Origin of the sequence: Paractinoplanes globisporus DSM 43857 (assembly GCF_000379645.1) — a bacterium.
Classification (GTDB): Bacteria; Actinomycetota; Actinomycetes; order Mycobacteriales; family Micromonosporaceae; genus Actinoplanes; species Actinoplanes globisporus.
Genome location: NZ_KB903308.1, coordinates 1 through 115,343 on the forward strand (window position 1 = coordinate 1; position 115,343 = coordinate 115,343).

Genomic DNA, 115,343 nt, shown 5'->3' on the forward strand with positions numbered 1-115,343 from the left:
GGCTGTCGGCGGGCGCGGGCGGGCGGCTTGGGGTGGGTGGTCAGGGGGTCGGCCAGGCGTCCAGGACTTCGGCGTGGCGTAGGCCGCCGGCCTCGGCTATCAGGGCTAGCCAGGCGGCGCACTCGGGGATGGTGTTGATTTGGCGGGCGGCCGCCTCGGCCTCGGGGCGGGTGCGCCACAGCAGGACGTCGACCCAGGTGCCGTCGTCTTCGCGGGTCAGGTAGGCGGCCTGACAAGCCGGGAAGTGGGCGCGCAGCGCTGCCAGCATGGCGGGGCGGTCGGCGAGCAACTGGGCCTCGGCGCCGTCGCGGACGGTGAAGCGGGCGAACTCCATAACCATGGTCACGCGGGAGACACTAGACGCCGCCTATGACATTTTCGGGGGTCGGCGTGGCGATCAGCGTGCGGTATACGAAATGGGGCGGTAAGCGGCATTGGCGGTGGTCCGCCGAAGAGCTGGGGAGTGATCGGTTCGGGTTGTGGCTGGGGTGCCGGGCGGGGACTGAGCTGCGGCGCGGGTTCGAGGAGCCGATCGTCGCGGTGGATGACTTTGTCGTTCTCGTGCCGGCCGCCGGGCGATGGATCGCTGCCTGGTACGGGCCGGGGGAGAGCGAGACGGCGATCTACGTCGACGTGACCAGCGAGCCGGTCCGGCATCCTGATCGGGTCGAGGCCGTTGACCTCGATCTCGATGTGGTGCGGCTTCGGGACGGCTCGGTGCGCCTGCTCGACGAGGACGAGTTCGAGGAGCACCAGGTGCTTTACGGGTACCCGGCGGACGAGATCGCTCGGGCCCGGGCTACCGCGGACGAGCTTCTCGCGATGGTCGCGGGCAGGCAGGAGCCGTTCGACAACGTGGGCGAGGCCTGGCTCGCGTCGTTCTCCGGCAATCGCTGACCGGGGCAGCGGACGCCGCGAGAGGCGGCGTCCGCTGCGCGTCAGCGGCCTCGGTTGGCCAGCAGGCGGCGGGGGCTGAAGCGGGCCGTGGAGTCGCGCAGGCGGCTCGAAGCGGCGGCCGCACGAGTGGAGAACTCGGCCAGGCCCAGACGCCAGCGGAGCAGGACCGAGGGCGGGAACACGGCGGCCACGAAGCGGGTGCGTCTCGTGGCCGAGCGAGCCAATCCCCGGCGTACGCGATGAAGCGCGACCGTCAGCTCGGCGCCCTGCAACGGCTTGCGGGCATACCGCGCTCGCTCCTCGGCGGTGCCCAGCAGGGTTGCCGCCGTGGCGGGCTCCTCCAGCAGGACCGCGTCGGTGATCAGGCGCTGGGCCGTCACCCGTGGTGTCTCGGTCGGGTCGACGGGGATGCGGAAGTCGATCATCGTGTCGAGGAGCTCGTCCCAGGCGGCGTGGGCGTCGTGGCGAGCCCGCACCGCCTCGGGGGTGACCACGATGTCGTGCTCGCCCCCCAGGCTCACGCGGGGGGCCGCCAGGACCTTCGGCGCCTTGGGTACGGTCGCGGCGTGCCGGCGCCGGCGGACCATCAGGCGGCGCACCGCCGGTATCAGCAGCAGGACGATCAGCAGCGCCAGGCCGGCGGCGATCCAGAGGGCCGTGTACGAGATGGGTTGCGAGCCGATGTCGACGTTGCCGGCCAGGCCGGGGCCGTCGGGTCCGCGGTCGGCCGCGTCGGGGTTACCGGCGGCGGCCGAGGAGCTGGCTCCCGGAAGGGCGGCGCCCGCCGACGTCGACGCGCTCGGAGCCGGCGCGTCCACGTTCGGCGCCCAGTCCGTGCGGGTCGAGCCGGCCACGCTCGCCGCGGGGGTCGCGTCGAACGGGATCCAGCCGAAGCCCTTCAGGTACACCTCGGTCCAGGCGTGCGCGTTGCGGTTCGTGATGATCCACGAGTCGCCCTGCTGGTTGCCCTTGGTGAAGCCGAACGCGACCCGGGCCGGAATCCCGGCCACCCGGGCCATCCAGGCCAGCGCCGCCGCGTACTGCTGGCAGTAGCCGACCTTGTTCCTCAGGAACGCGGCGATGTCGGAGCTGGAGCCGGCCGGCTGGGTCGACAGGCTGTAGCTGAAGCCGCGCTCCTTGGAGAAGTAGTCGTACAGCGCGCGGATCTTGTCGTACTCGGTCGTCTTGCCCTTGACCAGGCCGGCCACCAGCGTGTCGACGTAATCGTCGTGTGGTGTGTTGGTGAACTGCGTGCGCAGCGGGTCGTCCTTGGTCAGCGGTTCGGCGGTGCGCAGCTCGGCTTCGGTGTACGTCGCGCGCACGTAGTCGAAGTTGTACTTCTTTCCCTTGGACGTCTGCCGGTTGGAGAAGATGACCTGCTGGTTGGGGTCGTAGGACCAGCCGCCGCCCAGGTCGCTCGTCTTGATCGTGTTCGAGTAGATCGGCAGCATGTTCTGCTTGAGGTTGTCGCTGACCTCGATCTGCGCGTGGTACTGCTCGAACTGGCCGCCGGCCGTGCCGCCGCGCGGGTCGGGAATGCCGCGGTTGACCGAGTTGCCGGCCGGGTTGCGGTTGCCGAAACCGAGGTTGGTGAGCTGGTCGGCCACGCCGAAGCGGAGGTAGAACGGGTACTGCTCGTTCGTGGTCAGCTTGATGACCGGGACGGTCTCGCCCTCGGTCAGGTTGCCGTTGAGCGCCGCGAACAGGCTGATCCGCCCGCCCGTGCCGGTTCCCGCCCCGCCGGTGCCGATCCCGCTGCCGCTCTGCGTGATCTGCGAGAGCAGCCCGCCGGTCACGGTCGGCATGAGCAGCGGCAGCAGTACGGCCGAAGCCACGCCCACCACGCCCAGGCGCCGGCCCGCGGCGGCCAGCGGCGACGGCTCCCACACGTCGACGTCCCGGCCGTCCCCGGTGAACCGGCGGCCGAAACGGCGTACGCGATCGATGTTGTCCGAGACCAGGAGCCAGAGGAATCCGACCGAGCCGATGATGAACGGCAGGACCGGGACACTGTCCACATAGATCGCGACCGGCACCGAGTAGATCGCCAGCATCGGCAGGCCCGCGAGGGCCGGGCGGCGCGCGACCACCGTCAGCAGGTCGACCGCGATGGCCACCGAGCCGATGCCGAGCACCGTGATGAACAGCAGGCCGTCGCGGTCGGGTACGGGCACGCCGTACTGCCGGGTGTCCTGCCCGGCCTGGGTGAACAGGTCGGCGAAGTGGCCGAACGTGGCCGGCTGCGGGATGAGGATCTCGTGGCCGCTGGGGAACATCCAGGTCAGCGTCAGCAGCAGCACCATGACCATGCTGAGCGCCTGTGCCCAGACCGGGAACCGCAGCGTGCGGGCCAGCAGAGCCGCCCCGGCGATCAGGCCGACCGCCAGGATGCAGCGCATCAGCCAGCCCCACGTTTCGAAGATCGACGAGATCGGCGCGGCCGCGAGCAGCGTGGCGCCGGCCGCGACAAGGCCGAGGCGTCGCCGGCCGGTCATCGGATCACCCCGCCCACCGTCTCGGCCATCGCGGCCCGCCAGGCGAAACCGTTCGAGCCGCGCGCGGCGGCCGGCCACAGGTTGGGCAGCGTCGCGCCGTGGGTGACCGGCACCGACCGCCAGCCGGCGTGCACCAGGGCGAGCGCGGCGGCGGCGTGCTCCCGGTCGGACTCCTGCCGCTCGCCGGGCGTCATCGAGACCCAGGTCGAGCTGTCGATGGCGAAGCCGATGCAGGTGGCGCCGTTGCTGCGCAGGCCGGCCAGCAGCTCGGCCTCGGCGACGGTGAGCGTGCCGAAGATGCCGACCACGAGACCACCGTCGGAACGGCGCCGTACCTGCTCGACGAGGAGGGCGATGTCGCCGTTCTGGGCGAGCTTGACGTCGGCCAGCGTGTCGAGGATCAGCGCTTCGCCACCCTCGTACGCGTCGATGTCGACGCCCGAGCCGGTGACCATCCGAAGCTTGTAGCCGAGCTGGCGAAGGTGCATGGCGACGCTCGCGGTGGCCGAGACGGCCCACTCGAAGCTCGCGGTCGGGCCCTCGCCGCGGTGGGCCAGGACGCGCGTGTCGAGCACCACGGTGGCCCGGCTCTCCCAGGGCTGCTCCTCGCGGCGCACCATCAGCTCGCCGGTGCGGGCCGTCGAGCGCCAGTGCACCCGGCGCAGGTCGTCGCCGCGGCGGTACTCGCGGGTGGCGGCGTCGTCCTCGCCGTGCACGGCAACCGACCGGGCGCGGCTGTCGCCGGTGCCCGCGTACTCGCCGCCGAGGCGGACCGTGGGCAGCGGGAACACCTGCGGGATGACGGTGAGCCGGTCGATGCTGGGGAAGGAGCGGGTCAGCTCGCACAGGCCGAACGGGTCGGTCAGCCGGATCACCAGCGGGCCGATCGGGTAGCGGCCGCGGACGTCGGCACGAACCGTGTACGCCACCGAGCTGGCCTGGTGGGCGCCGAGGCGCTCCAGCACGACGCGGGGGCGGCTGCCCAGGGCGTACGGAAGCTTGTCCTCCAGCAGCAGGGTGCCTGTGGGCAGGCGGGACATGTTCTGCAGGCGCAGGATGACCCGCGCGCTGGAGCCGACCGGGGCGCGGCCGGGCTCGAGGGACCGGGTGCAGGCCAGCTTGTACCGGCTGCGCCCGACGTACGCGGCGGCGAGCAGAGGCAGCGCCGCGAGCAGCACCGCCACCCGCAGCAGGTCACGCTCGCCCAGGACGATCGCCGAGATGCCGGCCGCGGCGGCCGCGGCCAGGAAGGACCGGCCGCGCGTGGTGAGTCCCCGCAAGGCCTCCCGCATGATCAGAGCCCCCGGGGCTCGTACTGCGCGCCGCCGGCGTTTGGCCGGGTGTCGTACGGCGAGCGGCTGCGCTCGTGCGGGAGCGGCAGCCGATGCACGATCTCGGCCACGATGGCGTCGGTGGTACGGCGGTTGAGCTGGGCGTCCGCGGTCGGGATGATGCGGTGCGCGAGGACCGGCACGGCCAGCGCCTGCAGGTCGTCGGGGAGCACGTAGTCGCGGCCCTCGAGCGCGGCGACCGCCTTGGCCGTGCGCACCAGCTGCAGAGTGCATCGCGGGGACGCGCCCAGGCGGAGCTCGGGAGCCTCGCGGGTCGCGGTGACCAGGGCGATCGCGTACTGCTGGACGGCGTCGGCGGCGTGCACGTCGCGGACCGTGGCGATCAGCCGGCGGACCAGGGCCGCGTCGGCGACCGGGCGCAGGTCGTTCAGCGGGTCGTGTGCACCGTGGCCGCCGAGCATGGCCAGCTCGGCCCGGGGGTCGGGGTAGCCCATCGCGATGCGGGCGGTGAACCGGTCGCGCTGCGCCTCGGGCAGCGGGTAGGTGCCTTCCATCTCGATCGGGTTCTGCGTCGCGATCACCATGAACGGCGCCTGCAGCTCATAGGTCGTGCCGTCGACCGTGACCTGCCGCTCCTCCATGCTCTCGAGCAGGGCGGACTGTGTTTTCGGCGAGGCGCGGTTGATCTCGTCGCCGACCACCAGGTTGGCGAAGACGGCGCCGGGCTTGAACTCGAAGTCCCGGGTCTCCTGGTTGTAGACGCTGACGCCGGTCACGTCGCTCGGCAGCAGGTCAGGAGTGAACTGGATGCGCCGCACGGAACAGTCGATCGACCTCGCCAGTGCCTTGGCCAGCTTGGTCTTGCCGACTCCCGGCACGTCCTCGATCAGGAGGTGACCCTCCGCGAGCAGCACGGCCAGCGCGAGACGCACCGTGGCGCTCTTGCCCTCGATGACCTGCTCGATGTTCGACATGATGGCCTGCGTGGCCTTGCGGAAGTCCTCGCCGGTCATCGGTCCACCGGGCTCGTCCCAGGTCGGGGTTGTCACGGGGCTTCCTCCAAGTAGTTCCCGCCGCAACGGCGCCGCGAAAAGGGGCGGCTTACCGCCCGTCCCCACAGGTTAGCCCGATCACACCAAACCGCCGACCCCAGCCCGCGGCGCGATTCGACGACCGTCAACCGGGCGCCGGTATCGGATAGGTAAAGAATCGGACATCGGTCTAGTTATATTTTCCGATCTTCGGACAGAGTCAGCGATCGACGGGCCACACAAGTGGGGTGCGGCCGGCACGGGCGCTTCCCCCGGGCTGGGCTGCACCGAGCCCGGCCGAGAGGGGCTGAATTGAGACCGTTATCCGTACCGACCGTGACCCGGCGGGTGGGGGCGGCGGCAGCCGGCGTGGTGTTGCTGGCGGGACTGCTGCCGGCCACCGCGCAAGCCGCACCGGATCAGAAACCGGACCAAAAGAAGATCCTTACCGACCGCAATCAGCAGCGCCGAGCCGATTACGACAGCCGTGACACCCTGGGCGCCGCCGCGGCCGCGCAACCGACCGCCGCCCTGCGTCGCGCCATCGTGCCGGACGCGTCGCCGTCCGCCGTCAACAAGCTGCGTGACTCGCTCGGCGTGCAGGGCATCGTCGACGTCGACGCCGCGACCGGCACACCGCGCCGGGTCGCCCGGCTCGACGGCTTCCTGACCGGCCCGAGCAAGCAGAAGCCCAGCAAGATCGCGCTCGACTACCTTTCCGCCCACTCCGACGTGTTCGGCCTGAACGCGGCCGCCATCGCGGGCCTCACCCTCCGCCAGGACTACGTCGACGTCGAGGGCACGCACCACCTCAGCTTCGTCCAGTCCGTCGGCGGCGTCCCGGTCTTCGGCAACGGCCTCAAGGCCCACATCGCCAAGAACGGGCGGATCATCCAGTTCGACGGCTCGCCGCTCAAGGCTCTTCCCGCCGCGGCCGCCGCTCCCAGGGTGTCCGCGGCCGGCGCGCGCGACGAGGCGGTCAAGGACGTCTTCGGCACCTCGGCCGCGCGGGTCACCAAGACCGAGGCCGGAGCGACCGAGAAGACCACGTTCAGTGACGGCGGCAACGCCAAGCTGGTCTACTTCCAGTCCGCCGGCGGTCCGCGCCTGGCCTGGGAGACGATCGCGGTCGACCAGGGCTACGTGCACATCGTCGACGCGGCCACCGGCGAGATCCTGTACCGGCAGAACACGATCGACGCAGACTCGGCCGACGTGTTCTACAACTACCCGGGCGCCCCCAAGGGTGGTACGCAGCAGACGGTCAGCCTGACCAAGTGGCTGCCGAACAACTCCCCGCGGCTGGCCGGCAACGTCGCCCACGTCTACTCGGACGTCAACGACGACAACACGGCGAACCCGACGGAGGAGGTCGCGCCGTCCGGCAAGCGCAGCTTCCAGTACCCGTTCGTCGACTTCAGCTCGACGGTCGGTGGCCGGTGCTCGGCCGCGTTCAAGTGCTCGTGGGACCCGAAGACGCCGTTCTCGTGGCAGACCAACCGGGCGCAGAACGCGGTCCAGATGTACTACTTCCTGGGCACGTGGCACGACCATCTGCAGGCCAAGCCGATCGGCTTCACCCGCGCCGCCGGCAACTTCGAGGCGGTCGACGACGACGCCGTGCAGGGTCAGTCGGACGACGGCGCCAATACCGCCGCCGGCCTGCCCGACGGCGACCACGTCGACAACGCCAACATGAACACGATGCCGGACGGCATCCCGCCGGTCATGCAGATGTACCTGTTCCTGCCGGATGCCCGGTTCATCGCCGGCAACTCCGGCGACGACTCCGCCGTCGTGTTCCACGAGTACACCCACGGCCTGTCCAACCGTCTCGTGGTGGACGCCAACGGCAACTCGACGCTCGGTGACATCCAGGCCGGCGCCATGGGCGAGGCGTGGGGCGACTGGTACGGGCTGGACTACCTGGTCGACCAGGGCCTCGAGAAGGACACCGCGACCATCGGCGACATCATGGTCGGCAAGTACGTCGACGGCGGCGGCACGATCCGCAGCGAACCGCTCGACTGCACCGTGGGCGCGCCCGCCACGGTCTGCAAGGGCACCGCGGCGGCCGGCCCCGGCGGTTACACCTACGGTGACTACGGCCGGATCTCGGCGCGCGGCGCCGAGGTGCACGCGGACGGCGAGATCTGGGCCCAGACCCTGTGGGACCTGCGCAAGGTGATCGGCAGCACCAAGGCCGAGTCGCTGGTGACCCGGGCCATGGAGCTCTCCCCGGCCAACCCGTCCTTCCTGGACATGCGCAACTCGATCCTCGCGGCCGACACGGTGGTCAACGGCGGCAAGCTGCAGAAGACCATCTGGAAGGTGTTCGCCAACCGCGGCATGGGCTACTTCGCCGCCGCCGTGGACGGCGACGACGCGCAGCCGGTCGAGGACTTCTCGATGCCGCCGGCCGCCAACACCCCGCGGGGCACGCTGACCGGCAAGGTCACCGACCAGGACACCGGCGCGGCGGTGGCCGGCCTCTCCGTCGGCTTCGGCGGGCACGCCTCCGGCTTCGCCGGCGACCTGCAGGCGACCACGGCCGCGGACGGCAGCTACACGATCTCGGGCATCCTTCCGGGCACGTACGCGAAGGTGTTCGCGCGTGGCGCCGGGTATGACCTGCAGACGGCGACGCTGTCGATTCCGTCGCACACGGTCGTCAAGAACTGGGCGGTCCGCCAGGACTGGGCGGCCTCCAGCGGCGGCGGCTCGGTGGTCAGCTTCACCGGCCCCGACTACAGCCCGCAGTGCGGACCGGCGTTCCTGATCGACCAGTCGCAGAGCTCCGGCTGGGGCTCGGACGTGGCCGCCAACGGGCAGACGATAGTGCTGAAGCTGTCGGGGGTGGTGAACATCAGCCAGCTGGTGATCAACCCGTCGGCAACCTGCGGTGACCCCGCGACCGTGTCGACCGGTGGCTACCGGGTGGAGACCTCGCCCGACGGCACGACCTGGACCCTGGCCGCGGCCGGCACCTTCCCGCGGGGCACGGTCACCGCGACCCCGGTCGCGCTGGCCGCCGGCACCGGCACCGGTGTCGGCTACATCCGGTACACGATGCTGACCACGCAGGGTCAGGACGCGGGCCTCTGCCCGGCGGGCCAGCCCCCGGCGGACTTCAGCTGCGTGTTCCTGGACTCCACCGAACTGGCGGTCTACGGACCGGCAGCCTGACGCACGGCTATACCGGTCGCCGCTCTCGGGCGGCGACCGGTATCATGCACGCATGGCCCGGCCGTTCCTGCTTCTTAGCCGGCCGTGCTGCCGCCGCCGTTAGACGGGCACAGCACGGCGATCCCCTCCTGAGCGAGGGGCTTTTTTGTGCCCATCGACTGATTGAGATGCCGACCATGAGCGAGTCAGAGACCCCGCGGTTCCGTTACACGGCCGCGCTGGCCAACGAGATCGAGCCGCGCTGGCAGGCCTGGTGGGCCGAGCACGGGACGTTCAACGCGCCCAACCCGGCCGGCGATCTGGCCGATCCGGCGCATCCCCGGGCCGGCGCGCCCAAGCTGCACGTCCAGGACATGTTCCCGTACCCCTCGGGCGCGGGCCTGCACGTGGGTCACCCGCTCGGGTACATCGGCACCGACAGCTACACCCGCTACAAGCGGATGGCGGGCTTCAACGTCCTGCACCCGATGGGCTTCGACGCCTTCGGCCTGCCGGCCGAGCAGTACGCGGTGCAGACCGGCACCCACCCGGCGGTCACCACGGCCGCGAACGTCGAGCGGTACAAGGGCCAGCTGCGGCGGCTGGGCCTGGCCTACGACGATCGCCGGACGTTCGCGACCACCGACCCCGAGTACTACCGGTGGACGCAGTGGATCTTCCTGCAGGTCTTCAACTCCTGGTACGACGAGAAGATCCGTAAGGCCCGCCCGATCTCCGCGCTGATCGCCGAGTTCGAGGCGGGCACCCGGCCGACGCCGGGCACGCCGTGGGCGTCGATGACCGCCGTCGAGCGGCGCAAGCTGGTCGACGACCACCGCCTGGCCTACATCAGCGAGGCCCCGGTCAACTGGTGCCCGGGCCTGGGCACCGTGCTGGCCAACGAGGAGGTAACGCCGGACGGTCGCAGCGAGCGCGGCAACTTCCCGGTGTTCCAGCGCAGCCTGCGGCAGTGGATGATGCGGATCACCGCGTACGGCGACCGCCTGATCGAGGACCTGGACACGCTGGACTGGCCGGAGCCGGTCAAGCTGATGCAGCGCAACTGGATCGGCCGGTCGCGGGGTGCGCACGTCGACTTCCCGGTCGGCGACGACAAAATCACTGTATTCACGACACGGCCGGACACCCTGTTCGGTGCGACGTACATGGTGCTGGCCCCCGAGCACGAGCTGGTCAACAAGATCGCCCCGGCCGAGTGGCCCGATGGGACAAATCGGAAGTGGACCGCGGGTGCGGCCACGCCCGGTGAGGCGATCGCCGCGTATCGGGCGAAGGCCGCCGAGAAGACGGACGAGGAGCGGACCGAGTCCAAGGAAAAGACGGGCGTGTTTACCGGTGCTTATGCGACAAATCCGGTAAATCAGGCGAGGATCCCGGTCTTCATCGCCGACTACGTGCTGGCCGGCTACGGCACCGGCGCGATCATGGCCGTGCCCGGGCAGGACGAGCGGGACTGGGAGTTCGCCGAGATCTTCGAGCTGCCCATCATCCGTACGGTGAAAGCTCCTGAAGGTTTTGAAGGTGCCTTTGTCGGCGAGGGACCCGCGATCAACAGCGACTGGCTGGACGGGAAGGGAGTCGTCGAGGCCAAGGCGGCGATGATCGCCTGGCTGGAGCAGCACGGGCACGGCAAGGGCGCGACCACCTACCGGCTGCGCGACTGGCTGTTCAGCCGGCAGCGCTACTGGGGAGAGCCTTTCCCGATCGTGTACGACGAGACGGGCCTGCCGATCGCGCTGCCCGACTCGATGCTGCCGGTCGTGCTGCCCGACGTCGACGACTTCTCGCCGCGCACCTTCGACCCGGACGACGCGAACAGCGAGCCGGAGACGCCGCTGTCCCGCAAGAAGGACTGGGTAAACGTCGAGCTGGACCTGGGCGACGGGCTGAAGTCGTACACCCGGGAGACCAACACGATGCCGCAGTGGGCCGGCTCCTGCTGGTACGAGCTGCGCTACCTGGATCCGCGCAACGACAAGGCGCTGGTCGACCCGGACAACGAGGCGTACTGGATGGGCCCGGCCCGCGACGGCGACTCCGGCGGTGTCGACCTGTACGTCGGCGGCGTCGAGCACGCCGTGCTGCACCTGCTGTACGCCCGCTTCTGGCACAAGGTGCTGTACGACCTGGGCCACGTCTCGTCGTTCGAGCCGTTCCGCCGGCTGTTCAACCAGGGCTACATCCAGGCGTACGCGTTCCGGGACGCGCGGGGCGTCATCGTGCCCGCCGAGGAGGTCGTCGAGCGCGACGGCAAGTACTTCTACTCCTCTCAGGAGGTGTTCCGCGAGTACGGCAAGATGGGCAAGTCGCTGAAGAACGTCGTGACCCCCGACGAGATGTGCGAGCAGTACGGCGCCGACACGTTCCGGGTGTACGAGATGGCGATGGGCCCGCTGGACGTCTCCCGCCCCTGGGAGACCCGGGCCGTGGTCGGCTCGCAGCGCTTCCTGCAGCGGGTCTGGCGCCTGGTGATCGACGAGGACAACGGCGAGGTCCGGGTCACCGACGAGCCGCTGGAGCCGTCCGTCCGCAAGCACCTGCACCGCACGATCGCCGGCGTCCGCGAGGACCTGGACGAGCTGCGGTTCAACACGGCCATCGCCAAGCTGATCGAGCTGACCAACACGCTGACCCCGCTGCCGGTGGTCTCGCGCGAGGCGGTCGAGCCGCTGGTGCTGATGGTGTCGCCGTTCGCGCCGCACCTGGCCGAGGAGCTGTGGGCCAAACTGGGCCACGACGGCACCCTGACCTACGCGGACTTCCCGGTCGCCGACCCGGCCCAGCTGAAGGCCGAGTCGATCACCTATCCGGTGCAGGTCAACGGCAAGGTCCGGGCGCGGATCGAGGTCTCGCCGGAGGCCGGCGAGGCGGAGGTGCGGGACGCGGCGCTCACTGCCGCCGCCGAGGCGCTGTCGGGGCGTACGCCCAAAAAGGTCATTGTTGTGCCCGGACGCCTGGTCTCGGTCGTCGTCTGATCCCCGCGAAAGCCAGAAGGGGCGCCTCGCGAACCGCGGGGCGCCCCTTTCTTACTGCTTGCCTCAGACCAGACGGCGTACGACGTAGTTGCTGCCGTAGATCTTGTGCTTGCCGACCCGCGCACCGGTGTGCGGCGAGTCGTACATGTAGCCGGCGCCGGCGTAGATGCCGGCGTGGTAACCGTACGAGCCGGAGCGGAAGATGATCAGGTCACCGATCTGCTTCGCGCCCTTGCTGACGGCCCGGCCGTAGTGCTGCTGCGAGTTCGCCTTGTGCGGCAGGCTCTTGCCGGCCGCCTTCTTGTAGACGTACATGGTGAAGCCGGAGCAGTCGAACCGCTTCGGCCCCGCCGCGGCGAACTTGTACAGCGCGCCGGTGTGCGACCTGGCCTCGGCCAGCACCTTCGCGCCCGACGCCCGGACGCTGATCTTGAGGGCGCTGGTGGTCTTCCAGTTGTAGTAGCCGTTGGACAGGTAAACCGCACGGTAAACCGTGTAGCTGGTCGGCTTCGCGTACAGGTTGACGTAGCCCGAGGAGCCGACCTTGGCGGCCGACTGGGTGCGCCACTTGCCGCTGCTGTACTTCTGGAGCTGAACGATGCCGAAGTGCAGCGGGGCGCCCGACTTCGGGTTCAAGTAGCGGGCGGTGATCCGCACCTTCTGGCCGTAGCTGAGCGTGCGGCTACTGACCGAGACGCGGACCGTCGGGGTGTACTTCACCCTGGCCGCCTGAGCGGCCGTCACTACGGGGGTTGCGGCGCTGGCCGGCGGGGTCGCAATGAGCTGACCTGCACAGAGGCAGAGACCCAGGGACAGCGCGGCGGTGCCGGTTCCGACGCCGAAGCGCCGACCCCGGCTCGAACTGTGTTCGGGCACGGTAAGGGAATCCCTCCGGCACGCCTGCGAGGTTAGCTGTCGGGTTCGGGCGGGAAGGTTGCCCGGTCGCCGTGGTGGCCGACTTCACCCCGAGGTTGCCCCGTTGCCCGCCACCGGAGCGGGTGGCGGCGGAGCGGACCGGCTGTCTCTCTCGAGAAGCTGTGGGTCCCCCGTCCCTGCCCCCATATGCCTTTGTGGTCGTGCGTGCTTCGTGGTCGCGGCGCTCGGCCCGGGGCAGGGCTCGGCGTGAACCGGATCGTCGCGAGCCGGTCCAATGCGGACCGGCCCAACCTTGCTACCAGCTATTCCTGTTGATCGTCAGAAGTGGAATCGTCACTTAGCGTGTTTGGCACATTGGTTGCTGTCCAATTTGTTACCTCGAGGAGACAAATGCCATGACGTACGGTCGTTGCATGATCACGGCCCGCTGAAGGTTACGGGTGAAACACGACACACAAAAAGTCGGCGTAACCCCGTGTTTCCTGGCCAGAGGCATTTCGGTAGGCGGCGCGCCGCCGGCGACCCGGTGTGACCGGCGAGTCGGGTAGCCTCGTCTCCCGTGACGGACGGCAAGATGCCCCTGCGGGCCAAGGTAGCGACCAGCGTCTCGAAGACCGCGGCGGCGCTCTCCCGGGCCGCGGGTCGCGGCGACGGCTCGGTTATCGGCGGATGGATCGGCCTCAAGATCGACCCCGACCTGCTGGCCCACCTGGCCTCGGGTCGCGCGGTCGCCCTCATCTCGGGCACCAACGGCAAGACGACCACGACCCGGCTCGCGGCGGCCGCCCTTTCGCACATCGGCCGGGTCGCCACCAACTCGTTCGGCGCCAACATGCCGACCGGGCACACCTCGGCGCTGGCCAAGGCCGGCACCACGCCGTTCGCGGTCCTCGAGGTCGACGAGCACTACCTGGCCCGGGTGATCGACGCCACCAACCCGCGGGTCGTGGCCCTGCTCAACCTCTCCCGCGACCAGCTCGACCGGGCCAAGGAGGTGGCGATGATGGCGCAGCTGTGGCGCGATGCCCTCGCCGGCCACCCCGAGGTGCGCGTGGTGGCCAACGCCGACGACCCGATGGTGGTCTGGGCGGCCGAGGGCAGCGGGCAGCAGGTCACCTGGTTCAGCGCCGGGCAGCGGTGGCACGACGACTCGTACGTCTGCCCGCAGAGCGGCGACCCGATCGAGCGCCAGGGCGGCGACTGGTGGTGCACCGGCTGCCCGCTGCGCCGGCCGCACGCGCACTGGCGCGTCGAGGACGAGGGCGTCGTCGACCCGCGCGGCGACTGGCACCTCGTCAAGCTCCAGCTCCCCGGGCAGGTCAACCTGGGTAACGCCGCCACCGCCCTCGCGGTCGCGGCCGAGTTCGGCGTCCGCCCGATCGAGGCGCTGCCGCACCTGGCCACCGTCTCCTCGGTCGCCGGCCGGTACGCGCAGGTCGACCGCGACGGACGAAACGTCCGTTTGCTCCTGGCGAAAAACCCGGCAAGCTGGCTCGAGGCGTTCGACATGGCCGAGCAGGCACCCACCCTGCTCTCGGTCAACGCGCGGGATCCCGACGGCCTCGACACCTCGTGGCTGTACGACGTGAACTTCGCGCCGTTGCGCGACCGGCCGGTGCTGATCACCGGCGACCGGGCCCTTGACCTGGCAGTACGCCTCGAGGTGAACGGTGTGCCGTTCCGGCACGTTAGGACTTTTGACGAGGCGATCCAGGCTGTACCGCCCGGCCGCCTCGAGGTGATCGCCAACTACACGGCGTTCCAGGACATTCGAGCGGAGTTGGACCGTGTCAACTGAGAGCACCCTGCGGATCGTCTGGATCTATCCGGATCTGCTCTCGACCTACGGCGACCGGGGCAATCTGCTCATCCTCGCCCGGCGGGCCGCAATGCGGGGCATTCCGGTCGAAACGTACGAGATCCGTTCGGACCAGCCGATGCCGTCCATGGCCGACATCTACTTGATCGGCGGCGGCGAGGACGGACCGCAGGCCCTGGCCTCGCAGCGCCTGATCGCCGACGGCGGCCTGCACCGGGCCGTCAACCAGGGCGCCGCGGTGCTGGCCATCTGCGCGGGTTACCAGCTGTTCGGCCATTCGTTCTTCGCGAAGGGCGAGAAGTGCCCCGGCCTGGGGCTGCTCGACATGCACTCGGACCGCGGCGAGACCCGCGCCGTCGGCGAGCTGCGCGGCGACATCGACCCGCGGCTCGGCCTGCCCCCGCTCACCGGCTTCGAGAACCACGGCGGCCGCACCCACCTCGGCCCCGGCGTCGCGCCGCTGGCCCGGGTCACCGCCGGCATCGGAAATGACAGCCAGACCGAGGGCGCTTGGCACGGGAAGATTCTGGGCACGTATTCCCATGGGCCCGCGCTCGCTCGCAACCCAGCTATAGCCGATCTGCTACTGCGTTGGGCGATCGGCGCGGATAGTCTTCCTCCCGTTGACGACACCTGGCCGGAGCGACTCCGCGCCGAACGGCTCGCCGCGGCGGGCGCATAAAACCGGTAAATCGACAACCAGTTAGGCGGTACGACTGCATGACTGACACCCTGATCGCGCCTCCTCCGGCCACGGTCGTCCCTGCTCCCGCGCTGCCGCTTCCGGCCGCCATGGGATGGAAGCGCCGCCTGGTCCGGTTCGGCGTCCTGGGCGTCATCGTCGGCGGTCTCGCCGCCGCTGCGGCCCTCCTCCCGCTGCGCGACATCGGCGACGCGATCCTGGCCCTCGGCCACGTCGCCCCGGTGGCGATCGCGGTGGTCGGCGGCCTGCTCCTGTCGGTCCTGGTCCCCCGAACCGCCATCACGATCGCGTGCGGCGCCCTGCTCGGTGCCGCAACCGGCGCGGTCACCGCTCTGGCCGCAGCCGTGATCGCCGCCGCCGCCACCTACTACGCGGGCCGCTGGGCCGGTCGGGGCGTCCTCCACGCCCGAGCCGGCGGCCGCCTGGCCCGCCTCGACGGCTGGCTCAACCGTCGCGGCCTGTCGGCGGTCCTGCTGGTCCGTTTCCTGCCGCTTGCCCCGTTCGGCCTGATCGGCTACGCCTACGGCACCACCAGCGTCTGCCGCAAGCGCTACCTTTTCGGGACATTCCTGGCGTCCATCCCGTCCGCCGTCAGCTACGCCGTGATCGGCGCCGCCGTCGCCAACCCGCACGGCATCAACCCGCTGAGCCTTGCGCCCGCCCTGGTCGGTTTCGCCCTGACCACCACGATCGTCTGGCGCTGGAAGCGTTCCGCCCGCCGCGCGGCCGCAGTCGCTGCCTGCTAAGACCCGGCCTTCCGTAACGCCCGCCGCTTCTCTTGCGGCGGGCGTTCCTTTTAACCCTTTCCCGTGTACGCCCGGCAGCGCGCGCCCCTTTGCCGGGGCGCCGCAGCTCTCCGCCGTTCGCGACGGGTGGTGCGGCCTCGCCTCGCGAGCACGTACACCAGTTCGTTCGCGAGGGGGCGGGAGCGCCGCCGCTCAGCGCCGTTCGCGACGGGCAGTGCGGCAGCGCCTCGCGGACGCGGCCTTGACCGGTTTGCGAGGGGGCGGGGAGTGCCGCCGCTCTGCGGGTGGTGCTGCCTCGTCTTGCGAACGCGGCTAGGCGGCCTTGACTGGTTTGCTAGGGGCGGGGAGGCCGCCGGCGGTCAGGGCGGCGTGGATCTCCTGGGCGACGGTGGCGGGGTCCTCGCGCACAACCCAGGCCGGGAACCGCAGGATGCGATCGCCCGCGATCCGGATCTGGTTCCGCCGGAGCGTGTCCGCCGCCCAGCGCTGGACATCCATGTGATAACCCCCGTCGGCCTCGACGATGACGCGGAAGGCGCTCCACTCGGCGTCCACATATCGATTGCGCCCGGACTCGTCGAGACGGCGTCGCTGCAGGTCGGGTGCCGGCAGCCGGTACCGACGGCACAGCCGAACGAAGTCGATCTCGGACAGGGCCGCGGCGCCGCCTTCCACGTCGGCGATGGTCGTGACGATCAGGCGGCGACGCCGAACCGTGGGGAACAGGCCCAGCACGTCACGCAACTCCGCGACGCTGGCGCGGTTCTGCCGGCAGCACCGGGTGATCAGGTCGCGGGCCTCGTTGTCGCTCTCTGCCCAGCCGGCGGCGTCAATCACCGCTCGCGCGACGGTGGTGCGCGGCGGCCGCCCGGCCTGCTGGTGCGATTTCGGCAGAATCGACGTGCGATGAATCCGGACTGCCGGCATGTCGGGCGGAAAACCCGGCAGCCGGCCGCTCCGGCCTCGGCCGATCGGAACGAGCACGTCGATCGTGCCGTGCCGCAGACCCTGAACCCCGCCCTCGATCGCGGCGGCCCGCCCGGCCAGGCGCGCCTCTTCTCCGGCGGCCAACACCGCCGCCCATAACTGCTGGTCACGCGCGAGCCGGCCGTTCTCCGCGAGCAGAACGCCCCAGCACAGTCGCCGCCACCGCCGCCGCACCAGATGGCCGCGGATGACTCCGGGCGCGAGGAACCGCATGGCTTGACCAGTAGTCAGTACGCCCTTCTGGTTGGCGATCAACTGCGCGAACTGGGCGGCGGCAGGCCGGGGAGGGGATTGCATCCGGCGACCCTTCCTTACTAGCCCCGAACTCCGCTCGGACCCTGTGGACAACTCGCTTCTGTGGATAGCCGCCCGCGCGATGGCCAGGTCCGGGGAGGGCCCCACTTTGCTCCACTGGAGGCCTCCACTCTCCTCCCGGGAAGGGTTGACGGCGCGTAGGAGAAGGAGATTAATACGGGTTTGGGCGGGGATGGGCGGGTGGAGACGGAGGGTGTCGGGAAGGCGACGGGGATGATCATGGGGATGCGCTCCACTTCGAGGGCAGGGCGTTGAGCTGGGAGTTTGGGAGCGTGTGCGTTGCGTGGGGGCGCTCAATCGGCTTGCGGGTGGAGGGAAGTGGAGTAGAGTGGAGCGCAGTGGCAGGGCCGAGGGGGAGCTAGACCTGGGAGGCCTGCCGGCCCGAGTTGACAGGCGGACCGCGAACCGCTGGGGCAGGGGGGTGGACGGCCGATGTTCCTCGGCACCCATACCCCGCGCCTCGATGACAAGGGGCGGCTGATCCTTCCGGCCAAGTTCCGAGATGAGCTGGCGGGAGGTGTCGTGATCACCAAGGGGCAGGAACGCTGCTTGTACGTGTTCCCGATGCCGGAGTTCCAGCGCATCGCCGGCCAGCTTCGTGAGGCGCCGGTGACGAACAAGGCCGCCCGGGCGTACGGCCGGGTGTTCTTCGCCAGTGCGCACGACGAGGTGCCCGACAAGCAAGGGCGGGTGACCATCCCGGCGCACCTGCGGGAGTACGCGGCACTGGACCGCGACCTCGTGGTGATCGGGGCGAGCACCCGGGTGGAGATCTGGGACAAGCAGGCGTGGGACGACTACCTCGCGGCGAGCGAAGACGAGTTCGCCGACATCGAGGAGGGGGTGCTGCCCGGCGGACTGTAGGGCGTGGCACCCTGCCGGGCCGATCTGCGGTCCCGGACGTCACTGCCGCCGTACTGCGAGATCTCCAGCCGCTCCCGCACCTGGCGCCTCTTCCCCGGCGCCAGGCGCGTGTCCGGACCGGAAAAGGACCGGCAAGGCCCGCCGGCAACGGGCCGAGCCGGAACGAAATCCGGGGACACGAGCGGATGGGGATCTGGCGGTACGGACGACGTCCGGACCGGTGCGGCGACTTGGGACGGCCGGGGTGGGCAAAGGGGGTCGACATGGGGGAGCCTCGTGGCACGCATGTGCCCGTGCTGCTCGAGCGTTGTCTCGAGCTGCTCACTCCCGCGCTCGACCTGCCCGGCGCCGTCCACGTCGACTTCACGCTCGGGTTGGGTGGGCATGCCGAGGCCGTTCTCCAGCGGTTCCCGGACGTGGTCCTCATCGGGCTCGACCGGGACACCGAGGCGCTCGCGGCGACACGGCACCGGCTCGCTCCGTTTCGCGCACGGACCCATCTCGTGCACGCGGTCTACGACGAACTGCCGGAAGTTCTCGCCGACCTCGGGTACGACCGGTTCCACAGTGGCCTGTTCGACCTGGGCGTCTCGTCGCTTCAGCTGGACGAGGCCGACCGCGGTTTCGCGTACGCCCAGGACGCACCTCTCGACATGCGGATGGACCAGACCCGGGGGATCACCGCCGAGGAGGTCGTCAACACGTACGAGCCGGGCGAACTCGTCCGGATCCTGCGGCAGTACGGCGAGGAGAAGTTCGCACCGCGGGTCGTGTCGGCGATCGTGCGGGAGCGGGCGAAGGGGCGGATCACCTCGACGACCCGGCTGGCCGAGCTGGTCAAGGAGGCGATCCCGGCCGCCGCGCGACGAACGGGTGGAAATCCCGCGAAAAGAACGTTTCAGGCACTACGTATTGAGGTAAATGCGGAGCTCACCGCACTGGAGTCGGCCCTACCGGCCGCTTTGGACGCATTGGCGCCGAAAGGCCGCCTTGTGGTGATGAGCTACCAATCGTTGGAAGACCGGATCGTCAAGCGCGAGCTCACCGCGAGGACGCGCAGCACCGGGCCGATCGACCTGCCGGTCGAGCTGCCCGGGACCGGTCCCACCCTGCGGCTGCTGACAAGGGGGTCGGAGCCGCCGACTGACGAGGAGGTCGCGGCCAACCCGCGAGCGGCTTCGGTGAAGCTGCGAGCGGTGGAGCGCCTCGGCCGGAACGACCAGGCATCGGGTGCCGAGAGGCCCCACATGTCGACGCACGGGGGACGACGGCGGAAACGCCGGGGGGAACGCGACGAGGGGGAGGGAACAGCATGAGCGAGCGCACGCGGACGCCGCGGCCGGGGGGCCGGGTCACGGATCAGCGCGGGACGACGCCGGCACGCGATGCGGACGCCCAGCGCAGCACCGGCCGGGATGGTGCCGGCCGGGACAGTGCCGGCCGGGATGGTGCCGCCCGGCGAAGTGACGCCCGGGGGGCGCGGCACTTCAACGAGGCTGACGACGCACGCGCCGACCGGGCCGACACGCGCCGGTCCGGGATCCGGAACACGGCCGGCGAGCCGGCCCCGCGAGGCGAGCGCCGGGAGGGGCCGCGCGGCCGGGTTCGGGACACCGATGACGTGCGCGGTGAGCGCCGCTCCGGGGCCGACCTGGCTCGCGGCAAGGGCCGCCGGCCCGAGCCGATGATCGGCAAGAGCCGCTCGGACGCACCCCGCAAGCGCGACACCGGCCCGATCGCGGCCCGCACGCGCGACACGGGCGCGGTCGAGGGCCGCAAGCGTGAGACGGGCGTGCGCGACACGGGTGCGGTCGAGAGCCGCAAGCGTCAGACCGGCGTGCGCGACACGGGTGCGGTCGAGAGCCGCAAGCGTGAGACGAGCGCGCGCGAGACCACGGGCGCGGTCGAGGGGCGCAAGCGCGAGCTGGGCGTCCTGGCCGAGCGCGGCCTCGGCAAGGGCGCGCGGGCCGGGCGGCTGCGTGACATGCGCGGTGGCCGGCCGGTCGTCGACGCGCCCGTGGACGGCACGGCGGCGCTCAAGCCGATCGAGCTCGAGGTGCCCGCGCCGGAGCCGCTGCGGGCGACCGGCCCGGTCCGGAGCACCGGCGAGGTGGCCACGCCGCGGCTGCGGGTCGCGCCGCCGGCGCCGGTCAGCACGCCGCGGGCGCCGTTCGTGGCGTCGGTGATCGGCGTGGTGATCGTCGGCGTGCTCGGCATCCTGATGATCAACACGAAGACCAACGAGAACTCGTTCCGGATCGCCGACCTGCAGAAGCAGGGCTCCACGCTCGACAACCAGCAGCAGGACCTCGACAACCAGCTGGTCCAGGTGTCGCAGATCGGCAACCTGGACGCGGCGGCCCGCCGCCTCGGCCTGGTCAAGGCGGACAACCCGGCGCTGTTCACGCTGCCCGACGGCAAGATCATCGGCGTCCTCACGCCGGCGAACGGCCGCCCGGCGGTTACTGCGCAGGACGCCGCCTCGCCCGGCAGCGGCGACGCCACGTCGGACGCGGGCGCCGGCAAGGTGGCGCCGGTCGAGGGTCAGCCGACCGGCGCCCCCAACGGCGCCGTGGGCATCGGCACCACGAATGGCAGCAGCACGGCCGGGAACGGGAACACCGCGGACGGGAGCCAGATGACCGCCACGAACGGCACCACCACGGGCGCCGGCGAGTAAGCATGTCGCCGCGTAACGACGACACACCGCGCCGGGGCGAGCAGCCCCGGCGCGGAACGTCTCGTGACCTTCCGACCGAGGGGAACGGGACCGAGGAGACCGGCCGGGGCCGCGGCTTCGGCGGCATCGGCGACGCGCGGGCGTACACCCCGCGCGGCCGCACCCTGGCCGAGCGCGACCAGCGCACCCGCTCGCCGCGAGCCGGCCGCAACACCGACCCGTTCCGTCCGGCGCTCCAGGTGCTCGACGGCGGCCGCCCGCAGCGTGGCCGCCGCCCACCCGACGCCGAGCCGCCGGCCACCGACGACCCGGGCCGCCGCGAGCAGAGCGATCCGCGTGGGAAGAAGGGCACGGGACAGAGCGACTCCCGGCGCGAGCCGCCGCGCAGCCGCCGCCCGGAGCCGGTCGAGGACGACGGCGACGAGCTGAGGCGGCGCCGGGAGCGGACGGCGGGACGCGGGGTCCGGGTGCGGGACAACGCTCGCTCCGCGGGGACGGCCGCGAAGGCCGCCCGCGACGTCCGGTCGACGTCCTCCACTCGTACGAAGACTGCTCGGACTGTCGCGAAGGGCAAGGGAGCACCCACCGCGACGAAAAGTCGCGCCGTGCGGGCGATCGCGCCCGAGCCACCCAAGCTCGCGAACCCCACCAAGCGGCTGCGGCTCGGCACCGTCATGGCGCTGTCGCTGTTCGTGATGATCGGCGTGCGGCTCGTGGTGCTGCAGGTGGCCTCGTCGCCGGCGGACGCGGCGCGGCTGATCAAGCTGCGCGAGGACCGGATCAGCGAGATCACCCTGCCCGCGCCCCGCGGCAGCATCCTCGACCGGGACGGCACCGTGCTCGCGCACAGCGTCGAGGCCCGGTACGTGGCGGCCGACCCGGTGCTGGTCAAGAACCCGGCGACGACAGCGGCCACACTCGCGCCGCTGCTCGGCGTCGCGGCCTCGAAGCTGATCCCGAAGATGACCAAGCACACCCGGCCGGACGGCCGGCAGTCCCGCTTCGAGTTCCTGGCGCAGGGTGTGGACATCGGGGTGGGCGACCGGATCGCCGCGATGAAGCTGGGCGGCATCGTGGTCAAACAGGACGAGCGGCGCGACGTGCCGGGCGCCGACCTCGGTGCGAACCTGATCGGCTTCACCGGCGCAGACAACTCGGGCCTCGAGGGCATCGAGGGACGGTACGACTCGCTGCTGCGTGGCACGGCCGGCACGCAGGAGTTCGAGATCGGCAAGGGCGACCTGAACGCGCCGGTTCCGGGCGGCTACCAGCACTACGTGGAGCCGCAGCCGGGCACGTCGATCGAGCTGACCATCGACGCCGACCTCCAGTACCGGGTGCAGCAGATCCTCAGCGATCAGCTGCGCGACTGGAAGGCGACGATCGGCGGCGCCGTCGTGATCGACGTGAAGACCGGCGAGGTGCTCGCGCAGGCCAGCTACCCGCCGTACAACGCGCAGAAGCCGCTCGACTACTCTCCGGCCGACCGGGAGGACGTGCCGAGCGCGATCGTGGCCGACCCGGGCTCGGTGCACAAGGTGTTCATGATCGGTGCGGCGCTGCAGGAGGGCCTGATCACGCCGGACTCGGCGATCACCGTCGGGCCGGCGCTGATGCGCGGTGGCTACCGGTTCCAGGACAGCCACATGCAGCCCAAGGGCACCAAGATGACGATTCCGGGCATCCTCGCCCTCTCGTCCAACGTGGGCACGATCCTGATCTCCGACCAGTTGGGCAAGCAGAAGGTGTACGAGTACCAGCAGAAGTTCGGGCTCGGGAAGTCCACGAACGAGGGCGTGGCCGGCGAGGCGACCGGCCGGATCCTCGCGCCGGACGAGTGGAGCGGCTCGGCCTCGGGCTCGGTGCCGATCGGGATGAGCGTGGACGCCACGCTTGTGCAGATGGCGGCCGGGTACGCGGCGATCGCGAACGACGGGACGTACGTGCAGCCGCACATCGTCAAGTCGTACATCTCCGGCAAGGACGGCAAGGTCACCAACTCCCCGGCGCCCGATACGCATCAGGTGCTGAGGCCGGACGTGGCCAAGGAACTGCGGACCATGATGGAGGCGGTCGTCGACGAGGAGGACGCGACCGGCACCCAGGCGCGGGTCAACGGCTACCGGGTGGCGGGCAAGACCGGCACCGGCAAGCGGCTCATCGACGGGCAGTACACGAGCAGCAACTACGGGTCGTTCATCGGCATGGCGCCGGCGGAGAACCCGCGGTTCGTGATCGCCGTCTCGGCGGAGGTCGCGCACGGCACCGGCGGTGACGTCGCGGCGCCGGCGTTCAGCAAGATGATGTCGTTCGCCCTGCTCCACTACCGGGTGCCGCCGTCCACCACCAAGCCGCCGACCTTCCGGATCCACCCGTGAGCCGTGGCGTTTTCTCCGCCAATGCGGGTACCGGGTAGGGTCTGACGCCGTGCCCGGCATTCCCCGTCCCCAGTCCGTCGCGCCGGTGCGGCTGACTCGCCTGGCGGCCCTGCTCCCGGCGGCGCTCATCGGCGCCGACGTGGAGGTCACCGGCATCACCCACGCGAGCCAGGACGTACGCCCCGGCGACCTGTACGCGGCGCTGGCCGGCGCGAAGCGGCACGGCGCCGAGTTCGTGCCCGGCGCGGCGGCCGCCGGCGCGGTGGCCGTGCTGACCGATGCGGCCGGTCGGGAAGCGGCGTCGGCCGCCGGGCTGCCGGTGCTGGTCGCCGACGATCCCCGGGCTCTGCTCGGCGCCGCGGCCGCGACGGTCTACGGCGACCCGTCGTCGCGGCTCACGATGATCGGCATCACCGGTACGGCCGGCAAGACATCGACGGCTTACCTTGTCGAGTCCGGCCTGCATGCGGCCGGGATGATCACCGGCCTGATCGGAACCGTGGAGACGCGCCTCGGCGACCTGGTGGTGCCCAGTGTGCGCACCACGCCCGAGGCGACCGACCTCCAGGCGATTCTGGCGGCGGCGGCCGAGCGGGATGTCAGCGCCGTGGTCATGGAGGTCTCCAGCCACGCGCTCGCGGTCGGCCGGGTCAACGGGCTGCGGTTCGCGGTCGGCGGGTTCACCAACTTCGGCCTTGACCACCTCGACTTCCATACAGATGTGGACGACTACTTCGCGGCCAAGGCGCGCCTGTTCGACGGGCGCAGCCGGGTCGAGGTCCTCAATCTCGACGACCCGGCGCTGCGACCGCTGTTCAAGCCGTCGACGGTCAGCTACTCGGCCGCCGGCGACACCGCCGCCACCTGGTGGGCGTCGGAGGTGCGGCCGTCGGCGTTCGGGCAGCGGTTCGTCGCGAACGGCCCGGACGGCGTCACGGTCGAGGCCGGGGTCGCCCTGCCCGGGCGGCACAACGTGGCCAACGCGCTGCTCGCGCTCGCCTCGCTCGTCGCGATCGGGGTGGACGCCCGGGTGGCGGCCCGGGGGATCGCGGCCTGCCCGGGTGTGCCGGGCCGGCTCGAGCGGGTGGAAGCGCCGGGCGACGTGCTCGGGGTGGTCGACTACGCGCACAAGCCGGACGCGATCGTGGCCGCGCTCGCCGCGCTGCGCGACCTGGCGGCCGGGCGGGGCGGGCGGGTCATCTGCCTGATCGGGGCCGGTGGCGACCGGGACAAGGGCAAGCGCCCGCTGATGGGCGCCGCGGCCGCCCGCGGGGCGGACGTGGTGATCGTGACCGACGACAACCCGCGCACCGAGGACCCGGCCGTCGTCCGGGCCGCCGTGCGCGCGGGCGCCGAGCAGGCCGGCGCCAAGGTGATCGAGGTGGCCGGCCGGCGCGCCGCCATCGACGAGGCGGTCCGGCTCGCCGGGCCGGGCGACGTGATCGCGTTGCTCGGCAAGGGGCACGAGAAGGGCCAGGAGGTCAACGGCGAGATGCTGCCGTTCGACGACCGGGTGGAACTGGCGGCGGCGCTGACCGAAGCTGCGGGGAGTGGCTCTTGATCCGCATGACTCTGGACGAGATCGCCAAGGTGACCGGGGGGCGGCTCGTCAATGCCTCGCCGTCGGTGGCCGTGACCGCGGGCGTCGAGTACGACTCCCGGAAGATCGTTCCCGGCGGGCTCTTCGTCGCCTTCGAGGGCGAGAAGGTGGACGGGCACGACTTCGCCGCGCGCGCCGTCGGCTCGGGCGCGGCCGGGGTGCTGAGCACCCGGGACACCGGTGAGCCGGGCGTCGTCGTCGCCGAGCCGCTGGCGGCGCTGGCCGCGCTGGCCACGGCCGTCGTCGAGCGGCTGCCGGGGCTGACCATCGTCGGGCTGACCGGCTCGTCCGGAAAGACGACGACCAAGGACTTCATCGGGCAGCTGCTCGGGCGGCTCGGGCCGACGATCGCGCCGGCCGGGTCGCTCAACAACGAGCTCGGCTTCCCGTACACGGTGCTGCAGGCGACCGAGGAGACCCGGTTCCTGGTGCTGGAGATGGGCGCGCGGGGGATCGGGCACATCCGGTACCTGTGCGAGATCGCCCGGCCTCAGGTGGGCGTGGTGCTCAACATCGGGGCCGCGCACATCGGCGAGTTCGGCACGGTCGAGGGGACGGCGCGGGCCAAGGGTGAGCTGGTCGAGGCACTGCCGGCCACCGGCGTGGCGGTGCTCAACGCCGACGATCCGCTGGTGGCGGGGATGGCGCCGCGAACGCAGGCGCGGATTCTGCTGACCGGGGAGGCGCCCGCCGCCGACGTCCGGGCCACGGACATCAGGGTGGACGAGGGCGGGCGCGCCGCGTACACCATCGGATTTGAAGGAAAAATCGGAAACGTCCGGCTGGGGGTGGCCGGGCGCCACCAGGTCTCGAACACTCTGGCGGCCGCAGGGGTGGCGCTGTCGCTGGGGATGGAGTTCGAGGACCTGGTCACCGCGCTGGGTGAGATCGGGATCGTGTCGAGCCGGCGGATGGACGTGTTCACCCGGCCGGACGGCGTCACGGTCATCGACGACACCTACAACGCGAACCCGTCGTCGACCGCGGCGGCGCTGCACGCGCTGGCCGCGATGACGGGGGACCGCCGGGTCGCGGTGCTCGGCTACATGGCCGAGCTGGGGGAGCACGAGCGCGACGGGCACGAGGAGGTCGGCCGGCTCGCGGCGGAACTCGGCGTGGACCGTCTCGTGGCGGTGGCGGCGAACGCCCGTCCGATCCTGGACGGGGCGGCGAGGGTCGAGGGGTGGACCGGTGAGGCGATCTTCGCGGAGGATCAGGCGGCCGCGCTCGAGATCGTCAGGGGGGATCTGCGGGCCGGCGACGTCGTGCTCGTGAAGGGTTCCAGGTACCGCACGTGGGACGTGGTCGATGGACTGCGTCCCGAGGAGGGTCGCCCGTGAGGGCAGTCATCGTCGCGGCCGCGGTCGCGTTCATCATCTCGTTGTTCGGCACGCCGGTGGCCATCCGGGTCTTCACCGCCCTCAAGGCCGGCCAGCCGATCCGCGGCGGCCTTGGCCTGGCCAGCAACCAGGGCAAGAAGGGCACCCCCACGATGGGTGGTGTCGCCTTCATCGTGGCCACCGTCTTCGCGTACGTGGCCGGGCACGTCGCCCTGACCACGCTGCCCGAGCGGCAGATCGCGCAGGAGGGGCCGACCATGACGGCCCTGGTCCTGCTCGGCCTGTTCGTGTTCTGCGGCGTGGTCGGCTTCCTCGACGACTTCCTCAAGGTCCGCCGGCGCAACTCGGACGGGCTGAGCGCGAAGGGCAAGCTGCTCGGCCAGCTCATCGTCGGCACCGGCTTCGGCGTCGCGGCGCTGTACGTGGCGAGCACGAACGGCCAGACCGTGGCCAGCGAGCACATCTCGTTCATCCGGGACATCAGCTGGCTGGACGTCGGCAAGGTCGGCTCGGTCATCGTCTTCGTGTTCGTCATCATGGCGATGTCGAACGGCGTGAACCTCACCGACGGCCTGGACGGCCTCGCCACCGGCGCGTCGATCCTCGTGCTCGGGGCGTACGCGCTGATCGGTTTTTGGCAGTATCGCCACTGGTGTGGCGACACCGACTACGCCCGGGCCAACGACTACTGCTATCAGGTGCGAGATCCGCTGGAGATCGCGATGATCGCGGCCGCGGCGGCGGCGGCCTGCGTGGGCTTCCTGTGGTGGAACACGTCCCCGGCCCGGATCTTCATGGGCGACACCGGCGCGCTCGGCCTCGGCGGCCTCATCGGCGGCCTGGCCGTGTCGACCCGCACCACGCTGCTGTCGATCATCATCGGCGGGCTCTTCGTGATCATCACGATGTCGGTGGTCATCCAGATCATCTCGTTCAAGACCACCGGTAAACGGGTGTTCCGGATGTCACCACTACAGCACCACTTCGAGTTAGCGGGGTGGAGCGAGGTCAACATCGTGGTCCGGTTCTGGATCGTGGCCGGCATCTGCGTGGCGATCGGCCTTGGACTGTTCTATTCCGACTTCCTCGCGGTCATGGGATAGAAGTCTCTTGCGACACGCCAGTCCGAAAAAACCGGCTGGCGTGTCGCGCGCACGATGATGTGTCCATGGCGGACGACCGGACACCGAGGGTGGCTCGCCCGTCGCTCAGCAGGCAGCTCCTGCCCGCCGTGCACGGGCTGCTCGCGCGACCCCTCTCCTCGTACTACCTGCTGATCGCCAGCTCGGGCCTGCTGCTGCTCATCGGGCTCACCATGGTCTTCTCGGCGACCAGCGTGAAGGCGTACGCGGAGAACGGGAACGCCTTCGCGACCATCGCCAACCAGGCGATCTACGCGCTGCTCGGCCTCGTGATGTTCTGGATCTGCCAGCGGCTGCCCGCCAGCACCCTGCGCGACCTCGGCAAGTACATCCTCGGCGCGGCCATCGTGCTGCTCGCCCTCCTCGACCTGCTCGGCGCGCTCGTCTCGGTCGGCGCGATCGACAAGCCCATCCTCGGCCCGATCCACGCCAACCTGCTCTGGCTCTACCTCGGCCCGATCGGCCTGCAGCCGGCCGAGTTCGCGAAGCTCGGCATGGTGCTGTGGGGCGCCGACGTGATCGCCCGCAAAGGCGCCTCGCTCGGGCACTGGCGCGAGCTGTCCCGCCCACTGTTCCCCATGGTCGGCCTGCTGTTCGTGCTGGTCGGCTACAACGACCTCGGCACCATGCTGGTGCTGCTCGCGCTGATCGTCGGCCTGCTCTGGGCGGCCGGGGTGCGGCTGCGGGTCTTCGCCGCGCTCGGTGTGCTCGGCCTGGCCGGCGTCGGCCTGCTCGTCGCGGCGGCCTCCGGCGGCGCGGGATCGGGCGCGGCCGGCGAGGACAACTACCGCCTGGCCCGGCTCACGAACTTCCTCCAGCCGATCGAGAAGTGCAACCTGCAGGAAGCCTGCTACCAGCTCATCCAGGCCCGCTCGGCGATCTTCGAGGGCGGCTGGTTCGGGGTCGGCCTCGGCAAGGGCGTGCTCAAGTGGAACTGGCTGCCCGAGGCCTCCAACGACTTCATCTTCGGCGTGGTCGCCGAGGAGCTGGGCGTGGTCGGCTGCGGCGTGATCCTCGCGCTGTTCGCCGTGCTGGCGTACACGGGCTTCCGGATCGCGCGCCGCTCGGCCGACCCGTTCCGCCGGCTGGCCGCCACCGCGATCACCACCTGGCTGGTCACCCAGGCCGTCATCAACATCGGCGGCGTCACCGGCATGCTCCCGATCACCGGTCTGCCGCTGCCGTTCATCTCCGCAGGTGGCAGCGCGCTGGTCGTGACGCTTGCGGCGATCGGCATGCTCGCCTCGTTCGCCCGCGCCGAGCCGGACGCGGCCAAGGCCCTGAACGCCCGTCCGCCCGCGAGATGGGTGCGGCTACTCTGGGCCCCGCTGCCGCCCGTCCCCCCGCAACGGCAGCCGGGCACCTCGCGCCCGCCGGTCGATGCGGGGGCGGATAGGAGACGGTGATGGGGTCGCTGCGGTCGGCCGTGCTCGCCGGAGGAGGCACCGGTGGGCACATCTACCCGCTGCTCGCCTTCGCCGACGCGCTGAAGAGGCATTTCCCGGACGTGCGCATCACAACCCTGGGCAGCCCCAAGGGCATGGAGAACGAGCTGATCCCGCCGGCCGGTTACGACCTGCGGCTCATCCCGGCGTTCCAGCTGCCCCGCTCGCTCAACATGAACCTGCTGCGCACCCCCGACCGGATGTACAAGTCGGCGCACGCCGCCGGCAAGATCCTCGAAGAGGTGCAGGCCGACGTGGTGGTCGGCTTCGGCGGGTACGTGTCGGTCCCGGCCTACCTCGCGGCCTGGCGCCGCGACGTGCCGATCGTGATCCACGAGGTGAACGTGCCGCCGGGCGTGGCCAACCGGATGGGCATGCGGTTCACCAAGAACGTGGCGGTCGGTTTCCCGCAGCAGCCGCAGCAGGCCGAGTCGCTGCGCGACGCGCGGGTGGTCGGCGTGCCGCTGCGCACCGCGATCTCGCACCTCGACCGGGCCGCGCTGCGCCCGCACGCGCTTTACCAGTTCGGCCTGCGGCCCGACCTGCCGGTGCTGTTCGTGTCCGGCGGCTCGTCCGGCGCGCGCACGATCAACCTGGCGGTGGCGGCGGCGGCCAAGCGGCTCGCGCACGCCGGCATCCAGGTGCTGCACGTGCAGGGCGGCCGCAACGATCCGTTCGAGGTGCCCAACGACCTCCCGGTTCCGTACGTGGTGCTGCCCTACCTCTCCGACATGCAGCTGGGGTACGCGGCGGCCGATCTCATGCTCTGCCGGGGCGGCGCGATCACCGTGGCCGAGACGACCGCGCTCGGCGTGCCGGCCGTCTACGTGCCGTACCCGCACAGCAACCAGGAGCAGAAGCGCAACGCGCTGCCGGTGGTCGAAGCCGGCGGCGGCATCCTCGTCGACAACAGCGAGCTCACCCCCGAGTGGATCGAGCAGCACATCATCCCGTTGGCACGCGACCGGCAGCGGCTCGCGATGATGGGCGCGGCCGCATCGCGGTACGGACGCCGCGACGGTGACGAGGCCCTGTTGGAATTCGTCCTCGAAGCGGTGGCGAAGGCTCGATGATCTTCCCCGAGGGAGCGGAACAGTGAACACCGCGGAGCTGACCCCGGCCGGCGAGTTGACCGCCGAGGACCTGGGCAGCGTGCACCTGATCGGCATCGGCGGGGTCGGCATGGGCGGCCTCGCCCGGCTGCTGCTCACCCGGGGCGTGCCGGTCTCCGGCAGCGAACTGCGCGAGTGGCCGGCCCTCACGGCCCTCCGCGCGCTCGGCGGCACCGTCCACATGACGCACGAGGCCTCGAACCTGGACGGCGTCGACACGGTCGTCTACTCCACCGCGATCCCCCAGGACCACCTCGAGCTGGTCGAGGCGCGCCGCCGCGGGCTGCGGATCATGCACCGCTCCGAGGCGCTCGCCGCCGCGATGACCAACCGGCAGACGATCGCGGTGGCCGGCACCCACGGCAAGACGACCACCACCTCGATCATGACGGTGATCCTGCAGCACGCCGGGCAGGACCCGTCGTTCGTGATCGGCGGCGAGATCTCCGAGGCCGGCTCCAACGGCCATCACGGCACCGGCCCGCACTTCGTGGCCGAGGCCGACGAGAGCGACAAGTCGTTCCTCATCTACCGGCCGCACGTCGCGATCATCACGAACATCGAGGCGGACCACCTCAACAACTGGGGTGACCTCGACGGGCTGAAGGCCGGCTTCCTGGAGTTCGCGCTGCTGACCGACGTTTCCGGGTTCGTCGTGACATGTGCGGATGATCCGGGCACGCAGGAACTGATTGCGGCGCTTCGCGCTCAAGGCAAGACCGTTTACACGTACGGCGAGAGCGAGCTGGCGGACCTGCGGATCAGCGAGGTCGTCTCGACCGTGAGCGGCGTGCGCTACCTCGCCTCGCTGGACGGCGTCGACCTCGGCGAGATCAAGCTGGCGCTGCCGGGGCGGCACATGGGGCTCAACAGCGCGGCGGCGGTGCTCACCGCGCTGCGCCTCGGCCTGCCGCTCGACAAGATCACCGAGGCGCTGGCCTCGTTCCCGGGGGTGCGCCGGCGCTTCGAGCGCAAGGGCATCGCCGCCGGGGTGCGGGTCTACGACGAGTACGCGTACCACCCGACCTCGGTCCGGGCGGCGCTGCTGACCCTGCGCGAGGTCGCCGGCGATGGCCGCCTGCTGGTGGTCTTCCAGCCGTACCGCGTGTACCGCACCCGCGACCTGCAGGCCGAGCTGGCCGAGGGCCTGGCGATCGCCGACGAGGTGATCGTCATGGAGGTCTTCGGGCCGGGCGAGGTGCGCGGGCCGGGGGAGGGCGGCGTGGCGCTGACCGCCGCGATCGGCCTGCCCGCCGGGCAGAAGGTGTTCGTGCCCGACTGGGAGGACGTGCCGGCCGAGGTGGTGCGCCGCAGCCGGCCCGGCGACGTCGTGGTCACCATGGGCGCTCCGCCGATCTCGATGATGGGCGACGAGCTGCTGGGCGCGCTCGCGGAGTCGCAGGGGGACTGATCGGATGAGTGCGGGCGGGCGCAACTGGCGGCTGGTCCGGGCGAACACCGACGCGGTGCCGTCCTCGGCCCGGCGGTTCATGGCGCGCGCCCGCCGGCGCCGGCTGCGGGCCGCCTTGCCCTGGGCGGTCACGGCCGCCGTGCTCGTCGTCGTCGGGGCGCTGACCTGGGTCGTCTACGGCACCTCCGTGCTCGGCGTGCGCAACGTCAAGGTGGTCGGCGCGCAGCTGGTGACCCCGCTGCAGGTCGAGGAGGCGGCGGCGATTCCCCAGGACGAGCCGCTCGCCCGGGTCGACATGGACGGGGTGCGGGCCCGGGTGCGCGCCATCCCCGCCGTCGACCGGGTGACCGTGAAGCGGGGCTGGCCGTCGACGCTCGTGGTCGAGGTGGTGGAGCGTACGCCGGTGGCGGCCGTGCCGTCGTCGCCCGGGAAGCTGACGCTGATCGACGCGACCGGCACCCCGTACCGCGAGGTGATCCGGAAACCGGACGGTCTGCCGCTGGTGCGCACCGCGACGCCCGGCCCGTCCGACGTGAACACCAGGTCGGCGCTGAAGGTGCTCGGCGCGCTCAGCCCGGAACTGCGCGAGCAGCTGGTCGCGGTCTCGGTCGCCGCGCCCGCGCAGATCAAGCTGGAGCTGACCAAGAGCCGCACGGTGGTCTGGGGCGACGACACCGAGAACGAGACGAAGAGCCAGGTCGCGACGGCCCTGCTGAAGAAGGCGAGCACGGAGATCGACGTCAGCGCGCCGCTCGTGGTGACGATCCGCTGATACGGACATCTCGGCACGAACGGCTTATTCTGGCGGAGGTTACGGCCGCGTCGGATATTCGCCACCCAAGCCGCTGTCGACACGCCGCGCCGGTCCTTGGTTGAGGCCAGCCGTCCGCTTACGTTGCCTCCAGAGGTTGAATGGTTGACATAACCCTAAGCCTCTAGTAGAGGGTGAGGGTTTCCTCGCCCTCCCTTGTACGGCAGCGGACGTCGAAGTTGCGCCGCGACGTCCGTCCACCCCGAAGGGAAGGCTGAGCCCGATGACACCTCCGCACAACTACCTGGCCGTCATCAAGGTGGTGGGGATCGGTGGCGGCGGCGTCAACGCCGTCAACCGCATGATCGAGGTGGGGCTCAAGGGAGTCGAGTTCATAGCGATCAACACGGATGCCCAGGCGCTGCTGATGAGCGACGCCGACGTCAAGCTCGACGTCGGCCGCGAGCTGACCCGTGGCCTCGGCGCCGGCGCCCAGCCCGAGGTCGGCAAGAACGCCGCCGAGGACCACCGCGACGAGATCGAGGAGGTGCTCAAGGGCGCCGACATGGTCTTCGTGACCTGCGGCGAGGGCGGCGGCACCGGCACCGGCGGCGCTCCGGTGGTGGCGAACATCGCCCGCAAGCTCGGCGCTCTCACCATCGGCGTGGTCACCCGGCCGTTCTCGTTCGAGGGCAAGCGCCGCCAGGTGCAGGCCGAGGCCGGCATCGACGAGCTGCGCAACCAGTGCGACACGCTCATCGTGATCCCGAACGATCGGCTGCTGGCGCTCGGCGACCGCGGGATCAGCATGATGGACGCGTTCCGCCAGGCCGACCAGGTGCTGCTCTCCGGCGTCCAGGGCATCACCGACCTGATCACCACGCCGGGTCTGATCAACCTGGACTTCGCCGACGTCAAGAGCGTGATGAGCGGCGCCGGCAGCGCGCTCATGGGCATCGGCTCGGCCCGCGGCGACAACCGCGCGGTCGAGGCGGCCGAGAAGGCGATCTCCAGCCCGCTGCTGGAGCAGAGCATGGACGGCGCCCGCGGCGTGCTGCTCTCCATCGCCGGCGGCTCCGACCTCGGCCTGTTCGAGATCAACGACGCGGCGCAGCTGGTCACCGACGCGGCCCACCCGGACGCGAACATCATCTTCGGCGCGGTCATCGACGACGCGCTCGGCGACGAGGTGCGGGTCACCGTGATCGCGGCCGGGTTCGACGGCGGCACGCCGTCGTACAAGCCGGCCGAGCCGACCCGCAAGGCGACTCCGCCGACCCAGCCGGTCGCCCCCGCGGCGCCGGCCGTCTCGATCACGCCGCCGGCCGCGCCGGCGCAGACGCCGCGCCGGGTGCTCTTCGACGATGTGGACGTGCCGGATTTTCTCAAGAACGGCTCGTGACCTCTCCGGCCGGCCGCAAGGACGAGCTCGCCGCCTCGCTCGCCGAGGTCCGGGAGCGGATCGCCCGTGCCTGCGCGGCGGCGGGCCGGCCGGCCGAGGAGGTCACCCTGGTCGCGGTGACCAAGACGTACCCGGCGAGCGACGTCGTGCTGCTCACCGGCCTCGGCGTCACCGACATCGGGGAGAACCGCGACCAGGAGGCGGCGCCCAAGGCCGCCGCGGCGCGCGCCGAGGGCGCGACGCCGCGCTGGCATTTCATCGGCCAGTTGCAGCGCAACAAGGTCAAATCCGTGATCGAGTACGCCGACGTGGTGGAGTCGGTCGACTCCGAGCGGCTCGTGACGGCGCTCGATCGGGCCCTCGGGGAGCGCCCGGCCCCGCTCGAGGTGCTGGTCCAGGTGAGCATCGACGGCGACGCGTCCCGGGGTGGGGCGGCCGGCGACGACATCTGGCGGATATCCGACGCCGTGGCGGCCGCGCCGTCGCTGCGGCTCGGCGGCGTGATGGCGGTCGCGCCGCTGGACTGGGACCCGGATCGCGCGTTCGAGGAGCTGGCCGCGATCACCGGGCGGCTGGTCACGCACCATCCGGACGCGACCACGGTCTCCGCGGGGATGAGTGGCGACCTGGAAGCGGCGATCCGGCACGGAGCGACACACGTCCGGATCGGCACTTCTTTGCTCGGAATGCGAAACCCGCTGCGGTAGCCTTGCGGCGGGCAGCAAACTACATAGGTGTTGTTTAACGCGGTGTCGCGACACCGCGCGGGGGACAGCACGGTTTCGCCGCGGGTCGCCCGTCCGGTTCGGACTTCGGCTCGTGCAAGGGGGGAATGCGGTACGCCAAGGGGGCGCGGGCCGCGCAGCGGACAAAAGGTGGGGGACATGGCTGGTCGGGGCGAGACTCTCGCGGTGCGGAATGGGGTGGGGGCATGAGCGCGATTCGGAAGGCGGGCGTCTGGCTGGGCCTCGTCGAGGAGGATGAGGACACCCGGTACGACGACCGTGGCTACCGCGAGTCCTCCTACCGCGACCGTGACCGCGATCGGGACCGCGACCGTGACCGCGACCGGTACTCCTCCGACCGTTACAGCGACGAGTTCGCCGACGACGACGAGGACCTCGAGGAGGAGCGGACCGTCCCGCGGGCGCGCACCGAGCGGTCCCGGCTGTCCGAGCGGATCTCCCGGGCCGACCTCGACGACCACGATCGGGTGGAAAGCGGGGATCGGGCACGGGTGCGTTCCATCACCCGGTCGACCACGGCCGGTGAGTCCGCGACCCCGATGAGCTACGCGACCCGGGACAACCTCGCCCTGGCGCCGCAGCAGGTGCACACTCCGCAGCCGGCCGCGCGCCCGGTCGAGGAGGAGCAGCGCTACCAGATCACGACGCTGCACCCGACCACCTACCGGGAGGCGCGGACCATCGGGGAGCACTTCCGGGACGGCGTGCCGGTAATCATCAATCTCACCGAGATGGATGAGGGAGACGCTCGCAGGCTGGTCGACTTCGCGGCGGGTCTGGCGTTCGGTCTTCGCGGTACGATCGAGCGCGTGACCAACCGGGTTTTCCTGCTCTCTCCGGCGAATGTCCAGGTCACCGCGGAGGACAAGGCCAAGATCGCTGAGGGTGGGTTCTTCAACCAGAGCTGAACCCGAACGAGGGACCCTCAGAAGTGCTGTCGATCCTGTTCCAGATCCTCTACCTCATCGTCTACCTTTTCTTTCTGGTTCTGCTGGCGAGATTCGTCCTGTCGGCGGTGCTCCAGTACGGACGGCGCTGGCAGCCCGGCCGCGGCGCTTCGGCGGCACTGGAGACGGTGTGGACCGTCACTGATCCGCCTCTCAAGGCGTTGAGGCGTGTGATCCCACCGCTGCGCATTGGTAACGTGAGCTTGGACCTGGCTTTCATCGTGCTGCTGGTTATCCTGTTCGTGCTCATGGAGTTCGTGCTCGCCAACCTGATACAGACGTACAGCTAGACAGCAGCCCCACACCGCGGCCGCGACTGACCCGAGGAGTTTCGATGCCGCTGACCCCGGCCGACGTGCACAACGTCGCCTTCAAGAAGCCCCCGATCGGCAAGCGGGGGTACGACGAGGAGGAGGTCGACGCCTTCCTAGATGAGGTCGAGCGCGAACTCGCCCGTCTCATCGAAGAGAACAACGAGCTGCGCGCTCAGGTGGAGCGCGGTGGCCGGGGTGGCGCGCCAGCCGTCTCGGGTGCCGACCCCCGCCTTGCCGCCGAGCTCAACGAGGTGAAGGCCCAGCTGGACCGAGTCCAGCGGGACAAGGCGCAGGCCGAGCAGGCCGCCCGCCAGATGCAGGCCGAGCTGGAGCAGGTCCGGGCCCAGGGCCCGGTCGGCGCTCCCGGCGGCGGCCCCAGCGGAGACGGCGAGCAGCAGGCCCTGCGGGTGCTGATGATGGCCCAGCGCACGGCCGACGACCACGTCGCCGACGCGCGCCGTGAGGCCGACAAGCTTCTCTCCGACGCCCGCTCCAAGGCGGAGGAGGTCACGCGCGAGGCCCGAGCCAAGGCCGACGCGCTCGAGCGCGACGCTCGCCAGCGGCACCAGGAAGCCATGGGCGGCCTGGACGCCAAGCGGTCGGCGCTGCAGAAGCACATCGAGGAGCTCAAGCAGTTCGAGCGGGAGTACCGCACGCGCCTCAAGGCGTACCTGGAGTCCCAGCTGCGTGACCTCGACGGTCGCGGGCAGGGTCTCGAGGCGGAGCTCACTCGTGCCGATGCGAACCGTGCGGTCGGCGGCTCCGGCGGTCTCGCCGCGGCCGGCCTCGCCGGGTCGTACGGCGGCAGCCGCACCGGTGCCATCGAGTCCGGGCGCTGACCCCAGTTCCATCCCCCAGCACCCGACGAGGATGAGCCATGATCGTTTTTAGCCTGCTGCTCATCCTCGTCGCGGTGACGCTGCTCGTGCTGGGACTCACCGGCGGCTCGAGCAACCTCCTCATCAGCTCGATCGTGGCCAGCCTGCTGGCCGCGATCGCCCTGGTCGTCGGCGCGCGGCAGGGTGGCGCCGGGCGGCGTGCCCGGGCCACGGCGGTGCCCGAGACCGCGGCGCCCGAGTTCGCCGCGGAGCGCGGCACCGACGATTTTGCCCCGGCCGGGGCAACCTTCGCCGCCGAATCGCCCCAGTCCGATTTGTCGGACAAGCGGGAGACTGTCCAGCTGGAGCCGGTCGCCTACGACGACCTCGACGAGGTCGAGGGCGAGGCCTACGCCGCCGGACGCCGTGACGCCTCCTCCTCACCCTCCCCCTCGTCCTCGCCCGAGAGTGACGCCGACCGTGATCTCGCGGCCGAGGCGATCAGCGCGGCCCGCAGCGGGGATCCCGATGAATACGCGTGGCGCCGGCCCGAGCCGGCGCATGCCGAGGCGGCCGCGGGCGCCGCGGCCGGTGCCGACGTCGGCGCCGACTTCGATCTCGACCTCGGCGAGGCCGAGGAGGACGATCCGGCCGACGAGCCGCTGCCGCAGAAGGTCAGCCCCACCGACGCCGTCCGGGTGGCCCGGCTCGACGCCGAGGTGCTGGTCGTCGACGGCCGCCCGCGCTACCACCTGCCCGACTGCCCGCACCTGATCGGCCGGCTCACCGAGCCGATCCCGGTGAACGAGGCGGTCGAGCTCGGCTTCAGCCCCTGCGGCCTGTGCCGCCCCGTCGACCGCTTGGTCGCGGCCGCCGCCCGTCACTGAACCATCACTCGGCAGAATGAGGCATGGTCAACCGTGTCTCCGGTCTTTCCGTGGCCGTCCGGGTCCGGCCCGGCGCCGGGCGCGATCGCGTGGGTGGGCGCTATGACGGCCCGCACGGGCCCGCGCTGATCGTGGCGGTCTCCGCGCCCCCGGTCGACGGGAAGGCCACTGAGGCGGTGCGCAAGGCGCTCGCGGCCGCGCTCGGCCTGCGCGCCGCCGACGTGACGCTCCGGCTCGGCGCGACCAGCCGCGACAAGGTCTTCACGGTGCCTGGCGGCGACGAGATCCTCGCCCGCCTGACCGCGCTGCGTGACGGCCCGTGAGCGGCAGGCTCGATCTCGCGCTGCTGATCGGGGCCGCGGTGCTGCTGGTGGCGGTGGGCGCGGTGCGCCTGTCGACCCGGCTCGGCCTGCCCAGCCTGCTCGTCTACCTGGCGCTCGGCATGGTCATCGGGGAGGCCGGCTTCGGCATCCGCTTCGACGACGCCGAGCTCACCCGGATGCTCGGCTTCTGCGCGCTCATCGTGATCATCGCGGAGGGCGGGCTGACGGCCCGGTGGAGCGCGCTGCGACCGGTCCTCGGGCTCAGCGCGTCGCTCGCCACGGTCGGCGTGGCGGTCAGCATCGTCGTGGTCGGCGTCTGCGTACATCTGATCTTGGGTCTGAATTGGCGATTGGCGCTGCTTTACGGAGCCGTGCTCTCCTCGACCGACGCCGCCGCGGTTTTCGCGACGGTGCGGCGCCTGCGACTGCCGCCGCGGCTGGTCGCCACCCTCGAGGCCGAGTCCGGCCTCAACGACGCCCCGGTGGTCCTGCTGGTCGTGCTGCTGAGCGCCACCGAGGTGGTCGCGCATCCCTGGTGGTACGAGGTGATGATCGTCGCCTACGAGCTGGCCGCCGGCGCCGCGATCGGGTTCGTGGTCGGCGCGGCCGGCCGCTGGACGCTGCGGCACGCGGCGCTGCCCTCGGCCGGGCTCTATCCGATCGCCGCCGTCGGTCTCACCGTTCTCGCCTACGCGGCCGGCGCCGTCGCGCACGCCTCCGGATTCCTCGCCGTCTACGTGGCCGGGGTGGTGCTCGGCAACGGCCGGCTGCCGCACCGCCGGGCCATCCTGGGGTTCGCCGACGGCCTGGCCTGGGTCGCTCAGATCGGGCTGTTCGTGCTGCTCGGCCTGCTCGCCTCGCCCGGCCGGCTGGGCGGCGCGCTGGTCCCGGCCCTGGTCGCGGGCGTGGCCCTGGTGCTGCTGGCCCGCCCGCTGTCGGTGGTGGTAGCGGCCGTGCTGGCGCGCCCGGTGCGCGGGCTGCGTGCTCGATCCTCGGGGCCCGGGCCGCTCCGGGTCGGCTGGCGCGGGGCCGCGTTCCTCTCCTGGGCCGGTCTGCGCGGCGCGGTCCCGATCGTGCTGGCCACGATCCCGCTCTCGGCCGGGACCGCGGGCGCGAACGGCCTGTTCGACGCGGTCTTCGTGCTGGTCATCATCTTCACGATGCTGCAGGCCGGCACGCTCGCCCCGGCCGCCCGGATGCTCGGGGTGACTGCGCCGGCCGAGCCCGCCGAGATCCACGTGGAGACCGCGCCGCTCGAGAACATCGCCGCCGACCTGCTGCAGCTCGACGTGGCGCCGGGTTCCCGGCTGGCCGGCGTCTACATCGACGAGCTCCGCCTGCCGGTGGGCGCCTCGGTGACCCTGGTCGTGCGGGACGGCGCCGGCTTCGTGCCGGGTCCCGACACCCGCTTGCGTACGGGGGACAGCCTGCTCATCGTGACGACGGCGGCCGTCCGGGACATCGCGGAGCGCAGGCTGCGCGCGGTGAGCCGCCGGGGGCGGCTGGCGCGCTGGTTCGGCGAGGAGGGTCGGGAGGAAGCGGCCGGTCGGTGACGAATCGGGAACGGTCAGGTATCCGACTGGGGGATTTATGACCTTTGACCGGTCAAGATCGGAAGCAATTGTTGTCGCTGCCGGATACGTTCCGTATCCTTGCCACCCTCCGGAGTGCGCGGCTGACCGTTCGGCCGCGCCGTTTGTGCAGGTGGGGCAAGATCTACGGCGGCGTCCGGGCGCGTGGTCGCCCTACGCCTCTCCGGGGCGCGGCCGGACGCTCAAGGGGGACGCGACCGGCACGACAAGGGACCCGGCCCGGGTCCGAAGACCGCTGATCGCCGCGCCGGGGGGTGCGGCCGAGGGAGCGACGATGGCCAAGGCAACCGACACCAGCACCGTTACGACCGCCAAGGCCGCCACGAAGCGGACGCGTACCGCGGCCGAGACGGAGAAGATCCGGGTGGCGCTGACCGAGCGCCGCGACGAGCTGCAGGCCGAGTACGAGCAGTCGCTCACCGACATCACCGAGCTCCAGCGGGACCGGCTCGCCGACTCGGCCGGCGACGACCAGGCCGACGCCGGCACCAAGACCTTCGAGCGGGAGCAGGAGATCACCCTCGCCAACAACCTGCTCGAGCGGATCACACAGGTGGAGCGCGCCATCGAGCGCCTCGGCCAGGGCAACTACGGTTGGTGCGAGCGGTGCGGCAACGCCATCCCGGTCGAGCGGCTGGCGGCTTTCCCCTCCGCTACCCTGTGCGTGACCTGCAAGCAGTTGGAGGAACGACGCTGAACGCCGACGAGGCATCGGGCGCGACCGCGGTGCAGCCGGAGCCGGACGCCCGGCCCCGCTTCAGCGTGCGCGCGATCACTGTGCTCGGGGCCACCGCCGCCCTCGCGGTGGCGCTCGACCAGTGGGTGAAATGGCTCAGCACCGAGCACCTGACCGAGGGCGAACCGGTGCGCATCCTGGGCGGCCTGATCTATCTGTCGCTGCTGCGCAACAGTGGCGCCGCGTTCAGCTTCGGCAGCGGGCACACCTGGGTGTTCCCCGTGATCACCCTGGTCGTGATCGGCTGGATCGGCTGGATGGCGACCCGGCTGCGCTCGATCCCGTGGGCGATCTCGCTGGGGCTCGTGCTCGGCGGCGCCTTCGGCAACCTGAGCGACCGGTTGTTCCGCGCGCCCGGCCCGTTCCAGGGCCACGTGGTCGACATGATCAGTGCCTTCGCGCCGTACGGGGAGAAGTTCGCGATCTTCAACATCGCCGACAGCTGTCTGTCCGTCGGGGTCGCGCTGGCGGTCGTGCTCGAGTTGACCGGCCGGCAACGGGACGGCCGGCGGGCCGTACGGAAAAAGCCGGAGCCCGCACAGTGACCCAGCGTTCCCTGCCGGTGCCCGACGGTCTTGATGGCATGCGGCTCGACCAGGCTGTCTCCCGGCTCTTCGGCCTGTCACGCACCGCCGCCGCGAGCCTCGTCGAGGCGGGGGACGCGCTGGTCGACGGCTACCCCCGGCCGAAATCCGACAAGGTCAGCGCCGGTTCGTGGCTCGAGGTCACGCTGCCCGTGCCCGCCTCCGCCGCGCCGGCCGTGGTGGCCGAGCCGGTGACCGGGCTGACCATCGTGTACAGCGACGACGACATCGTGGTGGTCGACAAGCCGGTCGGCGTGGCCGCCCATCCGAGCCCCGGCTGGACCGGCCCGACCGTGGTCGGCGGCCTGGCCGCGATGGGGCAGAACGTCGCGACCAGCGGCGCCGCCGAGCGTCAGGGCATCGTGCACCGGCTCGACGTCGGCACCACCGGGCTCATGGTGGTCGCCAAGAGCGAGCTCGCGTACAGCGTGCTCAAGCGGGCCTTCAAGGAGCGTGAGGTCGACAAGCGGTACCACGCCGTGGTGCAGGGCCATCTCGACCCGCTGCGCGGCACCATCGACGCCCCGATCGACCGGCATCCGACCGCCGACTACAAGTACGCCGTGATGACCAGCGGCAAGCCCAGCGTCACCCACTACGACACGCTCGAGGCGTTCCGCTCCGCGAGCCTGGTCGACGTGAAGCTCGAGACCGGGCGTACCCATCAGATCCGGGTGCACTTCTCGGCGCTGCGCCATCCCTGCGTCGGCGACCTCACCTACGGCGCCGACCCCACCCTCGCCGCCCGGCTCAAGCTGACGAGGCAGTGGCTGCACGCCCGAGAATTGGGGTTCCTCCACCCCCAAACGCACGATGAGGTTCGCTTCGTCAGCGACTACCCTGACGACCTGAAGTACGCGCTTGACGTCCTTCAGGACGCGAGCTGATCTCGGGGAGCTGGGGTCTGTCCTGCCGATCACGCGGGAGCGAGGCGAGGTCCAGGTGGTGGCTGACGTCGGCCGCGAAGCGGTCGCATACCGGGGTTGTATGTGGCCGTTTCGCGGACGCCGTCAGGCGCCGGCTGGGCCACGCCGCAGCCCCTCGTGATCGGCAGGACAGACCCCGCCGTGCCGGCGGAACCCGTGCGGGAGCCGGTGGTGGGCGCGGTCGCGCTGCGGGCCGTGATCGGGCTCGCCGTCGTCTCGTCTTTCGCGCTGCTGCTCGCCGCGATCTGGGCGAGCCGGCGCGACGACGCCGAGCCCGCCCGCACCGATCCCGGCGCCTTCGTCCAGGTCGGCGTCGTTCAGGGCCAGGCCGTCTCCGGTTACCTGCGCAACTCCCGCTCCGAGCTGGCCGCGCTGACCGACCCGGCGGCGCCGCCGGCCGGTGACACCTGGGCCCTGGCCAGCCTCGACCGCTACGTGATGCCCGGAGCGCTTCCCGGCCTGTTCGACGGCGCCGCGGTGGCCCAGGTCTACACCCGGGTGCCGCTCGTCGGGCGGCACACCCAGGTGGTGCGGATCCCGGTCTACCGGCTGCCCGCCGACGTCATGTCCGGGATGCTCGACGCCGCCCTCCAGCGCGACCGGGAGCGCGCGGAGTACGAGCAGCTGGGGCGCAGGGTCATCGGGGACGGACCGAACGCGGAGCGGGCCCGGGAGGCGTACCGGTCGGCCGCCGCGACCGCCGGGGCCGAGGCCGACGCGTACCGGTCGGGATGTGCTTGTGTCTTCGCGGCCGTGGTCCGCGCCGCCCCGGCCGCGTTGCAAGTGGTCGCGGACCGGCCGGGCGTGAGGGTCGTCGATCCGGCGCCGGAGGTACGGCAGCTGGATCGCACGGAGTTCCGCCCGCCGCTGCCCGAACAGGACGGGACGATCCCGGCGGAACCGAGCGGATCTCCGATTCCTGTGCCAAACGACGGTTCAGCCATTGCCTCGCGGACGCCCTCGCCGATACTGTCTTCCCCCGGGCTCCCTGTGACGTCTGACTCACCGGCGAGCCTTGACCCTTTGCCCGATCCCTCTGCCGCGGCACCGGAGGAGCGCACTGCCGTGCCTTCAGGAACTGAAGCGAGTGCTGCTCAAAGGCCGACCAGCTCGTGATCAACAGCACCTCGAGAGCCGTCCGCCCGTTAGTTCTCTCGTCCGCGAAACGTACGGACGGCCACACGATCACCACCGTGGCGCCGGGTTTCGATCAAGAGAATGACCGGGGATGGTCGGTCGGGCAGTGGCCCGAATAGGGTTCGCTCCGTAGCCTGTCATGGGCGACGGGGCATCCGTGGGCATCACCGGGATTGCCGGGCATCGACCGGGCGTATGGGCAGGGAGGACGAGCCGTGGATGGGACCGAGACCGGCTGGGGCCGGCCTGCGGAACCAGCCCCGCGTTGGCGGGCGCTGCTCGACCGGGCCCGCCACGGGCGTGCCGCCGCCGAGGAGCAGCAGGCCGAGCCGGAACCCGCGCCGCCGCAGCAGCAGTTCGGGCAGCCGTTGCCGACCCGCCGGCCGTACAACCCGCTGGACTCCCGGGCGCCGCTCGACCCGCGGCCCGGTTTCGACCAGCCGGGTTTCGAGCAGCAGCAGCCGGGATTCGACCAGCCGCAGCGGCCGATGCCGCAGCGGCCGCCGATCAACCCGCTCGACCCGCGTCATCAGGGGCGCGCGCAGCCCGCGCCGGCCCCGGCGCCCGCGCCGCCCGTCGAGCAGCCGCACAGCTACTTCAGCCCGAGCCCGGCCCGGTCCACCCCGGTCGCGCCGCCGGCCCCGCCGCCGCAGCGCGACTACCCGCAGATCCGGGCCTCCGCGGCGGCGCCGGTGCGTTCGCCGGCTCCCGCTCCGGCCCCGGCGCCCACCTCGCCGGCCGGCGCCCGCATCGAGTGGCGGCAGACCCAGCCCGACAACGAGCTCGAGCGGTCGGTCGCGGTGCTGCGGCGCAAGCTCGGCAAGCCGCGCGTGCTGGCCTTCGCGAACCCCAAGGGCGGCGTCCACAAGACCACCGCGACCGTGCTGGCCGCGGCCACCATCGGCAGCGTCCGCGGCCGCGGCGTGCTCGCCTGGGACGACAACGAGCTGCGCGGCACGCTCGGCCTGCGGGCCGGCAGCGCCCGGCACGCCCGCACCATCAAGCACCTGCTGGCCGACCTCGCGCAGATCGAGTCGCTGCACGGCGACGGCCTGCTCAGCGAGCTCGACGGCTATCTGCGGCACGCCTCCGACGGCTCGTACGACGTGCTCGCCGGCGAGGAGAACCCGCGCTTCGCCCAGCGGCTCGACCAGGGCACGGTGCGCCGCGTGATGGACCTGCTGCGCCGCACCCACGACGTGGTCTGCGTCGACACCGGCAACAACGTGGAGAGCGTCAACTGGCAGACGGTGATGCGCCAGGCCGACCAGCTGGTGATCACCACGGTGCCGCGCGAGGACGCCGCGTTCACCGCCGACTGGATGCTCGACGTGCTCGACGACAGCGGCATGAGCGACCTGGTCGCCAACGCCGTGACGTTGATCTCGTGCCCGTCGCCCGGGCCGCTGCCGATGCTCAACGATTTCGCCAAACATTTCGCGACCCGCACCCGCGGAGTGGCGATCGTGCCGTACGACCCGTCGCTCGAGGTCGGGTCCTCCATCGAGTACCAGGACCTCCAGCTGGAGACCCGGCAGGCGTGGCTCAAGGCCGCGTCGATGATGATCGAACCCTTCGCCGAGTGATCCTCGCGAGTCCTCTCGTTCTTGTCGTAGGTGGCGACTAGAGTCGCTCGCGTCGTCAAAACTTAAGGGGGCCCGGGGTGTCTGACTCGTTCGTGCATCTCCACGTGCACACCGAGTATTCGATGCTCGACGGGGCCGCCCGGGTCAAGGACCTGTTGTCCGAGGCCAAACGGCTCGGCATGCCGGCGGCGGCGATCACCGACCACGGCAACATGCACGGGGCGTACGACTTCTACACCCAGGCGAAAGCCGCCGAGATCATCCCGGTGATCGGCGTCGAGGCGTATGTGGCTCCCGAGTCCCGCCTCGACAAGGCCCGTATCAAGTGGGGCCGCCCCGAGCAGAAGGGCGACGACGTCTCCGGCAACGGCGCGTACACCCACATGACGATGTGGGCGCGCAACGCGGTCGGCCTGAAAAACCTCTTCCGGCTCAACTCGCGGGCCTCGATGGAGGGTCAGCTCGGCAAGTACCCCCGGATGGACTTCGACATCATCGCGGAGCACGCCGAGGGGATCATGGGGACGACCGGCTGCCCGTCCGGCGCCGTGCAGACCCGGCTGCGCCTGGGCCAGTTCGACGAGGCGCTCAAGTCCGCCGCGATGTACCAGGAGGCTCTCGGGAAGGACAACTACTTCCTCGAGATCATGGACCACGGCCTCTCCATCGAGAAAAGGGTCCGCGACGGCCTCCTCGAGATCGGCCGGAAACTCGGCATCCGCCCGCTGGTCACCAACGACTCCCACTACACATTCGAAGCGCAGTCCGAGGCGCACGACGTGCTGTTGTGCGTGCAGACCGGCAGCAACGTGGCCGACCCCAACCGGTTCCGCTTCGACGGCAACGGGTACTTCGTCAAGTCGGCCGACCAGATGCGCGCCGTCGACTCCTCCGACGCGTGGCAGGAAGGCTGCCGTACCACGCTGCTGGTCGCGGAAAAGGTCGACATCGACGGCATGTTCACCTTCAAGAACCTCATGCCCCGGTTCCCGATCCCCGAGGGCCGCACCGAGGAGGAGTACTTCCGCGAGGTCGCGTTCGAGGGCCTGCGGCGGCGCTTCCCCGACGGCATCCCCGACACGCACATCAAGCAGGCGGAGTACGAGCTCGGCGTCATCATCCAGATGGGCTTCCCGTCGTACTTCCTCGTGGTCGCCGACTTCATCCAGTGGTCCAAGCGCAACGGCATCGCGGTCGGCCCGGGCCGTGGCTCGGCGGCCGGCTCGCTCGTCGCGTACGCGATGGGAATCACCGACCTCGATCCGCTGCCGCACGGCCTGATCTTCGAGCGGTTCCTGAACCCCGAGCGCATCTCGATGCCCGACGTCGACATCGACTTCGACGAGCGCCGGCGGGGCGAGGTCATCAAGTACGTCACCGACCGGTGGGGCGAGGACAAGGTCGCGCAGATCGCCACGTTCGGCACGATCAAGGCCAAGGCCGCGATCAAGGACGCGGCCCGCGTGCTCGGCTATCCGTACTCGGTCGGCGACCAGATCACCAAGGCCATGCCGCCGGACGTCATGGGCAAGGGCATCCCGCTGTCGGGCATCTTCGACCGGGAGCACAAGCGGTACAGCGAGGCCGGCGAGGTCCGGACCCTGTACGAGCAGAACCCCGACGTCAAGAAGGTGATCGACACCGCCCGCGGCATCGAGGGCCTGATCCGGCAGACGGGCGTCCACGCGGCCGGCGTGATCATGTCGGCCGAGCCGATCATCGACCACATCCCGCTGATGCGCCGCGCCTCCGACGGCGTGATCATCACGCAGTTCGACTACCCGACCTGCGAGACGCTCGGCCTGCTCAAGATGGACTTCCTGGGCCTGCGAAACCTGACGATCCTCGACGACGCGGTCAAGAACATCAAGCTCAACCACGAGCTCGATCTCGACCTGCTCTCGGTCCCGCTCGACGACCAGGGTGCGTACGACCTGCTGGCGCGGGGCGACACGCTCGGCGTCTTCCAGTTGGACGGCGGCCCGATGCGGTCGCTGCTGCGGCTGATGAAACCGGACAACTTCGAGGACATCTCCGCGGTCCTGGCGCTGTACCGTCCGGGCCCGATGGGCGTCGAGTCGCACACCAACTACGCCCTGCGGAAAAACAAGCTGCAGGACATCACGCCGATCCACCCCCAGCTGGAAGAGCCGCTGCGCGAGATCCTCGAGCCGACGTACGGCCTGATCGTCTACCAGGAGCAGGTGCAGCGCGCCGCGCAGATCCTGGCCGGGTACAGCCTCGGCCAGGCCGACCTGCTCCGCCGGGCCATGGGCAAGAAGAAGAAGGAGATCCTCGACAAGGAGTTCATCCCGTTCCGGGACGGGTGCCGCGAGCGCGGCTACTCCGACGAGGCGATCCAGGCGGTGTGGGACGTGCTGGTCCCGTTCGCGGGCTACGCGTTCAACAAGGCGCACTCCGCGGCGTACGGCCTGGTGTCGTACTGGACGGCGTACCTGAAGGCGCACTACCCCGCCGAGTACATGGGCGGTCTGCTCACCAGCGTCGGCGACGACAAGGACAAGATGGCGATGTACCTGGCCGAGTGCCGGCGCATGGGCATCCAGGTCCTGCCGCCCGACGTCAACCAGTCCGCCGGCCCGTTCACCCCGGTCGGGAAGGACATCCGGTTCGGCCTCGCCGCCGTCCGCAACGTCGGGCACAACGTGGTGGAGTCGATCGCCCGGTGCCGTAAGGAGAAGGGCGCGTACCAGGACTTCTATGACTTCCTGTCGAAGGTGGACGCGGTCGTCTGCAACAAGAAGACGATTGAATCCCTGATCAAGGCCGGGGCCTTCGACTCGATGGGGCACAGCCGCAAGGGTCTGCTCGCCGTGCACGCCGAGGCCATCGACGCGTACGCGGATGTGAAGCGCAACGAGGCGGCCGGGCAGTTCGATCTCTTCGGGGCGTTCGGCGACACCGACGGGGGCTCGGCGGCGACCGTGGCGATGCCGCCGATCGGCGACAGCGAGTGGGACAAGCGGGACAAACTGGCCTTCGAGCGGGAAATGCTCGGCCTGTACGTCTCCGACCACCCGCTGGCCGGTCTCGAGCAGCTGCTGGCGAATGCGGCGGATACGACGATCGCGGCGCTCAACGAGGAGGGCTCGGTCCCCGACGGGCAGATCGTCACCCTCGCCGGCATCCTCACCGGCGTGCAGCGGCGGATCACCAAGCAGGGCCGGGCGTGGGCGTCGGCCACCCTCGAAGACTTGGCCGGTGGGGTCGAGACGCTGTTCTTCCCCAACACGTACGAGGTGATCGGGCAGTACATCGCCGAGGACGCGATCGTGGTCGTCAAGGGCCGGGTCGACCGGCGCGACGACACGCCGCGGATCATGGCGATGGACATGTCGCTGCCGGACGTCAGCCACAACCCCGACAGCAAGCCGGTCACGCTGACCATGCCGATCACGCGGTGCACGCCGCCGCTGGTGTCCGAGCTCAAGGAGATCCTCACCAGCCACCCCGGCGACTCCGAGGTGCACGTCCACCTGCAGAACGGCAGCCGCACGACGGTGCTGCGGCTCGGCGCCGTGCGGGTGGCGCCGACCCCGGCGCTGCGGGCCGACCTCAAGACCATCCTCGGCCCGTCCGCGGTCGCCTGACGGCGGAAGTGTGCAGGTGGGCCGGGGTGTGTCGGGGCGTGCAGGGCAGTCGGCGCCGAGACCTGGCAGGATCGTAGGGTGAACCCGAGTCAGGAGTCGGCCCACACCCCGGAGCCGGCGCAGCCCTCCACCCGGCCGCCGGCCGATCCGACGGCCGAGCCCGCCTTCGGCGGCCCGCCGGTGTCGCCGGGGCCTTCGGCCGGCGCTTCCGGTGGCTCTTTCGGCCCGCCTTCGTCGCCCGGCCCTTCGATGGACGGTTCTTTCGGTCCGTCGGCGTCGTCGGACCCTTCGGCCGGCGCGCACGGCGGCTCCTTCGGCGGGCCGGGTTATCCGGAGGGTGGTGGCTCGTCCGCGGAGGGTGGGGCGGTCGGGCCCGACGTCTACGGCGGGTATGGGCTGGCGCATCCGAGCGGGCCGGAGCAGACGGCCGACGGGGGCTTCGGGTCACGGTGGTGGGGCATGGGCGCGGCGGCGCGGCGGCCGTGGAAGCGGACGGCGCTGGTCGCGGTGCTGAGCGCGGCCGCGGTGATGGCGCTGGGCGGGCCGCTCGGGCTGCTGTGGGCGTGGATAGCGCCCAGCGTGCCGGTCATCGCCACCGGGCAGGACATCGTCGTCAACGACCCGTCGCCGGAGGAGTACATCGCGGCCGACGGGTGGTTCACGATTCTCGGGCTCGCCTTCGGCCTGCTCGTGGCGATCGTTGCCTGGCTGGTGCTGCGCCGTGACCGCGGGCCGTTCCTGCTGCTCGGTGTCGTCGTGGGCACGTTCGGCGCGGGTTACCTGGTGGCGCCCCGGGTCGGCGAGATGATCGGGCGGAGCGGCTACGAGCACTGGCGGGACACGGCCGTCCGCGGCGCGACCTATCTGGCACCGCCCGAGGTGCACTCGCTCGGGCCGAAACTGGTGGCGGCCTTCATGGCCGCGATCGTGCTGACCCTGCTGGCCGGCTGGTCCAACGACCCCGACCTCGAACAGCCCGGCGCCAAGCCCGGCTACGGCCCCAACTCGGCCGCCGCCCACGCGGACGCCCTCGCCGGTGGATCGGCCGTCGCTGACACCCACGCCGGTGCGCCGTCCGCGGAAACGCTCGACCCGCATTTGGCCCACCCCCAGGGCCCGGCCGAGCCACCCCACGCCTGACCACCGCGCGCCGAGCGGGCCGAACACGCGCTGGGCGAGGCGAACGCGCGCTGGGCGGGCCGAACGCGCGCTGGGCGAGGCGAACGCGCGCCGGGCGCGCCGGGCGGCTGAACGCCCGCCGGGCTGGGTCAGTTCGGGCTGGCGGGGCGGGCCAGGTCGGAAAGGGGGACCGGGACCGCGCGGACCCGAGCTAGCAGGCCGGCTTCGCGGTTGAGGAGCTTGAGCTCGGCACGCAGGCGGGTGGCCGTGTCGGGGGCGGAGAGCAGCAGCTGGCGCTCGTCGGTGGTCAGCTGGGCGGTGGCGGCGATCAGGTGGGAGAGGACCGTGGGGTCGCCGGGGACCGCGTCGATCACCTCGGAGTCGGGGCGTAGCAGGTCAAGGTACGTCCGGAAGGCGGCCAGGGCGCGCGGGGCCAACTGGGCGGCGGTCTCGTCGGCCGACTCGTCGGGGAGCCACTCGACCTTGGCCGTCAGGTAGGGCTCGGCGCCCTGGCGGACGTCGACGATCGAGAAGCGCCGGCGGCCGACGGTCATGATGTCGAAGCGGCCGTCGGGCAGCTCGGTGACCTGGCGCAGCTCGGCGGTGCAACCGACCGGGTACAGATCGTCGGCCAGCACCGGCGGCGGCTCGGGAGTGGGGCCCTCCTCGGCCTCGGGCGACGGCGCCTCGGCGCCCCGGCGCAGGGTCACGACGCCGAACTCGTGCGGGCCGTCCTCGGGGCTCGCGACCAGCTCGCGCACCAGCACGCGATACCGCTCCTCGAAGATGTGCAGGGGCAGCACAAGCCCAGGGAACAGCACCGTACCCAGCGGGAACACCGGCAGCCGCGCACTCACCGCCTCAGCCTATCGGCCGCCCCACCATGGTCAACCCGTGCCGGGCGGGTGCGGTGAGGACGGAAACATCCCAAGGCCTGGGCCCCGACGTGGCGCGGAAATATATCGGAGGCGGGGCCGCCTAGAATTGCTGGCGTGCTGAATCGGACCGACCTGCGGGGTTCCCAGAGGGACCCGCGAGGACTGCTGCCCCGTGCCCAGCTCGATGTCTCCGTGGCCGTCGAGCGCATCCGGCCGACCGTCGAGGCCGTCCATCAGCATGGTTTCAGCGCGATCCAGGAGGCCACGGAGAGGTTCGACGGGCTTCGGCTCGAGCGGTTGCGCGTTCCCGCGGCCGCCATCGCCGCAGCGGCGGAGGAGCTTGATCCCGAGGTGCGGGCCGCGCTCCTCGAGGTGATCAAGCGGGCCCGCAAGGTGCACGCCGACCAGAAACGGCAGGACGTCACGACCAAGGTGGTCGACGGCGGCACCGTCACCGAGCGCTGGCTGCCGGTGAGTCGCGTCGGTCTCTACGTGCCCGGCGGCCTCGCCGTCTACCCGTCGACCGTGGTGATGAACGTGGTGCCCGCGCAGGAGGCGGGCGTCGAGGGCCTCGTCGTGGCCAGCCCGCCGCAGAAGGAGAACGATGGCCTCCCCGACTCCCGCGTGCTCGCCGCCTGCGCGCTGCTCGGCGTCGACGAGGTCTACGCGGTCGGCGGCGCCCAGGCGATCGCCATGCTGGGCTACGGCTCCGACGGCGCCGATGAGGGCGATCGGTGCGAGCCGGTCGACATCATCACCGGGCCGGGCAACATCTGGGTGACCGCGGCCAAGCGCCTGCTGCGCGGCGTCGTCGGCATCGACGCCGAGGCCGGCCCCACCGAGATCGCGATCCTCGCCGACGAGACGGCCGACCCGCGGCACGTGGCGGCCGACCTGATCAGCCAGGCCGAGCACGACCCGCTGGCCGCGAGCGTGCTGGTCACCGACTCCGAGGCGCTGGCCGCGGCGGTCGAGGCCGAGCTGACCCGGCAGGTGGCGTCGACCAAACACGAGCAGCGGGTGCTGACCGCGCTCACCGGCGAGCAGTCCGGCGTCGTGCTCGTCGACGACCTCGAGCAGGGTTTGCGCGTCGTCGACGCGTACGCGGCCGAGCATTTGGAAATCCAGACGCGTGACGCGCGGCAGTGGGCCATGCGGGTCCGCAATGCCGGCGCGATCTTTGTGGGCGCCTGGTCGCCGGTGTCGCTGGGCGACTACGCGGCCGGCTCCAACCACGTGCTGCCGACGGCCGGCTGCGCGCGGCACTCCTCGGGCCTCTCGGTGCAGTCGTTCCTGCGCGGCATCCACGTCGTGGAGTACGACGAGGCCGCCCTGCGCGACGTGGCCGGCCACGTGGTCGCCCTGGCGAACGCGGAAGACCTGCCCGCGCACGGAGACGCCGTGAAGGTTCGCCTTCAGTCCGATTTAGGGCGGCGGGCGGGGCGGTTGGACGGGAGGTTTGACGGGTGAACATCGACGATCTGCCGATCCGCGACGACCTGCGGGGGAAATCGCCGTACGGCGCGCCGCAGCTCGACGTCGCGGTCCGGCTGAACACGAACGAGAACTCCTACTCGCTGCCCGACGAGGTGACCGACGCGATCGGCAAGGCCGTGCAGGCCGAGCTGCGCGACCTCAACCGTTACCCCGACCGGGACGCGATCGCCCTGCGCACCGATCTCGCCGACTACCTCGGCCACGGCCTGACCACCGCCAACGTCTGGGCGGCGAACGGGTCGAACGAGGTGCAGCAGCAGTTGCTCCAGGCGTTCGCCGGCCCGGGCCGGTCGGCGCTGGGCTTCGGCCCGTCCTATTCGATGCATCCGCTGCTCGCCCAGGGCACCGGCACCCGCTGGATCGGCGCGCTGCGCGACCCCGACTTCGGGCTGTCTCCATCGGCGGCCCGCGAGCAGCTCGAACGGCACGACCCCGACCTGGTGTTCCTCTGCTCGCCGAACAACCCGACCGGCACCGCGCTGGACCCCGAGGTGATCACCGAGGTGCTGGCGCACGCGCGCGGCATGGTGGTCGTCGACGAGGCGTACGCGGAGTTCGCGCGCGAGGGCACACCGAGCGCGCTCGGCCTGATCGCCGGCCATCCGCGCCTCGTGGTGAGCCGCACGATGAGCAAGGCGTTCGGGTTCGCCGGCGGCCGGCTCGGCTACTTCGCGGCCCACCCCGCCGTGGTGGACGCCGTCCAGCTGGTGCGACTCCCGTACCACCTGAGCTCCTTGACCCAGGCGGCCGCTCGCGCCGCGGTGGCGCAACGCGACGTCCTGCTCGCGACCGTCGAAGCGATCAAGGAGCAGCGTGACCGGATCGTGGTCACCCTGCGCGAGCGTGGCTACCGGGTCGCCGACAGCGACGCCAACTTCGTGCTGTTCGCTGTGTCACCAGGCGAGGCGAGCGGCGATCAGAAAGTCGTCTGGCAGCGGTTGCTCGACCGCGGCGTGCTGATCCGCGACGTCGGCCTGCCCGGCTGGCTGCGGGTGACCGCCGGCACCCCCGCGGAGACCGACGCGTTCCTGGAGGCGCTGTGATGAGGGAGGCCCGGCAATGAGCCGCACCGCGCGCATCGAGCGCGTCACCAACGAGACCAAGGTGCTCGTCGAGATCGACCTCGACGGAACCGGCCAGGGCGACCTCAACACCGGGGTCGGCTTCTACGACCACATGCTCAACCAGCTCGCCAAGCACGGCGGCTTCGACCTCACCGTGCGCACCGAGGGCGACCTCGAGATCGACGCCCACCACACCATGGAAGACACCGCCATCGCGCTCGGCGACGCCTTCTCCCGCGCGCTGGGTGACAAGGCCGGCATTCGGCGGTACGGCTCGGCCACGATCCCGATGGACGAGGTGCTCTGCCGCGCGGCCGTCGACCTCTCCGGCCGGCCGTACGTGGTGCACGACGAGCCCGAGCTCGCGCCGTACATCGGACCGGTCTATCCGACCAGCATGACCCGGCACATCTTCGAGTCGTTCGGCTTCGCCGCGAAGGTCACGCTGCACGTGAGCGTGCTGCGGGCGGCCCGCGACGGCGGCAAACCGGACGCGCACCACGTGGTGGAGGCGCAGTTCAAGGCGTTCTCCCGGGCGCTGCGCGAGGCCGTCGAGATCGACCCGCGCAACGCCGGCGCGCTGCCCTCGACCAAGGGCGTGCTCTGATGGCGATCGTCCTGTTCGTCGTGGCCGGCTTCCTGGCCGGTGGCGTGGTGCAGCTGATCAAGTCGGGGGCCACGAAGTTCAGCGTGGGCCTGGTCGGCCTTCTCGCCGCCCTGGCGGCGGCGGGCGGCGTCGCCTGGCTGCTCCCGGGGAACGGGTGAGGTCATGACCAGTGTGGTCGTGCTCGACTACGGGTCGGGCAACCTGCGTTCGGCGGAGCGGGCCGTGGCTCGCACGGGTGTCGACGTGGCGGTGACCAGCGACCTGGACGCCGCCGCGGCAGCCGATGGGCTGGTAGTGCCGGGGGTCGGGGCGTACGCGGCGTGCATGGCCGGCATCGACGAGCTGGGCGCGGGCCCGATGATCGCGGAACGGGTCGCCGGCGGCCGGCCGGTGCTGGGCGTCTGCGTCGGCATGCAGATCTTCTTCGACTCGGGCGTCGAGCACGGTGTCGAGACGAAGGGCCTGGGCCTGCTGCCGGGCGTGGTCAGCAGGCTCAAGGCGGAGCGCATCCCGCACATGGGCTGGAACACGGTCGACGTCGCCGACAAGTCCGAGTTGTTCGACGGGCTCGCGCCCGACGCCCGGTTCTACTTCGTCCACTCGTACGCGGCCTCAGATCTTGAAGCCCTGCGGAAAGCCGGCGCCAAGGTGACCACCGCGACCCACGACGAGCCCTTCGCGGCGGCGGTCGAGCTCGGTCGCCTGTCCGTCGCGCAGTTCCACCCGGAGAAATCGGCGGACGCGGGCTTCGCGCTGCTGCGCAACTGGGTCGCCGGGCTGTAGCGACCGGTGTCCAAGGAGCGTGCGAAACGGCGCGCCGAGCGGCTCGCCGCGCAGGAGCGGGAGCAAGCGGTCCGCGCCCGCCGGGATGCCCGCCGGCAGCGCCGCCGTGCCCTGGTCAGGCGGCTGACCCCGCGGATCGGCCGCCCGGGGCGAATCTATCGGCGTAGCCGGGGCGAGCGGATCGGCATCGTGCTGGTGCCGCTGATCGCCGCGGCCGCGGTCTGGCTGTTCGTGCCCGACATCGCGCTGCGTGTCGTGCTCACCATTGTCATCGTCATGGCCGTACCGGCCCTCGTAGTCGTGATCCTGGGTAAGAAAGCCTAGGTAAGGAGAGATCGTGACCCTCGCGCTGCTTCCCGCCGTCGACGTCGCCGACGGCCAGGCCGTCCGCCTCGTGCAGGGCGCCGCCGGCTCCGAGACCGCCTACGGCGACCCGCTCGAGGCCGCGCTCGCCTGGCAGAACGACGGGGCCGAGTGGGTGCATCTGGTCGATCTCGACGCGGCCTTCGGGCGCGGCTCGAACGCCGAGCTGCTCGCCGACGTGGTGCGCCGCCTCGACGTGAAGGTGGAGCTCTCGGGCGGCATCCGGGACGACGCGTCGCTGACCCGGGCGCTGTCGACCGGCGCGGCCCGGGTCAACATCGGCACCGCCGCCCTGGAGGACCCGGAGTGGTGCGACCGGGTCTGCGGCGAGTACGGCGACCGGGTCGCGATAGGGCTCGACGTGCGCGGCCGCACCCTGTCGGCGCGCGGCTGGACCCGCGACGGCGGCGACCTGTACGAGGTGCTGGCCCGGCTGGACAAGGCGGGCGCGGCCCGGTACGTCGTCACCGACATCACCAAGGACGGCACGATGCGCGGGCCGAACCTCGACCTGCTGCGCGAGGTGTGCGCGGCCACCGACAAGCCGGTCATCGCGAGCGGCGGCGTGTCCAAGCTGGACGACCTGCGCGCGCTCGCGACGCTCGAGCCGAACGGGGTGGAGGGCGTGATCGCCGGGAAGGCCCTCTATGCCGGGGCGTTCACGGTGCGCGAGGCCCTCGCGGCACTCGCCTGAACCCACGACTCCCGCAGCGCCCGCTCGGCGGCCCGGATGGCCGGGCGGGCGGCCGCCGCCTCACGCCAAGCGATCACGACGCGGCGGCGCGGTGCCGGATTTATCGCGACGATCCGCACGCCGTCCGGCAGTACGGCCGGGCGGGCCAGCCGCGGGATGATCGCCACGCCGAGGCCCGCCGCGATCAGCGTCAGCTGCGTCTCGAACTCGCCGACATGGAAGTCGGGCTGCACTCCCGGCAGCACCCGGACCAGCCACTCGTGGCAGACGTCCCCCGCCTTCGCCGCGATCCATCGCTCGTCGCGGACCGCGGCCAGCGTGGTCGTGCCGGCCAGCCGGTGCCCGCTCGGCACGATCAGGTCGGCCACGTCCCACCCCAGCTCGACGTGGGCGATGCCGGGCGGGTAACGCAGCGCCACCTCGGGCCAGTCGTCGAGCACCGCCAGGTCGACGTGGCCGCGGTGCAGCGCCTCGAGGCCCTCATGCGGGTTCGCCTCGATCAGCCCGGTGGACAGTTGGGGGTGGTCGGCCGCGAGCCGGTGCAGGGCCCAGGGCAGCAGCGCCCGGCAGGCGGTGGCGAAGGCGACCACGGTGAGCCGGCCGACGACGGTGTCGCGGTGGGCGGCCAGTGCCGCCTCGGCCTCGTCGACCGTGGCGAGGACCCGCTCGGCGTGCTGGGCGAGCAGCCGGCCGGCCTCGGTGAGCCGCAGGCCGCGCCCGTCCTTCTCGACCAGTGTGGCGCCGGTCTCGCGCTCGAGCTTGGCGAGCTGCTGGGAGACCGCGGACGGCGTGCAGTGCAGCGCCTCACCGGCGGCCAGGACGGTCTTGTAGCTGGCCACGGCGTGCAGGGCGCGCAGCCGACCGAGGTCGATCATGTAGCGATCCTACAACTTGGGTGAAGCACTATTCGATGGTGCTTAACGTTTTCCGCCGCGACGATCGACAGCATGAAACCGAGGGACATCGGCCTGGCCGTCGCGGTCATGGCCATCTGGGGCGTCAACTTCGTCGCCATCGAGACCGGCCTCGAGCACTTCCCGCCGTTGCTGTTCAACGCCCTGCGCTTCACGCTCGCAGCCTTCCCGGCGCTGTTGTTCGCGGGCCGCCCGCAGGTGCCGTGGCGCTGGATCGTGGCGACCGGCCTGATCCTCGGCGTCGTCAAGTTCACGCTCCTGTTCGCCGGCATGGCCGCCGGGATGCCCGCCGGCCTGAGCTCGCTGGTGCTGCAGAGCCAGCCCATCTTCACGGTCCTGTTCGCCGCGCTGCTGCTGCGCGAGCGGCCCCGGCGCGTACAAATTCTGGGTCTCTTGGTGGCCATGGCCGGCATTGTCGTCGTGGCCGCCGGCATGAGCGCCGGGATCGGCGCCTTCCTGCTGATCATCGGCGCGGCCGCAGCCTGGGGCCTGTCCAACATCGTCACCCGCAAGGCGTCCCCGCCCGACACGCTGCGCTTCATGATCTGGGTCAGCGCCGTGGCCTGCGGCCCGCTCACCGCGCTCTCGTTGCTGGTCGACGGCCCGTCGGCCGACCTCTCCGCGCTCCGCGCGATCGACGCCGAGGCCGTCCTGGCCGTGCTTTACGTCGCGCTTGTCTCGACACTCGCGGGTTTCGCGGCCTGGGGCTTCCTTCTCCGGCGGTACGGGGCGGCCACCGTGGCCCCGTTCTCGATGCTCGTCCCGTTCTTCGGGGTGGCCTCGGCCGCTCTCCTGCTCGGCGAACGGATCCAGCCGATCGACGTTCTCGGCGGGGCGCTCGTGGTGGGCGGAATCCTGCTAGGCCTGAGGCGTCAATCGTCGAAGACGACGACACCATCCACGACCCGTCCGTCGTCGAAGACGATCGCACCGTCCACGACCCGCCAGGACAGCGAGGGGTCCAGCTCCGTCGCCCGGCGGAAGTCCGCCTCGGCCTCCTCCACCTGACCGAGTTCCTGCCGCAGGACGCCGCGCAATACGTGATAGGTGGCGTCCTCGTCGTCGAGTGCGAAAACCCGCTCGACGTCCTCGAGAGCGCGCTCGTAATTGCCCATGCGCCGGTACACGTCGGCGCGCTCGGCCAGCGCCCAGTCGTTCGCATCGGTCAACTCGATCGCGTGGTTCAGGTCCCGCAGCGCTTCGTCGAAGTTTCTCAGAGCGGCATGAGTCTGCCCGCGGCTGCCGATCGTCCACGAGTCGACCTCGCCCAGCTGCACGGCCCGATCGAAGTCGTCGAGCGCGTCCCGATGACGGTCCAGGAGGCGGTAGGTCTCGCCGCGCTGCGCGAACGCCCAGGCATAATCGTGGTCGATGTCGATGGCGCGGTTGAGTCGCACCAGCGCTTCGTCGAAGCTCTTCCGTTCTCGATAGGCTGCGCCGAGTTCGGCTGATGCCCACGCATTGGCGTCATTGAGCTCGACAGCGCGAGTGAGGTCCGCGACGGCCTCGTCGAGCCTGTCCATGACTCGGTAGGTCGAGCCGCGCTCGGCGAGCGCCCAGGCGTCGTCGCCGTCGTCGAGTTCGATGGCGGCGGTGAGGTCGGTTACGGCCTGGACGTATTGCTTGGTCAGACGGTGCACGCTACCGCGACTGGCGAGAGCCCAACTGTCTCTCCCGTCGAGCGCTATGGCTCGATCGAGGTCGGCGAGCGCTTCCGTGTAGCGGCTCAGCTGGCGGTAGCACTCTCCTCGGTGCCCAATTGCCCATGCGTAGTCGCGGTCGAGCGCGATAGCGCGGTCGAAATCGGTGAGCGCTTCCGCGTGGCGGTCCATGAGGCGATAGGTCTCGGCGCGCTGGGCGACAGCCCCGCTGTAGGAGTCCTTTATCGTGATTGCTCGGCTGAAGTCGCTCAGCGCCTGTTCAAAGTGATCCTGAAACCGGTGTGCCAGTCCACGTCCGCCGAACAGCCATGCGATGCCGCTGTCGAGCTCGATGGCTCGAGTGAAGTCCGCGATCGCCTCGTCGTAACGTCCCATCGCCAGGAAGGTCTGGCCCCTACTGCCGACAGTCCAGGCATCACTCGGCCTTTCGAGCTCGATGGCGCGGTCGAAGTCGACCACCGCGTCGTCGTAGCGGCCCATCAGCCGGTACGTCTCGGCCCGCTGGCCGATCGCCCAGGACCGGGTGCCGTTGAGCTCGATGGCGCGGTTGAGGTCGTCGATCGCCTCGCCGTACCGCTTCATCCAGCTGTAGGCCTGTCCTCGCCGCGCCAGCGCCCAGGAGTCCAGCGGGTCGAGGCGGAGGGCATGCCCGAAGTCAGTCAGGGCGTCGTCGTAGCGGTCCAAGTAGCCGCGGGCGGCGCCACGTACCGCGTAGGCGGCGGCCAGGTCGGGATCGTGACGCAAGGCCCGGGTGCAGTCCTCGATCGCCAGTTCGTCGAGGTCGGCCAAGTACCGCAGGCGGCCACGCTCGAGCAGCAGGACTGCCTGGCCCGCACTGTTGTGCCGCCCCAGATCGATCAGACGAGTGAGCAGCTTGGTGGCCGGGTCCTCACCGTGGGTGGCGGCCTCGAACAAGCTGCGGCCGACCTCCTGGGTCTCCGGGTCGTCGATGTCGCGACCGGCCTCGACGATCACTTCGGCCCAGCGCCGGGCCACCGAGATTCCGGCCTTCACCACCTCTGCCGCGTCGGCCAGGACCGCGTCCAGGGGTAGTTCACGTGAGCAGAGTCCGTGGTAGACGGCCTCGAGTTGGTGGGCCTGCCAGTTCTCGGCCTCCCACGGCGTCGTGTCGGTGGAGTCGCGGCGCTCGCGGTGGGCCGCCGCGAGGCGGGCGTGTGCCTCCCGCCAGCGCTGCGGCGAGCGCTGACGCTGCCAGCGGAGCATCGGAGCGCGGACGACGTCGTGATAACGATCACCGCGGATGAACGCCTGGTGGATCAGCCAGCCGAACAGGTCCGCCGCGTCCTCCCGGCCGAGCGCCGCGCCCAGTAGGTCCTCGTCGATGCGGCGGGGCAGGGCGCCGGCCAGCGCGGCCTGCCGGCGGGAGACGTCGGGCTCCCACTTGAGGAAGCGCTCGACGGCGGTGTCGGCCGGGTCGTCGACCTCGTCGGCACCGGCCGGACGGCTCTTGGCCAGCATGTCGACCAGGAGCGGCAGGCCACCGGACAGCGACATGATCATGTCGACCGCTCGGCTGTCGGTGACCTCGTGGGCGGCGAGTAGCTGCCGGATCTCGACGGCGGTGAAGACCGCCAGCGGGACCGGCGCGATCAGGCCGAGCAGGTCTGCCCAGCGGTTGATGTCGAGCGGGAGACGTCCGGCGATCACCAGGGTGACCGTCGCCGGGATCTCGCCGTGTTCGCCGGACATCAGGTCGATCAGCCAGTCCTCAAGGACGACGCCGCTTTGCTCGAAGGTGTCGAAGAACAGGACGATCGAGCGCGACGTTGCGATCCGGCGCAGCGCGTCGGCGAAGAGCGGGCCGAGCTCTTCGGTGGGATAGAGCATCAGCCGGACCTCGCGCGAGTCGCGCACCTTGGTCGCGAGGAACTGCCGGACGCGGTCGACGGCGTCCGCCGCGGTGTCGCCGTCGACCAGATCGACGACCGGTCCGGCGCCAGGGATCGCCTTCGAGGCGTGCAGGCCCGCCTTCACTCCCGTCCGCACTATCTTGCTCCACAGCTCGGACGGGGCCTGCGGGTCGCTTTCCAGCCGGTCCCGGTTCTTGCGGAAGCTCGCGTAGCGGGCGCGGAAGTCCTTGGCCTCGCGTGGCTGTCCGAGCTGGTCGAGGAGGGCGGACATCGCCTCGGGCGCGCTGAAAACGCGCTCGTCGACCAGAGCCTCGGTCGCGCCGGCCGCGCGGGCGATCTGCCGCCATTGCTCCAGCAGAGTCGACTTGCCGACGCCACCCTCGCCGTACACGGTGAAGATGTAGGCCTTCGCGGCGGGCGGGAGACCGAGGTTTTCCCGAAACACCGCCAGCTGGCCGCCGCGGCCCACGAAGCCGGCACCTCGGCGGCTGCGGAGGATCGCCTGGATGGATTCCGGACTGTCGGCCACGGGCTACAGCATGTCACGTGGCACCAATTAGGCTTTGTCGCATGACGGTGGCGGTGCGCGTTATCCCTTGCCTGGACGTGGATGCGGGACGGGTGGTCAAGGGCGTCAACTTCGTCGACCTGCGGGATGCCGGCGATCCGGTCGAGCTCGCGGCGGCGTACGACGCGGCCGGCGCCGACGAGCTGACATTCCTCGACGTGACCGCCTCCTCCGACGACCGCGGCACGATGCTCGACGTCGTGCGGCGCACCGCCGAGAGCGTCTTCATCCCGCTCACCGTGGGCGGCGGCGTGCGCTCGGTGGCCGACGTCGACGTGCTGCTGCGGGCCGGGGCCGACAAGGTCGGGGTCAACACGGCGGCGATCAAGCGGCCCGAGCTGATCCGGGAGATCGCGGAGCGGTTCGGCAACCAGGTGCTCGTGCTCTCGCTCGACGTGCGCCGGTCGGCCGATCAGCCCAGCGGGTGGGAGGTCACCACGCACGGCGGGCGGCGCAGCGCGGGCCTCGACGCGATCGCCTGGGCGCGCACGGTCGCCGAGCTCGGCGCGGGGGAGATCCTGCTCAACTCGATGGACGCGGACGGCACCAAGGCGGGTTTCGACCTCGAGCTGATCGAGGCGGTGCGGGCCGTGGTCGACATCCCGGTCATCGCCAGCGGGGGAGCGGGCGCGGTGGAGCACTTCCCGCCGGCCGTGGCGGCGGGGGCCGACGCGGTGCTCGCGGCCAGCGTCTTCCACTTCGGAGACCTCAGCATCGGCGAGGTCAAGGAGAGCCTGCGGGCGGCCGGCAACCCGGTCCGGTAAAACTAGCGGCCGTCCGCCAGGCGCAGAGAGTACTCGCGGACGGCGGCGTTGTAGGTCGCCTCGTCGAGGATCCAGTCGGAGTCGCCGGGCTCGCTCGCGCGGTTGAGCTGAGCCTGCAGCGTCATCACGGCCGAGGAGAGGCCGCTGAACGGGCGGGTGCGCCAGAGCTGCTCGCCGGCCGGGGCGATCTCGATCAGGTCGTCCTCGATGATCAACAGACCGGCGCCGGCCAGGCGGCGCACCGACTCCTGCAGTTCCTGGCGGGTCGGCACGGCGTGGTGCAGGAAGTCGGCGGCGGCCAGGACGTCGGCGAGGCCGGCCCCGGTGATCGGCAGGGCGGCGTGGCTGGCCCGGTCCCGCTCGAGGCGCTCGGCGATGACCGCGGACACGAAGATCCAAGCGTCGTTCCACTGCCAGTCGCCAGCCCCCATGCGGCAATGATGCCGCGCCGCCGCCGCGCCCGGAAGCAAATGTGTCCGGATGATCACCGACCTGTGTCAGTCCACAGAGGCCAGTTGTGTCCGCGGGACGCCGCCGACCGTGCAGAGCGGGAGGAACAACTGCACCAGCGGGCCGATGGCCAGGGCGTACAGGACCGTGCCGAGGCCGACCGTACCGCCCAGGAGGAAACCGACGCCGAGGACGGAAAGCTCGATAGTGGTACGGACCAGGCGGATCGACAGGCGCGGGAAACGGCTCACGATCCCGGTCATCAGGCCGTCGCGCGGGCCCGGGCCCATCCGGGCGCCGATGTACAGCCCGGTGGCCAGGCCGTTGACCACGATGCCGGCGACCAGATAGCCGGTCCGGGCCGGGATGCCGTGGCCGGCCGGGAGCACGGCCAGCGCCCCGTCCACCACGAACCCGATCACCACGAGGTTCGCGATCGTGCCGAAGCCGGGCCGCTGCCGCAGCGGGATCCACAGCAGCAGGATCGGGATGCCGAGCAGGATCACCACCCAGCCGAAGCTGATCCCGGTCACCTTCGACAGGCCCTGGTGGAAGACGTCCCACGGGTTGAGACCGAGATCGGACTGCACCATGAAGGCCATGCTGAACCCGTAGAGCACCAGGCCCGTGAAGAGTTGAATGAGACGACGATCTCGGTTGCCGGTTGCCTTCATAAGTGCCACTCTGAAGGCCAATTCGCCGTGGCTGAAGAGCCAATTCGCGGGAGGTGGCTGTGACGAGCTCGGTTCGAGGGGTCCAACTGGCCCGCCTGCTCGGTCAGTGGCATTCTCTGCCCGGCCGCCACCGCAGCCCCGATTACGCCGCGCTCGCCGCCGCCGTGCGCGGTCTACTCTCCGACGGGCGCCTGCCGCTCGGCGTGCGACTTCCCGCGGAACGGGAACTGGCCGAGGCGCTCGGGGTCAGCCGCACCACGGTCTCCGCCGCGTACCGCGCCCTGAGAGAGACCGGCCACCTCACCAGCCGGCGCGGCGCCGGAAGCTGGACCACGCTCCCGCATGGCCACCGGGTGGTCACCTCGGGCCTGTGGGCGGCCGGCGACGAGAGCGACGTGATCGACCTCGGCGTGGCCGCCTCCCCGGCGCCCGACGAGCTGGTGGCCGCGGCCCGCGCCGCCGCCGACGACCTTCCGCGCTACGTGGGCAGCGCCGGGTACCACCCGACCGGCCTGGTCGAGCTGCGCGAGGCGGTCGCGGCCGGGTACACGGCCCGCGGCGTCGCCACCTCGGCCGAGCAGATCCTCATCACCGCCGGCACCCAGCAGGCGCTCGACCTGGTGCTACGGCTCTCGGTCCCGGCCGGGGCGCCGGTGCTGGTCGAGTCGCCGACGTACCCGAACGCGCTGGCCGCGCTCTCCGCCCGCCGCGCACGGATCAACACGCACGGCCTGGACGCGGCGACCGGCTGGGACGGCGAGATGTTGCTCGGCGCGGTACGACAGGGGCGGCCGCGGGTCGCGTACGTGATCCCGGAGTTTCACAATCCCACCGGCCACCTGATGGATGCCGCCCTGCGGGAGCGCCTGGTGGCCACCGCGCACTCGGCCGGCACCGAGCTGATCGTCGACGAGTCGTTCGTCGACCTGTCGCTGGACGGCGCCGAGATGCCGCCGCCGGTCGCGGTCTTCGACCGGCACTCCCGGGTCGTGTCGATCGGCGGGATGAGCAAGGCGTACTGGGGTGGCCTGCGGATCGGCTGGGTCCGGGCCTCGGCGCCGCTCGTGCAGCGGCTGGCCGCGATCCGGGTCGGGGTCGACATGGCCAGCCCGGTGCTGGAGCAGCTGGTGGGCGTGCGCCTGCTCGCCCAGGCCCCGCAGATCGTGGCCGCGCGCCGCGCCCAGCTGCGGCCCCGCCGCGACGCGCTGATCGCGGCCATGCGCGAGCACCTGCCCGAGTGGAGCTTCACCGTGCCGTCGGGCGGGGTGATGCTCTGGGCCGAGCTGGACGGGCCGATCTCCAGCGCGCTCGCCCGGGCCGCCGAGGACGTGGACGTCCGGCTGGCCCCGGGGCCGCGCTTCGGTCTCGACGGCACGCTGGAGCGCTTCCTGCGGCTGCCGTTCGCCCTCGACGAGGAGACCCTCACCGAGGCCGTGAAGCGGATCGCGTCCGTGCGGTACGACCTGGACCGCGGCGCCCGCCCGGCCTGGCGGGCGCCCGCGGTGATCGCCTAAACGAGCCAGACCCCGTCCGCCATCAGCAGACGATCGGGGATCTCGTTCAGCTCCCGCCACGCCTGCACGCGCAGGGGACGCAAGGCGAGGAAGACGTACGAGTCGCCGGCCTCGCGCGGATCCCAGTCGTTCTGACTCGCGTACGCATCGCCCACTGCTCCGGCGGCGCCGACGGGGATCGTTTCGGCGAGGACCGCCTCGATCAGCACCACGTCCCGGGTGGGTCCCAGCCCGACCCGGGCCCGCCCGTGTGCGGCGAGGTTCCGCGCGGTGGGCGAGCGCCGGGCCGTGGCCAGGATGATCCGCTCCTCGAACCAGGCGAGCGTGAGCGGAACGAGGTAGGGCTCCGGTGAAGACGACGCGGTGGCGACCCAGCAGTCGGCGACCGGGGCCGCGAGCCGGGCCAGCACGTCCGCCTTCCGGACCGAAGCGGACCGCGGACCCGGCTGCTCAGGCACTGGCACCCTGGAACAGGCCGATGATGTTGCCGTCGCCGTCTCGCAGGTGCGCGGTCAGGCCACCGCCGCCGACGTCCTTCGGCTCCTGCTCGACCGTCGCCCCCGCGGCGGTCAGCGCGGTCACCGTCGCGTTGACGTCGTCCACGTGGTAGTACGTGATCGGCCCGGCGGTGAGGTCACCGTGCGGGTTGAGGCCCACTTCAGGCGAGCCCTCGGGGCGGAAGCCGACGTAGTACGGCGACGCCATGTACGGGTCGACGCCGAGCAGCTTCGAGTACAGCGCGGTGGCCGCGTCCAGGTCCTTGACCGGGACCGTGATCGTGCGGATGGTCATGGGATCCTCCCTCTGTCACAGCGGACCACTGCGGTCCGTCAAAGGCTATGACGGACCCCGAGCGGAGAGTGTGACGATGAGCGAACTGGAGAACCTGGCGGCACGGTTCGAGGCCGATCGGCCACACCTGCGGCAGGTGGCCCAGCGGATCCTGGGGTCGGCGCACGAGGCCGACGACGCCGTGCAGGAGGCCTGGGTGCGGCTGAGCCGGTCCGACACGGCCGAGGTGGACAACCTGACCGGGTGGCTGACCACCGTCGTCTCCCGGGTCTGCCTCGACATGCTGCGCTCCCGCCAGGCCCGCCGGGAGGACCCGGCCGAGCTGCCCGTGCTGGCGGCCGAGACGGCCGACCCCGAGCAGGAGGCGGTGATGGCCGACGCGCTCGGTCCGGCGCTGCTGCTGGTGCTCGACACGCTCGGCCCGCGCGAGCGGCTCGCCTTCGTGCTGCACGACATGTTCGCGGTCCCGTTCCCGCAGATCGCCGAGATCATCGGGGCGTCGCCGGCGGTGGCCCGCCAGCTCGCGAGTCGCGCCCGCCGGCGCATCCAGGGCACCGACCCCACCGAAGACGGACAAACCACGAGAAAACGCGAAATAGTGGAGGCGTTCCTGGCGGCGGCCCGCGGTGGTGAGTTCGCGGCGCTGCTCCAGCTGCTCGATCCCTCGGTGATCCTGAGTGCCGACGAGGCGGCGGTCGCCATGGGCAACACCAACGCCCTGTCCGAGGGCCCCGAGGCGGTGGCCGGCGTGTTCAACGGCCGGGCCAAGGCGCTGCGCACCGCGTACATCGACGGCGTGCCCGGCCTGGTCTGGGCGCTGCGCGGCGAGCCGAAGGTCGTGTTCGCCTTCGCCTTCGAGGACGGCCTGATCACCGGGATCGAGCAGCTCGCCGACCCGGAGACCCTGGCCGCCCTCGAGATCGAGTTCGTGTGAGGATCAGATCTGGGCGAGCGATCCCTCGTACATCTTGTCGATCTGAGCGGCGAAGTTCGTCTCCACGCTCCGCCGCTTGATCTTCATGGACGGGGTGACCTCGCCGGCCTCGATGCTCAGGTCGCGCGGCAGGATGGCGAACTTCTTCACCGTCTCCCACCGGTTGAGCTTCTGGTTGAGCTCCTTCACGTACCCGTCGATGAGCGCCTCCACCTCGGGGGCGCTCACCAGCTCCTCGTACGGCTTGCCGTCGAGCGGTCCGCCCTTCGCCCAGGAGACGATCGCGTCCTCGTCGAGCGAGATCAGCATGGTGACGTAGTTGCGGGCCTGGCCGACGATGACCGCCTGCGACGTGTAGGGGCAGACCGCCTTGAACATGCCCTCGATCGCCGAGGGGGCGATGTACTTGCCGCCGGAGGTCTTGACCAGGTCTTTCTTGCGGTCGGTGATGGTCAGGAAGCCGTCGGCGTCGAGCTCGCCAATGTCCCCGGTGCGCAGGAAGCCGTCCTCGGTGAACGCCTCGGCCGTCTCCTGCGGGAGGTCGTGGTAACCCCGCATGACGGGCGCGCCGCGCAGCAGGATCTCGCCATCCGAGTCGATCTTGCATTCCAGGTCGCCGAGCGGCAGCCCGACCGTGCCGATCTTCAGGCTGCCGATCCGGTTCACGAAGTTCGCGGCGCTGCTCTCGGTCATCCCGTACCCCTCCATGATCGGAAGGTTGGCGGCCGCGAAGAACTCGGCGATGTCGCGGCTCAGCGGGGCCGAGCCGCTGACCAGCACCCGCAGCCGGCCGCCGAGCCGGGTCTGCAGCTTCGAGAAGACCAGCCGCTCGGCCAGCGAGTACTTCACCTTCAGGGTGCCGGGCAGCGGCTTGCCGGCCTGCTCGAGCGCGACCTTCTGCTTGCCGGTGGCGACCGCCCAGCCGAAGATCTTGGCCTTGGCCCCGCCCGCCTCGAGCGCGGTGGTGACGGTCTTGTTGTAGACCTTCTCGAAGATGCGGGGGGCCGCGCACATCAGCGTCGGCTTGACCACGGCCAGCATGTCGACCAGCTTGTCGACCCGGCCGTCGATGTACGTCGGGACGCCGACGTGGAGGATGCCGCAGAGCAGCGTCTTGCCGAACGAGTGCGACAGCGGGAGCCACAGATATTGCAGGTCGGTCGACTCGAAGAGACCGAGGTCTTCCTGGGCGACGCCCTCCCACGTCCAGCCCTTGTGCAGCAGCTGCACGCCCTTGGGCCGGCCGGTGGTGCCCGACGTGTAGATGAGCGTGGCGAGGTGATCGGGGCCGACCGTCTCGACGACCTGGTCGATCAGTTTCGGGCTGTCGCGCAGGGCCGCCGCGCCGCGCTCCTCGAGCTCGGCCAGCGTGAGCTGCGGCGGGGTGGCGCCCGCGTCGGCCTGCCCGTCGAGCAGCACCACATGCGTCACGCTGGTCTCGGCGCCGGAGATCTTGAGGGCCTGTTTCGGGTTCTCCGCGATCAGCACCTTCGACCCCGAGTTGGCCACGATGTAGCTCGCGTCCTCGGGCTCGGTGGTGGGGTAGACCGTGGTGGTGGCCGCGCCCGCGCAGTTGATGCCGAGGTCGGCGAGCACCCACTCGTACCGCGTACCGGCCAGGATCGCGACCCGGTCCTCGAGCCCGACGCCCAGCGAGCGCAGGCCGGCGGCGATCGCCTTGGCCCGCTCGCCCACCTCCGACCAGGTGTGCCAGACCATGCCGGTGTCGTCCGCGTTCGGCGTCGCGAACGCCTGACCGTTCGGTGTCGCCGCCACGCGCTTCAAGAACATGTCGGGAATCGACCGGTAGGGAACCTCGAGAGCCATCGGGCGCCGCCTTACGAACATAGGCCGGGGAACGGGGGTAACGCGCTTGTTACCGGAGGGTATTGAAAGTGCGGCCGGAGGGCTAGTGCCACGCCATCTCATCGAGTTTATCGACGAACCGGCCGGTAGCCTCGCGAAGCATGCCCGTTCTTGTGGTCGGCGGTACCGGAATCGACACGATTGTCCCCGTGGCGGACCTGCCCGTCCTCGGCCCCGACTCGGCCCGCCCCACCGGGCCGATCCGCGACGACGTCTCGCACACCGGCACCTGTGTGGCACTGGCGCTGCGCGCGCTGGGCGTTCCGGTCGCGCTGGCCGACACCATCGGGGACGACGACGCCGGCCACCGTGTCGCGAGAGCCTTCGCCGAGTGGGGCATTCCGCTGCACGCGGCGTTCTCCCCGGCCGGCACCCGCCGCGCCGTCAACCTGATGGCCCCCGACGGCCGCCGCCTCTCCCTCTACGACGGCCGCGACGTGCCCGGTTACCGCCTGCCGCGCTCGATCTACGCCGAGCCGCTCGCCGCGGCGAGCCATGTTCACGTCACGATCGTCGACTGGGCCCGTCATCTGCTGCCCGAGCTGCGCGCGGAGGGTCGCATCATCTCGACCGACCTGCACGACTGGGACGGCGAGAACCCGTACCACCTCGACTTCGCCCTCGGCGCCGACCTGGTCTTCGTCAGCAACGTCCAGCTGGCCGAGGGTGCGGCCGCTCGCATCCTGACCGAGGGCGTCGCGTCGCACGTCCTGGTCACCGACGGCGCGAGGGGCGCGACCCTGCACACCCGCTCCGGCACCCGCCATCAGCCGGCCGCGGAACTCCCCGCGCCCCTGGTGGATTCCAACGGCGCCGGCGACGCCTTCGCCGCCGCCTTCCTGGCGGCCTTCCTGACGGGCGCGAGCGACGACGTCTGCCTACGCTGGGCGTCCCTTTCCGGTGCCTTTGCATGTACGCGTGCAGTAGGGGCGACCGGCTTCATCGGCCGGTCGGCCCTGCTCGCCCGGTTGGGCCAAGTCCCCGCCTAGCCGGTTCCGAGCGACGCCCGGCTCCGACGCGAAGTCCGGTTTGCGGACGCCTACGTCGGCGCTGCCTCCTCGATCGGCCGCATCGTGCGTATGCCGGCGGCCAGCGTGGCGGTCAAAGCGGCCACCGCGACCGAAGCGGCGAAGATGAGGATCGTCCGCGGGCTGCCCCATCGGGCCACGAAGACCCCCGAGAGCAGCGGCGCGGCCGCCGAGGCCGACATGGCGGCCAGGAAGATGACGCTGAGGACCCGCCCCTGGAGGTGGTCCGGCGTGATCGCGGCCTGATATCCGAAGAGGGCGGCGTTGCACGACGGCCCCAGGAAGACCGCGAGCGCCACCGGTATCGCGGCGGCGATGCTGGCCGTGAGCCAGGCGCTTGCCACCAGCACGCCAGCCGCCGCCCAGCAGATGAACCGGATCAGGCGGGTGAACGGCAGCCACCGCTGCAGGGTGGGCGCCACGAAAGCCCCGGTCAGCCCGCCCACCCCGACGATCGTCTCGGTCAAACCGATGACCCCCGGCTGCACGCCGTGGCGCTGGAGGGTGACGATGATCGTGAAGATCGCCCCGTTGAGGGCGAAGTTCAGCGGGGCCGCGATGATCAGGACGGCCCGCAGGAACGGGTTGCCGAAGACGAAGCGCAGGCCCTCGGCCAGCGCCGCCGCGTGCCCGGGCGGGCGCTCGACCCGCTCGGCCTGCAGCGGCCGGCGGATCAGCAGCACCCCGGCGAAGGACGCCAGGTACGACACGGCGTTGCCCAGGAACGGCAGCGCGTGGGTGACACCGAAGAGCAGCCCGCCCAGCGGCGGCCCGGCCAGCGAGGTGCCGTAGCTGCGGGCCTCGTTGCGGGCCACCGCGGCCGGCAGTTGCGCCGGGGGGACGATGCTGCGGACCGAGGCCAGCTCGATCGTGTTGAACAGCGCGGTGCAGGAGGCGTCCAGGACCGCGACCACGATGATCACGTCGAGGCCGGCGCGCCCGGCGGCCACGGCCGCGGCGAGCATCAGGAAGGCCACGAGGCGGATCACGTCGCACGCGAGCATGGTGCGGCGGCGGTCGGCCCGGTCGGCCAGGACGCCGGCGGGCAGGCGAACCGCCAGCTTGACGACGAGGGCGGTGGTGCCGACCGCCCCGGCCGCCACGGGGGAGCCGGTCTGCTCGAGCACGAGCAGGGGCAGGGCGAGCTGGGCGATCGCGCTGCCGAGGTCGGACAGCGACTGGGAGGACCACAGGAGGTTGAACTCCCGGTTGCGCCAGAGGGTGGTCACGCGCCGACACCGTACAGTCGCAACCCGATCACCTAGCGTAAGGTATTTACTACCGGCGATTTGTGCAACTCTTCTGTCCAAGATCGTCGACGGCCGGGGGCCGTCTCCGTGCTCGTGGCACGTCAGCGCGACGGCCCGCCGCTCCGCATGAACGGACCCTATTTCACCTTCGCCGGTTGCCCTGCATACCGCTTTGCCCATATCAGAATGGTGCGGTGGACCTGGTCATCGAGGCGTTCCCCGCCGGGGAGAAGACGGTGCGGGTGTACCGCGCGCTCCGTGAAGCCATTGTGGACGGACGGCTGCCGGTCGGGCATCGGCTGCCGGCGACCCGGGCGCTCGCCGCCGACCTCGGGGTGTCGCGGGGGAGCGTGGCGACCGCCTACGAGCGGCTGGTGGCGGAGGGCTATCTCACGTCGAAGGTCGGGGCGGGGACGTTCGTGGCCGCGGTGCCGGCGTCGAAACCGTCGCGGACGGCCGCCGCCGATCCCCTGCGACCGCGGCGGGGCTGGACGATCGAACCGGCGCCGACCAGCGGGAACGATCCGGCGCCGCGCTACGACTTCCGCACCGGCATCCCCGACACGCGACTGTTCCCGTTCGACACCTGGCGCCGGCTGGTGGCCGCCGAGATGCGCCAGGGCGCGAACAGCCCCGGGACGTACGCGGCCCCGGAGGGGCATCCGGCCCTGCGGTCGGCGATCGCGCGTTATCTCGGGTACGCCCGCTCGGTCCGCGCGACCGCCGACGACGTGGTGGTCACCAACGGCACGCAGCACGGGCTCGACCTCATCGGCCGGGTGCTGCTGCGGCCCGGCGACGTGGTGGCGGTCGAGGACCCGGGCTATCCGCCGGCCCGCCGCCTGTTCGAGGCGCTGGGCTGCCGGGTCGTGGGTGTCCCGGTGGACGAGGAGGGCCTGGTCGTCGCCGCTCTGCCGTCGGCCGCCCGGCTCGTGTACGCGACACCCTCGCATCAGTTCCCGCTGGGCCGGCCGATGAGCCTCGGCCGGCGGCGGGAGCTGCTCGACTGGGCGGCACGGCGGCCGGTGGCGATCGTCGAGGACGACTACGACAGCGAGTTCCGGTTCTCGGCGCGCCCGCTCGAGCCGCTGGTCAGCCTGGACTCGGCCGGGCGGGTCCTGTATGCCGGGACGTTCTCGAAGAGCATGCTGCCCGCCCTGCGTACCGGCTTCCTGCTGCTGCCGCCGGGTTTGCGTTCCGCGATCGCCGCGGCGAGGCAGTTGAGCGACGGGTACGGCTCGCCGCCCCTGCAGGCCGCCCTGGCCCGCTTCATCGACGAGGGCCTGCTCGCCCGGCACGTGCGCCGGGCCGGCCGGGAGTACGCGCGCCGGCACGCCGCCATCGTCTCCGCCTTGTCGAAAATGCCGGACGTGGAGGTCATGCCCTCGGCGGCCGGGCTGCACCTGACCGCGATCCTGCGCACGGGACGAGCCGCACCGGTCGTCGCGGCGGCGAATGCCCGGGGCGTCGCCGTGGAGAACCTGAGCAGTTACGCCACCTCGCACGCCGGTTTCGTGTTCGGGTTCGGCGCGGTCGACCCCTCGCTGATCGCCGAGGGAATGGCGATCTTCGCGGAGGCCCTGGACCGCCACGCGTGATAGGCGATCGCCCCGGCCGCCACCACCAGGCTGAGCAGCGCCGGCGGCCCGGTCAGCACCAGCAGCCCGAGCACCGCCACGAAGGCCACTCCCGCCCACCTCCGGGACGCCCCGGCCGGCAGCAACCGCAGCGCCGCCGCGGTGCCGAGCACGTACACCAGCGTGAAGCAGCCCGTGACCAGCAGCATCGAGGTCTTCAGCGCGACCGGCAGGGTGACCGCCGCCAGGCTCGCCGCCAGCACGAACGTCAACGACCGCCGTTGTGTGCCGAACACCCGGCGGGGCAGCGCGCCGTCGCGGGCCAGCGCCTCGCCGAGCCGGGACGCGCCGGCGAGGTACGCGTTCACCGCGCCGATCGTGAGCAGCACCGCGACCACGGCCGTGACCGTCCGGACCGGACCGCCGACGCCGACCGCGAGCAGATCGGCCAGCGGCGCCTGACTGTCGCCGAGCGCCGGACCGAGCACGAGCACGCTGGTCGCCGCGACGGCCAGGTAGAGCACACCGACCACGACGACCGCCACCGCGGTGGCCCGGGGCACGTCGCGCCGGGGGTCGCGGTAGTCGGGGGAGAGCGAGGAGACCGCCTCCCACCCCGCGAAGCCCCAGACCAGCACGGCCGCGGCGGCACCGATCCCGGCCCAGCCGTGCGGCGCGAACGGGGTGAGGTTGGCCCACCGGGCGTGCGGCAGCGCGGTCACCACGGTGACCAGCAGCAGGGTGGCGAGCGTGCCGGTGAGCCACAGCTGGACCCGGCCCGAGATGCGCAGGCCGAACCAGTTCATCACGTAGACCACGCCGACGATCGCGAGGAACGTGGCGATCACCGTGCGGCGGCCGCCGCCGACCACGTCGGCCACGTAGTTGCCGGCGAACGCGGCCGCGGCCGGCGCGCCGAGCGGCACGGCGAAGTAGAAGCACCAGCCGACCGCGGCCGCCGCGCGCGGGCCGAAGGCGAGCCGGACGTACGTGGAGACACCGCCGCCGTCCGGGTGCCGCGCGCCGAGCGCCGCGAACGTCCAGGCGAGCGGGGCCGAGAGCAGGATCAGCGCGGCCCAGGCGACCAGCGAGGACGGGCCGGCCACGCCGGCGGCGAGGGCGGGCATCGAGATCACGCCGGTGCCGAGAACGGCGCCGACGCTGAGTGCGGTGCCCTGCGCCACGGTGAGCTTCATGCCTCGAACCTACGGCCGGATTGGCTCGGCGTCTGGGCCAATCCGGCACCAGTGGCATGGGCCAATCGGTCAGATCGCGAGGCGCGCAGTGCGAAGCCGTTCGGCCTGCTCGGCGGGGCCTGCGAGGACGACCCGCGAGGCCCGCTGGCGGCCGGAGAGGAACAGCGCCAACTCGCCGGCCGCGCCGGTCAGCGTGATCTGCGGGCTCTCGCCGCCGACGGTGAACTCGCCGAAGCCGTTGGCCTCGCGCACCCGGACCGGGATGCGCACCCGCCGGCTCAGCGCGATCTTGCCGGTGAACCGGGCGGCCTTCCAGATCGCCCGGGCGTGCGGCTCGTCGAGGTCGCGGGGCTGCCAGCCGTCCTTGCCGCGCCGGACGTCCTCGTGGTGGATGAAGAACTCGACCGTGTTGGTGACCTCGTCGAGCCACGGGTTGCTGACCGGGCTCCACCACGGCGGGTTGCGGATCTCCTCGACGATCTCGGGGAACGGGCGGGTGGCCAGCGCGGCCCGAACTCGCTCGCCGTGCGCGGCCAGCGGTGGCAGGATCACCCCGGCCGACGCGTCCGGCCGCCGCTCGCGCACCACCAGATGGGCGGCCAGGTCACGGGTGGTCCAGCCGACACAGAGCGTCGGCTCGTCGGGGCCGACGCGCAGCAGCAGGTCGGCGAGTTGCTGGCGCTCGTTCCGGGCAAACGCGGTCACGGACGTGATCGTAGACACATTGTCACGTGTGTAAACGACGGCAGGATAGTTCGGTAAGGCCGGTGTTACCGGCGAAGGCTTACAGGTCGGGCGGAACATTGAGCGGCAGCAGGGCCAGCCGGGACGTGCTGGGACGGGGACTGCGGGTGCTCGGGCAGGCGATTCGCGACGAGCCCCGCCTGTTCACCATCGGGGTCGTCGGCAGCAGCCTGTTCGGATTGCTGATCATCGCGAACTCGTACGTCGTCGGCGGAGTCATCGGCAATGTGGTGGTGCCCGCGTTCGCCGGCAAGCACGCCACGGCCGGCACGCTCGCCCTGGTCGCGGCCGCGTTCCTGGGGATCAGCCTGCTGCGGGTGGCCAGCATCTTCGGCCGGCGGCTCGGCGCCGGGTACATGCAGTTCCGGCTCCAGGCCCGCTACCGCCGCGCGGTGACAAGGCGCTACCTGTCGCTGCCGCCGTCCTGGCACCAGACGCACGCCACCGGCACGCTGCTGTCCAACGCGAACTCCGACGTGGAGGCCGCGTTCGTGCCGATCGCGCCGCTGCCGTTCGCGGTCGGCACGATCGTGATGGTGGTGGCCGCGGTGATCTCGCTGTTCGTCACCGACTGGGTGCTCGCGATGGTCGGGGTCGCGCTGTTCCCGGGGCTGTTCGGGCTGAACGTCGTCTACTCCCGGCACATGTCGCCGCGGCAGATCCGCGCCCAGCAGCTGCGCGCGAAGGTCAGCGCGGTGGCGCACGAGAGCTTCGACGGCGCGCTGGTGGTCAAGACGATGGGCCGCGAGGAGGACGAGTCGCGGCGGTTCGCGGTGTTCGTGACCGAGCTGCGCGACGCCCTGATCTCGGTGGGGCGGCTGCGCGGCCTGTTCGATCCCGTGATGGACAGCCTGCCGAGCGTGGGCACCCTCGCGGTGCTGCTGCTCGGGGCGTGGCGGCTGCAGTCCGGCGCGATCAGCGTGTCCGAGCTGGTCACCGTGTCGTTCCTGTTCACCGTGCTGGCGTTCCCGGTGCGCGCGATCGGCTGGGTGGTGGCCGAGCTGCCGCGCTCGGTGGCCGGCTGGGACCGGGTGCAGGCGGTGCTGTCCTCGACCGGCGATCTGCACTACGGCACGAAAAAATTGGAAGTGTCGGGCGCGGCCACGATGGCCTTCGACAACATCGATTTCCGGTACGGCGACGGGCCGCTCGTCCTCAACGACGTGACGTTCACGATCCCGGCCGGCAAGACCGTCGCCCTCGTCGGCCCGACCGGATCCGGCAAGTCGACCATCGCCGCCCTGGCCGTCCGCCTGGTCGACCCGGCCGACGGCACGATCTCCCTGGACGGCACGGCCCTGCCCGACCTGACCGAGGCGTCGCTGGCCCGTACGGCCGCGCTCGTCCCGCAGATTCCGTTCGTCTTCGACGACACCGTGCGCGGCAACGTGACCCTCGACCGGGAGGGCATCGGCGACGAGGACGCCTGGCGGGCGCTGCGCCTGGCCCAGGCCGAGCGGTTCATCGAGAAGCTCCCCCAGGGCCTCGCCACCGCGGTCGGCGAGCGCGGCACCTCGCTCTCGGGTGGCCAGCGGCAGCGGATCACCCTCGCCCGGGCGCTGGCCGGCCGTCCCCGCCTGCTCGTGCTCGACGACGCGACCAGCGCCGTCGACCCGCGGGTCGAGGCGGCGATCCTGGCCTCGCTGCGCAGCCGGGACGCGGGCGCGTCGATCCTGGTGGTGGCGTACCGGCGGGCCACGATCGCGCTCGCCGACGAGGTGATCTACCTGGAGCAGGGCAAGGTCGTCGCCACCGGCACCCACGCCGATCTGCTGGCCACCAACCAGGGGTACGCCGATCTGGTCACCGCGTACGAGAAGGCCGAGCAGGAACGGGTCGAGGCATGACCGCCCCAAGCATCACCGCCGCGGAAGGGACCTTCGCCACCGTCAAGCGGGGGCTGTCGCTCTCGCCCGAGCTGCGTCCCGGGCTGGCGGGCACGATCGCGCTCGCCCTCGTGCAGATGTCCGGCCGGGTGGCCGTCCCGATCGCCGTCCAGCAGGGCATCGACCACGGCATCCGGGGCCCCGGCGGCCCCGACCTCGGCTTCGTCGTCGAGGTGGTGGCGCTGACCTTCGTGGCGCTGGTGATCTCGACGGCGGCCGGCTACCTGATGACCCGCCGCCTGTTCACGGTCAGCGAGACCGCGCTCGGCGCCCTGCGCTCGCGCACCTTCCGGCACATCCACGACCTGTCGATGCTGCACCAGCAGTCCGAGCGGCGCGGCTCGATGGTCTCCCGGGTGACCAGCGACGTCGACCAGATCTCCCAGTTCCTGCAGTTCGGCGGCGTGCAGCTGCTGCTCTCCTCCGGCCAGCTGCTGGTGTCCACGCTGGTCATGCTCTTCTACTCATGGCAGCTCACGATCGTCGTGCTGCTCGCGTTCGGCCCGGCCGTGGCCGTCATCCGGCTCTTCCAGAAGCGGCTCGCCGCCGTCTACCGCGCGGTCCGCGAACGCACGGGCGTCATGCTCGGCGCGGTCGCCGAGAGCGTGGTGGGCGCGATGGTCATCCGGGCGTACGGCGTGGCCGGCCGCACCGAGCAGCGCCTGGACACCTCGATCGAGAGCCTGCGGGTCGCCCAGCAGAAGGCCCTGCGTACGAGCGTCACCAGTTTTTCCTCGGGTGAGCTCGGCGCCGGCCTGGCCCTGGCCGCGGTCGTGGTGATCGGCACGATGCTCGGCGTCGGCGGCGATCTAAGCGTGGGCGCGCTCACCGCGTTCCTGTTCCTCGTGACGCTCTTCATCCAGCCGGTGCAGATCGCCACCGACATGCTCAACGAGGCACAGAACGCGGTCGCGGGCTGGCGGCGCGTACTGGATGTGCTTGATCTTGAACCGGACGTCGCCGACCCGGACGACGACGGCGTCGCGCTGCCGCCCGGCCCGCTCTCGGTGCGCTTCAGCGACGTGTCGTTCCGCTATCCCGGTGGCCCGATCGTGCTGGCAGACGTGGATCTCACCCTCGACGCCCGCCGGAAGTACGCGGTCGTCGGCGAGACCGGCAGCGGCAAGACCACCTTCGCGAAGCTGCTCACCCGGCTGATGGACCCGGTGTCCGGCGAGGTCCTGCTGTCGGACACGCCGCTGACCCAGGTGCGCTTCTCGTCGCTGCGCGCGCGGGTGGTGATGGTGCCGCAGGACGGGTTCCTCTTCGACGCCACGATCGCCGAGAACATCCGCTTCGCCCACCCCTCGCTCACCGATGAACTGCTGGCGATCGCGTTCGAGGAGCTGGGTCTCGCCGACTGGCTGGCGGGCCTGCCGGCCGGCATCGCGACCCCGGTCGGCGAGCGAGGTGAGGCCCTCAGTGTGGGGGAGCGTCAGCTTGTCGCCCTCGTACGCGCCTACGTCGCCGACCCGGACCTGCTCGTCCTGGACGAGGCGACCAGCGCCGTCGACCCGGCGACCGAGGTGCGCCTGCAGCGCGCCCTCGACCTGGTCACCCGCGGCCGCACCACGGTCGCGATCGCGCACCGGCTCTCCACCGCCCAGGCCGCCGACGAGGTGATCGTCGTGGACGCGGGCCGCGTCGTACAACGCGGCCCGCACTCCTCACTCGTCGCGGAAGAGGGTTCGATCTACGCGAACCTCTACGCCTCCTGGCTGGAACAAACTCGGTCCGACTAGCGCGCGTAGAACTCCACGACCAGCTGCTCGTCGCAGAGGACCGGGATCTCCTTGCGCTCGGGGACGCGCAGCACGGTCGTGCGGAGCTCCTCCAGCGCGGTGGAAAGGTAGGGCGCGGTCGGGCCGTCGAGGTGGGCGCCGGTCGCCGCGATCTGGAACGGCGGCTTCTGCCGGCTCGACTCGCGGACCTGCACGACCTGGCCCGGCTTGAGCCGGAAGCTCGGCCGGTCGACCTTCTTGCCGTCGACCGTGAAGTGGCCGTGCGAGACCAGCTGCCGGGCCTGGTAGACGGTGCGGGCCAGACCGGCCCGGTGCACCACGGCGTCGAGCCGGCGCTCCAGCAGGCTCACCATGGCCTCGCCGGTCTTGCCCTCGGCCCGGTGCGCGTCGTCGTACGCCCGGCGCATCTGGGCCTCGCTGATGTTGTACTGGTGGCGCAGCCGCTGCTTCTCGAGCAGCCGCACCTGGTAGTCCGAGGCCTTGCGGCGGGACCGTCCGTGCACGCCCGGCGGGAACGGCCGCTTCTCGAAGTACTTCACGCACTTGGGAGTCAGCGGGATGCCGAGGGCACGGGACAGCTTGGCCTTGGGCCGGGAGTTGTTCATGAAGTCTCCGAGAGGGTCACACTTGCGCTCGAGGCCGGTGTTACGGTTAGCCTCACCTTACTAAGGCAAGCCTAACCGGTCCCCGGAGGTATCAACCATGCAGCCCACCCCCGCCGAGGTCGCTCGCACGCTCGCTGCCGGCCACCTCCCGGCGGTCGCGCACATCGCGTGCCGCCCGGGACCGATCCCCGTCCGGCACGTGACCGACGCTCAGGGCCATGTGCTGCTGCTTTCCCCGGCCGACGGCGCCTTCTCCACCGCGCTTCGCCCGCAGCCCGGCACCGACGACACCGCGATGGTGCTCGACATCACGGACGTGCCGCCGGTCGCCGGCTCGCCGGGGCTGGGCCGGGTCTGGGTCTCCGGCTGGGCCAAGCGGCTCGAGGGCGACGAGGCCCTGCAGGCCACGCTCGAGTACGCCGAGATCGACGCCTCCGGTGACCTGCTCGACGTCGGCGACTCCCAGGTGCTGCACCGGATGGACGTGGCCGAGGTCCGGTTCGAGCGCAACGAGAAACTCGTCGACGTGGACCCCGACGACTTCGCCGTTGCCTCTCCCGACCCGCTGCGGCAGATCGAGTTCGACCTGATCACCGACCTGGCCGACCACCACCTCGCCGAGATGAGCGCGTACGTGCGCCGTCAGCTCGGCTCGACGTTCCAGCCCAAGGACGAGCCGCGGGTGGTCCGGATGGACCGGTACGGCTTCCTGGTCCGCCTCGACGAGAAGCTGGCCCGGCTCGCCTTCCCCCGCCCGGTCACCGACCGGCACGACCTGGCCCACCTGCTCCACCCGGTGCTCTGCCACCGCTGCGGGAGCTGACCCGGCCGGTTCTTACGCCCCCGGGCTCTTGAACACCTCGGGCATCGGGTCGTCCAGGAAGCGCTGCACGTTCGGCCCGATCGCGGCGGCCAGCGTGTCGATGCCGGCGCTGGCCAGCGGTTCGAGCTTGAGCACATAGCGGGCGACCATCAGGCCCGCGATCTGGGTCGCGACCAGCGTCGAGCGCAACGGCGCCTCGTCCGGGTCGAGGACCAGCTCGGCCACGGCCCGGCGCAGGATCTGCGTGATCACGAACTCGCGCAGCAGCCGGGCCGTCCACTCGTTGGAGAGCGCCGACCGGAACATGGCCAGCGCCGCCGTCCCGGCCGGCGAGTCCCACACGCTCAGCACCAACCGGATCAGTCGGTCGCCGGCCTGCTCGCGCGGGCCGGAGAGCGCCTGCGGGATCAGCTCGCCCGGGTTGATCGGCGCGTTCATGGCGGCCAGGAACAGCTTCTCCTTGGTGCCGAAGTAGTGATGCACGAGCGCGGGGTCGACCCCGGCGTCGCCCGCGATGGCGCGGATCGACGCCTTGTCGTACCCCTTCTCCGCGAAGGTCCGGCGGGCGGCGTCCAGGATGGACGACCTGGTGTCCTGATTTCCGGGGCGCCGCCCGCTCCGCTTCACCAACAACGCTCCTAGGGTGTGCGCCGCCGCAGGGTCGCGGCGGCCAGGACCAGCGCGAGCACCGCCGCACCGGCCACGATGATCAGGTCACGCCACATCGTCGCGGTCGCGTCGGCCGACGTGCCGACCTCCATCAGCGCGTCTACCGCGTAGGTCAGCGGCAGCACGTCGGCGATCGCCTGCAGCCAGCCGGCCATCGCCTCGCGCGGCACGAACAGCCCGCAGAGCAGGATCTGCGGCACGACCACCACCGGTAGGAACTGTACGGCCTGGAACTCGGTGCGGGCGAAGGCGCTGCAGAGCAGGCCCAGCGCCACGCCGAGCACCGCGTTGACGATCGCGATCAGCACGACCAGCGCCGGGCTGCCGAGGGTGTCGAGCCCGAGCAGCCAGTAGGCGACGCCGGTCGCGACCGCGCCCTGCACGGCCGCCGCGCCCGAGAACGCCAGGCCGTACCCGAAGAGCAGGTCGATCTTGCCGAGCGGCGTGGTGAGCAGCCGTTCCAGGGTGCCGCTCGTGCGTTCCCGCAGCATGGCGATGCTGGTCACGAGAAACATGATCACAAACGGGAAGATGCCCAGCATGATCAGGGCGACCCGGTCGAAGATCTGCGGCGCGTCCTCGTACATGTAATAGAGAAGCGTCAGCAGGATCGCCGGCACGACCATGAGCAGCGCCACCGTGCGCCGGTCGTGCCGCAGCTGCCGCACGATGCGCCCCGATGTGGAAAATGTGATCGCCACGCTCATGCCGCCACCTCCGCCCGCTCGCGGATGAGCCGGAGAAACGCCTCTTCCAGATCTTCTGTGCCGGCCGCCGCGCGGATCGCCGCGGGCGTGTCGTCGCCGATCAGCCGCCCGTCGCGGATCAGCAGCAGCCGGTCGCAGCGCCCGGCCTCGTCCATCACGTGGCTGGAGACCAGCAGCGTGGTCCCGCGCGCCGCCATCTCGTGGAACTTTCCCCACAGGTCGGCGCGCAGCACCGGGTCCTGCCCCACCGTCGGCTCGTCGAGCACCAGCAGCTCGGGCGTGCCGATCAGCGCGCAGGCCAGCGAGGCCCGGCTGCGCTGCCCGCCCGACAGGTTCCCCACCAGCTGCCGAGCCGCGTCCGCCAGCCCGACGTCGGCGATCGCCCGGTCGGCCTCGGCCGCGCCCAGCCCGTAGAGCGAGGCGAAATACCGCGCGTTCTCCCGGACGGAAAGATCGGCATACACGCTGGGCGCCTGGGTCACATAGCCCACCTTGCGCCGCAGCTCCGCCGTTCCGGCCGGCATGCCGAGCACCGTCACCGTGCCCGACCTGACGATCTGCACCCCGACGATCGCCCTGATCAGCGTCGTCTTGCCGCTGCCGCTCGGCCCGAGCAGCCCGGTCACGCTCCCCGCCGGGATCGAGCAGCCGATCCCGTGCAGCACGCGCCGCTTTCCCCGCTCCACCACGAGGTCGTCGACCTCGATCGCATTCGAATTCATCACGCGATGAGTTCAACACGTGATGAATTCCAAAGGCAAGCCCCAACCTCTTTCTGTACGCGATCTGACAAGTACCGGCTTCAGCGGCGGGCTTGGTGGTGGGTCCGGCTCCGCGCCCGGCCGCCGGGCTGTCCCGCATGGCCACAAGCAGGAGCGCCCGCCGTCTGACGACGGCGGGCGCTCCGGGCTGCGTTCTCTAGAGGGCGAGGATCCGGTCGAGGAACTCCCGGTAGCCGCGCATCGCCATCCGCATGCTCTCGGTGTCGGGGGTGGCGGTGCCGCGCAGCGGGTCGAGCTCGTCCCGCTCGGCGAGCAGCGCCTCGGTCAGCTCGTTCACCGCGTCGGTGAGCAGGTCGTGCGCCCGGGTCAGAGCCCGCTCCGGGTCGTCCACGAACTCGGCCTTCACCTCGTGCCAGGCCGCCCGGAAGTGGCGGGTGGCGTCGTCGTCCCAGAACGCGATGTGCCCGGCCGCGACGTCTCCCGGCCGCGCCTGGTCGGCCGCGGGCTCGTCGTCGGGGTCGGGCGCGGCGCGGCGGCCACGGCGGATCGGCTCGGCGTCCTCGAGGCTGGCCGAGCGGCGGGGCGACGGCGTCCGGGGCCCGCCCTCGTCGTCCCAGCCGCGGAGATCGTCGTCGGCGGTGCGCACGGCCGCCTTGCCGGACGGCACCGGCTTGCTGGACGGCACCGGGGCGAGCTCGATCGGCTCGACCGGCGGCGTCACCAGCGGCGCCGAGTCGTCGGCCGGTTTGGCGGGCGCGTCGGCCGGAGCCGCCGCGGCGGCCCGTGGCGCGGGCACCCCCGAGACCGGCCCGGCGGCCGGGTCGGGCAGCGCGGGAACGTACGACGGCGGCTGCCCGTAGGGCGCGCCGACCGTGGGCGCGTCGGAGAACCCACGGGCGTTGGGGGCCGGATTGGTGCCGGCGCCCGGCCCGTCGGACGGCGCCGGGAATCCCGCCCTCTTCGAGGCCGTGCCGGCCGGCCCGTCGGACGGCACGGAGAATCCGGGGCCTTTCGGGGCCGGACCGTCGGGGAAGGTGAGGCCCTTCGGCGGGAAGCCCGGGGAGACCGGCTGCGCCGAGACCGGCGCGCCCGAGGTCGGGGTGACGATCGGGTTGGTCGAGGTGGGCACGGAGGCCCAGCCGGTCGCCTGGCGGCGCGGCTCGCCCCCGGGGTGCTCGCCGGTGGTCGCCTCCTCGGCCGGGACATCGCCGGGTGCCGTGAAGCCGGCCCGTCCGTTCATGTCATCACGCCCGTTCTCGTCGCTTGCTTCCGCCGGCTCGGCGGCATCCGCCGCGGCCGGGCCATCCACAGTAGACGGCTCGGTGTCCGGCTTGCTCGGCCGTCCGTTCAGTTCGGGGCCGCTGTGCCCGTTCAGGCCGGGCCGGTGCTCGTCGGCCGGGGTTCGCCCGCCGAACAGGAAGCGCCCGTTGCGGCCACCGAGACCGAAGCCGCCGATCGTGCCGGCGTCGCGGTCCCACGGATTCGCTCGCGAGGACTCTACGGCCTGAGCTGCTTCTTCGCCGGTCACCGACGCGCCGGAGTGATCTGGATCGCCCTCCCGCGCCTCGTGCTGCCCGCCGGCGTTGGACTCTGCCTCGTCCTTGTCGGCCGCGCTCTTTCCGTCCTTGGAGAGCGCACTCTTCCCGTCCGCCGAAAGCCCGCGCTTCCCGTCCTCGGAATGCCCGCGCGACCCTCCCGATCCGCTCGTGCCGCTCGGGCCGTCACCGGAACGACCGCCCAGGGCGTCGCCGGGAATGCCGCCGCCGCGGCCCGCGGAGAAGCCGCCGAGCGGGCCGCCGCCGATGCCGCCCGGGACGCCGCCGCGATCTCCACCCGGAGCGCCGGACGTCGGCGAGGAGCCCGGACCGTTCGGCTGGGGACCGTCGGACCCGCCGCCCGGCCCACCCGGCCCGCGCGACGCAGACGCGAACGCCACGCCGGGCGTGGACGGGAACGCCCCGCCGGGCGTGGACGGGAACGTGGGCGGCGCCGGGACCGGGGTGCCGTGTACCAGCCCGGGCGGGAACGCGCCACCGGGGGCAAGGCCGCCGATCGGGGCCGCGGGCTCCGGTGCTCGGCGCGAACCGAGCGCGACCATCTGGGTTTCACCCGGACGAGCGACCGGCACGTCGGGCCGCTCGGCCTCGGCCGCCGGGTCGTCGCCGTCCCGATGAACCGGCCAGAAGCGCGACAGTCCGCGCGGTGGCCGTGAGTTGTCGGGGTTGGACGTCGGCTCCATGGGCTTAAGACTCCCGTCGCGAGGCTGCCCCGCCCGCGCCCGTGAGCTGCACAGACCCTCGTCGGCGGGCGGGCCTCCGCGCCCTGGGCCGGGCGCGGCACCCGACGACGGTACCGTCCCCGGCGTCCCGGCACATCCCCCGTGCCCGGATCGTGGGCCGCGTCGCGGGGCGTGCCGACCCCGATTTCCGGCGAGGTGGAGAATCGGAGCGTGGCAGTCACAACCGACCTGGATCCGGCGATCGCGGCCCGGCTCAAGCGCACCCCCGACGGCCTCGTCGCGGCGATCGTGCGCGAGCACGGCACCGGCGACGTGCTCATGCTGGCGTGGATGGACGACGAGGCGCTGCATCGCACGCTGACGACGGGCCGGGCCACGTACTGGTCGCGCAGCCGCCAGGAGTACTGGGTGAAGGGCGCCACCTCCGGCCACCACCAGTACGTGAAAGCCGTGGCCCTCGACTGCGACGGCGACGCCCTGCTGGTCACCGTCGAGCAGGTCGGCGCGGCCTGCCACACCGGCGCCCACGACTGTTTCTTCGATGAGCTCCCGGTGACGACCCCCGCGGGCGCGACCCCGGGGGAGGCCCAGTGACCAGCGGCGCCGTTCAGCCCGACGAGGCCGGCTTCCTGCGGCAGCGGCGGCGGGTCGTGCCCGTGACACGGCGGCTGCTCGCCGACGGCGAGACCCCCGTCGGCGTCTACACCAAGCTCGCCGGCGGCCCCGGCACGTTCCTGCTCGAGTCGGCCGAGCAGGGCGCGGGCCCGTCCGGCGCGGCCTGGTCGCGCTATTCGTTCATCGGCGTGCGCAGCGCCGCCACCCTGGTCGAGCGGGACGGCGAGGCCGCCTGGCTGGGCGTGCCGCCGGCCGGCGTGCCGCTCAATGGCGACCCCGTGACCGCCCTGCGCGAGACGGTGGCCGCGCTCGCCGACGGCCCGGTCGAGCCCGGCCTGCCCCCGCTGACCGGCGGCATGGTCGGTTACCTCAGCTACGACCTGGTCCGCCGCTTCGAGCGGTTGCCGGCCACCACCGAGGACGACGTGCCCCTGCCCGAGCTGGGCATGATGCTCGCCACCGACCTTGTCGTGCTCGACCACTACGACGGCTCGGCGATCCTGGTGGCCAACGCGGTGCTCGCCGCGGGGGCCGACGACGCGGCCCGCCTCGCGGCCTACCACAACGCGGTCGGCCGGCTCGACGCGATGACCACCGCGCTCTCCCGTCCCACCCCGCCGATGATCTCCACTGTGGAGCGCCCCCCGGCCGGTGAGCCGGTGAGCCGCACCGCCCCGGGGGAGTACCAAAAGGCGGTCGAGGAGGCCAAGGAGGCGATCCGGGCCGGCGAGTGCTTCCAGATCGTCGTGGCCCAGCGCTTCGAGCGCCCGACGGACGCGAACTCGCTGGACGTCTACCGCGTCCTGCGGGCGACGAACCCCAGCCCGTACATGTACCTCCTGCGCTTCGACGACTTCGACATCGTCGGCTCGTCCCCCGAGGCCCACCTGAAGGTGAACTCCGACGGGGCCGGCGCCCGGCACGCGCTGCTGCACCCGATCGCCGGCACCCGCTGGCGCGGCGCGACCCCCGAGCAGGACAACGCGCTCGCCGCCGAGCTGCTGGCCGACCCGAAAGAGCGCTCCGAGCACGTCATGCTGGTCGACCTGGGCCGCAACGACCTGGGCCGGGTGTGCAAGCCCGGCACGGTCGAGGTTCCGGAATTCGCCCGCATCGAGCGCTACAGCCACGTCATGCACATCGTCTCCACGGTGACCGGCGAGCTGCGCGACGACCGTTCCGCCTTCGACGCCCTGGCCGCGACGTTCCCGGCCGGCACCCTGTCCGGCGCCCCCAAGGTCCGCGCCATGGAGATCATCGAGTCGCTCGAGCCCACCCGCCGCGGCCTGTACGGCGGCACGGTCGGCTACTTCGGCTTCGCCGGCGACATGGACATGGCGATCGCCATCCGCACCGCCCTGCTCAAGGACGGCGTGGCCTACGTCGGCGCCGGCGCCGGCATCGTCGCCGACTCCGACCCCGCCGCGGAGGAGACCGAGACGCGGAACAAGGCCGCCGCCGTCCTGGCCGCCATAGCCGCCGCGGAAACCCTGCGCGCCGCCCGATGACCCGCCGCTCCTACTACCTGGCGCTGCTGGCCTGCCTGGCCGGCGCGGCCCTCGCCCTGTACGCGATCACCCGCACCTGGTCGATCCACCTGACCCCGCGCCCCGGCATGTCCGCCCTGCGCGAGGCGAGGACCGGCACCGACATCGAGCCCTGGGTGACCGGCCTGGCCCTGGTCGCCCTGGCCGGCACCGGCGCCCTGCTGGCCACCTCCGGCTGGGCCCGCCGCGCGGTCGGCGTGCTCCTGGCGCTGGCCGGCGCCGGCATTGTCACCGGCGCGATACTCGGCCGCGCCGGCCTCGACCCAGGCTCCGCCGGCGCCGCCGGCACGACCTGGCCGATCCTCTGCGCGCTAGGCGGCCTGATAGTCCTGGCCGGCGGCGCAACGGCCGCCCGCCTGGGCCACCGCTGGCCCCGCATGTCCGCCCGCTACGACCGCAAGCCCGTCCCCCCGCCCCGAGCCGAGACACCCACGCCGGCCGCCGCCGAACAGCCCAAAGCCCACTCGACCACTGTGGCCGATCATCGTGCGGCCTGGGACGCCCTCGACAGAGGCGACGACCCCACCGCAACCTGACCGCGGCGACCTCGCGCCACCCGCGACGTCGCGCCCGCGCCTGGCGTCGCGCGGTCCTGATGTCACGCGGGCCCCGAGGTCGCGTCCGTGCCTGGTGTCGCGCCGTCCTGATGTCACGCGGGCCCCGAGGTCGCGTCCGTGCCTGGTGTCGCGCCGTCCTGATGTCACGCGGGCCCCGAGGTCGCGTCCGCGCCTGGCGTCGCGCCGTCCTGATGTCACGCGGGCCCCGACGTCGCGTCCGCGCCTAGCGTCGCGTCGGCCTCGATGTCGCGGCCCCGCGCCTGACCGCTCGGGCGGCTGCCGGTTTGTTGCGGCTGGTCGGGGCGGTCAGCGGCCGAGGGAGCGGGCCATCGCGTGGCGGGCCGGGGGTAGTGCGGCGGTGAGGCGCAGGGTGGTGCGGAAGGCGGCGCGGGCCAGCGGGCTTGAGGTGGCCGACTGGCGGGCGTTGCGCAGGGAGCGGCGGACGGCGGTGAAGCCGTAGTCGAGCATCTCGGCCTCGTAGTCGTGGATCGCGGATATCAAGGCCGCGGGATCTGCCGCCGTCGCCGGCTCGCCGGTCAGGGTCGTCAGCCGGTGGGTCAGGAGGGCGGCGTCGCGCAGGGCTGTGTTGGCGCCGATGCCGGCCATGGGGGTCATGTTGTGGATGGCGTCGCCGAGCAGCGTCACGCGGGTCGTCGGCCAGGGCGGGACGGGGGTGGCGCTCTTGACGTGGAAGGCGTTGATCGTGGCGGGGTCGCTCTTCTCGATCAGGTCGTGGAAGGCGGGTGACCACGACGCGATGCGGGAGCGGACCAGCCGGCGGAGCGTGGCGCCGTCGTAGGTCGTGACGCCGGCCGGGTAGCGGGTGGCGGCGTCGGAGTAGCCCCAGATGGCCTCCGTGGACTCCACGGCGGTGAACAGGGATCCCCGGGAACGCGGGATGACGATGTTGGCGCGGGTGCGTAGCTCGGCGGGCAGGCCCGAGATGTCGGGAACGCGGCCGGCCACGGTGACCACGCCGGTGTCGATGCGGTGGGCCTGGGGGAGCAGCTGGGCCCGCACCAGCGAGTTGGCGCCGTCGGCTCCGATCAGGACGTCGGCGGTCGCGGTGGCGCCGTCGGCGAAATGGGCGATGACCTCGTCGCCGGCGAGCTCGTATCGGGTGAAGGCCTGGCCGAGGTGCAGGGCGTCGTCGAGGCCGGTCAGCAGGGCGGCGCGCAGCGGGATGCGGCCGATGCCGTAGTGGCGGTCGGGCTCGGCGGCGCCGGGCGCGTTGATCTCGGTGTCGGCGAACGCGAGCAGGTCGGTGGCCTGGTCGGTGAGGAAGCCGAAGCCGCCGCCGGGCGCCGCGGCGCGCAGGAACTCCTGCCAGTTGGGCGGGGGCAGGCAGTCGTGCAGGGCGCGGGCGCCGGCGGGGCTGACGTGGATGCGGTAGCCCTGCAGCCAGTCGGTGCGCTCGTGGGTGCGCTCGTAGACGTCGGCGCGGATGCCGGCGCGGCGCAGGCCGTGCGCCAGGGCCAGGCCGCCGATGCCGCCACCGATGATCATCACGGAGAAGGTCGCCACGGAGTTCGTCATGCCCTCCAGAGTCACTCGAACGCATGACTCTGTCAACCAAACGTTTGATTGATAGAGTCAGGAACGTGTCTGACGAGCGGAGACCCCGGCGATCACCGGCCGAGGGCGAGCGGGTGCGCGATGCCGAGCGCACGCGGGAACGGATCCTGGAGGCGGCCCTCGTCGAGTTCGGGGAGCTCGGGTTCGCGGGGGCCCGGATCGGCGCCATCGCCCGCCGCGCCGGCGTCAACCAGCAGCTGATCTCGTATTACTTCGACGGCAAGGCCGGGCTGTACGCGGCCCTGACCGAGCGGTGGCGGCAGATGAGCGCCCAGCTCAGCCCGCCCGAGGCGCCGCTGGGCGAGGTGGTCGCCGGGTTCGTGCGGGTGAACGCCGAGCAGCGGCACTGGGTGCGGCTGCTGATCTGGCAGGCGCTGTCGGGCGAGCGCGCCGAGGGCGATCGGGACTACCGGCAGGCGATGGTCGGCGACCTGCGGCGCCGGCTGGAGGCGGGGGAGATCGATCGCGACCTCGACCCCGGGTTTCTGCAGCTCGCGCTGTTCGGCGTGGCCCTGGCGCCGGTGCTCCTGGCCGAGTTCGCCGAGGACTTCACCGGCCTGTCGCCGGAGTCGCCCGAGTTCCGTGACGCCTACGTCGAACAGCTCAAGCGCCTGATCGCCCACCTCGGGAAATCGGCCTGAGGGCCGGGGGCGCGCCGCTCGCCCCGCAGGCAAGGACGGTTCCGCTGCGGTGGAGTGCGGCGTCAGCCGCGTACGATATGAGGGGTTTTAGCCACCTTGCGGCGGTGAGGCGCGCGACTGGCGACCATGGCGGCGACCTCGCGCTTGAAGTCGGCCTGGGCCTGGTTGCGCGCGCGGTCGGCGAGCATCGCGTCCCAGGCGTTGTCCCGGGCGGTACGGACGTTGGCCGGACCCACCACTGCGCGCTGCACGTTGACGAGCAGATCGGCGGCGGTGGCGACGACGGCGCGGGAGACGGCTGCGATGCCGGCGGGCTGTGCCGGACTGGACTGGACAGGGGCCACGGTCAACTCCACCTCGGTCAGTCTTGCCTGGTCGTCTCGGGGGCGCGTCCTGGCGAACGCCGGAACCAAGTGTGCCCCGTGGCCAGCATGGACGAGCCGTATTTCCGCGTCATGACGACGCCGTCAACGCGCCGGGGTATCCACCGATCAGATGAGGTGTCGCAGCGCAGGCCCGTGAGGATCATGTGACTGAAGTGACAACACGCGCGGGCAGGCGGCATTATGCCGCAGCCCACCTCGTGAGGCGCGCCATACCCCGGGGGCTTGCCGGGGACCGCCACCTCCTAGCATCGGGCGGAGGACACCCGGAGAGGGGAGTCATTTCGTGACATCCGATCAGCAGGCGGAAGCGGGCACTGGCGGACCGCAGAACGTGCTGGAGGAGATTCTCGCCGGAGTGCGCGAGGACGTGGCGGCTCGGCAGGAGAGTGTGCCGCTCGAGCAGGTCAGGAAGGCCGCGGCGACGGCGCCGCCGGCCATCGACGCGTACGCGGCGCTGCGTAAGCCGGGCGTGGCGGTGATCGCCGAGGTGAAGCGCTCGTCGCCGTCGAAGGGCGCGCTCGCCGACATTCCCGACCCGGCCGACCTGGCCGGCGAGTACGCGGCGGGTGGCGCCCGCTGCATCAGCGTGCTCACCGAGGGCCGGTGGTTCGGTGGCTCGCTCGCCGACCTGGCCGCGGTGCGTGCCTCGGTGCGTATCCCGGTGCTGCGCAAGGACTTCGTGGTCTCCAGCTATCAGGTGCACGAGGCCCGCGCGCACGGCGCCGACCTGGTGCTGTTGATCGTGGCGGCTCTCGAGCAGAACGTCCTGGTGGGCCTCCTGGAGCGGATCGAGTCGCTGGGCATGACCGCGCTGGTCGAGGTGCACAACGAGGAAGAGGCCGATCGGGCGCTGGAGGCGAACGCGAAGGTGATCGGGGTGAACGCCCGGGACCTGCGCACGCTGGAGGTGGACCGGTCGGTGTTCGAGCGGATCGCGCCCGGACTCCCCAACAACGTCGTGAAGATCGCCGAGTCCGGGGTGCGCGGGCCGCACGACCTCATCCGGTACGCGTCGGCGGGCGCCGACGCCGTCCTGGTCGGGGAGGGCCTGGTGACCCAGAAGTCCCCACGGGACGCGGTCGCCGAGCTGGTGAACGCGGGCAACCACCCGGCGACGCCAAGGCCGGTGCGGTGAGCGCCCCGGTTCTGCCTGACTTGTCCGGACATTTCGGGCGATATGGCGGGCGGTTCGTGCCCGAGGCTCTGGTGCGGGCGCTCGATGAGCTGGATGTGGCATACCGGACAGCGAAAACCGACCCGGAATTTCAGGCGGAATTCGGAAATCTCCTGAAAAATTATGCGGGAGTGCCGTCGCTGCTGTACCGGGCGGAGCGGCTCAGCGCCGCGACCGGCGCCGAGATCCTGCTCAAGCGGGAGGACCTCAACCACACCGGCGCCCACAAGGTGCGCAACGTGCTCGGCCAGGCACTGCTGGCCAAGCGGATGGGCAAGCCCCGGGTGATCGCCGAGACCGGCGCCGGCCAGCACGGCGTGGCCAGCGCGACGGCGGCCGCCCTGCTCGACCTCGAGTGCGTGGTCTACATGGGCCAGACCGACACCGAGCGCCAGGCGCTGAACGTGGCCCGGATGCGGATGCTGGGCGCCACGGTCATTCCGGTGACCAACGGCTCCCGCACCCTGAAGGACGCTCTCAACGAGGCCCTGCGCGACTGGGTGGCCAGCGTCGACACCACGCACTACCTGCTCGGCACGGCGGCCGGCCCGCACCCGTTCCCGGAGATCGTCCGCGACTTCGTGGGCGGGATCGGGGTGGAGGCCCGGGCGCAGTCGCTCGAGCTGCTCGGGCGGCTGCCGGACGCGGTGGCCGCGTGCGTGGGCGGCGGGTCCAACGCGATCGGCATTTTTCATGCTTTTGTGCCCGATGAGGACGTGCGGCTGTACGGCTTCGAGGCCGGCGGCGACGGGATCGAGACCGGGCGGCACGCCGCGTCGATCACCGGCGGCACCTCGGGTGTGCTGCACGGCGCCCGCACCTACGTCCTGCAGGACGAGGACGGCCAGACCGTCGAGTCGCACTCGATCTCGGCGGGTCTCGACTACCCCGGGGTCGGACCCGAGCACGCCTGGCTGCACGACACCGGCCGGGCGGAGTACCAGCCGGTGACCGATGCCGAGGCGATGGCGGCGTTCCAGCTGCTGTGCCGTACCGAGGGCATCATCCCGGCGATCGAGAGCGCCCACGCGATCGCCGGCGCGATTCGGATAATTCCGGAATTGATCCAAGAAATCGGCCGCACTCCCACGATCATCGTCAATCTGTCCGGCCGGGGCGACAAGGACGTGCACACGGCCGGCGCCTACTTCGGCATCCTCGACGAAGTCGAGACGCTGGTCCCGGGAGAGTCCGCATGACCGACTGCACCGAAATAAGCGAAGCGCATGCAGGGCCAGGAGGGCTTGCCCAGGGAGGCTCAGCGTGAGCATTTCCGAGGTCTTCCACAAGGCGAAGGCCGAGAACCGGGCCGTCCTCGTCGGATGCATGCCGGCCGGCTTCCCGACCGTCGACGACAGCATCGCCTCGATGATCGCGATGCACGAGGCCGGCTGCGACGTCATCGAGGTCGAGCTGCCCTACTCCGACCCGGTCATGGACGGCCCGGTGATCCAGAGGGCGAGCGACATCGCCCTGGCCGCCGGCGTGCGCACGCGCGACACGCTGCGCATCATCGAGTCGGTCGCCAGGACGGGCGCCGCCGTGGTCCTGATGACCTACTGGAACCCGATCGAGAAGTACGGCGTGAACGCGTTCGCCCGCGACCTCGCCGCGGCCGGCGCCACCGGGATGATCACTCCCGACCTGATCCCGGACGAGGCGGCAGAGTGGATCGCCGCCTCCGACGAGCACCGGATCGACCGCACGTTCCTGGTCTCGCCGTCCTCGACCGACGAGCGGATCGCGATGACCGTGGCGAACTGCCGGGGCTTCGTCTACGCCACCGCGCTGATGGGCGTCACCGGCGCCCGCACCTCGGTCTCGCGGCAGGCTCCCGACCTGGTCGAGCGGGTGCGGCACGCCGACCCGGACCTGCCGGTCGGGGTCGGCCTCGGCGTCGGCAACGGCAAGCAGGCGGCCGAGGTGGCCGCGTTCGCCGACGGCGTGATCGTGGGCAGCGCGCTGATCCGCTGCGTGCTCGACGCCCCCGACCGGGCGGCCGGCCTGGCCCGCCTGCGCGCGCTCAGCGGCGAGCTCGCCGAGGGAGTGCGGGAACCGCAAAAGTAGGCCCGCCCTGGTAGTCCACGGCGGGCGCCGCGACGGTAGCGTGTGCACCCGTGATACTTGCCGCGATCCCGAGTCCGACGACGTCCGTCTGGCATGTGCTGGGCCTGCCGATCCGGGCGTATGCGCTCTGCATCGTCCTGGGCATCGTCGCCGCCGTCCTCATCATGGAGTACCGGCTGCGTGCGCGCGGCGTGGCCCACTGGGCCTCGCTCGACATGGCGGTGTGGGCGGTGCCGTTCGGCATCATCGGCGCCCGCATCTATCACCTGATCACCTCCCCCCAGGAGTACTTCGGCTCGGGCGGTCACCCGATCGATGCCCTCTACATCTGGAAGGGCGGCCTCGGCATCTGGGGCGCGGTGGCCGGCGGGGCGTTCGGGGCCTGGATAGCGGCCCGCCAGCTGGGGTTGCCGCTCAGCGTCTTCGCCGACTCGCTCGCCCCCGGCCTCCCGGTGGCCCAGGCGATCGGCCGCTTCGGCAACTGGTTCAACAACGAGCTGTACGGCAAGGCCACCACGCTGCCGTGGGGCCTGCGCGTGCACGACATGGACACCACGAACCCCGGGCACGCGCTGACGATCGACGGCGAGCCGGTGACGAAGGCGGGGCTCTACCATCCGACCTTCCTGTACGAAGCGGTGTGGGACATCGGCGTGGCGGTGCTGGTCTGGCTGCTCGACCGCAAGTACAAGTTCGGCCGCGGGCGGGCGTTCGCGCTGTACGTGATGGCGTACACGGTGGGCCGCTTCTGGATCGAGATGCTGCGCATCGACGACGCCAACCACATCCTCGGCATCCGGCTCAACGTGTTCACGGCGATCATCGTGTTCCTGCTGGCGCTGGCGTACTTCGTGATCGTCCGCGGCCCGCGCGCCTACGTGGTGCCCGACGACGCGCCGGTGACGGCTCCCGAGGGCGAGGAGGCCGCGGTCGCCGACGGTTCCCGCCGCGCGCCGAAGAGCTACCAGGTCGTCAGCGAGGCCCGCTTCGAGGCGTACCGGACGACCGGCATCCTCCCACCCGACACCCCCGAGGACCGAGCGCTGGAGATCGCGGCCGGCGGCCATCCCGCCGACCCCGACCCGGCCGGCCCGGCCGGCAACACCGAGGCGGTCCTGGCCACGGGCGCGGCCGCGACCAATGGACCGGACGGAGCCACCGGCGGCGACGCCGAAGTGGACAAGCGCCCCGCCGACGAGAACTGACGCGCGGTCGTCGTGCGCACGGCGGTGGTGGTGGGCGCGGGGATGGCCGGTCTGGCCAGTGCCGGCGCCCTGTCGCGCGCGGGCTGGCAGGTGATCCTGCTCGAGCGCGGTGAGCGGGTCGCCGCCTCGCCGACCGCCCTGGTGCTCTGGTCGAACGGGCGCCGCGCCCTGGACTCCCTCGACCCCGACGGCGGCTGGTCGGCGATCGCCGCGCCGCTGCCCGACGGCGGGGTGCGCCGCCCCGACGGCCAGTGGCTGGTCGAGCCGCGCACCCGGGTCAGCAACGGCGCCGGCCCGGCGCCCGCGGTCGTGCACCTGGAAGACCTGTACGACGCCCTGGTCGCCGGCCTCGGCGACCGGGTGGAGATCCGCACCGGCTTCACGGTGACCTCGGTGCGCACCGGCCGTCGGCACCGCCCGGTGGTCGGCGACGGCCGGACGGAGATCGAGGCCGACCTCCTGGTGGCCGCCGACGGCATCGACAGCCCGGTGCGGCGCGCGCTGGCCCCCGAGTCGGTGGCGGTCGGCTCCGGCTTCGCCGCCTGGCAGGCGGTGATCCCGGCCTACCGCGTGCCCAAGCTCTCGGCGGAACAGAAATCCGGCGGCGAGACCCTGGGCGCCGGCTACCGGTTCGTCTCCATCCCGCTCGGCGAGCGCGCGGCCGGCCGGGGCGGCGTCTACTGGGTGGCCACCGCGGCCGGCGCGCCCCGGCCCGAGCCGCCCGCGACCCAGCTCGCGCTGCTGCGGCGCTGGTTCGCCGACTGGCATCCGCCGGTGTCCGACCTGCTCGAGGCGACCCACGCCGAGGACCTCGTGCCGCAGGAGGTGCGGGAGCTGCGGCCGCTGCCCCGGGCGTACGGGTTCCGCTCCGGCCCCGGCGGCGTCGTGCTGCTCGGCGACGCGGCCCACGCCATGCCGCACCACCTGGGCCAGGGCGCCTGCCTCGCCTTCGAGGACGCGGCCACCCTGCGCTCGCTGACCGCCGAGGCGTCGCCGGGCGAGCCGCTGGCGGCGGCGGTCGAGGAGTACAGCCGGCTGCGCCGCCCCCGGACCACCAGCGTGGTCCGGCAGACCCGCCGCATGTCGGCGGTGGTGCAGGCCCGCGGCCGGCTCGCGCTGCGCGCCCGCGACGCGGCCCTCAACCACATGCGCCCGCGCATCCTGGGCGGTTCCGCCCCGGGTGCGGCCGACTGGATACCACCGGACTGACCGCCGGCGATGAATGGTCTGCTGGCCCGCCTCGACCGGTTCCAGCGGGGGCACGGCTGGGCCGCCCTCCCGTACGCGGTGATCCGCAAGTACCTCGACGACGACGGCCCCCGCCATGCCGCCCTGATCACCTACTACGGCTTCCTGAGCCTGTTCCCGCTGCTGCTGCTCGGTGTCGCGATCGTCTCCCGCCTGCTGGCCACCGACCCCGAGCTGCGGCACAGCGTGATCACCGCGATCGTGCCGCCGGCGCTGCAGAACACCGTCGACGACGCGGCGGCGGCGCTGCCCACCTCCCCGGTCGCGTTCGTGATCGGCGCGATCGGCCTGATCTGGTCGGCGACCGGCGTGGTGTTCGCCGCGTACCGGACGCTCAACCACGTGGCCGCCGTGCGCATGCGCGACATGCCCGAGCCGATCGGCGCGTACCTGCGGGTGATCGGGGTGGCGTTGCTGCTGCTGGCCGGGGTGGTGGCCGGCGGCGGTCTCACGGTGGCCGGGGCCGCGCTGCCCAACCTCGGCGTGCCCGACCGGCTGCTGGCCGCGCTCGGCACCGGCTTCTCGGCGTTCGCGGTGCTGCTGTTCGGCGTCCGCATCCTGTTGCTGGTCCGCGCGCCGTTCTCGGCGCTGTGGCGCCCGGCCGCCGCGGGCGGTCTGCTGCTGGCCATCGTGCTGCATGTCGGCGCGCCGCTGCTGACGATCCTGGTCCGCAAGGCCGGCCCGGTCTACGGCGCGTTCGCCACGGTCGCCGGTCTGTTCACGCTGCTTTACGTGGTGAGCCAGGCCCTGGTGCTGGTGGCCGAGATCGCCGCGGTGCGGCACGCCCGGCTGTGGCCGCGCGCGCTCGACCCGGCCGATCCCACCGCGGCCGACGAGCGAGCCCTGCAGTTGCTGGCCCGTGAGCAGGAACGGATCCCCGGGCAGGTGGTCGAGTCGCACATCATCCGCGACGCATGATGCGCCGGAGGCGGCCGGGCCGAACCCTCGGGGTATGGCTGATTATCCGCCCATCGCCGAGCACGGGCTGATCGGTGACCTGCAGACGGCGGCGCTGGTCGCCACCGACGGGTCGATCGACTGGTTCTGCGCGCCCCGCTTCGACTCGCCCAGCATCTTCGGTTCGCTCCTCGACGCCGACTCCGGCGGATACTTCCGGATAAGTCCGGTTAATCCGGAGTCACCGGCCCGGCAGCTCTACGTCCCCGACACGGCGGTGCTGGTCACCCGTTTCATGACCGAGGCCGGCGTCGGGGAAATCATCGACTTCATGCCAATAAGCGGAAAGACCCAGACAGATCAGCACCGGCTGGTGCGGGTCCTTCGCTGCGTCCGCGGCACGATGACCTTCCGGGTGGATCTGGCGCCGAGGTTCGACTACGGGCGTAAGTCCCACGAGACCAACCTGACCGAAAATGGCGTTGTCTTCGAGGCCGGGGACGATGCCATCACCGTCCACCTGGTGCGCGAACCCGACGACGCCCGCCTGGCCCGTGCCTGGGTCGACGAGGGTGGCGACGTCCACGCCGAGGTCCCCCTCAACGCCGGCGACCTGCGCGGCGTCGTCCTGGAGACCGGCACCCGCGGTCCCATCCGCGAGATCCGGGCGGCGGAGGCCCGCCGGCTGCTCGACGACACCGTCCACTACTGGACGACCTGGCTGGACCAGTCCACCTATCAGGGCCGCTGGCGCGAGGCCGTGGAGCGCTCGGCGATCACCCTCAAGCTGATGACCTACGCCCCGAGCGGCGGTCTGGTCGCCGCGCCGACGGCCGCCCTCCCCGAGCAGATCGGCGGCGAGCGCAACTGGGACTACCGCTACACCTGGGTGCGGGACGCCTCGTTCTCCGTCTACGCCCTGCTCGGGCTCGGCTTCACCGACGAGGCCGCCGACCTGGGCCGCTGGCTGGCCGACCGGGTCGACGAGCAGGCCGACACCAAGGGCAGCGGCCCGTTGCAGATCATGTACCGGGTGGACGGCTCCAGCGATCTGAGCGAGGAGACGCTCGAGCACTGGCGCGGCTACCGCGACTCGGCGCCCGTGCGCATCGGCAACGGCGCCGCCGGCCAGCTCCAGCTGGACATCTACGGCGAGGCGATGGACAGCCTCGCCTTCGCCGACCGGCACGGCCTCTCCGCCGGTCACCGCGGCTGGCGCAAGATCTGTGACCTGCTGGCGTGGCTCTGCGACAACTGGGACCAGCCCGAGGAGGGCATCTGGGAGACCCGGGGCGGCCGGCAGGACTTCACCTACGGCCGGCTGATGAGCTGGGTGGCCCTCGACCGCGGCATCCGCCTGGCCACCGAGCGCTCCCGTCCCGCGCCGCTGTCGCGCTGGGTCCGCGAGCGCGACGCAGTCTACGACCAGATCATGCAGCTCGGCTGGAGCCCGTCCCGGCAGGCGTTCCGCCAGCACTACGCCACCGACGTCCTGGACTCGTCGCTACTGCGCATGTCCGGCAGCGGCTTCATCGTCCCCACCGACCCGATGTGGCAGTCCACCCTGGACGCGATGACGGCCGAGCTGGTCACCGACAGCCTCGTGTACCGCTACGACCCGACGGCCTCGCCGGACGGCCTGCGCGGCTCCGAGGGCACGTTCTCGCTCTGCACCTTCAACTACGTCGAGGCCCTGGCTCGCTCCGGCCGCGTCGGCCAGGCCCGGCTGACCTTCGCCAAGATGCTCACCTACGCCAACCACCTGGGCCTCTACTCCGAGGAGATCGCGCTCACCGGGGAACAGCTCGGCAACTTCCCGCAGGCCTTCACCCACCTCGCCCTGATCAACGCCGCGCTCGTTCTCGATGCCCATCTATAAAGGCAAATGCCGTTTATCGTACGGAGGGGAAGCGCGCGGTCCGGCTCAGAGCTCCGAGGCGGCCGGCTCCGCGATGCAGGCCGTGCCGATGCGACGGAAGCCGACCCGGGTGTAGAGGCGGGCCACGTCGTCGTCACCGGCCGACAGGAACACCAGCGAGACGCGGTCGTCGAGCGCGCGGCGGGCCAGCGCGGCTGTGAGTTGCGACGCATAGCCGCGCCCGCGCGCCGACGGCAGCGTGGCCACGCCGGCGATCTCGGCGGCCTCGCCGTCGCGCATCAGCACGCCGGTGGCCAGAACGCCCTCGGTGGGGGAGGTCACCATCGCGGTGGCGTAGCCGCCGCTCGCGGCCCGGGCGCGGTAGTCCTCGACCTGCGCCTCGCTGAGCTCGGTGATCGCCGCGTCCCGCTCGGCCGGCCCGGCCGGCACGCTGACCAGGGCCGATTCCAGCGACTCGGCCGGCCTCTCGAGGTCGGTGGCGGCCGCCGTGACCTCCTCGAGCGGGCTCGCGCCGGGCGGGTTGCCGAAGCCCAGCTGCGACACGGCGCGCGACACGGCCAGGCCCGTCCCGTACTCCGGGGAGGCCGGGTCGAGCAGGCCGACCGCGGCGCCGGGGACCGGCAGGGCGGGCAGCAGCGCGGCCGGGTCGAGCACCAGCAGCGGGGCCAGCAGCACGTCGAGCCCGGCCGAGCGGGCCACGGCCAGCAGGTCGGGCGTGTTCTCGTGGACCCATTCGAAGGCCTCGGGGACGCCCAGTTCTCGCTGCCTGCGCCGCACGGCAGTAATATCGGCGGCAGATGGCGTCTCCGCCCCTATCCGGGGCCGGGCGTAATAGGGCCACCCCTCGCCCTCGCGGACGAAAAGCACAAGCCCCCCGAAATCCTCCACACGTGCGTAGGGTCGGGGGAGAGCGTCGTAGAAACGCTCGAGCCTGACGAAGACGTCGGAATTCGGTTGCGCCACCGCGCGAGACTACCGAATGGCGCAGCGCCGCGCCCCTTATCAATCGCTCCCCGTATGTGCTGGTTCGCCCCGATCCAAGTGTGATCCATCCGAACTGGCGGAGATCGGTGCCCCTTCACGTAGACTCTAGAGACTTTGCAGGGCCGACGTCGTCCCGACCTTGATGTGAAACACCAGTGACGACAGGAGGCCCGGTGGCATATCCGCACCCCCAGGGACCGAGTCAGTCCGCGGCGGAGACCTCCACGCAGACCGGTGGCGCGCAGACCCGCGGACTGTACGACCCCGCGCAGGAGCGCGATGCCTGCGGAGTCGCCTTCGTGGCCGACCTGCACGGCCGCCGCTCCCACGACGTGGTGGCCAAGGGCCTGTCGGCGCTGATCCGCCTCGATCACCGGGGCGCCCGGGGCGCCGAGCAGAACACCGGCGACGGCGCCGGCATCATGATCCAGGTGCCGGACGCGTTCTATCGCGCGGTGACCGATTTCGATCTGCCGGCCGCCGGCTACTACGCGACCGGCCTCGTCTTCCTGTCCAACGACGGCGAGGACGCGGCCCGCGCGGTCAAGGTCTTCGAGAAGTACGCGCTCGTCGAGGGCGGCGAGGTGCTCGGCTGGCGCGACGTCCCGGTGCGCCCGGACGGTCTGGGCGCGACGGCCGACGAGGCCCGCCCCGTGATCAGGCAGGTGTTCCTGGCCGCGCACCGGCTGACCGACTCCCCGTTCGGGGCCAAGGACGAGCCGCTGAGCGGCATCGAGCTCGACCGAGTGGCGTTCACCATCCGCAAGCAGGCCGAGCGGGAGTCGACGCAGCGTGGCGTCGGCGCGTACTTCCCGTCCCTGTCCAGCCGGACGATCACGTACAAGGGCATGCTCACGCCCGACCAGCTGCCCCAGTTCTTCCCCGACCTGACCGACGAGCGGGTGGCCAGCGCGATCGCCCTGGTGCACAGCCGCTTCTCGACCAACACCTTCCCGTCCTGGCCGTTGGCGCATCCGTACCGGTTCATCGCGCACAACGGCGAGATCAACACGATCCGCGGGAACAAGAACTGGATGGCCGCGCGCGAGGCGCTGCTGCAGTCGGCGGTGCTGCCCGGCAACATCAAGCGGCTGTTCCCGATCAACACGCCGGAGGCGTCCGACTCGGCGAGCTTCGACGAGGTCCTCGAGCTGCTGCACCTGGCCGGCCGCTCGCTGCCGCACGCGATGCTCATGATGATCCCCGAGGCCTGGGAGAACGACCCGGGGATGGATCCCAAGCGGCGCTCGTTCTACCGGTTCCACGCCTCGCTGATGGAGCCGTGGGACGGGCCGGCGGCGGTCGCGTTCACCGACGGCACCCAGATCGGCGCCGTGCTCGACCGCAACGGCCTGCGGCCGGGCCGCTGGTGGCACACCGCGGACGGGCTGGTCGTGCTCGGCTCCGAGGCGGGCGTGCTCGACCTCGACCCGGCCACTGTGGTCGCCAAGGGGCGGCTGCAGCCGGGCAAGATGTTCCTGGTCGACACCGCCGCGGGCCGCATCGTGCACGACGACGAGATCAAGGCGCACCTCGCGAACGAGCAGCCGTACGACGAGTGGCTGCACGCCGGGCTGATCAACCTGGCCGACCTGCCGCCGCGCGAGCACGTCATCTACACGCACGACTCGGTGACCCGCCGCCAGCAGGTGTTCGGCTACTCCGAGGAGGAGCTGAAGATCCTGGTGGCGCCGATGGCGCGGACCGGCGCCGAGCCGCTGGGCTCGATGGGCACCGACACGCCGATCTCGCCGCTGTCGACCCGGCCGCGGCTGATGTTCGACTACTTCCACCAGCTGTTCGCGCAGGTCACCAACCCGCCGCTGGACGCCATCCGGGAGGAGCTGGTCACCAGCCTCTCCGGCACGATCGGCCCGGAGGCCAACCTGCTGGACCCGGGACCGGCGTCCTGCCGGCAGATCGTGCTGCCCTACCCGATCCTCGACAACGACGAACTGGCCAAGCTGCTGTCGATCGACGAGGACGGCGACCTGCCCGGCTTCAAGGCGGTGCGGGTCTCGGGCCTGTACCCGCTGCGCGACGGCGCCGAGGGCATCAAGGCCCGGCTCACCCAGATCTGCCGGCACGTGTCGGAGGCGATCGAGGACGGCGTACGCATCCTGGTCCTGTCCGACCGCGACTCCAACGCCGACCTCGCGCCGATCCCGTCGCTGCTGCTGACCGCCGCCGTGCACCAGCACCTGGTCCGCGAGCAGACCCGCACCCAGGTGGCGCTGGTCGTCGAGTCCGGCGACTGCCGCGAGGTGCACCACGCGGCCACGCTGATCGGCTTCGGCGCCGCCGCGGTGAACCCGTACCTCGCCTTCGAGTCGGTCGACGACCTGATCGTCACCGGCACCCTGGCCGGCCTCGACCCGCGCGCGGCGATCCGCAACTACGTCAAGGCGCTCGGCAAGGGCGTCCTGAAAATCATGTCGAAGATGGGCATCTCGACCGTCTCGTCGTACTGCGGCGCCCAGGTGTTCGAGGCCGTCGGGCTGGACAACAAGCTGCTCCAGCGCTATTTCGCCGGCACCAGCGGACGGATCGGCGGCGCGTCGCTCGCCGACATCCACGCCGAGGTCAAGGCGCGGCACGACAAGGCGTACCCGGCGAACCCGGCCGAGCGCTCGCACCGCCGGCTCGAGGTCGGCGGCGAGTACCAGTGGCGCCGCGAGGGCGAGCTGCACCTGTTCAACCCCGAGACGGTGTTCCTGCTCCAGCACGCCACGCGGTCCAAGCAGTACGACGTCTTCCGCAAATACACCGAAAAAGTGGACAGTTTGGCCGCCGAGGCCGGGTCGCTGCGTGGGCTGTTCGAGTTCCGGACCGATCGGGCTCCGGTTCCGATCGACGAGGTCGAGCCGGTCGAGGCGATCGTCAAGCGGTTCGCCACCGGCGCGATGTCGTACGGGTCGATCTCCGCGGAATCGCACGAGACCCTGGCGATCGCCATGAACCGGCTCGGCGGCAAGTCGAACACCGGCGAGGGCGGCGAGGACGTCGAGCGCCTCTACGACCCGCAGCGCCGCTCGGCGGTCAAGCAGATCGCCTCCGGCCGCTTCGGTGTGACCAGTGAATACCTCGTCAACGCCGACGACCTGCAGATCAAGATGGCGCAGGGCGCGAAGCCCGGCGAGGGCGGCCAGCTGCCCGGCAACAAGGTGTGGCCGTGGATCGCCAAGACCCGGCACGCCACCCCGGGCGTCGGCCTGATCTCCCCGCCGCCGCACCACGACATCTACTCGATCGAGGACCTCGCCCAGCTCGTGCACGACCTCAAGATGGTCAACCCGGCCTCCCGGGTGCACGTGAAGCTGGTCAGCGAGATCGGCGTGGGCACGGTCGCGGCCGGCGTCGCCAAGCTCAAGGCCGACGTCATCCTGATCTCCGGGCACGACGGCGGCACCGGCGCGTCCCCGCTGAACTCGCTGAAGCACGCCGGCTCCCCGTGGGAGCTGGGCCTGGCCGAGGCGCAGCAGACGCTGCTGCTCAACAAGCTGCGCGACCGGGTCACCGTGCAGGTCGACGGCCAGCTCAAGACGGGCCGCGACGTGGTCGTGGCCGCGCTGCTGGGCGCCGAGGAGTTCGGCTTCGCCACCGCGCCGCTGATCGTGTCGGGCTGCATCATGATGCGGGTCTGCCACCTGGACACCTGCCCGGTCGGCATCGCCACCCAGAACCCGGTGCTGCGTGAGCGCTTCACCGGCAAGCCCGAGTTCGTCGAGAACTTCTTCCTGTTCCTCGCCGAGGAGGTCCGCGAGATCCTCGCGTCCCTAGGGTTCCGGAGCATCGACGAGGCCATCGGCCGTGCCGAGGTGCTCGACGTGCGCCCCGCCGTCGACCACTGGAAGGCCCAGGGCCTCGACCTCTCGCCGGTGCTGTTCGTGCCCGACCTGCCCGAGGGCGCGGCCCGCCGCGGCGTCGTCCCCCAGGACCACGGCCTCGACAAGGCGCTCGACAACAAGCTCGTCGAGCTGGCCCGCCCCGCGCTCGACGGCGGCGACAAGGTCAGCGAGGAGCTGGCGGTCCGCAACGACCACCGCAGCGTCGGCGCGATGCTCGGCGGCGAGGTGACCCGCCGCTTCGGCGGCGCCGGACTGCCCGACGACACCATCACGTTCACCCTGCGCGGCACCGGCGGGCAGTCGTTCGGCGCGTTCCTGCCGCGCGGCGTCACGCTGCGGCTGGTCGGCGACACCAACGACTACGTCGCCAAGGGCCTGTCCGGCGGCCGGGTGATCGTGCGGCCCGACGAGGCGGCGCCGTTCGTCGCCGAGGACAACATCATCGCCGGCAACACCATCCTGTACGGGGCGACCGCCGGCGAGCTGTTCCTGCGCGGCCGGGCCGGCGAGCGGTTCGCCGTGCGCAACTCGGGCGGCGCGGCCGTCGTCGAGGGCGTCGGCGACCACGGCTGCGAGTACATGACCGGCGGCACGGTCGTGGTGCTCGGCCCGACCGGGCGCAACTTCGCGGCCGGCATGAGCGGCGGCACCGCGTTCGTGCTCGACCTGGTGCCGACCCGGGTCAACCCGGAGCTGGTCGACCTGGCCCCGCTCACCCCGGACGAGCAGAACGTGCTGCGCGGGCTGGTGGGCCAGCACCTGGCCGAGACCGGCTCGTCGGTCGCCGACAAGCTGCTGGCCGACTGGCCGGCCGCGGTCGAGCGGTTCACCGCCGTGGTGCCGCGCGACTACAAGCGCGTGATGGAACTGATCAGGACCGCCGAAGCCGCCGGTCGCAACGTCGACGAGGCGGTCATGGGGGTCAAGGGTGCCTGATCCGAACGGTTTTCTCCGCTACGAGCGGCAGCTGCCCAAGCGGCGCCCGGTGCCGGTGCGCATCCGCGACTGGCGGGAGGTCTACCCGCCGGCCGGCGAGGAGCTCATCCGCGACCAGGCGACCCGCTGCATGGACTGCGGCATCCCGTTCTGTCACGAGGGCTGCCCGCTGGGCAACCGCATCCCGGACTGGAACGACCTGGTGCGCACGGGGGCGTGGCAGGCGGCCGCCGAGTCGCTGCACGCCACCAACAACTTCCCGGAGTTCACCGGGCGGCTGTGCCCGGCGCCGTGCGAGGCCGCCTGCGTGCTCGGCATCTCCGACGACCCGGTGACCATCAAGCAGGTCGAGGTCGAGATCGCCAACCACGCGTTCCAGCTCGGCTACGTGCGGCCGCAGCCGGCGCCGGCCGCGTCCGGCCGCAGTGTCGCGGTGGTCGGCTCGGGCCCGGCCGGTCTCGCCGCCGCCCAGCAGCTGGCCCGGGCCGGGCACGCGGTCACCGTCTACGAGCGCGACGACCGGATCGGCGGCCTGCTCCGGTACGGGATCCCCGACTTCAAGATCGAGAAGTCGGTGGTCGACGCCCGGCTGGCCCAGATGGAGGCCGAGGGCGTCGTCTTCCAGACCGGCGTGCGCGTGGGCGTCGACGTCACCGCCGACGACCTGCGCGAGCGGTACGACGCGGTGCTGCTCGCCGCCGGCGCCCTGGCCGGCCGGGACACCCCGGGCACCCCGGGTCGCGAGCTCAACGGCGTGCACCTGGCGATGGACCACCTGGTCCCGGCCAACCGGATCGTCGCCGGCCTGCAGGACACCACGCCGATCGACGCCGCCGGCAAGCACGTCGTGATCATCGGCGGCGGCGACACCGGCGCCGACTGCCTCGGCGTCGCCCACCGGCAGGGCGCGGCCAACGTCATCCAGCTCGACCAGTACCCCCTGCCGCCCGAGGCGCGCGCCGGCGACCAGCAGCCGTGGCCCACCTGGCCGGTCATCCTGCGCAACTACCCCGCGCACGAGGAGGGCGGCGACCGGGTCTTCGGCGTCGCCGTGCAGGAGTTCATCGGCGACGCGGACGGCAACGTCACCGCGGTGCGCATCGCCGACGTGGTCGTCGAGCGCGTCGACGGCGTCCGCCGCGTCACCGTCAGCCCCGGCACCGAGCGGGACCTGCGGGCCGACCTGGTGCTGCTGGCCATCGGCTTCGACGGCACCGAGCAGCAGCCGCTGCTCGAGCAGTTCGGCATCACCCGCAACCGGCGGGGCGTGCTCGACGCCGACGCGAACTGGCAGACGTCGGCGGACGGCGTCTTCGTCGCCGGCGACATGCACCGCGGCGCGTCGCTGATCGTCTGGGCGATCGCCGAGGGCCGCTCGGCCGCCGCGGCGATCCACGACTACCTCGGCTCGGCGGGCGACCTGCCCGCCCCGGTCCGCGCGAACACCCAGCCGCTGGCCGTCTGAGCCAGTTCTACCCGAGTTCTACCCGAGCGCCGGCCCGTCTCGACGGGCCGGCGCTTTTCGTTACGGTGGTGCTCATGCGCATCACCGTGCTCGGCGGCGCGGGCGCGTTCCCGGAGCGGGACCGCGGCTGCAGCGGCTACCTGGTTCACCACGACGGCTTCACCCTGCTCGTCGACCCCGGCTACGCCACCCACCACACGCTGCTCGCGTACGTCGCGGTGGCCGAGGTCGACGCGGTGCTGGTCACGCACGGGCATCCCGACCACTGCGCCGACCTGCACCCGCTGCTGCGCACCCGGGCGATGACCGGCGTGCCCGGGCCGCTGCCGGTGCACGCGCCGGCCGGGGCGCTCGACGCGCTGCTCGCGCTGGACGGGCCGGCCACGCTGGCCGGCGCCTACGAGGTGCACGACCTGCCGCTGCCCGGGCGGCTCCCGATCGGGCCGTTCGCCGTGGAAACCGTGCCGCTGCCCCACTTCCTGCCGAACGCGGGAGTGCGGCTCACCGCCGGGGGCGCCTCGGTCGCGTACACGGGCGACAGCGGGCGGTGGGAGTCGTTCGTCCCGGCGGCGGCCGGGGCCGACCTGCTGATCGCGGAGGCCACCCACGCCACGTCGCTGCCGCCGCGGCTGGCCGGCAACCTCAGCACCGCGCTGGACGCCGGGGCACTCGCCGCCCGGGCCGGGTGCCGGGCCTTGTGGCTCACCCACCTCTGGCCGGGCAGCGACCACGCCGCCCACCTCGCCGCCGCGGCGACCGCCTACGACGGGCCGATCACGGTCGCCGTGCCCGATCTGAGCTGGGACGCGAGCTGAACCACCGCTACACGCGAGACGCGCGTCCACGGCGTCTCCACGCACCTGATCGCGTCCGCACGGCGGGGATGGTCATTGTTGCGGTCGGTGACGGTGCCCACCGCGTACGGGCATAGGGGGTTGTCGCGACACCCGGCGTAACGGGACCGATTAAGCTGTTGCGCGCGGTCGTCGTCGCCCGCGAGCCCGGCGCAGCGCACCTGCGGTTTTCCTCCGTGGGAAGGCCTCGCCCCCCACCGTTCATCCGCATGACGGGGGTCGGTCAGTGGGCCGATCCGGAAGAGAGACTAGCCTGATGGCTGTGACACGCCGCGTAAAGATCGTCTGCACCATGGGCCCCGCCACCGCATCCCCCGAGCGCATGCTCGGGCTCGTCGAGGCGGGCATGGACGTGGCCCGCATGAACTTCAGCCACGGCAGCCACGAGGACCACCAGAAGGTGTACGACCTCGTGCGTGAGGCGGCCCGGCAGACCGGCCGCGCCGTCGCCGTCCTCGCCGACCTCCAGGGTCCCAAGATCCGCCTCGGCAAGTTCGCGGACGGGCCGCACGTGTGGAACACCGGTGACCTGGTGACCATCACGAGCGACGAGATCCTCGGCACCGTCGAGCGGGTCTCCTGCACCTACAAGAAGCTGCCGCAGGAGGTCAAGGTCGGCGACCGCCTGCTCATCGACGACGGCAAGGTGGCCGTCGAGGTCGCCGGCGTCGAGGGCAACGACATCCGCTGCCTGGTCATCGAGGGCGGCCCGGTCAGCAACAACAAGGGCGTCTCCCTGCCGAACGTCGCGGTCAGCGTCCCGGCCATGAGCGACAAGGACGAGGAAGACCTGCGCTTCGCGCTCAGCCTCGGTGTCGACCTGGTCGCGCTGTCGTTCGTCCGCTCGCCCGACGACATCAAGCTCGTGCACGCCATCATGACCGAGGAGGGCCGCACGGTCCCGGTCATCGCCAAGGTGGAGAAGCCCGAGGCCGTCGACCACCTCGAGCAGATCGTGCTCGCCTTCGACGGCGTCATGGTCGCCCGCGGCGACCTCGGCGTCGAGCTGCCGCTCGACCAGGTTCCGCTGGTGCAGAAACGGGCCGTCCAGCTCTGCCGGGAAAACGCGAAACCGGTCATCGTCGCGACCCAGATGCTCGACTCCATGATCGAGAATTCCCGCCCGACCCGGGCCGAGGCCTCCGACGTGGCGAACGCGGTTCTCGACGGCACCGACGCGGTCATGCTCTCCGGCGAGACCTCCGTCGGTAAGTACCCGGTGCTCACCGTCAGCACGATGGCGAAAATCGTCTCGACGACCGAGGGCGGCTCGATCCCCGTCCCGCGCCTGCAGCACGACCCGCGCACCCACGGCGGCGCCCTCACCGTGGCCGCGTCCCAGATCGCGCGGAACATCGGCGCCAAGGCGCTGGTCGCGTTCTCGCAGACCGGCGACACGGTCCGCCGCCTCGCCCGGTTGCACTGCGAGCTCCCGCTGTACGCGTTCACCCCGGTCCCGGAGGTCCGCGACCAGCTGGCGATGAGCTGGGGCGTCGAGACGTTCCTGACCGACTTCGTGCAGCACACCGACGACATGTTCCGGCAGGTCGACGCCAAGATGCTGGGCCTCGGCCTGGCCCGGCCCGGCGACTACGTGGTCGTCGTGGCCGGCTCCCCGCCGAACGCGCCCGGTTCCACCAACACGCTGCGGGTGCACCAGCTCGGCTCGCTCGTCGACCCGTCGACGGTGTGATCGCCTGCATCGCGGGCCACTCGGCCGGTTCGCGCCCCTGACCGCAGCTTAGAGTCGGGGGTGTGAATTCGCCTCTGCACGGACAGGCAGCCGTCGACCAGCTTCTGGAGATCCTCGACCTGAAGCAGGTCGACGCGGCCTCGTTCGTGGGGGAGAGCCCGCAGACCGGGGCGCAGCGCGTCTTCGGCGGGCAGGTCGCGGGGCAGGCGCTCGTCGCCGCCGGTCGGACCGTCGACCCGTCCCGCTTCGTGCACTCCTTGCACGGCTACTTCGTGCGGCCGGGCGACCCGACCGAGCCGATCCATTTCTCGGTGGAGAACATCCGCGACGGCCGGTCGTTCTCGGTGCGGCGGTCGGTGGCGCAGCAGCACGGGCGGACGATCTTCTTCATGTCGGCCTCCTTCCAGGTGCGGGAGGAGGGTCTCGACCACTATCTGCCGGCGCCGGTCGACGTGCCGCGCCCGTCGGAGGTGCCGACGATGGCCGACTGGGTCGCGCGGTACCCGTCGCGGGCCGGGATCTTCGCGTCCTCGCCTCAGGCGATCGACGTGCGCTATGTCGGCGTGCCCGGCTGGGTGCCACCCGGAGACCGCGTCGCGAGCGACCAGCAGCGCGTCTGGATGCGGATAAATGGCGATTTGCCGGATGATCCGCTGATCCATGCGTGTGCGCTGACTTATGCGTCCGATCTGTCGCTGCTCGACTCGGTGCTGTCGGTGCACGGCGAGGTGTGGGGACCGGGCGGAGTGATCGGGGCCAGCCTCGACCACGCCCTGTGGCTGCACCGGCCGTTCCGGGCCGACGAGTGGTTCCTCTACGACTGCACCAGCCCCTCGGCCAGCGGCAGCCGCGGGCTCGCCACCGGGCGGATGTTCACCGAGGACGGGCGGCACATCGCCAGCGCCGTCCAGGAAGGGCTGCTGCGGCGGGTCGGCGCCCGCGCCTGATCCTGTACCCGCGGCTTTTGTGGCCCCGCCGGGCCGGATCCCGGCCCGGCGACTGGCCGATCGCGGATCCCGCCCGGCGGGGCCGGGGACATCCTTCCTCAGTGATGCTTGTCCTCGCCCATCGCGGCCTCCGCCGCGGCCGCCGGCGTGTCCGGAACCGGCGGCAGATCCTCCGGCACCCGGTTCGCCGCCGCGCCCGTGCCCGTCACGCCCGCCTGCGCGATCTTCGCGTCCAGGTCCTTCGTGCTGCGCAGGACCTCCTCGTGGAACGTCTTCGGCCCCGGCGCGTCCGCCCGATGCTTGGCCCGCGCCGGCTGCCCCGGCTGCCCCGGCTCGAAATCGGTCAAACCCGCCGAATATCCCGCGACGCCCGCCTCCCTCTCCGGGGTCAGATGCAAAACCTCATGGCGTACGGAGACCTCGCGCAGCCGCAACGCGGTGATCAGATCGGCGACCGCCCGCAGCACACCCAGCCCGCCGAGCAGCAGGATCATCGGATCGGCCGCCCGCGCCAGCGGCCCGGACGCGTAAAAGCCCAGCGCCGCCTGCGCCACACCCAGCGCCAGCATCAGCCCCCACGTGCGATCCGCCCCGCGATTCATCGTCGACACCGCGACATCCATCGCGCCCCGCACCATCAGGAACCAGCCGACCAGCGAGGCCGGCGTCGCATAGGTCGAGTCCTGATCGAGCAGCAACAGCGCGGCCGTCGCCGCGAACAGCGCCGACATCCCCGCGTTCAGCCACCACGTACGCGTGCCCGCCAACGCCCGGACCGCCTCGCACAACGCCCCGAACAGCACCACCGGCCCCGCCACCTGCGCCACATCCACCGGCTCCAGCCGCAGCACACTCCACGCGATCGCCAGCCACGCCACCCCCGCGAACAGCAGAAAACCCCACATGCTGTCACGCACAACCGTCATGGGAGAGGAACCGGACCACAACATGAGGCCTCCAGCCGAAGGTGTCCCTGCCATGACAACATCCGGGCCGCGCGCCGAACCGCCGTTCGCGCAGATTCGGTGTTCGGCCCGCGGCCCGCCGGGGTAAGCACGCACTAGCCGCCCACCCCCGGAGCCCGCCCGTGCGACGCCCCACCCCCGCCGACCCCGACCTCGGCCACGCCCTGCGCGCCGCCCAGAACGGCGACCCGCACGGATTCGCCCTGCTCTGGCGCGGCCTGCAGCCCGCGCTCCTGCGCTACCTGCGCGTCGTCATCGGCGACCAGGCCGAGGACACGGCCAGCGAGACCTGGCTCCACGTCATCCGCGACCTCGACCGGTTCCGCGGCGACCTCGGCGCCTTCCGCGGCTGGCTCTTCGGCATCGCCCGGCACCGCGCCCTCGACGAACGCCGCCGCCGCTCGCCGCTGCTGGTCGGCGCCGTCGACGTGCCCGTACCCGACGCCGCCGACGCCGCGATCGAGGGCGAGGGCACCGACTGGGCCCTGCGCGTCATCGCCAGCCTCCCGATCGACCAGGCCGAGGCCGTCATGCTCCGCATCGTCGCCGGCCTCGACGTCCACACCACCGCCCACATCCTCGGCAAACGCCCCGGCGCCATCCGCGTGGCCACCATGCGCGGACTCCGGCGCCTCGCCACACACCCCCAGGTACACGCTCGAACCGCTCGCACCCCCGCCGGGGAGGTGTAACAAAATGCGGACCCCGCGCGCTCTTCTTCACGCGATGCGCCTCCGGCGAACCCACCGCATCGGCCCCGCCGAGGCCGACCGGCTGGCCGCCGGCGACCACCCCGGCCCCACTCACGCCCCACTGACAAAGCTCCTCGACGCCGCCCGCGCCCCAGCGACGGCCGACGAGCTCAGCGGCGAGAAGGCCGCGGTCGCCGCGTTCACCGAGCACCGCAGGCGTGCTGCCCGAGCCGCACGGCACCCGGCAAGGACGCGGACCGCAGTCGCGACCATCGCGGCCGGCCTGGCTCTCCTGTCCGCCACCGGCACCGCCGTAGCGGCCCGCACCGGCAACCTCCCCCAGGGGGCCCAGCAGCACGCCCACCGCCTGTTCTCGGCGCTGGGCATACCGGCGCCGAGAACAGGCACCCCGTCCCCCGCCCCCACGGTGGTCGTTCTCTCCTGGTGCGACGCCCGGCGCGGCCCCACCCCGCTGACCAGCGAAAACCGCCGCAAACTGGCCGACGCCGCCGGCGGGGAGAACGCCATCGACCGCTATTGCGCCGACCTGCGCCGCGCGGCCTCCGCCACCCCCGGCGGGCCCGCCCGCAAACCCACACCACCGGCCGGCCCGACCGGCGGCGTCCCGAGCCGGGACCGCCCAGCACCCGCCCACCCGACGACTCCGGGCGGAACCAGCACCCCGTCCGAGCCCGCCCCGCCGACCACGATGCCGACCCCCACGACATCACCGGCTGTCGCCTCTCCCACGGCCATCTCACCGGCGGTGGTCGCCCCACCCGCAACCGCCCCCAAGGGCCCGCACCCCGCCGGCCCACCCGCCTGACATCCCCACAACCGCAAGAAGCGCAACCACCCCCGGTCACGGCATCCCGGTCACGGGCCAAGCGTCTAACCAAGATCAAGGTTACGGAGAGGCACGGCCCGATGCCCGGTTGCCGCGCCGGACCATGTGGGATCGGGCAAGATCGGCCATCACCTCACCACTTGGGCCCGACAAACTCGTCCAGCCGAGCGACCGCCTCCCGCCGAGCCACCGACAGCATGTTGGGCCGGCACATGCGCCACTCGACACCCAGCCGGTCGAGCGATTTCTGGCACAACCCCATGATGTCCCGCGATTCGTTCGAGAAGTTGTATCTCGGATACGCGTAACACTTATTGCCACGCTTTATTCGATTCGTAACGCGGCAGCCATCTGAGTGAAATAGCCCGCGAAGCAGCTGGCCCGCATGCCGGGACATGATCGGCGCCTGCCAATCCGCGAGAAGTATCGGTCGATGATGTTTGTGGCCAGGCCCGTGCTGGGGCAGCAGACAGGGCCAGTGCTTGGAGTATGCCTGGACACCGATGCAGCCTTGCTTCTGTACTCGTTGGACTTTCCGTGCGATGACCGCCAGCATTGCGATCTCGCACTCGTCGATCAGCCCGGGCCAGGCGTCGGCGCAGAAGACGCGGAGCACGGGCACCCTGGCCTTGGTGACAAGATGGCCGTCTCCGAGATAGAGACCAAGGAGATAGGCGTAGGCCGCTTGATCATCCGGCGCTCGTGGCGGGCGCGCGCAACGTGGACATCGAGAAGGCTCGGCGTCCAGTTCGGCACGGCGCCGCGCGCGGTCGCCGTAGAACCAGTGGCCGGCGGTATTTCTCGAGATGGCAAGTACTTTGCAGATTTCGCCGAAGGGAACACCTTGCGCGCGCAATCTCAAGGCTTGCTCACGGATGCGGGGTGGATGCATGCCCACATCTTCGAACAGGGGTACGACAATTTGTGTCCCCGGTGGGATTCGAACCCACACTGTATGGATTTTGAGTCCATTGCCTGCTGCCGATTGGGCTACGGGGACAGGCGGATCGGCCGGATCGGAAGTCCGGTCCAGCCAAGCTCAACACGGGACAGCCTACCTACTACGCTAAGAGGGGCGGTACCCACATACCGGGGTGTCGCGACTTCGGGAGTGTTGGGGGTAGGGGTTCCGTGGCCGACACGCAGGCTGGGGCCGATCGCAGGCGGGTGCTGATCGCCGAGGACGAGGCCCTCATCCGTCTTGACCTGGCCGAGATGCTGGTCGAGGAGGGCTACGACGTGGTCGGGGAGGCCGGTGACGGCGAGACCGCCGTGCGCCTGGCCGAGGATCTCCGGCCCGACCTCGTGATCCTCGACATCAAGATGCCGATCATGGATGGGCTGGCGGCCGCGGAGCGGATCGCCGGCGGGCGCATCGCGCCGGTCGTGATCCTGACCGCGTTCAGCCAGCGTGATCTGGTGGAGCGGGCGCGCGCCGCCGGCGCGATGGCGTACCTGGTGAAGCCGTTCCAGAAGTCGGACCTGGTGCCGGCGATCGAGATCGCCCTCTCGCGGTACTCGGAGATCGCCGCTCTCGAGTCGGAGGTGGCGGGGCTGACCGACCGGCTGGAGACGCGCAAGTCGGTGGAGCGGGCCAAGGGCGAGCTGATGACGAAGTACCAGATGACCGAGCCGCAGGCGTTCAAGTGGATTCAGCGGACGGCGATGGACCACCGGATGACGATGCGTGAGGTGGCGGACCGGATCCTGGCGGAGAGTCAGGAAGCGGGGGGTGCGCAGCCGGCCACCAGTTGATCTCGGCGTAACGCTGCTGGTGTAACACCTTCTCCTGCCTTCGGATCACCAGACGTAACGGTTCGGTGAAAGCCCGATCGAAGTCTTTTGGCAGGCCGCGAACCTGGGATAGCGTCCCGCCCCATGACGGGCGCGGTGTGGTCGAGTGTGCACGCAAGTGCCAATCGGCCTGCGGTGGCTCGGTGGGTTCGGTATGGAGGAGGGTTCAAACCTTGAGGCAGGTTCTCGCACGAGCCATCGGCGGGGTGGCCATCATCGGGCTCATCGCCGGTGCCGCTGCTTGCAATAAGGATTCCGGCGGCAGCGACAACGCGGCGGGCGGCTCGAACTGCGGCTACAAGCTCGCGTTCTTCGGCGCTCTGACCGGCTCGGCCGCCAACCTCGGTGTGAACATCGAGCAGGGCTTCGAGCTGGCCGTGGAGCAGTACAACAAGCAGAAGGGCTCCGACTGCATCACGGTCGCGAAGTTCGACTCGCAGGGTGCTGCCGAGGTTGCCCCGGGTGTTGCCCGGAGCCTCGTGGCGGACAAGAAGATCATCGGCATCGTGGGCCCGCCGTTCTCCGGCGAGTCCGAGGCCGCCAACCCGATCTTCGACGAGGCGGGCATCCCGACGATCACGCCGTCCGCGACCCGGACGTCGCTGTCGGCCAGCGGCTGGAAGGTCTTCCACCGCGCGGTCGCGAACGACGACGCGCAGGGCCCGGCGGCCGCCTCGTACATCAAGGATGTGCTGAAGGCGCAGAAGGTCTTCGTGGCGGACGACCAGTCCGCGTACGGCCAGGGTCTGGCCGACGTGGTGAAGTCGAAGCTCGGCCCGCTGGTCGTGCAGTCGGACAAGACCGAGGGCGACGGCAAGCAGACCGACTTCTCGGCGCTGGTCCAGAAGGTTCAGTCGAGCGGCGCGACCGCGCTGTTCTACGGCGGCTACTACACGAACGCGGGCGTCATCCGCAAGCAGCTGACCGCGGCCGGCTGGAAGGGCACGCTGCTCGGTGGCGACGGCATGAAGGACCCGGGCCTGTCGAAGGCGTCCGGCACGCAGGCCGCGATCGGCACCGTGGTGACCTGCCCGTGCTCGCCGCCGGAGGCCGCTGGCGGCACGTTCGTCAACGACTACAAGGCCAAGTGGAACGTGGCCGCCGGTACGTACTCGGACGTGGCGTTCGACGCGGCGAACATCTTCCTGCAGGGCATCGACGCCGGTAACACGACGACCGAGAAGCTGAACACGTACCTGTCCACGGTGAACTACAAGGGCATCGCGAACACGTACAAGTTCACCGACAAGGGCGAGCTCGACCCTTCGCTGATCAAGGTGTGGGCGTTCAAGTTCGACGCGAGCGGCGACGCGGTGAAGGACCAGGAGATCAAGACCTCCTGATCGCGCTGTAACTCTTCGTAGGGCCGGTGTGGCCGGATGATCTCCGGCCGCACCGACCTCGTCGTTTTGGAGCCCCTTTGTGAACTTCTCCGGTCTGATCGACAATTTCGGGCCGCTCACCGTGGCAGGCCTGGCGCAGGGCGCGATCATCGCGCTGTTCGCGCTGGGGTACACCCTGGTCTACGGTGTGCTGCGACTGATCAACTTTGCCCATTCCGAGGTGTTCCTGGTCGGCACGTACGCCTGCCTGATCATCTGGGGATGGTTCGGCCTCGACCAGAACTCCGCGCGGCCCGATTTCGGTGCGATGCTGGGTTACATGGCGCTGGGCCTGGTGGCGGCCATTGTGGTCTCGGGCACCGTGGCGCTGGGCGTGGAACTGGTGGCCTACCGGCCGCTGCGCCGGCGCAACGCTCCGCCGCTCGCCTTCCTGATCACCGCGATCGGCGCGTCGCTGGCGATCTCGGAGTTCGTCGGTGTCGCGACGCACCGGAACCAAAGGGGTGTTCCGCCGATCATCCAGGCCCGGACGGTGATCACGATCGGCAACACGCACATCACCAACCTGCAGATCTTGATCATCGCGCTGGCGCTGGTGATGATGTTCGTGCTGGATCGTTTCATCAACGGTTCACGTCTGGGCCGGGGTATCCGCGCGGTGGCGCAGAACCCGGACAGCGCGGCGCTGATGGGCGTGAACAAGTCGCGGGTGATCTCGCTGGTCTTCCTGCTGGGCGGCCTGATGGCGGGTATCGCGGCGGTGATGTACGACCTGAAGATCGGCGTGACCAAGTACGACGCCGGCTTCCTGCTCGGCATCGACGCGTTCACGGCGGCCGTGCTCGGCGGCATCGGCAACCTGCGGGGCGCCCTGCTGGGTGGCCTGCTGCTGGGTGTGCTGCAGAGCTGGGCGGCCGGCCTGTTCGGCTCGAACTGGCTGCACGCGGCGGCGTTCGTACTGCTGGTCCTGATCCTGATGTTCCGCCCGTCGGGCCTGTTGGGTGAGTCTCTCGGAAGGGCACGCGCATGAGTGACACGGCGGTGGCTACCGAGAAGCCCAAGACGAGCTTCCGGGGCAGCGGCGGGGTGCGGGGCTGGTTCGGCCGGCAACCGGGCTGGGTGCGCGCGGTCGTCGCGCTGGCGGCGGCGGCGCTGGCGTTCCTGCTGCCCTACGTCGGGGACATTCCCCTGATCGGCCCGCAGCTCATCACCGAGGGCATCGACTGGCCGTCGGCGCTGTTCAACATGTCCTACTACGTGCTGCTGGCGCTGGGCCTGAACGTGGTGGTCGGCTACGCCGGCCTGCTCGACCTCGGCTATGTCGGCTTCTTCGCGGTCGGCGCGTACGGCACGGCCATTCTGACCTCGAAGGACAGCGTGCTGTACTCGCACACCGGCTGGGCCTGGCTGGCCGCGGTGCCGGTGGCGCTGGCGGCGACCATGCTGGCGGGCCTGATCCTGGGCTGGCCGACGCTCCGGCTGCGCGGCGACTATCTGGCGATCGTGACGCTGGGCTTCGCCGAGATCATCCGGATCGTCGCGACGAACACCCAGACGTTCCGCGGCGACCGGGGCTTCACCGGCATCCCCCACCCGCCGGGCACCTGGAACGGCAAGGTGATCTTCGGCGTGACCGACGCGATCCCGTACTTCTGGCTGGGTCTTGTCGTCATCATCGCGGTGATCTTCGGCGTGCGGAACCTCGACCGCAGCCGGGTCGGCCGGTCCTGGCTGGCGATCCGCGAGGACGAGGAGGCCGCCGAGATCATGGGCGTGCGGACCACCAAGTTCAAGCTGTGGGCGTTCTCGATCGGCGCGTTCATCGGTGGCCTGGGCGGCGTGCTGTTCGCCGGCGAGCAGGGCTTCATCAACTCGTCGACGTTCGTGCTGCAGTTCTCGATCCTGGTGCTGGCCGGCGTGGTCATGGGTGGCTCCGGCAACATGGCCGGCGCGATCCTGGGTGGCGCGCTGATCTCGTACATCCCGGACCGGCTGCGCGGCATCTCGGTGGGTGGCACCGACCTGTACGAGTACCGGTTCGCGATGTTCGGCGTCGTGATCATCATCATCATGATCCTGCGGCCGCAGGGCCTGATTCCGAGCCGGCGCCGGGCGATGGAGCTCAAGGACCGGGCGAAGGAGGTGGCACCCCTGTGAGCGAGCCGCACATGGATACACCGGAAGAGCTCGATCGCATGAACGCTCGTCCCATCGACGAGCCCGCGCCCACCGGCGCAGATCAAATTCTGGATCAGGGCGTACGGGATCCTGATGCTCTTCTCGAAGTTGACCACGTGACCCTGCGGTTCGGGGGTGTCGTGGCGCTCAACGACGTCAGCTTCTCGCTGCGCAAGGGTGAGATCTTCGGGCTGATCGGCCCGAACGGCGCCGGCAAGACGACGTGCTTCAACGCGATGACCGGGGTGTACCGGCCGACGAGCGGGGCGATCCGGTTCCAGGGGCAGTCGATCGTCGGCAAGAAGAAGCACGAGATCACCCGGGGTGGCATCGCCCGGACGTTCCAGAACGTGCGGCTGTTCCCGGAGATGACGGCGCTGGAGAACGTCATGGTGGGCGCGGACGCGCACCACAAGACGAGCGTGATCAGCGCGTTGTTCCGGCTGCCGCGGCACTGGCAGGAGGAGCGGTCGGGCCGGGAGAGGTCGCTGGAGCTGCTCGAGTTCGTGGGCATCCGGCGCCGTGCGGGCGACGTCAGCCGCAATCTCTCGTACGGCGAGCAGCGCCGGCTGGAGATCGCCCGGGCGCTGGCCACCAACCCGACGCTGCTGTGCCTCGACGAGCCGGCGGCCGGCTTCAACCCGGCCGAGAAGGCCGAGCTGCTGGAGCTGATCCGCCGGATCCGCGACACCGGCGTGACGGTCCTGCTGATCGAGCACGACATGCGCCTGGTCATGGGCGTCACCGACCGGATCGTGGTGCTGGAGTTCGGCAAGAAGATCGCCGAGGGGACACCCGCCGAGGTGCGGGACAATCCGGCGGTCATCGCCGCGTACCTGGGGGTGCCCACCGATGCTGCTTGAGCTCGAGAAAATCTCGCTGGCCTACGGCCGCATCGAGGCCCTGCACGGGATCAGCCTGACCGTCGGCCAGGGCGAGGTCGTCGCGCTGATCGGGGCCAACGGCGCCGGGAAGTCGACGACCATGCGCGCGATCTCGGGCCTGCGCCCGTTGTCGTCGGGCGCGATCCGCTTCGACGGGCAGGACATCACGAGGCTGCGGGCGGACCTGCGGGTCGTCCGCGGCGTGTCGCAGTCGCCCGAGGGCCGGGGCATCTTCCCCGGCATGTCGGTGCGGGAAAACCTCGAGAT

The 115,343-nt window shown here is 71.4% G+C and carries 97 protein-coding genes, 1 tRNA gene, 2 pseudogenes and 1 riboswitch (1 of these 101 running past the window's edge); of the genes and pseudogenes, 72 read left to right on the top strand and 28 right to left on the bottom strand.

The window, feature by feature from the left end:
* Nucleotides 1–40 precede the first annotated feature (40 nt).
* Nucleotides 41–346 carry an antibiotic biosynthesis monooxygenase gene (locus A3CQ_RS53740; protein ID WP_157296251.1) on the bottom strand — a complete coding sequence of 102 codons (306 nt, stop codon included), beginning with the start codon at nt 344–346 and terminating at the stop codon, nt 41–43.
* Nucleotides 347–369: 23 nt separating this feature from the next.
* Here A3CQ_RS53740 and A3CQ_RS0123280 point away from each other — a divergent pair, with 23 nt between their 5' ends.
* Nucleotides 370–897, top strand: a complete 528-nt coding sequence (locus tag A3CQ_RS0123280) for a DUF402 domain-containing protein (RefSeq protein ID WP_020513364.1) — start codon at nt 370–372, stop codon at nt 895–897.
* A gap of 41 nt (nt 898–938) precedes the next feature.
* On the opposite strand, the gene A3CQ_RS0123285 is transcribed toward A3CQ_RS0123280, so the two are convergent.
* Genes A3CQ_RS0123285 through A3CQ_RS0123295 form a run of 3 tightly spaced genes read right to left on the bottom strand, consistent with a single transcriptional unit; the run spans nt 939 to nt 5,733 of the window.
* Complete coding sequence (locus A3CQ_RS0123285) at nt 939–3,392, bottom strand: transglutaminase TgpA family protein (protein WP_026206076.1); 2,454 nt, start codon at nt 3,390–3,392, stop codon at nt 939–941.
* Nucleotides 3,389–4,684, bottom strand: a complete 1,296-nt coding sequence (locus A3CQ_RS0123290; RefSeq protein ID WP_026206077.1) for a DUF58 domain-containing protein — start codon at nt 4,682–4,684, stop codon at nt 3,389–3,391. Before A3CQ_RS0123290 ends, A3CQ_RS0123285 begins: the two co-directional genes overlap by 4 nt.
* 2 nt (nt 4,685–4,686) lie before the next feature.
* Nucleotides 4,687–5,733, bottom strand: a complete 1,047-nt coding sequence (locus A3CQ_RS0123295; RefSeq protein WP_026206078.1) for an AAA family ATPase — start codon at nt 5,731–5,733, stop codon at nt 4,687–4,689.
* A gap of 318 nt (nt 5,734–6,051) precedes the next feature.
* On the opposite strand from A3CQ_RS0123295, the gene A3CQ_RS0123300 reads away from it, so the two are divergent.
* Both A3CQ_RS0123300 and leuS read left to right on the top strand, forming a co-directional pair.
* Nucleotides 6,052–8,901, top strand: a complete 2,850-nt coding sequence (locus tag A3CQ_RS0123300) for a M36 family metallopeptidase (RefSeq protein WP_026206079.1) — start codon at nt 6,052–6,054, stop codon at nt 8,899–8,901.
* Between the two features lie 167 nt (nt 8,902–9,068).
* Entirely contained in the window at nt 9,069–11,876 is a 2,808-nt protein-coding gene (gene leuS, locus A3CQ_RS0123305; RefSeq protein ID WP_020513369.1) for a leucine--tRNA ligase, read from the top strand.
* Between the two features lie 63 nt (nt 11,877–11,939).
* Here leuS and A3CQ_RS57655 read toward each other — a convergent pair whose 3' ends face one another.
* The gene (locus tag A3CQ_RS57655) at nt 11,940–12,596 is read right to left on the bottom strand and encodes a C40 family peptidase (protein WP_020513370.1); all 657 of its coding nucleotides are present in this window, start codon (nt 12,594–12,596) and stop codon (nt 11,940–11,942) included.
* A gap of 162 nt (nt 12,597–12,758) precedes the next feature.
* A riboswitch (cyclic di-AMP (ydaO/yuaA leader) is annotated at nt 12,759–12,890 on the bottom strand.
* 436 nt (nt 12,891–13,326) lie between these two features.
* Here A3CQ_RS57655 and A3CQ_RS0123315 point away from each other — a divergent pair.
* The 3 genes from A3CQ_RS0123315 to A3CQ_RS0123325 are packed head-to-tail and all read left to right on the top strand — an operon-like array spanning nt 13,327 to nt 16,020.
* Nucleotides 13,327–14,550 carry a Mur ligase family protein gene (locus A3CQ_RS0123315; RefSeq protein WP_026206082.1) on the top strand — a complete coding sequence of 408 codons (1,224 nt, stop codon included), beginning with the start codon at nt 13,327–13,329 and terminating at the stop codon, nt 14,548–14,550.
* The gene (locus tag A3CQ_RS0123320; RefSeq protein WP_020513372.1) at nt 14,540–15,253 is read left to right on the top strand and encodes a type 1 glutamine amidotransferase; all 714 of its coding nucleotides are present in this window, start codon (nt 14,540–14,542) and stop codon (nt 15,251–15,253) included. The genes A3CQ_RS0123315 and A3CQ_RS0123320 overlap by 11 nt, the downstream gene beginning before the upstream one ends.
* Before the next feature lie 38 nt (nt 15,254–15,291).
* A complete protein-coding gene (locus tag A3CQ_RS0123325) occupies nt 15,292–16,020 on the top strand; it encodes a TVP38/TMEM64 family protein (RefSeq protein ID WP_026206083.1) in 729 nt (242 codons plus the stop codon).
* 312 nt (nt 16,021–16,332) lie between these two features.
* Here A3CQ_RS0123325 and A3CQ_RS0123330 read toward each other — a convergent pair whose 3' ends face one another.
* Nucleotides 16,333–17,304 (bottom strand): DUF559 domain-containing protein, encoded by a 972-nt coding sequence (locus A3CQ_RS0123330; RefSeq protein WP_051115325.1) that lies wholly within the window; start codon nt 17,302–17,304, stop codon nt 16,333–16,335.
* Nucleotides 17,305–17,754: 450 nt separating this feature from the next.
* On the opposite strand from A3CQ_RS0123330, the gene mraZ reads away from it, so the two are divergent.
* The 26 genes and pseudogenes from mraZ to A3CQ_RS62180 all read left to right on the top strand — a co-directional run bounded on the left by mraZ (nt 17,755) and on the right by A3CQ_RS62180 (nt 48,794).
* Nucleotides 17,755–18,186: a division/cell wall cluster transcriptional repressor MraZ gene (mraZ, locus tag A3CQ_RS0123335; RefSeq protein WP_020513375.1), complete on the top strand. Its 432-nt coding sequence runs from the start codon at nt 17,755–17,757 to the stop codon at nt 18,184–18,186.
* A 263-nt stretch (nt 18,187–18,449) separates the two neighbouring features.
* A complete protein-coding gene (gene rsmH / locus A3CQ_RS53750) occupies nt 18,450–19,502 on the top strand; it encodes a 16S rRNA (cytosine(1402)-N(4))-methyltransferase RsmH (protein WP_051115326.1) in 1,053 nt (350 codons plus the stop codon).
* Nucleotides 19,499–20,866, top strand: coding sequence for a cell division protein FtsL (gene ftsL / locus A3CQ_RS62940; RefSeq protein WP_020513377.1), 1,368 nt, complete (start codon nt 19,499–19,501; stop codon nt 20,864–20,866). The genes rsmH and ftsL overlap by 4 nt, the downstream gene beginning before the upstream one ends.
* A 2-nt stretch (nt 20,867–20,868) precedes the next feature.
* Nucleotides 20,869–23,244 (top strand): peptidoglycan D,D-transpeptidase FtsI family protein, encoded by a 2,376-nt coding sequence (locus A3CQ_RS0123350; RefSeq protein ID WP_020513378.1) that lies wholly within the window; start codon nt 20,869–20,871, stop codon nt 23,242–23,244.
* A gap of 49 nt (nt 23,245–23,293) precedes the next feature.
* On the top strand, nt 23,294–24,805 hold the full coding sequence (locus A3CQ_RS0123355; protein WP_051115327.1) for a UDP-N-acetylmuramoyl-L-alanyl-D-glutamate--2,6-diaminopimelate ligase: 1,512 nt from the start codon (nt 23,294–23,296) through the stop codon (nt 24,803–24,805).
* Nucleotides 24,802–26,184 (top strand): UDP-N-acetylmuramoyl-tripeptide--D-alanyl-D-alanine ligase, encoded by a 1,383-nt coding sequence (locus A3CQ_RS0123360; protein WP_026206085.1) that lies wholly within the window; start codon nt 24,802–24,804, stop codon nt 26,182–26,184. The genes A3CQ_RS0123355 and A3CQ_RS0123360 overlap by 4 nt, the downstream gene beginning before the upstream one ends.
* Nucleotides 26,181–27,287 carry a phospho-N-acetylmuramoyl-pentapeptide-transferase gene (gene mraY, locus A3CQ_RS0123365; protein WP_020513381.1) on the top strand — a complete coding sequence of 369 codons (1,107 nt, stop codon included), beginning with the start codon at nt 26,181–26,183 and terminating at the stop codon, nt 27,285–27,287. The genes A3CQ_RS0123360 and mraY overlap by 4 nt, the downstream gene beginning before the upstream one ends.
* A 65-nt stretch (nt 27,288–27,352) precedes the next feature.
* The gene (locus A3CQ_RS0123370) at nt 27,353–28,732 is read left to right on the top strand and encodes an FtsW/RodA/SpoVE family cell cycle protein (protein ID WP_020513382.1); all 1,380 of its coding nucleotides are present in this window, start codon (nt 27,353–27,355) and stop codon (nt 28,730–28,732) included.
* On the top strand, nt 28,732–29,844 hold the full coding sequence (gene murG / locus A3CQ_RS0123375) for an undecaprenyldiphospho-muramoylpentapeptide beta-N-acetylglucosaminyltransferase (RefSeq protein ID WP_020513383.1): 1,113 nt from the start codon (nt 28,732–28,734) through the stop codon (nt 29,842–29,844). The genes A3CQ_RS0123370 and murG overlap by 1 nt, the downstream gene beginning before the upstream one ends.
* 22 nt (nt 29,845–29,866) lie before the next feature.
* On the top strand, nt 29,867–31,294 hold the full coding sequence (gene murC, locus A3CQ_RS0123380) for a UDP-N-acetylmuramate--L-alanine ligase (protein ID WP_020513384.1): 1,428 nt from the start codon (nt 29,867–29,869) through the stop codon (nt 31,292–31,294).
* Between the two features lie 4 nt (nt 31,295–31,298).
* Complete coding sequence (locus tag A3CQ_RS0123385) at nt 31,299–32,066, top strand: cell division protein FtsQ/DivIB (RefSeq protein WP_020513385.1); 768 nt, start codon at nt 31,299–31,301, stop codon at nt 32,064–32,066.
* A gap of 262 nt (nt 32,067–32,328) precedes the next feature.
* Complete coding sequence (gene ftsZ, locus A3CQ_RS0123390) at nt 32,329–33,447, top strand: cell division protein FtsZ (protein ID WP_020513386.1); 1,119 nt, start codon at nt 32,329–32,331, stop codon at nt 33,445–33,447.
* Nucleotides 33,444–34,154, top strand: a complete 711-nt coding sequence (locus A3CQ_RS0123395) for a YggS family pyridoxal phosphate-dependent enzyme (protein ID WP_020513387.1) — start codon at nt 33,444–33,446, stop codon at nt 34,152–34,154. The genes ftsZ and A3CQ_RS0123395 overlap by 4 nt, the downstream gene beginning before the upstream one ends.
* Before the next feature lie 224 nt (nt 34,155–34,378).
* Nucleotides 34,379–35,101 (top strand): cell division protein SepF, encoded by a 723-nt coding sequence (locus tag A3CQ_RS0123400; RefSeq protein WP_020513388.1) that lies wholly within the window; start codon nt 34,379–34,381, stop codon nt 35,099–35,101.
* A gap of 23 nt (nt 35,102–35,124) precedes the next feature.
* The gene (locus A3CQ_RS0123405; RefSeq protein ID WP_020513389.1) at nt 35,125–35,430 is read left to right on the top strand and encodes a YggT family protein; all 306 of its coding nucleotides are present in this window, start codon (nt 35,125–35,127) and stop codon (nt 35,428–35,430) included.
* A gap of 44 nt (nt 35,431–35,474) precedes the next feature.
* A complete protein-coding gene (locus tag A3CQ_RS0123410) occupies nt 35,475–36,293 on the top strand; it encodes a DivIVA domain-containing protein (RefSeq protein WP_020513390.1) in 819 nt (272 codons plus the stop codon).
* 38 nt (nt 36,294–36,331) lie between these two features.
* A pseudogene (locus A3CQ_RS64340) lies at nt 36,332–36,523 on the top strand (hypothetical protein); the annotation flags it as partial.
* A gap of 659 nt (nt 36,524–37,182) precedes the next feature.
* Nucleotides 37,183–37,482 (top strand): DUF167 domain-containing protein, encoded by a 300-nt coding sequence (locus tag A3CQ_RS0123425; protein WP_020513392.1) that lies wholly within the window; start codon nt 37,183–37,185, stop codon nt 37,480–37,482.
* Nucleotides 37,479–39,035 carry a potassium/proton antiporter gene (locus A3CQ_RS0123430; RefSeq protein ID WP_020513393.1) on the top strand — a complete coding sequence of 519 codons (1,557 nt, stop codon included), beginning with the start codon at nt 37,479–37,481 and terminating at the stop codon, nt 39,033–39,035. The genes A3CQ_RS0123425 and A3CQ_RS0123430 overlap by 4 nt, the downstream gene beginning before the upstream one ends.
* Before the next feature lie 37 nt (nt 39,036–39,072).
* On the top strand, nt 39,073–39,771 hold the full coding sequence (locus A3CQ_RS64440; protein ID WP_505558655.1) for a TraR/DksA family transcriptional regulator: 699 nt from the start codon (nt 39,073–39,075) through the stop codon (nt 39,769–39,771).
* Nucleotides 39,744–40,355, top strand: coding sequence for a signal peptidase II (gene lspA, locus A3CQ_RS0123440; protein WP_211216671.1), 612 nt, complete (start codon nt 39,744–39,746; stop codon nt 40,353–40,355). The genes A3CQ_RS64440 and lspA overlap by 28 nt, the downstream gene beginning before the upstream one ends.
* Nucleotides 40,356–40,393: 38 nt before the next feature.
* Entirely contained in the window at nt 40,394–41,281 is an 888-nt protein-coding gene (locus A3CQ_RS0123445) for an RluA family pseudouridine synthase (RefSeq protein WP_020513396.1), read from the top strand.
* Between the two features lie 180 nt (nt 41,282–41,461).
* Nucleotides 41,462–42,436: a hypothetical protein gene (locus A3CQ_RS57670; RefSeq protein WP_020513397.1), complete on the top strand. Its 975-nt coding sequence runs from the start codon at nt 41,462–41,464 to the stop codon at nt 42,434–42,436.
* 236 nt (nt 42,437–42,672) lie between these two features.
* Nucleotides 42,673–44,043, top strand: coding sequence for a MinD/ParA family ATP-binding protein (locus A3CQ_RS0123455; RefSeq protein ID WP_020513398.1), 1,371 nt, complete (start codon nt 42,673–42,675; stop codon nt 44,041–44,043).
* A 77-nt stretch (nt 44,044–44,120) separates the two neighbouring features.
* Nucleotides 44,121–47,654, top strand: coding sequence for a DNA polymerase III subunit alpha (gene dnaE, locus A3CQ_RS0123460; protein ID WP_020513399.1), 3,534 nt, complete (start codon nt 44,121–44,123; stop codon nt 47,652–47,654).
* A gap of 78 nt (nt 47,655–47,732) precedes the next feature.
* On the top strand, nt 47,733–48,794 hold the full coding sequence (locus A3CQ_RS62180) for a hypothetical protein (protein WP_211216670.1): 1,062 nt from the start codon (nt 47,733–47,735) through the stop codon (nt 48,792–48,794).
* A 128-nt stretch (nt 48,795–48,922) separates the two neighbouring features.
* On the opposite strand, the gene A3CQ_RS0123470 is transcribed toward A3CQ_RS62180, so the two are convergent.
* On the bottom strand, nt 48,923–49,630 hold the full coding sequence (locus A3CQ_RS0123470; RefSeq protein ID WP_020513401.1) for an LON peptidase substrate-binding domain-containing protein: 708 nt from the start codon (nt 49,628–49,630) through the stop codon (nt 48,923–48,925).
* A gap of 135 nt (nt 49,631–49,765) precedes the next feature.
* Between A3CQ_RS0123470 and hisD the strand changes: the two genes are divergently transcribed.
* The 7 genes from hisD to priA are packed head-to-tail and all read left to right on the top strand — an operon-like array spanning nt 49,766 to nt 54,659.
* Nucleotides 49,766–51,121, top strand: a complete 1,356-nt coding sequence (gene hisD / locus A3CQ_RS53770) for a histidinol dehydrogenase (protein WP_051115329.1) — start codon at nt 49,766–49,768, stop codon at nt 51,119–51,121.
* Nucleotides 51,118–52,191, top strand: a complete 1,074-nt coding sequence (locus A3CQ_RS0123480; RefSeq protein ID WP_020513403.1) for a histidinol-phosphate transaminase — start codon at nt 51,118–51,120, stop codon at nt 52,189–52,191. Before hisD ends, A3CQ_RS0123480 begins: the two co-directional genes overlap by 4 nt.
* Nucleotides 52,192–52,207: 16 nt before the next feature.
* The gene (gene hisB, locus A3CQ_RS0123485; protein ID WP_020513404.1) at nt 52,208–52,819 is read left to right on the top strand and encodes an imidazoleglycerol-phosphate dehydratase HisB; all 612 of its coding nucleotides are present in this window, start codon (nt 52,208–52,210) and stop codon (nt 52,817–52,819) included.
* A complete protein-coding gene (locus A3CQ_RS60980) occupies nt 52,819–52,977 on the top strand; it encodes a CG2302 family histidine operon protein (RefSeq protein WP_020513405.1) in 159 nt (52 codons plus the stop codon). Before hisB ends, A3CQ_RS60980 begins: the two co-directional genes overlap by 1 nt.
* 4 nt (nt 52,978–52,981) lie before the next feature.
* Entirely contained in the window at nt 52,982–53,602 is a 621-nt protein-coding gene (gene hisH / locus A3CQ_RS0123495) for an imidazole glycerol phosphate synthase subunit HisH (protein ID WP_020513406.1), read from the top strand.
* Between the two features lie 6 nt (nt 53,603–53,608).
* Nucleotides 53,609–53,926: a hypothetical protein gene (locus A3CQ_RS0123500; protein ID WP_020513407.1), complete on the top strand. Its 318-nt coding sequence runs from the start codon at nt 53,609–53,611 to the stop codon at nt 53,924–53,926.
* Between the two features lie 13 nt (nt 53,927–53,939).
* On the top strand, nt 53,940–54,659 hold the full coding sequence (priA, locus tag A3CQ_RS0123505) for a bifunctional 1-(5-phosphoribosyl)-5-((5-phosphoribosylamino)methylideneamino)imidazole-4-carboxamide isomerase/phosphoribosylanthranilate isomerase PriA (protein ID WP_020513408.1): 720 nt from the start codon (nt 53,940–53,942) through the stop codon (nt 54,657–54,659).
* On the opposite strand, the gene A3CQ_RS0123510 is transcribed toward priA, so the two are convergent.
* On the bottom strand, nt 54,611–55,534 hold the full coding sequence (locus A3CQ_RS0123510; protein ID WP_020513409.1) for a LysR substrate-binding domain-containing protein: 924 nt from the start codon (nt 55,532–55,534) through the stop codon (nt 54,611–54,613). The two genes, priA and A3CQ_RS0123510, sit on opposite strands and share 49 nt — an antisense overlap.
* A 72-nt stretch (nt 55,535–55,606) precedes the next feature.
* On the opposite strand from A3CQ_RS0123510, the gene A3CQ_RS62945 reads away from it, so the two are divergent.
* The gene (locus A3CQ_RS62945) at nt 55,607–56,581 is read left to right on the top strand and encodes an EamA family transporter (RefSeq protein ID WP_084699187.1); all 975 of its coding nucleotides are present in this window, start codon (nt 55,607–55,609) and stop codon (nt 56,579–56,581) included.
* Here the strand turns inward: A3CQ_RS62945 and A3CQ_RS62950 are convergent.
* Nucleotides 56,572–59,376, bottom strand: a pseudogene (locus tag A3CQ_RS62950) (tetratricopeptide repeat protein); the annotation flags it as partial. The gene A3CQ_RS62945 and the pseudogene A3CQ_RS62950 sit on opposite strands and share 10 nt — an antisense overlap.
* Before the next feature lie 299 nt (nt 59,377–59,675).
* Here A3CQ_RS62950 and hisF point away from each other — a divergent pair.
* Nucleotides 59,676–60,437: an imidazole glycerol phosphate synthase subunit HisF gene (gene hisF / locus A3CQ_RS0123525; protein WP_026206090.1), complete on the top strand. Its 762-nt coding sequence runs from the start codon at nt 59,676–59,678 to the stop codon at nt 60,435–60,437.
* Nucleotides 60,438–60,439: 2 nt separating this feature from the next.
* Here hisF and A3CQ_RS0123530 read toward each other — a convergent pair whose 3' ends face one another.
* Nucleotides 60,440–60,868, bottom strand: a complete 429-nt coding sequence (locus A3CQ_RS0123530) for a hypothetical protein (RefSeq protein ID WP_020513413.1) — start codon at nt 60,866–60,868, stop codon at nt 60,440–60,442.
* Nucleotides 60,869–60,934: 66 nt separating this feature from the next.
* On the bottom strand, nt 60,935–61,561 hold the full coding sequence (gene yczE, locus A3CQ_RS0123535; protein WP_020513414.1) for a membrane protein YczE: 627 nt from the start codon (nt 61,559–61,561) through the stop codon (nt 60,935–60,937).
* Between the two features lie 59 nt (nt 61,562–61,620).
* Here yczE and yczR point away from each other — a divergent pair, with 59 nt between their 5' ends.
* A complete protein-coding gene (gene yczR / locus A3CQ_RS0123540) occupies nt 61,621–63,075 on the top strand; it encodes a MocR-like transcription factor YczR (RefSeq protein ID WP_020513415.1) in 1,455 nt (484 codons plus the stop codon).
* Here yczR and A3CQ_RS0123545 read toward each other — a convergent pair.
* Both A3CQ_RS0123545 and A3CQ_RS0123550 read right to left on the bottom strand, forming a co-directional pair.
* Nucleotides 63,072–63,533: a pyridoxamine 5'-phosphate oxidase family protein gene (locus A3CQ_RS0123545; RefSeq protein ID WP_020513416.1), complete on the bottom strand. Its 462-nt coding sequence runs from the start codon at nt 63,531–63,533 to the stop codon at nt 63,072–63,074. The genes yczR and A3CQ_RS0123545 overlap by 4 nt on opposite strands.
* Complete coding sequence (locus tag A3CQ_RS0123550) at nt 63,526–63,867, bottom strand: VOC family protein (RefSeq protein ID WP_020513417.1); 342 nt, start codon at nt 63,865–63,867, stop codon at nt 63,526–63,528. The genes A3CQ_RS0123545 and A3CQ_RS0123550 overlap by 8 nt, the downstream gene beginning before the upstream one ends.
* Nucleotides 63,868–63,943: 76 nt before the next feature.
* On the opposite strand from A3CQ_RS0123550, the gene A3CQ_RS0123555 reads away from it, so the two are divergent.
* The gene (locus tag A3CQ_RS0123555; protein ID WP_026206091.1) at nt 63,944–64,801 is read left to right on the top strand and encodes a sigma-70 family RNA polymerase sigma factor; all 858 of its coding nucleotides are present in this window, start codon (nt 63,944–63,946) and stop codon (nt 64,799–64,801) included.
* A gap of 3 nt (nt 64,802–64,804) precedes the next feature.
* Here A3CQ_RS0123555 and A3CQ_RS0123560 read toward each other — a convergent pair whose 3' ends face one another.
* Nucleotides 64,805–66,628 carry an AMP-dependent synthetase/ligase gene (locus tag A3CQ_RS0123560; RefSeq protein WP_020513419.1) on the bottom strand — a complete coding sequence of 608 codons (1,824 nt, stop codon included), beginning with the start codon at nt 66,626–66,628 and terminating at the stop codon, nt 64,805–64,807.
* A 140-nt stretch (nt 66,629–66,768) separates the two neighbouring features.
* Here A3CQ_RS0123560 and A3CQ_RS0123565 point away from each other — a divergent pair, with 140 nt between their 5' ends.
* Nucleotides 66,769–67,656 (top strand): carbohydrate kinase family protein, encoded by an 888-nt coding sequence (locus A3CQ_RS0123565; RefSeq protein ID WP_040432746.1) that lies wholly within the window; start codon nt 66,769–66,771, stop codon nt 67,654–67,656.
* Nucleotides 67,657–67,706: 50 nt separating this feature from the next.
* On the opposite strand, the gene A3CQ_RS0123570 is transcribed toward A3CQ_RS0123565, so the two are convergent.
* Nucleotides 67,707–68,924, bottom strand: coding sequence for an MFS transporter (locus A3CQ_RS0123570; RefSeq protein ID WP_020513421.1), 1,218 nt, complete (start codon nt 68,922–68,924; stop codon nt 67,707–67,709).
* Between the two features lie 215 nt (nt 68,925–69,139).
* Here A3CQ_RS0123570 and pdxR point away from each other — a divergent pair, with 215 nt between their 5' ends.
* Nucleotides 69,140–70,543 (top strand): MocR-like pyridoxine biosynthesis transcription factor PdxR, encoded by a 1,404-nt coding sequence (gene pdxR, locus A3CQ_RS53775; protein ID WP_020513422.1) that lies wholly within the window; start codon nt 69,140–69,142, stop codon nt 70,541–70,543.
* On the opposite strand, the gene A3CQ_RS0123580 is transcribed toward pdxR, so the two are convergent.
* Together A3CQ_RS0123580 and A3CQ_RS0123585 are read right to left on the bottom strand one after the other, a co-directional pair.
* Nucleotides 70,435–71,718, bottom strand: coding sequence for an APC family permease (locus A3CQ_RS0123580; RefSeq protein WP_020513423.1), 1,284 nt, complete (start codon nt 71,716–71,718; stop codon nt 70,435–70,437). The genes pdxR and A3CQ_RS0123580 overlap by 109 nt on opposite strands.
* A gap of 69 nt (nt 71,719–71,787) precedes the next feature.
* Nucleotides 71,788–72,423, bottom strand: coding sequence for a TIGR03085 family metal-binding protein (locus A3CQ_RS0123585; RefSeq protein ID WP_020513424.1), 636 nt, complete (start codon nt 72,421–72,423; stop codon nt 71,788–71,790).
* Nucleotides 72,424–72,521: 98 nt separating this feature from the next.
* On the opposite strand from A3CQ_RS0123585, the gene A3CQ_RS0123590 reads away from it, so the two are divergent.
* Complete coding sequence (locus A3CQ_RS0123590) at nt 72,522–74,309, top strand: ABC transporter ATP-binding protein (protein WP_245577308.1); 1,788 nt, start codon at nt 72,522–72,524, stop codon at nt 74,307–74,309.
* A complete protein-coding gene (locus tag A3CQ_RS0123595; RefSeq protein WP_020513426.1) occupies nt 74,306–76,090 on the top strand; it encodes an ABC transporter ATP-binding protein in 1,785 nt (594 codons plus the stop codon). The genes A3CQ_RS0123590 and A3CQ_RS0123595 overlap by 4 nt, the downstream gene beginning before the upstream one ends.
* Here A3CQ_RS0123595 and rpsD read toward each other — a convergent pair.
* Nucleotides 76,087–76,695: a 30S ribosomal protein S4 gene (gene rpsD / locus A3CQ_RS0123600; RefSeq protein ID WP_020513427.1), complete on the bottom strand. Its 609-nt coding sequence runs from the start codon at nt 76,693–76,695 to the stop codon at nt 76,087–76,089. The two genes, A3CQ_RS0123595 and rpsD, sit on opposite strands and share 4 nt — an antisense overlap.
* A 97-nt stretch (nt 76,696–76,792) precedes the next feature.
* Here rpsD and A3CQ_RS0123605 point away from each other — a divergent pair, with 97 nt between their 5' ends.
* Nucleotides 76,793–77,518, top strand: coding sequence for a DUF2470 domain-containing protein (locus A3CQ_RS0123605; RefSeq protein ID WP_020513428.1), 726 nt, complete (start codon nt 76,793–76,795; stop codon nt 77,516–77,518).
* A gap of 12 nt (nt 77,519–77,530) precedes the next feature.
* Here A3CQ_RS0123605 and A3CQ_RS0123610 read toward each other — a convergent pair whose 3' ends face one another.
* From A3CQ_RS0123610 to A3CQ_RS0123625, 4 genes are all read right to left on the bottom strand, one after another.
* Nucleotides 77,531–78,148 carry a TetR/AcrR family transcriptional regulator gene (locus A3CQ_RS0123610; RefSeq protein ID WP_026206092.1) on the bottom strand — a complete coding sequence of 206 codons (618 nt, stop codon included), beginning with the start codon at nt 78,146–78,148 and terminating at the stop codon, nt 77,531–77,533.
* An 8-nt stretch (nt 78,149–78,156) separates the two neighbouring features.
* Entirely contained in the window at nt 78,157–78,894 is a 738-nt protein-coding gene (locus A3CQ_RS0123615) for an ABC transporter permease (protein ID WP_026206093.1), read from the bottom strand.
* Nucleotides 78,891–79,616, bottom strand: coding sequence for an ABC transporter ATP-binding protein (locus tag A3CQ_RS0123620; RefSeq protein ID WP_020513431.1), 726 nt, complete (start codon nt 79,614–79,616; stop codon nt 78,891–78,893). The genes A3CQ_RS0123615 and A3CQ_RS0123620 overlap by 4 nt, the downstream gene beginning before the upstream one ends.
* A 196-nt stretch (nt 79,617–79,812) precedes the next feature.
* Nucleotides 79,813–81,855 (bottom strand): hypothetical protein, encoded by a 2,043-nt coding sequence (locus A3CQ_RS0123625; protein WP_026206094.1) that lies wholly within the window; start codon nt 81,853–81,855, stop codon nt 79,813–79,815.
* A 171-nt stretch (nt 81,856–82,026) separates the two neighbouring features.
* On the opposite strand from A3CQ_RS0123625, the gene hisI reads away from it, so the two are divergent.
* The 3 genes from hisI to A3CQ_RS0123640 are packed head-to-tail and all read left to right on the top strand — an operon-like array spanning nt 82,027 to nt 84,553.
* Nucleotides 82,027–82,449: a phosphoribosyl-AMP cyclohydrolase gene (gene hisI / locus A3CQ_RS0123630; RefSeq protein WP_020513432.1), complete on the top strand. Its 423-nt coding sequence runs from the start codon at nt 82,027–82,029 to the stop codon at nt 82,447–82,449.
* Nucleotides 82,446–83,978: an anthranilate synthase component I gene (locus A3CQ_RS0123635; protein ID WP_020513433.1), complete on the top strand. Its 1,533-nt coding sequence runs from the start codon at nt 82,446–82,448 to the stop codon at nt 83,976–83,978. The genes hisI and A3CQ_RS0123635 overlap by 4 nt, the downstream gene beginning before the upstream one ends.
* Nucleotides 83,975–84,553, top strand: coding sequence for a Trp biosynthesis-associated membrane protein (locus A3CQ_RS0123640; RefSeq protein ID WP_020513434.1), 579 nt, complete (start codon nt 83,975–83,977; stop codon nt 84,551–84,553). The genes A3CQ_RS0123635 and A3CQ_RS0123640 overlap by 4 nt, the downstream gene beginning before the upstream one ends.
* A 327-nt stretch (nt 84,554–84,880) precedes the next feature.
* On the opposite strand, the gene A3CQ_RS53780 is transcribed toward A3CQ_RS0123640, so the two are convergent.
* On the bottom strand, nt 84,881–86,110 hold the full coding sequence (locus A3CQ_RS53780) for an FAD-dependent oxidoreductase (RefSeq protein WP_063713598.1): 1,230 nt from the start codon (nt 86,108–86,110) through the stop codon (nt 84,881–84,883).
* Nucleotides 86,111–86,175: 65 nt separating this feature from the next.
* Here A3CQ_RS53780 and A3CQ_RS0123650 point away from each other — a divergent pair, with 65 nt between their 5' ends.
* Complete coding sequence (locus A3CQ_RS0123650) at nt 86,176–86,790, top strand: TetR/AcrR family transcriptional regulator (protein WP_026206096.1); 615 nt, start codon at nt 86,176–86,178, stop codon at nt 86,788–86,790.
* A 62-nt stretch (nt 86,791–86,852) separates the two neighbouring features.
* Here A3CQ_RS0123650 and A3CQ_RS63710 read toward each other — a convergent pair whose 3' ends face one another.
* Complete coding sequence (locus A3CQ_RS63710; protein ID WP_020513437.1) at nt 86,853–87,146, bottom strand: hypothetical protein; 294 nt, start codon at nt 87,144–87,146, stop codon at nt 86,853–86,855.
* A 361-nt stretch (nt 87,147–87,507) separates the two neighbouring features.
* Here A3CQ_RS63710 and trpC point away from each other — a divergent pair, with 361 nt between their 5' ends.
* The 7 genes from trpC to A3CQ_RS0123690 all read left to right on the top strand — a co-directional run bounded on the left by trpC (nt 87,508) and on the right by A3CQ_RS0123690 (nt 95,646).
* Nucleotides 87,508–88,311, top strand: coding sequence for an indole-3-glycerol phosphate synthase TrpC (gene trpC, locus A3CQ_RS0123660; RefSeq protein ID WP_020513438.1), 804 nt, complete (start codon nt 87,508–87,510; stop codon nt 88,309–88,311).
* Nucleotides 88,308–89,549, top strand: a complete 1,242-nt coding sequence (gene trpB / locus A3CQ_RS0123665) for a tryptophan synthase subunit beta (protein ID WP_026206097.1) — start codon at nt 88,308–88,310, stop codon at nt 89,547–89,549. Before trpC ends, trpB begins: the two co-directional genes overlap by 4 nt.
* A 64-nt stretch (nt 89,550–89,613) precedes the next feature.
* Entirely contained in the window at nt 89,614–90,417 is an 804-nt protein-coding gene (gene trpA, locus A3CQ_RS0123670; RefSeq protein WP_020513440.1) for a tryptophan synthase subunit alpha, read from the top strand.
* 50 nt (nt 90,418–90,467) lie between these two features.
* Nucleotides 90,468–91,622 (top strand): prolipoprotein diacylglyceryl transferase, encoded by a 1,155-nt coding sequence (lgt, locus tag A3CQ_RS53785; protein ID WP_040432747.1) that lies wholly within the window; start codon nt 90,468–90,470, stop codon nt 91,620–91,622.
* 12 nt (nt 91,623–91,634) lie between these two features.
* Nucleotides 91,635–92,831, top strand: a complete 1,197-nt coding sequence (locus A3CQ_RS0123680) for an FAD-dependent oxidoreductase (protein WP_020513442.1) — start codon at nt 91,635–91,637, stop codon at nt 92,829–92,831.
* Nucleotides 92,832–92,840: 9 nt separating this feature from the next.
* The gene (locus A3CQ_RS0123685) at nt 92,841–93,788 is read left to right on the top strand and encodes a YihY/virulence factor BrkB family protein (protein ID WP_020513443.1); all 948 of its coding nucleotides are present in this window, start codon (nt 92,841–92,843) and stop codon (nt 93,786–93,788) included.
* Between the two features lie 34 nt (nt 93,789–93,822).
* Complete coding sequence (locus A3CQ_RS0123690; protein WP_020513444.1) at nt 93,823–95,646, top strand: glycoside hydrolase family 15 protein; 1,824 nt, start codon at nt 93,823–93,825, stop codon at nt 95,644–95,646.
* Nucleotides 95,647–95,691: 45 nt separating this feature from the next.
* On the opposite strand, the gene A3CQ_RS0123695 is transcribed toward A3CQ_RS0123690, so the two are convergent.
* Nucleotides 95,692–96,423: a GNAT family N-acetyltransferase gene (locus A3CQ_RS0123695; RefSeq protein WP_020513445.1), complete on the bottom strand. Its 732-nt coding sequence runs from the start codon at nt 96,421–96,423 to the stop codon at nt 95,692–95,694.
* Between the two features lie 461 nt (nt 96,424–96,884).
* On the opposite strand from A3CQ_RS0123695, the gene gltB reads away from it, so the two are divergent.
* From gltB to A3CQ_RS0123720, 5 genes are all read left to right on the top strand, one after another.
* On the top strand, nt 96,885–101,414 hold the full coding sequence (gene gltB / locus A3CQ_RS0123700; RefSeq protein WP_245577314.1) for a glutamate synthase large subunit: 4,530 nt from the start codon (nt 96,885–96,887) through the stop codon (nt 101,412–101,414).
* Nucleotides 101,407–102,879 (top strand): glutamate synthase subunit beta, encoded by a 1,473-nt coding sequence (locus tag A3CQ_RS0123705; RefSeq protein WP_020513447.1) that lies wholly within the window; start codon nt 101,407–101,409, stop codon nt 102,877–102,879. The genes gltB and A3CQ_RS0123705 overlap by 8 nt, the downstream gene beginning before the upstream one ends.
* 74 nt (nt 102,880–102,953) lie before the next feature.
* Nucleotides 102,954–103,694, top strand: coding sequence for an MBL fold metallo-hydrolase (locus A3CQ_RS0123710; protein ID WP_020513448.1), 741 nt, complete (start codon nt 102,954–102,956; stop codon nt 103,692–103,694).
* A gap of 295 nt (nt 103,695–103,989) precedes the next feature.
* On the top strand, nt 103,990–105,426 hold the full coding sequence (pyk, locus tag A3CQ_RS0123715) for a pyruvate kinase (protein ID WP_026206100.1): 1,437 nt from the start codon (nt 103,990–103,992) through the stop codon (nt 105,424–105,426).
* A 62-nt stretch (nt 105,427–105,488) separates the two neighbouring features.
* On the top strand, nt 105,489–106,373 hold the full coding sequence (locus A3CQ_RS0123720; protein WP_020513450.1) for an acyl-CoA thioesterase: 885 nt from the start codon (nt 105,489–105,491) through the stop codon (nt 106,371–106,373).
* 98 nt (nt 106,374–106,471) lie between these two features.
* On the opposite strand, the gene A3CQ_RS0123725 is transcribed toward A3CQ_RS0123720, so the two are convergent.
* Nucleotides 106,472–107,299 (bottom strand): hypothetical protein, encoded by an 828-nt coding sequence (locus A3CQ_RS0123725; protein ID WP_245577310.1) that lies wholly within the window; start codon nt 107,297–107,299, stop codon nt 106,472–106,474.
* A 161-nt stretch (nt 107,300–107,460) separates the two neighbouring features.
* On the opposite strand from A3CQ_RS0123725, the gene A3CQ_RS53790 reads away from it, so the two are divergent.
* Together A3CQ_RS53790 and A3CQ_RS57675 are read left to right on the top strand one after the other, a co-directional pair.
* The gene (locus A3CQ_RS53790; protein ID WP_020513452.1) at nt 107,461–108,030 is read left to right on the top strand and encodes an RNA polymerase sigma factor; all 570 of its coding nucleotides are present in this window, start codon (nt 107,461–107,463) and stop codon (nt 108,028–108,030) included.
* A 4-nt stretch (nt 108,031–108,034) separates the two neighbouring features.
* The gene (locus tag A3CQ_RS57675; protein WP_157296257.1) at nt 108,035–108,856 is read left to right on the top strand and encodes a hypothetical protein; all 822 of its coding nucleotides are present in this window, start codon (nt 108,035–108,037) and stop codon (nt 108,854–108,856) included.
* 154 nt (nt 108,857–109,010) lie between these two features.
* Here A3CQ_RS57675 and A3CQ_RS53800 read toward each other — a convergent pair whose 3' ends face one another.
* Both A3CQ_RS53800 and A3CQ_RS0123745 read right to left on the bottom strand, forming a co-directional pair.
* Nucleotides 109,011–109,769, bottom strand: coding sequence for a helix-turn-helix domain-containing protein (locus A3CQ_RS53800; RefSeq protein ID WP_040432763.1), 759 nt, complete (start codon nt 109,767–109,769; stop codon nt 109,011–109,013).
* Between the two features lie 33 nt (nt 109,770–109,802).
* Nucleotides 109,803–109,877: transfer RNA gene (locus A3CQ_RS0123745), tRNA-Leu, on the bottom strand.
* A gap of 131 nt (nt 109,878–110,008) precedes the next feature.
* Here A3CQ_RS0123745 and A3CQ_RS0123750 point away from each other — a divergent pair.
* The 6 genes from A3CQ_RS0123750 to A3CQ_RS0123775 all read left to right on the top strand — a co-directional run.
* Complete coding sequence (locus tag A3CQ_RS0123750) at nt 110,009–110,632, top strand: ANTAR domain-containing response regulator (protein WP_026206101.1); 624 nt, start codon at nt 110,009–110,011, stop codon at nt 110,630–110,632.
* 212 nt (nt 110,633–110,844) lie between these two features.
* Nucleotides 110,845–112,014 (top strand): branched-chain amino acid ABC transporter substrate-binding protein, encoded by a 1,170-nt coding sequence (locus A3CQ_RS0123755; protein WP_026206102.1) that lies wholly within the window; start codon nt 110,845–110,847, stop codon nt 112,012–112,014.
* Nucleotides 112,015–112,093: 79 nt separating this feature from the next.
* Nucleotides 112,094–113,044: a branched-chain amino acid ABC transporter permease gene (locus tag A3CQ_RS0123760; protein WP_020513457.1), complete on the top strand. Its 951-nt coding sequence runs from the start codon at nt 112,094–112,096 to the stop codon at nt 113,042–113,044.
* Nucleotides 113,041–114,171, top strand: coding sequence for a branched-chain amino acid ABC transporter permease (locus tag A3CQ_RS0123765; protein WP_020513458.1), 1,131 nt, complete (start codon nt 113,041–113,043; stop codon nt 114,169–114,171). The genes A3CQ_RS0123760 and A3CQ_RS0123765 overlap by 4 nt, the downstream gene beginning before the upstream one ends.
* 38 nt (nt 114,172–114,209) lie before the next feature.
* Entirely contained in the window at nt 114,210–115,055 is an 846-nt protein-coding gene (locus tag A3CQ_RS0123770; RefSeq protein ID WP_085944328.1) for an ABC transporter ATP-binding protein, read from the top strand.
* On the top strand, nt 115,045–115,343 hold the 5' portion of the coding sequence (locus A3CQ_RS0123775) for an ABC transporter ATP-binding protein (RefSeq protein ID WP_020513460.1). Its footprint extends 412 nt past the window's final position; 299 of the gene's 711 nt are visible here — the first part of the coding sequence; it begins with the start codon at nt 115,045–115,047; its stop codon lies beyond the right edge, outside the window. The genes A3CQ_RS0123770 and A3CQ_RS0123775 overlap by 11 nt, the downstream gene beginning before the upstream one ends.

Bases quoted from the DNA above. Each gene is read 5' to 3' on its own strand.
- A3CQ_RS0123280 (WP_020513364.1), top strand. From the start codon at position 370: ATGACATTTTCGGGGGTCGGCGTGGCGATCAGCGTGCGGTATACGAAA.
- A3CQ_RS0123285 (WP_026206076.1), bottom strand. From the start codon at position 3,392: ATGACCGGCCGGCGACGCCTCGGCCTTGTCGCGGCCGGCGCCACGCTG.
- A3CQ_RS0123290 (WP_026206077.1), bottom strand. From the start codon at position 4,684: ATGCGGGAGGCCTTGCGGGGACTCACCACGCGCGGCCGGTCCTTCCTG.
- leuS (WP_020513369.1), top strand. From the start codon at position 9,069: ATGCCGACCATGAGCGAGTCAGAGACCCCGCGGTTCCGTTACACGGCC.
- A3CQ_RS0123315 (WP_026206082.1), top strand. From the start codon at position 13,327: ATGCCCCTGCGGGCCAAGGTAGCGACCAGCGTCTCGAAGACCGCGGCG.
- A3CQ_RS0123325 (WP_026206083.1), top strand. From the start codon at position 15,292: ATGACTGACACCCTGATCGCGCCTCCTCCGGCCACGGTCGTCCCTGCT.
- A3CQ_RS0123330 (WP_051115325.1), bottom strand. From the start codon at position 17,304: ATGCAATCCCCTCCCCGGCCTGCCGCCGCCCAGTTCGCGCAGTTGATC.
- mraZ (WP_020513375.1), top strand. From the start codon at position 17,755: ATGTTCCTCGGCACCCATACCCCGCGCCTCGATGACAAGGGGCGGCTG.
- rsmH (WP_051115326.1), top strand. From the start codon at position 18,450: ATGGGGGAGCCTCGTGGCACGCATGTGCCCGTGCTGCTCGAGCGTTGT.
- ftsL (WP_020513377.1), top strand. From the start codon at position 19,499: ATGAGCGAGCGCACGCGGACGCCGCGGCCGGGGGGCCGGGTCACGGAT.
- A3CQ_RS0123350 (WP_020513378.1), top strand. From the start codon at position 20,869: ATGTCGCCGCGTAACGACGACACACCGCGCCGGGGCGAGCAGCCCCGG.
- A3CQ_RS0123370 (WP_020513382.1), top strand. From the start codon at position 27,353: ATGGCGGACGACCGGACACCGAGGGTGGCTCGCCCGTCGCTCAGCAGG.
- murG (WP_020513383.1), top strand. From the start codon at position 28,732: ATGGGGTCGCTGCGGTCGGCCGTGCTCGCCGGAGGAGGCACCGGTGGG.
- A3CQ_RS0123385 (WP_020513385.1), top strand. From the start codon at position 31,299: ATGAGTGCGGGCGGGCGCAACTGGCGGCTGGTCCGGGCGAACACCGAC.
- ftsZ (WP_020513386.1), top strand. From the start codon at position 32,329: ATGACACCTCCGCACAACTACCTGGCCGTCATCAAGGTGGTGGGGATC.
- A3CQ_RS0123400 (WP_020513388.1), top strand. From the start codon at position 34,379: ATGAGCGCGATTCGGAAGGCGGGCGTCTGGCTGGGCCTCGTCGAGGAG.
- A3CQ_RS0123410 (WP_020513390.1), top strand. From the start codon at position 35,475: ATGCCGCTGACCCCGGCCGACGTGCACAACGTCGCCTTCAAGAAGCCC.
- A3CQ_RS0123425 (WP_020513392.1), top strand. From the start codon at position 37,183: ATGGTCAACCGTGTCTCCGGTCTTTCCGTGGCCGTCCGGGTCCGGCCC.
- A3CQ_RS64440 (WP_505558655.1), top strand. From the start codon at position 39,073: ATGACCTTTGACCGGTCAAGATCGGAAGCAATTGTTGTCGCTGCCGGA.
- A3CQ_RS0123445 (WP_020513396.1), top strand. From the start codon at position 40,394: ATGCGGCTCGACCAGGCTGTCTCCCGGCTCTTCGGCCTGTCACGCACC.
- hisB (WP_020513404.1), top strand. From the start codon at position 52,208: ATGAGCCGCACCGCGCGCATCGAGCGCGTCACCAACGAGACCAAGGTG.
- A3CQ_RS60980 (WP_020513405.1), top strand. From the start codon at position 52,819: ATGGCGATCGTCCTGTTCGTCGTGGCCGGCTTCCTGGCCGGTGGCGTG.
- hisH (WP_020513406.1), top strand. From the start codon at position 52,982: ATGACCAGTGTGGTCGTGCTCGACTACGGGTCGGGCAACCTGCGTTCG.
- A3CQ_RS0123510 (WP_020513409.1), bottom strand. From the start codon at position 55,534: ATGATCGACCTCGGTCGGCTGCGCGCCCTGCACGCCGTGGCCAGCTAC.
- A3CQ_RS62945 (WP_084699187.1), top strand. From the start codon at position 55,607: ATGAAACCGAGGGACATCGGCCTGGCCGTCGCGGTCATGGCCATCTGG.
- hisF (WP_026206090.1), top strand. From the start codon at position 59,676: ATGACGGTGGCGGTGCGCGTTATCCCTTGCCTGGACGTGGATGCGGGA.
- A3CQ_RS0123530 (WP_020513413.1), bottom strand. From the start codon at position 60,868: ATGGGGGCTGGCGACTGGCAGTGGAACGACGCTTGGATCTTCGTGTCC.
- yczE (WP_020513414.1), bottom strand. From the start codon at position 61,561: ATGAAGGCAACCGGCAACCGAGATCGTCGTCTCATTCAACTCTTCACG.
- A3CQ_RS0123550 (WP_020513417.1), bottom strand. From the start codon at position 63,867: ATGACCATCCGCACGATCACGGTCCCGGTCAAGGACCTGGACGCGGCC.
- A3CQ_RS0123555 (WP_026206091.1), top strand. From the start codon at position 63,944: ATGAGCGAACTGGAGAACCTGGCGGCACGGTTCGAGGCCGATCGGCCA.
- A3CQ_RS0123560 (WP_020513419.1), bottom strand. From the start codon at position 66,628: ATGGCTCTCGAGGTTCCCTACCGGTCGATTCCCGACATGTTCTTGAAG.
- A3CQ_RS0123565 (WP_040432746.1), top strand. From the start codon at position 66,769: ATGCCCGTTCTTGTGGTCGGCGGTACCGGAATCGACACGATTGTCCCC.
- A3CQ_RS0123580 (WP_020513423.1), bottom strand. From the start codon at position 71,718: ATGAAGCTCACCGTGGCGCAGGGCACCGCACTCAGCGTCGGCGCCGTT.
- A3CQ_RS0123595 (WP_020513426.1), top strand. From the start codon at position 74,306: ATGACCGCCCCAAGCATCACCGCCGCGGAAGGGACCTTCGCCACCGTC.
- rpsD (WP_020513427.1), bottom strand. From the start codon at position 76,695: ATGAACAACTCCCGGCCCAAGGCCAAGCTGTCCCGTGCCCTCGGCATC.
- A3CQ_RS0123605 (WP_020513428.1), top strand. From the start codon at position 76,793: ATGCAGCCCACCCCCGCCGAGGTCGCTCGCACGCTCGCTGCCGGCCAC.
- A3CQ_RS0123615 (WP_026206093.1), bottom strand. From the start codon at position 78,894: ATGAGCGTGGCGATCACATTTTCCACATCGGGGCGCATCGTGCGGCAG.
- A3CQ_RS0123620 (WP_020513431.1), bottom strand. From the start codon at position 79,616: ATGAATTCGAATGCGATCGAGGTCGACGACCTCGTGGTGGAGCGGGGA.
- A3CQ_RS0123625 (WP_026206094.1), bottom strand. From the start codon at position 81,855: ATGGAGCCGACGTCCAACCCCGACAACTCACGGCCACCGCGCGGACTG.
- A3CQ_RS0123640 (WP_020513434.1), top strand. From the start codon at position 83,975: ATGACCCGCCGCTCCTACTACCTGGCGCTGCTGGCCTGCCTGGCCGGC.
- A3CQ_RS53780 (WP_063713598.1), bottom strand. From the start codon at position 86,110: ATGACGAACTCCGTGGCGACCTTCTCCGTGATGATCATCGGTGGCGGC.
- A3CQ_RS0123685 (WP_020513443.1), top strand. From the start codon at position 92,841: ATGAATGGTCTGCTGGCCCGCCTCGACCGGTTCCAGCGGGGGCACGGC.
- A3CQ_RS0123690 (WP_020513444.1), top strand. From the start codon at position 93,823: ATGGCTGATTATCCGCCCATCGCCGAGCACGGGCTGATCGGTGACCTG.
- A3CQ_RS0123710 (WP_020513448.1), top strand. From the start codon at position 102,954: ATGCGCATCACCGTGCTCGGCGGCGCGGGCGCGTTCCCGGAGCGGGAC.
- pyk (WP_026206100.1), top strand. From the start codon at position 103,990: ATGGCTGTGACACGCCGCGTAAAGATCGTCTGCACCATGGGCCCCGCC.
- A3CQ_RS0123725 (WP_245577310.1), bottom strand. From the start codon at position 107,299: ATGACGGTTGTGCGTGACAGCATGTGGGGTTTTCTGCTGTTCGCGGGG.
- A3CQ_RS57675 (WP_157296257.1), top strand. From the start codon at position 108,035: ATGCGGACCCCGCGCGCTCTTCTTCACGCGATGCGCCTCCGGCGAACC.
- A3CQ_RS53800 (WP_040432763.1), bottom strand. From the start codon at position 109,769: ATGCATCCACCCCGCATCCGTGAGCAAGCCTTGAGATTGCGCGCGCAA.
- A3CQ_RS0123765 (WP_020513458.1), top strand. From the start codon at position 113,041: ATGAGTGACACGGCGGTGGCTACCGAGAAGCCCAAGACGAGCTTCCGG.
- A3CQ_RS0123770 (WP_085944328.1), top strand. From the start codon at position 114,210: ATGAACGCTCGTCCCATCGACGAGCCCGCGCCCACCGGCGCAGATCAA.